The following is a 110,147-nucleotide window of genomic DNA, read 5'->3' on the forward strand; positions in this document are numbered from 1 at the left end:
CATGGTGCCGTGCATGGTGAACAGCTGGTTGTACTGTTCCTTGGTCTGCAGGATCTGCATGCCGGGCTCGAACAGTTCGGCACGGATCAGCAGCGCCATCACGCCCGCGGCGCAGAAGAACACGAACGATGAAATCAGGTACATGTACCCGATGGTCTTGTGGTCGGTGGAAGTGATCCAGTTGACCACAATGGTGCCCTTGGCGCGCCGGACCGGCGGCGGTGCTGCCGTTGCTCCGGCCCCGCTGGCTCGCTGACTGGTAGTGGACATTACTGCGCCGTCCTTTACTGTGCTGTGTCCAGGGCCCGTGCCGGGACCTCGGGTTGCAGGGCTGCCGGTGCCAGACCTGCCGGTGCCGGCGCCGATTCCGGCCGCCTGACGAAGTCAAGGCCAAGCTGGCCGGTGTTGCCGCGGGCCTTCAGGTCGGCGATGTGGCTGTCGTATTCCTGCTGGCTGACCACCCGGACCTTGAAGAGCATCTCGGAGTGGTATTCACCGCAGAGCTCCGCGCACTTGCCCATGTATTCACCCGTGCGGTTGGGGGTGATGCTGATGTAGGGGTTGAACTGTTCGTGGCCGGGGTACATGTCACGCTTCTGCAGGAACTCCACCACCCAGAAGGAGTGCTGGACGTCGCGGGTCTGCAGGTGCAGTTCGACCTTCTTCCCCACCGGGAGGTAGAGGGTGGGCAGCCGGTCCGGGGTTCCCCAGTCGCCCGTGAGGTGGGCCTGCTGCCCGGCGTCCTCATGGACGTCCTCCTTGACGTAGTTGAAGTCCCAGGACCACTGCTTGCCAAAGACATCGATCACCACGTCGGGATTGGGGAAGCGCTCGTCGATGGCGCGCTGCTCCCGGTCCGTGAAGACGAACAGGACGCCGATCACGATGAGCGGGATGGACAGGTAGAAGACTTCCAGGGGCAGGTTGTAGCTGATCTGGGGCGGGAAGCCCACCGTGTCCTTCCGGCGCCGGTAGGCGATGATGACCCAGAGCATAAGGCCCCAGGTGATAATCCCGACGATCAGCGCGGCAATCCACGAGTTGACCCACAGGTCCATGATCAGGGGGGTGTTGCTGGTGGTTTCGCGGTTGCCCGGCAGGAAGCCGCGGGACACTTCCGCCGAGCAGGAGGCGAGCGCGGGCACGGCGGCAAGGCCCGCGGCCAGTGCCGCGAAGCGCCGCACGCTGTGGTTCATGAACGGTTTTGTACCCACAAGTGGTCCCTCCGGCATGCTCCAGAAGCCCAGCTGCATGAGCCCGCCGCCGCCCGTTGGGCAAGCGGTTATGCGGCCCACCATACGCGCGGAAAATCCCGAGGGGAAGGGGTTTTCGACGCCCCCGGCCCGCAATCCGGTCAGGCTATGCCGGTAGTGCCCAAAAGGCTTCCCACCGCGAAAGTGAAGGCCATGGCCAGCGCGCCGCCGAGCACCAGCCGCAGCGTTGCCTTGCGCTTGGAGCTTCCACCAATCCGGGCACTGACGGTCCCGGTGAGGGCCAGGGCCAGTACGACCGCTGCGAAAGCGACCGGGATGCGGGCTTCGGCAGGCGGAAGGACGATGGCCAGCATCGGCAGCACGGCGCCGATGGTGAATGCCACGGCGGAAGCGAAAGCCGCGTGCCACGGACTCGCTACCTCGGCTTCGTCGATGTTCAGCTCAGCGGAAAGGTGGGCCTTGAGGGCGTCCTTGGCGGTCAGCTCTTCCGCGACCGTCCGCGCTGTGGCTTCGCTCAGTCCCTTCGCCTGGTAGATTTCCGCCAGTTCCGCCAGCTCACCCTCGGGGTCGTCCCTCAGTTCCTGGCGTTCCTTTTCGATCAGTGCCCGCTGGCTGTCGCTCTGGCTGCTCACGGAAACATACTCGCCGAGGGCCATGGAGACCGCGCCGCCCACTACCGCTGCCGTCCCGGCTACAAGGACGGGCGGCAACTCATTGGTCACGCCGGCAACGCCCACCACCGTTGCGGCAACGGAGACAATGCCGTCGTTCCCGCCAAGGACGCCGGCCCGCAGCCAGTTCAGCCGGGCGGCAAGGCTGCCGTCATGGGGTTCGAGGTGGCTCTGCTTCAGGGTTTCGGACATGCGGGCAGTAAACCACCGGGCAGTCGACGGTGCTACGAAGGGTTGCATCCCCTAACCCTTCGGGGCCGGTTCAGGCAGGTTTATGGGGTTTGAAGGTGGCCCCGCCGTCGGTGGAGACCAGGATCCCCGCGGAGGTGGCAGCCCAGATCCACGGCTTGCCCGCGGAACCCTTCACCACGGAGATCGCCTGGACTTCGCCGTCGACCTGCCCGGTGCGTGTCCAGGTGGCGCCGCCGTCCGTGGATGTGTGGACCGTGCCGTCGGGTGCTATCCCGGCGGCTTCATCCGGGCTGGCGAAGCCAGCGAACTGAATCACGGGCCCGGCGCTGACCATCGCCCACGTGGCGCCGCCGTCGGTTGAGCGCTGGATTCCGGCAGCTGTGGTGGCCAGGACGGTGTTGCTGACCGGGTGGCCCGCGAGGACCGCAGGTTTGAAGGGGACATCGACAGTGGTCCAGGTCTTGCCGTCAGGGCTGGTCCGGAGCGTGCCGTCGATGGCGATGATTCCGGACTTGGTGGTGGCGAGGGTGTGGAAGTCCGATTCGCCTTGCCGGGACAGGGGCTCCCAGCTCGCGCCGCCGTCGCTTGAGGTCACCAGGCCCAACGGGTTGGGCAACTCCGAGCCCTTTCCGGGGTGCCCGGAGGCGAAGAAGAATCCCCGGTCGTGGCCTGCAGTGAAGCCCATGAGATCGTTCGTTGCACCGATCTTCCGTGCTGGTTCGGTGGTGACGTCGAACAGGCCTTCGTGGGTGGCCAGGAGGACCTGGCCGGTTTCCGGGTTGACGTCAAGGGCGTGGACATGGCTGCTGGGCAGCCCCGGCGAGGCCGTTGCGGTGCCGGTGCTGCCGGTGCCGGCGGTGGTGCAGCCGGCCAGGGCAAGGACGACGGCGGCCGCTGCGGCGAGGGCGGGCAGCGGCCTGCGGGGAGGGAAGGGGAAAGGCATGGCTGGGCTCCAAGGGCGGTGGGACAAACGAGGAGGGCAGGTGCCGGCCCTGGCCGGGCCGGCACCTCTTTGTGTACGCGGGTGTGTGCTGACGGCTAGAGGTTCTGCAGCAAGGCCTTCATCTTGTTGATTTCAGCTTCCTGGTCTTCCACGATCTTCTTGCTGAGGGCTACAACGGAGGCGTCCTTGCCGTCGGTGCTTTCGGCCTTGGCCATCTTCACCGCGCCCTCGTGGTGGGCGATCATCTGCTCGAAGAAGAGCTTCGCCGCCTCGGTGCCCTGGGCGGCGTCGAGCTCGGCCAGGTCGGCGTCGCTCATCATGCCCTCCATGGACGCCATGTCGTGGCCGGCGGCTGCTTCAGTAGGCTCGCCCCATCCCTTCAGCCAGGACGTCATGGTCTCGATTTCGGGGCCCTGGGCGGCTTTGATCTCGCCGGCCAGTTCAGCGACGTCGGCAGGCAGGTCCTGCTTCTTCAGCATGATGTCGCTCATCTGCACGGCCTGGCGGTGGTGCGGGATCATCATCTGCGCGAACACCGTGTCCGCATCGTTGTGGGCGCTGGCGTCGGCAGGGGCAGTCGGGGAGGCGGTGGCCGAGGCCATGGCAGTGCCGCTGTGGTCCATGCCGGACATGGAGCTGCCGCCGGATGAAGTGCCGGACGGGGAGCATCCGGCCAGGGCGAGGGTTGCTGCCACTGCGGCTGCCGAGAGCGTGAGGGCGGTCTTGTTCATGGGAAACGTGTCCTCTTCGTGAAGGGGCGCGCATGCGCCGCGAGAGTCTGTACTGGAGAGTCTGTATTGGTTAGCGCAGGGTGCTGCGCGGGGCGGCGTGGTCCGCCGGGTGGGTGGGTGCCGCAGGAAGGGGCAGCCGGGCAGGTTTTACGTTCTGCTGATGCACAGCTCGGCAGGCGTTGGCGTGCCGGGAAGATATGGGTAGCCGCCCGCAGTGGCCGCGGCGGCGGCGGGGAAAGAGCGCGGCTGCGGGGACGTCCCCGGGGGCGGTGCGGCCAGCGAACCGGCAGCGGCCGAGAGTACGCATACCGCCCGTGCTGCGTGCATGGTGGCGCAGTCGCCGGACACGCAAGCGGCGCCGGACGGCAGTTGTGCGGCGTTGTCGGACGTGGCCGCGGCGGAGTGCGCGTGTGTTCCGTGGGCATCCACGGCTGCCGCGTGCCCAGGGGCCGCCTCGATGGCAGGACCGGCCGCCTGCGATCCGTGCTGGACATGGTGCCCGGCCAGGACATGCATTCCGAAAATGCCGGCGATGATGGCCAGGAGCAGCGGAACCAGGCTGAGCCGGCGAAGGAACGACGGCGGCAGCGAACCTAAGGCCATGACCACGCTCCTTTCCTGCAGGCCGGCTCTTCCACCGTCTGTCCCAACACTATCGGCCATTCTGGCGCGGGTGGGCTTTGCCTGTCCTGCCCGGGTCCAACGAACAGGACAGGTTTTCCGTTTCACCCGCCAGGTGGTGCGGGGCCATTGGCCCTTGTGACACCGCCGGTCAACCGGCCACACTGGCGCCAGCCGGTGACCGGGCACTGACGGGCCTCCGCAGCCACCGGGAAGCACCCCACGGGTGGGCCGTTCGGCTCTACACAGGGCGTTCCCGGCGGCCAACACTGAGGTATGGGCAGGCTCGACGATCTGCGGGCCCCGGACACCGGCCGGCCGTACCGCCCCTGGGGACAGGCGGTCCTCACGCTCGCCATTGCTGCGGCAGCCGTCTACCTGGTTTCCGCGCATTGGGTGCACATCCTGGACGCCCTGCCCTACTTGTGGGTGGTGCTCATGATGGGCATGCACCTGTTCATGCATGGCGGTCATGGTGGGCATGGAGGTCAGGCAGGCCATGACGGCCGGCCCGGTGAAGGAGGTGCCGGGCATGTCCACTGACTCCGGCTACAACCTCTGGTGGCTCGTGATCCTGAATTCGGCGGTCTTCATCATCTTCGCCTTCAGCTTCGTCCGGCCCCGAACACGGTTGGACTGGCGGGCGCTGGGGGCCTTTTCGGCGTTCGTCGTGGCGCTGTTCACGGAGATGTACGGGTTTCCGCTGACGATCTACTTGCTCTCCGGCTGGCTCGGTAGCCAGGTGCCGGGCCTGGACCTGCTGACCCACAATTCAGGGCACCTCTGGCAGGACCTCATGGGCTGGCAGGGCGACCCGCACATGAGCCCGCTGCACCTCGTGAGCAACCTGCTGATCGCCCTCGGATTCCTCCTGCTGTTCCGGTCCTGGCAGGTCCTGTTCGCAGCACAGCGGCAGGGGCGGCTCGCCACCACTGGCCCCTACGGCGTGGTGCGGCATCCCCAATACGCCGGCTTCCTGACCATCATGGCGGGCTTCCTGCTCCAATGGCCCACCGTGCTGACCCTGCTGATGTTTCCGGTCCTGGTGGCCGTATACCTGCGCCTGGCACGAAAGGAGGAGGGCCTGATGGAGGCTGAATTCGGTGAGGCCTACGCCCGGTACCGCCGGCGCGTTCCGGGATTCATCCCGAACCTGGCGCGCCGCCGTGCCAACGCGGGACGGAAGCCGTAGGCGGGGACATGGGCACCGTACGGGGCACTCGGACAAGGGGCGGAAAATGTTGCTCCTGGCGATAAGGAACTTGGTCCAGGAGAAGACCCGGCTGCTGATCAGCGTGGGCGGGGTGGCGTTCAGCGTCCTGCTCATCATGAGCATCCAGGGCCTTTACCAGGGGTGGAGCGAGAAGATCGGGGAGTATATCCGCACCGTGCCGGCGGACTACTGGGTCACCCAGACCGGGGCCACCGACATGTTCCACACGCCCTCCGTTCTTCCCCTGACCATCGGCAACTTCCTCACCCGCGTGGACGGCGTGGCCAGCGCCAAGCCCTTCAGCGGACGACGGGTTTCGGTGGCCCACAACGGCAAGGACATCAACCTCTACGTAATCGCCGACGACACTGAGAACGACGTCGGCGCCCCGGCCCGGGTGGTCGAAGGCAAGGCCGTCCCCGCAAAAGGCGAGATCATCATTGACCGGACGGTGGGCCGCAGCGAGGACATCCGCATCGGCGATACCCTCTCCGTTGCGGGCCGGCCGCTGAGAGTCTCCGGCTACTCCGACGGCGGGTACATCCTGAGCTTCTCCTTCGCGTTCGCCACCAAGGAAGATGCCGAAAACATCCTCCAACTCCCGGGGGCGACCAATTTCTTCCTCGTCACCGTCCGGGACGGCGCCGACCGGGCAGCGATCGTCTCGGGCATCGAAGCGGAACCCGCCGTGGATGCGATCACCAAGGACCAGTTCCTGGACAACAACACGAACATCGTCCGGGACACCTTCCTGCCCATCATCCTGGTGCTGCTGCTGATTGGCATTGCTGTCGGCATGACCGTGATCGGCCTGACGATTTTCACGTCCACCATCGAGAAGGCCCGTGAATACGGCGTGTTGAAGGCCATCGGCGTGAGCAACCGCCAGCTGTACACGGTGGTGGTTCAGCAGGCCATTACGGCAGCCGTGCTCGGCTATGTAGTCGGCGCGGCCCTGGCCCTGGCCGTCAGCACCGTCGCCGGGAACATCGTGCCGGAGTTCATCACGGAGATCCGCTGGGTCGACGCCGCCTGGATCTTCGCGGTCACGGTGGTGATGGCTGTGGTGTCCTCGCTGCTGCCCGTCCACCGGCTCGCGGGCATCGACCCCGCGGAGGTGTTCCGGTCATGAACGTCGTCTCTGTCCAGGACGTGTCCAAAACCTTCGGCAGCGGCCACACTGCCGTGACCGCCGTCGACCACGTCTCGTTGGAGGTCGGGGCCGGCGACATTGTACTGATCATGGGTCCTTCCGGTTCCGGCAAGACCACGCTGTTGTCGATGATCGGTACGCTGATGTCCCGCAGCGCGGGCCGCGTCCTCATTTCCGGGCAGGACACGTCAACGCTGGGCCCTGGACAGTTGTCGCGGCTGCGCCTGCAGGAGTTCGGTTTTGTGTTCCAGACCTTCAACCTGCTCTCGGCCCTGACCGCAGAGGAAAACGTCATGCTGCCACGGCTCATGGCCGGGGTGCCCCGGAAGCAGGCCCGCGGGCAGGCCCGGGCCGCCCTGGACCAGCTCCAGCTCGGGCACCGGCTCAAGAACTTGCCCAGGGATCTGTCCGGCGGCGAGAAGCAACGGGTGGCCATAGCCCGGTCCCTGGCCAACAATCCGCGCCTGATCCTCGCCGACGAACCCACGGCCAACCTTGACGCCAGCACCGGCCAGGACGTCACCTTGCTGCTGTGTGAGACGGCGTGCCGGGAAAACCGGGCTGTCGTCATCGTAAGCCACGACCAGCGGCTCAGGACCGCCGCCAAACGTGTCATCACCATCGAGGACGGCCGCCTCATCAGTGAAGAACGCGGTGAGCACGACCAGCATTGCCGCATGCATGCCGGAGCAGCTTCGCCATGAAAATGACCGACGAAGAACTGCTCGCCGCCCTGGCCGACCCGGCCGATGACCCGGGCCGGGTCGAGCGGATCCGGCGGGAAATAGAGGATGGCTTCCAGTTGCTCTCCAGCCGGCTGCAAAAGGCCGTTGCTGTCTTCGGATCAGCACGCCCCGGCCCGGACGATCCCCGGTACGGCATTGCCAGGGCCTTGGGAGCCCGGCTCGCCACCGAGGGCTACGCCGTCATCACCGGCGGGGGGCCGGGACTGATGGAAGCGGCCAACCGCGGCGCTTTCGAATGCGGCGGAACGTCCGTAGGGCTAGGCATCGAGCTCCCGCACGAACAGTCGCTCAATCCCTACCTGGATGTCTCCATGACCTTCCGGTACTTCTTTGCACGGAAGATCATGTTCGTCCGGTACGCCTGCGCCTTCGTTGTCCTCCCGGGCGGCTTCGGCACCCTGGACGAACTCTTCGAAGCCCTGACGCTCGTGCAGACCGGAAAGATCCACGAGTTTCCTGTCGTCCTGGTCGGCACCGAGCACTGGGCCGGGCTGATGTCCTGGATCCGGGCGCACCTCCAGGACCAGGGGCTGATCACCCCGGAGGACATCCGGCTGCTGCGCTGCACCGATGACCTCGACGAGGCCGCCGCCCTGATCGGGCTCTGCCACCTGCGCCAACTCAGCCTCTGACCTGCCAACGTCCGCCTGGTCGCCGGACCAAAGACCCTGACGCTCCGGGACGGGAGCAACGAAAATACACCTCGGAAGGAGGAACCGTGGCACCAACGTTGAAGCGCACCGTCGTGGAGGTGGGCGGCCTGCACTGGGCCACGTCGAAAGCTGTTGTGGAGCAGGTCCTGATGCGCCGGCCCGGAGTCGAGGGCGTCGAGGCAAATCCTGTCGCCCAGACCGCAACCGTCAGCTTCGACCCGGCGGTCACGTCCATCGAAGAAATCGCCGGGTGGGTACGCGATTGCGGCTACCACTGCCGGGGCGAAGCAGTACCGGACCACATCTGCTACCCGATGCAGGACATGCCCCTGCACCCGGCGGAACACCACCCCGTACGGCACGAGCAGATGGCCCACCCTCCCCAGGAGCAGATGGCGCACGTCCCCCACGAGCAGATGGCTCCCAGCGCACAGGACATGATGGGCCACGGCGGCCATGCCGGAATGTCGATGGACAGCATGGTCAAGGACATGCGCAACCGCTTCATCGTGGCAGCGGTCCTCTCGATCGGGGTGACGCTCTGGTCACCCATGGGCAGGAGCATGCTCGGCTTCACGGCCCCCACACCGTTCAGCCTGCGCGACGACGTGATGGCCCTGATCCTGTCCCTGCCCGTCATCTTCTACTCATCATGGATCTTCTTCGACGGCGCCTACCGGGCGCTGCGCGCCCGCACCCTGGACATGATGGTCCTGGTGGCCATCGCCATCGGCACCGGCTGGCTCTACAGCGTCTGGATCACCCTCACCGGGGGCGGCGAGGTCTTCTACGAAGCCGCGACCGTCCTGGCCTCCTTCGTGCTGCTGGGCCACTGGTTCGAGATGCGTGCGCGCGGCGGCGCAAACGAAGCCATCCGCACCCTGCTTGAACTCGCCCCGCCGGTGGCCGTGGTCATCCGGGACGGGGACACCGTCGAGGTCCCCACCTCCGACGTCCAGGCCGGGGACCTCCTGCTCATCCGGCCCGGATCGAAAATCCCCGTCGACGGCCAGGTCGAGGACGGACAGTCCGAGGTGGACGAGTCCATGGTTACCGGTGAAAGCCTCCCGGTGACCAAGACTGCCGGCTCGGAGGTGATCGGGGCATCCATCAACACCACCGGCACCATGCGGGTCCGTGCCACGAAAGTCGGGGCCGACACTGCCCTGGCCCAGATCGTGGCCCTCGTCCAGGAAGCGCAGAATTCCAAGGCTCCGGGCCAGCGACTGGCTGACAGGGCGGCGTTCTGGCTGGTCCTGGTGGCACTGGTGGGCGGCACCGTGACGTTCGCCGCGTGGCTGGCGGCGGGGGCGGGGGTCCAGGCCGCGCTGCTGTTCGCCATCACCGTCGTGGTGATCACCTGCCCCGATGCCCTTGGCCTGGCCACGCCCACAGCCATCATGGTGGGCACGGGCCTCGGTGCCAAGCGGGGGGTGCTGTTCAAGAACGCCACAGCACTGGAAGTCTCGGCACGGATCGATACCGTGGTGCTGGACAAGACCGGCACCCTGACCAAGGGCGAGCCGGAGGTGACGGACGTCGTCGAGGAAGGCATCGACCGCGGGCGGCTGCTGGCGCTGGCTGCAGCAGTGGAGCAGGAATCCGAGCACCCGCTCGCCGCCGCCGTCGTCCAGCACGCCCGCGGGCAGAATGTCCCCGCACTTGAGGCCGAAGGCTTCCGCAACGTTCCCGGGCACGGGGCCGGGGCCACCGTGGACGGGCACCGGGTGCTGGTGGGCAACCGCAAGCTCATGGCCAACGAAGGGGTCGACCTCGGCCGCCTCGCCGCCGTCCGGGACGAACTGGCGGGCACGGGCCGCACTGCGGTGCTCGTCGCCGTCGACGGCGGGCCCGCCGGCGTCATTGCCCTGGCCGACGCCGCCCGGCCCACAGCCGCCCCCGCGGTCGCCGCCCTCCACGAAGCCGGCATCGAAGTCGTCATGCTCACCGGGGACAATGAGGCCACCGCCAGGCGCATCGCCGGGCAACTCGGGATCGACACCGTCATCGCCGAAGTCCTGCCCGGGGACAAGTCAGCGAAGATCGCCGGGCTGCAACACGCCGGCAAGAAGGTCGCCATGGTCGGCGACGGAGTCAACGACGCCCCGGCCCTGGCCCAGGCCGATCTCGGCATCGCCATCGGCGCGGGGACCGACGTCGCGATCGAAACAGCCGACGTCGTCCTGATGCGCTCGGACCCCCTGGATGTACCCACAGCGCTGCGGATCGGCAAAGGCACCCTGCGCAAAATGCGGCAGAACCTGGGCTGGGCCGTGGGATACAACGCAATCGCCCTCCCCATCGCTGCCGGCGTCTTCGCCTTCGCCGGAGTAGTCCTCAGCCCAGAGATCGCCGCCCTTTCCATGTCCGGCTCCAGCTTCCTGGTGGCCGTGAACGCCCTGCTCCTCAAGCGCCTCCGGCTTCCCCGTCCGGATACCCCCGACGCCACCACGGCCCGCCCTGCCCGCCCGCTTTCACCGGCGCCGGCCGGCCACCACTAAGGCACCCCGTATGGACGCCCGCCTCATTCCACAAGTGCTGTTCCTGCGGGCGCAGTGGCGGCGGCGGGACGGGTGGGACACCGCCCGTATCGCCGCCCACCAGGAGCGCGCCCTGCTTCGGTTGCGCGCGGCGGCCTATGCCGGCTCGGAGTTCTACCGGCGCCACCACGCGGGCCTGCACGATGCGCCCTTGCGCGAACTGCCGCCCGTAACCAAGGCGGACCTCATGGAGCACTTCGACGAAGCCATCACGACGCCGGACCTGGACCTTGCCGGCCTGGAGAACCACCTGCGCGTCCTCACCGAGAGCGGCGGCGACCCGGGGCGGGCATGGAACGGGCGGTGGTGGGTGGCCGCCACCGCGGGGACCACGGGCAGGCGCGGGATCTTCGCCTGGAGCCGTCCGGAGTGGGCCAGGGTCCTGGCCTCGTATGCGCGCGCCTACGACTGGGCAGGCATTTCGACGGGGCCGAGGCCGGGACGGCCCGTGCGGATGGCACTGGTCAGCTCGCGGAACCTCGGCCACCAGTCAGCGGTGGTGGCGGCCTCCCTGGACACCCGGCTCATCCCTGCCCTGCGGCTGGATGTCACTGCACCCATGGGCGGGACGGTGGCGGCGCTGAACGGGTTCCAGCCAACGGTCCTCGTGGGCTACGCCTCCGCCCTGAAACCCTTGGCGGCCGAACAGCTCGCGGGGCGGCTGCGCATCGCACCGGAGGGTGTGATGTCGGCTTCCGAAGTGCTCACCCTGCAGGCCGCCAAGGACATGGAGGAGGCGTGGGGGACGGTCCCGTTCGATGTCTATGCCGCCACGGAAACAGCCGGCATCGCCTCACCCTGTACCCACCGGAACCGCCATGTGTACGAGGATTTGGTGATCGTTGAATCCGTCGACCAGGCCGGCCGTCCCGTGGAGCCGGGCCTGACAGGGGCCAAGGTGTTCGTCACCGTGCTGTTCTCCCGCACCCTGCCGCTGATCCGTTATGAGATGTCGGACAGCATCAGGCTGGGAGGCCGCGGCTGCCCCTGCGGACGATCCTTCCGGCTGCTCGAAGGCGTTGAGGGGCGGGTGGAGGACGTCCTGGTGCTCCCGGGGAGGGAAGGGAACACCACCGTCCACCCTGACGTGTTCCACCACGTACTGGACGGGGCGGGTACCTCAGGCTGGCAGGTGATCCAGGAACCCGCGCGCCTGCGCGTCCTCGTGGCCGGCATCGCCCCCGGGCATTCCGTGCAGGGCATCCGTTCCGCAGTGGCCGCTGCCCTCGAAGCAGCAGGCGTGGCCGCAGTTCCTGTCTACGTGGAACCCGTTGCGGAACTCCAGCGCACAGCCCTGGGCAAGGCACCTTTTGTGCGGGCACTCAAGGGGCAGGAGCCGTTCCCGGGCCGTTGACCCGCGGATACGGCGCGTCAGGCGACGTCGGGGTAGCTGCTGAGGATATAGTCGGCCGCCGCGGGCCCCTTCATCCGCAACTGTGAATTCCGGACATCGATGCCGCAGCGCCGCATCCCGGCCCGGAAGGCCTGGTCCGGCTTGGCAGTGAACCCGTGCAGCCGGCACCAGCTCACGTACAGGCCGTAGAGGCAATCGGGACTTAGCGGAAAATCGCGGGAGGGATCGGTGGTTGTTGCTTCTTCCAGGAACTGCTGGATATGCGATGACGCCATGGGGGCTCTTTCGCTGCTGCATTAGGTGCCGCCGGCGGACTACAGCAGCTTCTCCTGTGTACCTGTGCAGGAGGTCCGCCGGAGGGCGGGCCTTGATGCCCGTCACACTTCTGAATCTACGCGCGGGTAGGGCGGAAGTACAGGGCAGGCCGGGCGGACGCATGGTATCCGAACCCTTCACACCAATTGCTAAGGGTGCTTATCATAATGTTTCTCCGCAGAAAGTAGGGGAACGACGGGATGAACGAGATACACCGGAACCCATGATCGGCGGCGCAGGCATGGACAGGCACGACGGCGCCGGCCCGGGCGCGGCAAAGGGGCACGACGACGCCACCCAGCTGCGTGCCTACCTCCACTTCCGGCAGGTGGAGCTGGAGCGGCGGCTGGCCGAGTGGGTGCGTGTCCCCGGCGTCCTGGGGATGCCCGGGCACGCGCAGGACCTGCTGCGCTCAGCCAACTGGCTCGCGGCCGAATTCCGGGAAGCCGGCTTCCCCGTGGCGGAAGTGCTGCCTACCGGCGACTCGCACGCCGTGTACGCCGAATGGTGCGTTGCCCCCGGCGCGCCCACCGTCCTGGTCTACAGCCATCATGACGTCCGCGCCGCCAAGCCGGAGAACTGGAGCCTGACGGCACCCTTTGAGCCGGTCCTGCGAGAGGGCCGGCTCTACGGCAGGGGAAGTTCGGACGCCAAGGGCCAGGTCCTGGCGCACATCGAGGCTGTCCGCGCCCACCTCCGCGTCACGGGAGGCGCAAGTCCGGCCGTCAACCTGAAATTCCTCGTCGAAGGCGAGGAGGAGGGCGGCTCCCCGCACCTTGCCACGCTCCTGGAGGAACAGGCGGAAAGGCTCCGGGCCGACGTCGTCCTCTTCAGCGACACCCTCCTGTGGCGGGCCGACCACCCGGCTGTCTGCATGGGCCTGCGCGGGATGCTCAGCGTCCACCTGGAGCTGTACGGCCCGGAACGCGACGTGCACAGCGGCGCCGTCTCCGGAACGGCGCCCAACCCGGCCTTCGAGCTCGGCAGGCTGCTGGGCCTCATGCACGACACCGACGGCAGGATCGCCATCCCCGGATTCTACGATGACGCCGGGCCGCTTTCCGAGGACCTGCGCCGGGCTTTCGCGGAGCTGCCGTTCAGTGCGGAGGACTGGCTGGCCCGGTCCGAGAGCGGCGCCATCACCGGCGAGGAGGGCTATACCGTGCTGGAGCGGCTGTGGCTGCGGCCCGCCGTCGAAGCCACCGCGCTCATGGCCGGCGACCCGGAGGCCGTGTCCCGTGCCGCCGTTCCCGCCGTGGCATCCGCCGACCTCAGCTTCCGGATTGTGCCGGACCAGCGCCCGGAGAAGGTGGCCCAACAGTTCGAGGAGTGGGTGGCAGCTACCATCCGGCCGGGCTTTTCCTTCAGCGCGGTCCCGGACCTGGAGACCGCCCAGCTGCCCTACCGCACCCCCGCGCACCCCGCCGTCGCCGCCCTGGAACGTGCCATGGCGAAAGGATTCCAGGCTGAACGGACCGGGCGCATGGGGAATGCCGGCGGCGGTCCGGCCGAACTGCTCAGCCGCACGCTGGGCGTGCCGGTGGTCTTCTTCGGCACGGGGCTGGTGGAGGACCACTGGCACGACAGCGACGAAAGCGCCAGCCTTGACGTCCTCCTGAACGGTGCGGTCTCGCTGGCCTGCTTCTGGGACGAGCTTGCAACGATGCAAGGGATAGGGGACGACGGCGATGGACACCCACGGCAATGACGGCACGGGCGGCGCGGGAGCAGACCGGCGGACGTTCGGCATCGAGGAGGAACTGCTCCTGGTGGACCCTGGCACCGGGGAAGCCACACCCCTGGCCGGCGCACTCCTGGACCTGTACGTCCGCCCGCTGGAGGCGGCGGCGGGACCACTCCTGACGGCCGAGTTCCAGCAGGAAATGATCGAGGTGGTCACCCCGCCGCACGCCACCCTGGCCGCCCTGGAGCGGGACATCATCGCGGGCCGGGCCATCGCGCACCAGGCCGCCGGGGACGTCGGAGTGCAGGTGGCGGCGCTGGGCACCTCGCCGCTGCCCGCCGATCCCCACCCGGTGCAGCTCCGGCGGTTCCGGGCCATGACGGAGGAGTATGGACTCACCGCGCGCGAGCAGCTGACCTGCGGCTCCCACATCCATGTCTCGGTGGAATCGGCGGAGGAAGCAGTGGGGGTGCTCGACCGGATCCGGAACTGGCTGCCGGTGCTGGTGGCGCTCAGTGCAAACTCCCCGTTCTGGCACGGGCAGGACACCGGTTACGCCAGCTACCGTTCCCAGGTCTGGAGCCGGTGGCCGTCCGCCGGCCCGCTGGAGATCCTGGGCAGCCCTGACTCCTACCACCAGCTGGTGCATGACATGGTGAGCACCGGCGTCGCCATGGACGAGGGAATGATCTACTTCGACGCCCGCCTCTCCCGGCACTACCCCACCGTGGAGATCCGGGTGGCGGACGTGTGCCTGTGGCCGGAAAACACGGTGCTGCTGGCGGGGATCGCCAGGGGCCTGGTGGAAACTGCCGCGCGCGAATGGCGGGAAGGGATCGAACCTGTGGCCGTCCCGTCGGCGCTGCTCCGGCTGGCCGGCTGGAAGGCCAGCCGCTGGGGCCTGCGCGGGGAGCTGCTGGATCCGCACACGCACCGCCCCGCCCCGGCGCTCGCCGTCGTCAATGCGCTGCTGAACCACATCGGGGAGGCCCTGGCGGACATCGGGGACCTGCAGCGGGTGGAGGAGCTGGTGGACCGCACGCTGGCCAAAGGCACCGGCGCCGCCCGGCAGCTGGAGGTGCTGCACCGCACCGGGGACCTTGAGGACGTGGTGGCGGACGCCGCCGAATGCACGGTCAGCGGAGCTCTGTGACCGGCGTCAGTACGTGGTGGCGTTGGGCAGCAGGAACGGCGGCCGCGGGGCCTGGTTGAAGTCGAACGCGGCGGCGATGTTTCCCAGGGCGGGGCTGTCTTCCCGTACCCCGGGACGCGGGTCAGGCCGGCCGTCGGTGGCGGGGTCGAGGCGCTCGCCGCCCAGGAAGTCATCCTCGATGAACTTGGTGTAGGCGTCGTGGCTGAGGACCTGGTGGTCGATGTAGCCCTGTTTCGCGTACGGGCTGATCACCAGGCCGGGGACGCGCATGCCGTAACCGTTGCCATCGACTGCAGGGGGCGCCACATGGTCGTAGAACCCGCCCCAGTCGTCCCACGTCAGGAAAATCACGGTGCTGTCCCAGTCGGGGCCGGCCATGATGGCGTTGATGAGCCCGGCCACGTACTCCTGCCCGGTGCTGACTTTGCTCGGCGGGTGCTCGCTGACCTCGTTGGTGGGCGCCACCCAGGTGACGGCAGGCAGCCGGCCCTCCCGGGCGTCGTCGTAGAAGCCGTCCAGGGGCTTGATGTTGCCCTGTTCGCCGTCCTCCTTGACGGTGTCGAAGTAGAGCAGCGGGTTCCAGTGGCCGGGGGTTTTGGAGTCCTGCTTGACGGGGTCGCAGGTGGCGGCGTCGTTCCGGCAGTCCGGTTCGGTGCCGTTGAACACGTAGTAGGCCCAGGGCACCGAGTGTTTGTGCAGCAGGTAGGTCAGGTCCGTCCAGGCGTAGTCCGGCACGTCCAGCTTCCTGGCGGCGTCGGCGAGTTTCTGCTTCAGGTCCGCGGGGACATCGGCGGCGTCCACGGCGGCTTTGCAGGCGGCGTACGTATCGCCGGGCTTGCAGCTGGCGGCGACCAGTTGGTCGATCTGCGCCGCGAGGTCGGGGCTGATGCCGGCGGCGGACAGCGCGGCCTGGCACGGTGCCAGGTGCAGGCTGTCCTGGCACTTGCCGAGCAGGGTGTCCTGGACGGTGACCTTGTACGGCGCGTCGGCGGGATCCTGGATGGCATTGACGCACGACGACGGGTCCCCGGCTTTGGTGCATTTGGCCGACCATTCCGAAACGAGGTACAGGTGCGCCGGCAGGCTCCAGGAGGCGGTGGCCGCGAACATGTGGTCCTGCAGGACGAAGTTGTCCGCGTAGGCCCAGTAGTTGGCCAGCTCGTTGCGGTCGTGGTAGCCCAGCACGTCCGTGGGTTTGGCGTTGTGCAGGCACGAGGTGTCGGTGGATTTGCAGCCGGACAGGGCCTTCTCCGCCTGGGCCACGAACCCGTCCATCGCGCCGTTGTCGATGTCCTTGAGTGCGTCGGCGTGGCTGTGCGGGCCGCCGGTGTTGCTGTCGGCGGGGTTGTGGAACGGCCGTGAGCAGCCGCCCGTGGATGGGTCCGGCAGGCACGCGGCGGGCTGGCCGTCCTGCATGGCGATCCCGTCCGCTCCCGGATAGGTGCCGAAATAGCTGTCGAAGGACCGGTTCTCCTGGGTGATGATCACCACGTGCTTGATCCTGTGGATCCCGCTGGCCGCCGGTGCACCGCCGGCATCAGGTCCGGAGCGTACGACGCCGGCAACCACCACTGCCAGCACCGTCACCAGGGCGGCAACCGCCGCAGCGGCGGCCAGCAGCCGTTGCCGGGTCACCGTCCGCCAAAGACCCGTCCGCCAAAGACCCGTCCGCCAAGGACCTCCTCGGCGCATCCTCCGCCAAGGAGTCCCCAGCCGCCCTCGTGCCACCGCGAGTCCCGGCCCTATGAGCCCTGGTAGACGTCGTCGCCGAAGGCGGTGACGCCGCGGTCCCGGGCGCCGCCCAGCCGGGGCAGGGAGAAGTAGTCCTCGATGCTGGCCAGCAGGCTGTAGTGGTTGTAGGGCTGGACGGAGGTTGCCCCGGCGGTGCTGAAGGGCGTGAGGACCAGGGTCCCGATCTTGCCGCCGCCCGTCCCGCCGGGGACGCTGCCCGGTGTGCCGTCCTCGGGGCCGGTGGCGCCGCCGTCGGACTCGTCAAAGGTGATCACCAGCATCCCGTCCTGCCGGTAGGCCGGCGAGGCCAGGATGGCCGGCACCTCCGCGCTCAGCCACTGGTCGGAGGTAGGCAGGCCGCCGGCGGTGCCGTCCACGCAGGGGCGGTCATGCCCGTCGTGGCAAAGGTTGGGGGTGATGTACGCCAGGTTGGGCGTGGTGTCTACCGAGGCCAGGTCCCGGGCCAGGTCGGTGAAGGGGACCACGTTCTGGCTGCACGCCGGCGTGGAGGTGATGGAGCGGAAGTAGACGAACGGGTTGTGCTTGGTGGCGTACATGTTCCCCACGGTGGCCTTCACGTGGGGATCGTCGGAGCCCAGGGACGGGTGCTGGCACGGGTGCTGCATGTCCTCCATGTAGCCCTTCCAGGTCTTCCCCGCCGCGGACAGCTGGCCCGCCACCGTGGGAACCTCGGCCGGGTAGACGCAGCCGTCGCCGTCCATCCTGCCCAGGTTGTCCGTGGACCGCGCCGTGAACTCCGTGTAGGTGTGGCAGTCCTTCTTGGTGCTGGGATTGGGCGGCTGGCCGGAGATCTGGGCCAGGTAGTTGGGCAATGAGTTGTGGGCGATGCCGTAGTAGTTTTCCAGGAGCACGCCCTGCTTCCGCAGCGTCTGGGAGAGGTAGGGGGCCGGGGAACCGTCGCCCCAGACCTTGTCATACCCTTTGTTTTCCAGGTTGATCACGAACACGTGCCCCGGCGTGCGGCCGCGGTGCGGGCTGGGCTGCAATGCGTCCCCCAGCCCGGGCTGGCTGGGGTTTCCGGTCACGGGACCGGCGGGCTGGCAGGCAGTCAGCAGCGAAAGCAGCAGGGCCAGGACCGGCAGCAGGCGGGCAGTGCCCCATCCTTTGCCAGCTGGTCTTGGGGCTGGACTTCGCACCATTTTCGGCCTTTGCTTGCTTTTCACCATTGGACGCCCCAGCGTTGCCGCCACTATCGCACACGCATGCCTGCGGTGCCACGGGCGACGCCTGTGAATTCACCGTGAATCCGGGTGCCGCATGCCGTAGGTCTTTCTGCCCTAGAAGGCGGTGCTCCCCGGGAGTTGACTTAAATCGCGGGCAGCAAAGGCCCGCCGGACGGGAAACCGCAGAAGGCGGCTCCCGCCCCGACAGAAAGGAAAGTCAGTGAAAAAGTGGTATCGGTGGCAGGACTATGTAGCGGTCGCCGCCGGACTCTTCACCGCCGTAGCGGTCCTGTTCACCCGGCAGGAAGGCATGTCCACCACGCTCATGCTGCTCTTCGGCGGGCTGCTGATTGTCAGCGGCATCATCAACCTGGCCATGCCCGGCACCCCGGCCATGGAATACGTCCAGGCTGTCATTGCTGCTGGTCTTGTCCTCTCGCCTTGGCTGGGGACGTACACGGGCGCGACGGGGGCCGCCTGGACATCATGGATCGCAGGGGCAGTGGCGCTCGTGGTCACAGCGGTGGCTATTAAGCCGAGCACCGACCTCCGCCACACCTACCGCGTCTCGCATTGATACGGGGATCCGCCATGACCGAAGTGATGCGCTATGAAGTGGGATCCGGGACCGTCCTGGTTGAGGCTGCGGACAACAGCTACGGCGTGGACCATCCGGCCCGCAACGAACAGGGGATCCTGGACACGGGCAGGCGCCTGGAAGATGCACTTGCCAGCGTCCGCCCCGCGGCCCGCGCAGCACTGGAGGCCATGGCGGAGCTCACTCCCGAACAGATCGAAGTTGAGTTCGGCGTAAAACTCGCGGGGGATGCCGGGGCGGTGATTGCCAAAAGCAGTTCGGACGCCCACTTTATCCTCCGCATGACCTGGACCCCCGAAGCGGCCGCCCCGCACGGGGAAGAGAACACGTACGGCGGGTGACAGGCGATGGTTGCGTTCCTCAACAGGGCCGACGCCGGCCGGCGGCTGGGCAAGAGGCTCGCCGGGCTGCGCGGCCAGGACGTCGTGGTGCTGGGCCTGCCCCGCGGCGGCGTCCCGGTGGCCTACGAAGTGGCCAAAGCCCTCGACGCGCCGCTGGACGTGATCGTGGTGCGCAAGCTTGGTGTTCCGTTCCAGCCCGAAGTGGCCATGGGGGCCATCGGGGAAGGGAACACGCGGGTCATCGATCAACGGACGATGTCCCTGGCCCGTGTGACGGAAGCGGACCTGCGGCAGGTGGAACGGCAGGAGCGCGCGCTCCTGGAAAGCCGGGTGGCGCGGTTCCGCCAGGGACGCCGGCGCGTCGACCTCGCCGGCCGCACTGCAGTGATCGTTGACGACGGCATCGCCACCGGGTCCACTGCGAGGGTTGCGTGCCTGGTGGCCAGGCAGCTCGGTGCTGCAAGGGTGATCCTGGCGGTGCCCGTTGCCCCCGCCCGGGCCGTCGTGGAGCTCAAGGAACCGGACGACGTCGTCTGCCTGCTGTCGCCGCAGAACTTCCAGGCCGTGGGGTACTACTACCACGACTTCTCGCCCACCGAGGACGGCGAAGTGGTGCAGCTGCTCGACGCCGCCGCCCGGCCCGCGCAGCACCAGCGGCCGGACGGGGGCAACGGCGCACTGGAGGAGGACGTGGAGATTCCCGCGGGACGGGTGGCCCTGCGCGGCAGCCTGTACCTGCCTCCCGGCTGCGGGGCCACGGTCCTGTTCGCCCACGGCAGCGGCAGCAGCCGGCACAGCCCGCGCAACCGTTTCGTGGCGTCGGTCCTGCACGGGGCCGGCCTCGGCACGGTGCTGCTGGACCTGCTGACGCCGGAGGAGGAGGTCGACCGGGCCAACGTGTTCGATATCGGCCTGCTGGCGCGGCGGCTGGTCCTCGCGACGGACTGGCTGCAATCGCGGCAGGACACGTACGCCGGACGTGTCGGCTACTTCGGGGCGAGCACCGGTGCCGGTGCCGCATTGTGGGCCGCGGCCGAACCGGGCTCACGGATTGCGGCAGTGGTCTCACGTGGTGGGCGCCCGGACCTCGCAGGCCCCAGGCTGTCCGACGTGCGGGCCCCCACCCTCCTGATCGTCGGCGGCGCCGATACTCAGGTGCTGGCGCTGAACCGGCAGGCCATGGCGCAGATGACGGCGCCCGTCCGGCTGGAAGTCGTCCCGGGTGCCACTCATCTCTTTGAGGAACCGGGAACCCTGGCCATGGCCGCCACCCTGGCCTCTGACTGGTTCCGGCAGTACCTGCTGCCGGCTCACGCGGTGCGGTCCGCGCCGGAGGCGCGGACGTGAGCGGCGGAAACACCGGCTTTGGCAGCGGCGGCGCCGGCCGCTGGGCGGAGCAGGGGGCCGGGCGCGCGGCGGAGACCAGGCAGATCCGCTCCCTGGCGCATCCGCTGGCCTCCGCTGACGACCTTGAACCTCTCGTCCGCCTCGCCGCGCCGGCACGGTTCGTGTGCCTGGGCGAGGCGTCCCACGGAACCCAGGAGTACTACCACTGGCGGGCGTTGCTGAGCCGCCGGTTGATCGAGGAATACGGCTTCAGGTGGATCGGCGTGGAAGGTGACTGGCCGGACTGCTGGCGCATCAACCGCTGGGTCCGCGGTGAGGCCGGGCAGGACCTGGATGCACGCCGGCTCCTGGCGGGCTTCGAGCGCTGGCCCACCTGGATGTGGGCCAACCACGAGGTGGCGGACTTCCTGACCTGGCTGCGCGGCTGGAACCTGCGCCTGCCCGGGCACGAGCGCACCGGCTTCTACGGCCTGGACGTCTACTCCCTGTGGGATTCGCTGCGCGAAATCTTCACCTGGCTCGAGGCCAACGCTGCCGACGCCCTTCCGGCCGCCCACCAGGCCTGGCGGTGCTTCGTCCCTTTCAGGGAAGACCCGCAGCGGTATGCCTGGAGCAACCGCCTGGTGCCGCAGTCCTGCGAAGCGGACGTGGTGTCCCTGCTGGCAGAAGTACGACGGCGGACGCTCGGCCGGGTGCACGACGACCCTTCCGCGTTCGACGCCGTCCAGAACGCCATCGTGGCCACCAACGCCGAACGCTATTACCGCACCATGGTCCGCGGTGACCGGCAGTCCTGGAACATCCGGGACCACCACATGAGCGACACCATCGACCGCCTCGCTGAACACCACGGGCCGGGTTCCAGGGGACTGGTCTGGGCGCACAACACGCACGTGGGCGATGCCCGGGCCACGGACATGGCGCACGACGGCATGGTGAACATCGGCCAGCTGGTGCGCCAGCGCCACCCGGGCGAAGTGGTGCTGGCCGGGTTCGCATCCTTCGCCGGATCCGTCACGGCCGCCGAGTCGTGGGGCTCGCCGGAATGGACCATGGACGTCCCGGCCGCCGCGCACGGCAGCCATGAGGAACTCCTGAACCAGGCGCTGGGGGAGCGCTCGCTGCTGGTGTTCGGGGCGGAACGGTCCGGCCCTTGGCTGGAATCCTGGCGCGGGCACCGGGCCATCGGGGTGGTCTACAACCCGCACCGCGAGCGGGGCAACTATGTGCCCACCCGCATGGGGGAGCGGTATGACGCGCTGTTCTGGCATCCCCGGACCGAAGCTCTGCGCCCGCTGCACCACGAGTACGTCCCCGGCGAGCCGGAACTGGAAACCGAGCCCACCGGGTTCTAGCCCACACCGAAGGAACACGATGGCCAGAGGAGCGTTATGACCACCGGAGTCGAGGGCGCCACACGGTGGCCCACCATCACCAAGGACGTGGCCGCCTTCCCCGTGCAGCCGAACCTGCTGGACTACGAGGCCGCCCGGCGGGACTTCACCTGGGACCAGGCCCGGCAGGCGCTGTCCGGCCTGCCCGGCGGCCGGGGGCTGAACATCGCCTATGAGGCGGTGGACCGGCACGCGGCCGGACCGAATGCGGACAAGGAGGCCCTGCGTTTCGTCCGCGCCGACGGCTCCACGACGTCCCTGACCTACGCCGACCTTGCCGTGCAGACCGGCAGGTTCGCCGCCGTCCTGGGTTCCCTGGGGGTGGGCCGCGGCGAGCGCGTGTTCTCGCTCCTGGGCCGCAGCCCGGAGCTGTACACCGCCGTCCTGGGCACCTTCAAGAATGGGAGCGTCTTCTGTCCGCTCTTTTCCGCCTTCGGCCCCGAACCCGTCCGGCAGCGGCTGCACCTGGGCGCCGGCCGGGTCCTGGTGACCACCAAGGCGCTGTACCGCAAGAAGGTGGCACCCGTCCGGGATGCCCTTCCGGAGCTGCGCTTCGTCCTGCTGGTGGACGCCGCCGGCGCCCCCGAGCCCGGAACCCTGGACCTGGCCGAACTCCTGGCCAGCGCTGATCAGGCAGGCGCTGGTCCGGAGGGGGAGATCGCGGACACCCAGCCCGAGGACATGGCCCTGCTGCACTTCACCAGCGGCACCACCGGCACGCCCAAGGGAGCCATCCACGTCCACGACGCTGTGGCCGCGCACTACGCCACCGGACGCTTCGCCCTGGACCTGCACCCGGACGACATCTACTGGTGCACCGCGGACCCCGGCTGGGTGACCGGCATGTCCTACGGCATCATCGCCCCGCTGGTGCACGGCGTCACCACCGTCGTGGACCAGGAGGAACTGGACGCGGACCGCTGGTACCGGATCCTCGCCGAACAGCGCGTCACCGTCTGGTACACCGCACCCACCGCGCTGCGCATGCTGATGAAGGCAGGGGCGGAACGCGCTGCCGGGCATGACCTCTCGGCCCTGCGCTTCGTGGCGAGCGTGGGCGAACCGCTGAACCCCGAGGCCGTGGTGTGGGGCAAGGACGTCTTCGGGCTGCCGGTGCACGACAACTGGTGGCAGACCGAGACCGGCGGGATCATGATCGCCAACTACCCGGCCATGCCCATCCGGCCCGGCTCCATGGGCCGCCCGCTGCCCGGCATCGAAGCGGCGTTGGTGGCCCGGGACGCCGACGGCAAACCGGTGGTCCGGGACGGTGAGGTCCAGCTGGTCACCGAACCGGATGCCATGGGGGAACTGGCGCTGCGTCCGGGCTGGCCGTCCATGTTCCGCGGCTACCTGAACGAGGAGGAGCGCTACCGCCGCTGTTTCGCCGGCGGCTGGTACCTGACGGGGGACCTGGCAAAGCGCGACGCCGACGGCTACTTCTGGTTCGTGGGCCGCGGCGACGACGTCATCAAGTCCTCCGGCCACCTGATCGGCCCCTTCGAGGTGGAAAGCTGCCTCATGGAGCACCCCGCGGTGGCCGAAGCCGGGGTGATCGGCGTGCCCGACCCCGTGGCCGGCGAAGTGGTCAAAGCCTTCGTGGAGCTCAAGCCCGGCAACGAAGCCACGGAGGACCTGCAGCTGGACATCATCGGCTTCGCCCGGAAACGGCTCGGCGCGGCGGTGGCACCACGGCTGCTGGAATTCACCGCCAACCTGCCCAAGACCCGCAGCGGCAAGATCCTCCGCCGGCTCCTGAAGGCACGCGAACTCGGCCTGCCCGAAGGCGACCTCTCCACGCTGGAAACGCCGCGGGGACAGGAACAGCAGGGGCAGGAACTACCGGGACAGGAATCCCACCAAGGAGGGCAGCCATGAGCAGCGTGCGGGGCCAGGGCGTCCCGGACCCGGAGCACGCCCTGCACCTGCTGCGGCAGATGCTGCGGGTGCGCCGGCTCGAGGAAAAATGCATCGAACTCTACAGCGCCGCGAAGATCCGCGGCTTCCTGCACGTCTACATCGGAGAGGAAGCAGTGGCCGCCGGGGTCATGGGAGCCCTGGCACCTGAGGACGCCGTGGTGGCCACCTACCGTGAACACGGCCACGCCCTGCTCCGCGGCGTCTCCGCCGGGTCCATCCTTGCCGAGATGTACGGCCACGCCGAGGGATGCTGCCGTGGACGCGGCGGTTCGATGCACCTCTTCGACGCCAACACGCGCTTCTACGGCGGCAACGCGATCGTGGCAGGCGGGCTGCCGCTCGCCGTCGGGCTGGCGCTCGCGGACCGGATGGCCGGCCGGCAGCGGGTGACCGTCTGCTTTTTCGGCGAAGGCGCCGTAGCCGAAGGCGAGTTCCACGAAAGCATGAACCTGGCCGCCCTGTGGCAGCTGCCGGTGCTCTTCTGCTGCGAAAACAACCTCTATGCCATGGGAACGGCGCTGGGCCGCTCGGAGTCCCAGACTGACATCGCGCTCAAGGCCGCCGGCTATGAAATGCCGGCCTGGGCCGTGGACGGCATGGACGTGCTGGCGGTGGAGGAGGCCGCACGCCGCGCCGTGGACGGGGTCCGCTCGGGCGGCGGCCCGCACTTCCTGGAGCTGCGTACGTACCGGTTCCGCGCGCACTCGATGTTCGACCCCGAGCTGTACCGGGAGAAATCCGAGGTGGCGCAGTGGATGGAACGGGACCCCATCCGACTGCTCCAGTCTCTCCTGGAGGCGGCAGGGCAGCTGCCGGAGAAAAAGTGGGCGGCGCTGCAGGAGGACGTGGACGCGGAGATCAGCACCGCCGTCGGATTCGCTGAGGCCGGAACCCTGGAGCCGGTGTCCGAACTCGCCCGGTTCGTGTACAGCGACACGGCAGACGGTGGCAGTGCAGGCACAAACAGCAGTACCGGTGCCGGGAAAGAAGGCGCCGGGAAAGAAGGGGGAGCAGGATGAAAACCACCTACCGGGAAGCCATGCGCGCCGCCCTCCGGGACGCGCTGCAGCGCGACGAGCGGGTCTTCCTCATGGGCGAGGACGTGGGCCGCTACGGCGGCAGCTTCGCCGTGAGCCTGGGCCTGTTGGAGGAATTCGGGCCGGAGCGGATCCGCGATACCCCGCTGTCCGAATCCGGGTTCGTCGGCGCGGGCATCGGCGCGGCGCTGGGAGGGATGCGGCCCGTCGTCGAGATCATGACCGTCAACTTCAGCCTGCTGGCGCTGGACCAGATCATCAACAACGCCGCCACCTTGCTGCACATGTCCGGCGGGCAGTTCAACGTGCCGATTGTCATCCGGATGACCACGGGTGCGGGCCGGCAGCTGGGCGCCCAGCACTCGCACAGCCTGGAGGGCTGGTACGCACACATTCCGGGCCTGCGCATCCTGGCCCCGGCCACCCTGGCCGACGCCCGGGGCATGCTTTGGACCGCGCTGCAGGACCCGGACCCGGTGCTGATTTTCGAGCATGGATCGCTGTACAACGTGGCGGGGGAGCTCGACGACGACGCCGGCGCGGTAGACATCGACAGGGCCGCGGTCCTGCGGCAGGGGGACGACCTGACCCTCATCACGTACGGCGGCACACTGCCGCTGGTACTGGAAGCCGCCGAACAGCTGGCCGAGGACGGCATCGAGGCCGGCGTCATCGACCTGCGTACGCTCCGCCCGCTGGATGAGGCGGCCATCCTCGCCAGCGTCGGCAGGACACACCGCGCGGTGGTGGTGGACGAGGGCTGGCGCAGCGGCAGCATCTCGGCGGAGATCGCCGCCCGGATCAGCGAGGGGGCGTTCTTCGACCTCGATGCGCCGGTGGAGCGGGTGTGCAGCCTGGAGGTGCCCGTCCCGTATGCCAAGCACCTGGAGCAGGCGGCACTGCCGTCCGTGGAGCGGGTGGTGGCCGCGGCGCGCAGGGCTGTGGGCAGCTCATGACCGAGTTCCGGATGCCGTCCCTGGGCGCCGACATGGAGCACGGCAAGGTGGTGGAATGGCTGGTCAAGCCGGGGGACTACGTCCACAAGGGGGACCTGGTGGCCGCGGTGGACACGGACAAGACCGTGATGGACATCGAGTCCTTCGAGGAAGGCGTAGTGGCCGAGTTCCTGGTGGAGATCGGGGACACCGTGGACGTCGGCACCCCCATCGCCCGCATCACCGCGACCCCCGCGGAACTCCCGCCGCCCCCGCAGGCAGAGCCCGGTGCAAAAGTCCCGCCGCCGGTCCGGCACCTTGCGCACACACTGGGGGTCGACGTCGGACGCATCAGCGGCACGGGCACGGACGGCGAAGTGACCAGGGCCGACGTCGAACGCGCCGCGGCAGCGCACGTCGCCGAATCGGCGCCCGGGCAGGCGCCCGCGGCCGAGGTGCCTGCCCAGGCACCGGCACCTGCTGCCGTCGAAACGCACCGGGTCCGGTCCTCGCCACTGGCGCGGCGGCTGGCGGCTGAGCTTGGCGTGGACCTGAAGGACGTCACGGGGACGGGGCCCGGCGGCGCGGTGACGGAAGATGACGTCCTCTCTGCCGTGCCGCCCAAGGAAACCCGTACGGAAACGCCGGCGGCAGCAGCGCCGTCGGAATCGCCGGCACCTGAGCCCGCAGCGGCACCCAAGGAAGCGGCAGCCAAACCGAAGGGCACGACGGCGGCGGGCGGCAAGGCGGACAGCCTGCGGCAGGCGATCGGCGCGCTGATGTCCCGGTCCAAAAAGGAGATTCCGCACTACTACCTGTCCACCACCCTGGATCTGGCGGCAGCGATGGCGTGGATGCAGGGGGTGAACCGGGAACGGCCCGTCTCGTCGCGGCTGGTGCCGTCGGCCCTGCTGCTGAAGGCCACCGCGCTGGCTGCGAAGGAGGTGCCGGACATGAACGGCTTCTTCACCAAGGGTGCCTTCCAGGCCAGCAGCGCGGTGCACCTGGGCGTGGCGGTGGCGCTGCGGCACGGCGGCCTTGTGGCGCCGGCCCTGCACGACGCCGACACGCTGACCCTGGACCAGCTGATGGACCAGCTGCGCGACCTGGTGGGCCGGGCCCGTGCCGGCAGGCTGCAGCGCGCGGAAATGGCAGATCCCACCATCACCGTGACCAACCTGGGCGACCTCGGCGTCGAGAGCGTGTTCGGCGTGATCTACCCGCCGCAGGTGGCGATGGTGGGTTTCGGCAAGGTGCTGGAGCAGCCCTGGGCGCACAACGGGATGCTCGGGATTCGGCATGCTGCGACGGCCACGCTGTCGGCCGACCACCGGGTGAGTGACGGGCTGCGTGGCGGCCGTTTCCTGGCCCGGATCGACGAATTGCTGCAGGCACCGGACAAGCTGTAGGCAAGGAGGAGCCGTGAACGAACAGGACGCACGCCATGCGGTGGTGGCGGCGATCGGCAAGGTGGCGCCCGACGTCGGGCCCGAAGACCTCGACGGCGGCGCCAGGCTGCGCCAGGACTTGGAACTGGACTCGCTGGACTTCCTCCGGCTGGTGGAGGTGATTGCCGAGTCCACGGGGGTGGACATCCCGGAGGCGGACTACCCGGCAGTGGCCACAGTGGACGGGCTGGTCAGCTACGTCGCCGGGCACGGCTGAGGAGCGGGAACGCTGGGAGGACGTCATGAAAGCCCTGGTTGTGGGGGCAGGGATCGCCGGCCTCGTCGCTGCCCGACAGCTGGGACTTGCCGGGTGGGACGTGGACGTCCTCGAAAAGTCGGATGCCCCCCGCCCGGACGGCTACATGATGGACTTCTTTGGCCCCGGGGTGGAGGCGTCGGAACGGATCGGCCTTTACCCACGGCTGGCCGATGTGGCGTACCGCGTGGAGGCAGCGGAGTATGTCGATCCTACGGGGCGGCCCAGGGCCAGCCTCAATTACGACCAGTTTTCCAGGCTTGCGGGCGGCAAGGTGCTGAGCCTGCTGCGTCCGGATATGGAGCGTGCCGCGCTCGCCGCACTTGATGACGTTCCCGCCGGCCTAGTGCGCGTCCGGTATGGGACAGCGGTGTACCGGGTGTGGAACCGTGCGGAAGTCGTACGCGTAGGCCTGGACGGCCGGGGAGATCCGGCGCTGGAAGGAGACGTCCTCATTGGGGCTGACGGCATCCATTCCGCCGTGCGGTCCGAAGTCTTCGGGCCGGAACAGCAGCATCTGCGCCCGCTGGGCATGCGGGCAGCGGCATTCATCGTGCCTGAGCCGGATCTGAACCGTCGGTTCCGGAACCGGTTCATCCTCACCGACACTCTCAACCGGGTGGCGGGGTTCTACGGCCTGCGCTCCGACGACGTCGCGGCCTTCATGGTCTACCGTGACGCCGCGGGTGGACTGCCCGACGGGATGGCCGGGACGGCGCGGGAACGTCTTCGCCGGGAGTTCGGCGGGATTGGCGGCGCTGTGGACCGGCTCCTGCAGCTGTGTCCGGAACACCCCTACGACGACGTCGTCGCACAGATTGTCATGCCTGGCTGGCAGAAGGGGAGGACTGTCCTCGTCGGGGACGCTTGCGGGGCGGTGTCGCTGCTTGCTGGCAGAAGGGGAGGACTGTCCTCGTCGGGGACGCGTGCGGGGCGGTGTCGCTGCTTGCTGGCCAAGGCGGGTCGCTCGCCATCGCCGGAGCGGCGCTGCTGGGCGACATCCTGGGACCCGCAGCTTCACCCGAAGGGATCCGGCCGGCCCTGGCCGAATTCGAGCGGCGCTGGCGGCCTGTGGTGGAGCAGGCCCAGGCTGCGGGAAGGCGGGCTGCATCCTCCTTCCTCCCCGCCAACCGCACGCAGCGCCTCCTGCGCCGCTGGATTATTCGCGCCTCGCACGCCCCGGGCCTTGACCGCATCGTTGCCCGGCAGATTATCGGCAGGATTGCGAAGTGAGCCGGGGGCCAGGCGGGCATGTCCGGCGCAGGGACTGCTGGCCCCACCGGACATGCCCGCTCCTGGGTGGATTAGCTTTGTAGCCGGATCAGCCCAATAGCCGAATCATCCCAGCGAGGCGAGGAGGTCGGCGCAGGCCTGCTCGCAGCGGCGGCACGCTTCCGCGCAAACGCGGCAGTGCTCGTGCATGGAGGCGTGCTCGCTGCATTCGTCACCGCAGGCCTTGCAAGCCGCCCGGCAGGCTTCCAGCACGGCGCGGGTGAGGTTGGCGTCATACCCCGTGTGGCGGGATAAAACGTTGCCGGTGGCGGCGCAGATATCGGCGCAGTCGAGATTGGTGCGGATGCACTTGGTCAGCTCGGCCACCATGTCCTCGCTGAGGCACGCGTCCGCGCAGGCGGTGCAGGTCTGGGCGCATTCGAAGCAGGCCGAGATGCATGCGGCGAGCTTGTCCTTGTGTACGGTGCCGAGGTCTTTGGGGTAGGTGTCCAGCATGGACTGTACGTGGGTCATTGGGTTCTCTCATTTCCGGTTGTTACGGCTGTTGATGGGTGAGTTAACAGGCGTTGTTTACGTCCGGCTGATGGAAAGCTGGTCCAGGGTCAGGGCCTGCCGCCTGGGTTGGGGTTCCGGAGGCCCGTTGGGGAGCAGGGACCGCGGGCCGGCGTGCAGCGCCAGGGCCGGAGGGTCGGGCGCTGCTGCTTTCGTAGGTGCGGGTTCGCTCCGCGACGCAGGGTAGCGGTCGCAGCACGCGTGGTGCTGAGGCAAATCGCTGTGGCACGGGGAGTTGCGCCCATCTGCAGCGGGCGGCTGGCCCGGGGCGGGAACGGACGACGGCGCGTGGCGCAGTTCAGCTGCAAGCACGGCTTCCGCGGGACCGGGGAAGTTGGCGGGGGCTGCGTGATGGACCACTGACACTGCCGCCGCGGACCCCGGCACCAGCGCATACCTAGTGCCCTGGAAGTACGAGACCGCAGCCACCAGCAGCAGCCCGGAAAGAAGCCAGGCGAAAAGGATCCGCGGCATCGAAAGCTCGTGGACCGGCCTCGGGCGGTGCGGCGGTGGCTTCGTTACTGTCTCCTTGCGTCGGGCGCAGGTCCTGTTCCATGGTTCCGGCGGGACCTTTGTGATCTACTACTAAGTAGACTGACTATTTTCGTCCAGAAAATCAAGGGAAGCAGTACCCGCCAAGTCGTGCAGCAGGCTGGGATCCGCAATGGAAAGGGAGAACATGGCCGAACCGCTGGTCATCGTTTTTGATGTCAACGAGACCCTGTCCGACATGGCCCCGCTGGGGGAAGCATTCGCTCAAGTAGGCGCACCACGCGCGCTGGCCAAGCTCTGGTTTGCCACGCTCCTGCGCGACGGCTTCGCCCTCGCCGCCAGCGGCGACAAGGAACCCTTCGCCACCATCGGCGCCGATGCCCTCCGCATCCTGCTGGGATCCGAAGGAATCAGCGGAAACCTGGACACCGCCGTCGAGCGCGTCCTGGCTGCCATGCAGAACCTTTCCCTGCATGCGGACGTCCCTGAGGGCGTCCGCGCCCTGGCGGCGGCCGGCCACCGGCTGGTCACCCTGACCAATGGCGGCACGGCAAATTCCGACAAACTGCTGGTTGCCGGCGGCATCCGGGACAAATTCGAACTGCTCCTCTCTGTTGAGGACGCCCCTGCGTGGAAGCCGGCGAAGGCCGCCTATGCATACGCGGCAGCCGCGACCGGGGCGGATCCGTCCGGGATGCTGATGGTGGCTGTGCACCCCTGGGACATCCACGGGGCGGCCAAAGCCGGGCTGCGCACAGCCTGGATCAATCGGACCGGAGCCCGCTACCCCTCTTATTTCCGGTCCCCGGACATCGTCATCCCCGCACTGACCGCCCTGCCCCCGGCTCTCGCCGCATAGGCCTGTCCGGCCAACGGTAACGCGGGGCGGACAGCGGGCTTAGCCTTGTTACGGTGACTGCACGGATCCGACAGGAGAGCCCATGAACCAGCCAGCTGATCACCCCGGCGCAGCGTATGTGCCGCGGAAGATCACCGGACCGGTGCTGATGGGCGCGGTGCCCGGCCAGCCCCTTGCCGTTGCGCACCGCGCCGCGGAACTGGCCTTCAGCCTGGGCGTGGAGCTGGTTTGCGCCTACGTGGACGTCACCACGTACCCTGCCGAGGAACCCGACGGGCGGGTCGAGGCGCTGCCGATCGATCCGGACGGCATCGACGACGACATCGAGGGCATCAGCGCGGACCTCCGGGTGCGGCTGCAGGAAGCGTTCGACGGGACGGGCATCCGCTGGTCCTTCGTGACCCTGGCCGGAGACCCTGCCCGGGCGCTGGGCCACCTGGCGGAGTCACGCGACGCGTCGGTCATTGTGGTGGGAACCCGCGAACGCGGCCTCGGTGCACGCCTTGAGGAGCTGCTCGTGGGCTCGGTGGCCGTCCACCTGACGCACCGCCAGGACCGGCCCGTGCTGGTGGTTCCGCTCGCCCCGCACCCGAAACCGCACGCCAGGCCGCGCCGGCAGGAGGGCCGCTGATGCTCCCAGCCGACAAGGACGCCGCCGCTTCCGCCACGAGGGATGCGGATGCCGGGACGCTCGGCGAGGCGAGGACCCACCGGCCGGTCCATCTGCACCCGGGGTTCGTGGCCGTCGTCGTCCTCGGCGGCATGCTCGGTGCCCTGGCCCGCTACGGGCTCGGCGCTGTCCTGCCCGCCCCGGGCGGGTGGCCGCTGCCCACCTTGACCATCAACCTGGCCGGCGCCTTCCTGCTCGGCGCCCTGCTCGAGGCCCTGGTGCGCCGCGGCCCGGACGCCGGACGGCGCAGGGTCATCCGCCTGCTCGCCGGCACAGGCTTCCTCGGCGCCTTCACCACGTACAGCACCCTGGCGCTGGAAACGAACGCCCTGCTTGGGACTGGACGCAGCACGGATGCGCTGCTGTACGTCGCCGCCACCCTGGTGGGCGGGGCGGCGGCCACGGTGGCCGGGATCGCGTTGGCCGCAGGAAACCACCGCCGTACGGGAGTAAAGCGGTGAACGCCCTGGTCATCGCTCTGGTCGGACTTGCCGGCGGCCTCGGCGCCGGGACGCGGTTCGTCGTCGACGGACTCATCCGCGCCAAGTTCCGCACCGCCCTCCCCGTGGCCACCATCGCCATCAATGTCACGGGCTCTTTCCTCCTGGGCCTGGTCGCGGGGGCCGTCATCGTCCACGCCGCGCCCCCGGAACTCCAGGCCATCGCGGGTACCGGGTTCCTCGGCGGCTACACCACCTTCAGTACGGCCAGTTTCGAGACGGTCCGCCTGGTGCAGTCCCGGCGCACCGGCCTCGCGCTGCTCAACGGGATCGGCACCGCCGTTGTGGCCGTGGCCGCCGCGGCTGCGGGGCTGGCACTGGGGGCACGTCTCTAAGGGCGGATTCACCCTATTGCCTTGCCCGGGTTTTGGTTGGAGCATCGAGGTACCCGTAGGGCAAAGAGCCGGGGGTGTTGACGTGGATTCGGTCCAGCTTGACGGTTTGAGCGTGGCCTACACCCGGGCGGGTGCCGGGCCGCCGTTGGTCCTCTTGCACGGCTAGGTTGGAAACGGCCTTGCCACCTGGAAGCGGCAGCTGGAGGAGTTCTCGGAAGACTTCACAGTGGTCGCCTGGGATGCCCCCGGAGCGGGGGAGTCTTCGGATCCGCCCGAGGATTTTGGCATCGCGGGCTACGCCGACTGCCTGGCCGGCTTCATCGAACGGCTCGGCCTGCGGAACCCGTGCATTGTCGGGTTGTCCTTCGGTGGAGCGCTGGCTATTGCATTCGCGCGCCGCCACCCCGCCGTACCTGCAAGCTTGGTGCTTGCCTCCGCCTACGCGGGCTGGGGAGGCTCCCTTCCGGCTGACATGGCACGTCAGCGCCTGCAGCAGGCGCTGGAGCTGTCAAGGCTAACCCCGCAGAATTTCGTCGACACCCTGCTGCCAACGATGTTCGCCGCGTCGGCGCCGCAGGAGCAGGTGGACCTCTTTGGCGCGGCCCTGCGGCGGTTCCACCCGGCAGGCTTCCGGGCGATGGCCCGCGCCTCCGCTGAAGATGTTCGGGAGGCCCTGCCCTTGATCTCCATACCGACCCTGCTCGTCTAGAGCGATAAGGATGTCCGCGCTCCACTGGACGTCGCGCTGGCACTCAACGCTGCCATCGAGGGGTCCACCCTGGTGGTGCTTCCCGGTGCCGGGCACCTGTGTCAGATCGACGCCGCAGATGAATTCAATGCAACTGTCCGGGCTTTCCTGGGCAAATGTGTGAATTGAGAGCCTGCCGACTGCATCCACCACGAGGAAGCTCCGTCCGCAGGGATGAGGTGCGGCAGCTACAGCGGTTCGGTCCCGAAGCGCACGGGCCTTGAACCGGCGAGCCTGGCGTAACGCCGCCGTTCCAGCAGGAACGTGTCGCGGCCGAACGAATACGTGAGCAGTGCAAGGGCCGCCGCTGCGACAACGGTTGCTGCGGCCGTAGGGATGCCGGGGAACAGCGCAACCAGCAGCGCGAACGGCTGGAACGCCCCGATCGCCTTCCGCGCCGCGCTGTGCGGCAGCGGTCCGCGCAGGTGCGGCCGGAAGAACCCGAGGGCCACGAACACGTAGTACATGGCCCCGGTCACCAGGGTCCAGGGGCCCACGACGCCGGCCGCCGCGGCGGACAGGACGAGGACCAGGGCGGCGTCTGTGGCGGCATCGAAGCGGGCACCGGCCGCCGATGCCGTTCCGGTGCGCCGCGCCACCAGCCCGTCGAGCGCATCGAGCAGGAAGGCCACGCCGCCCAGGACCACGAGAAGGAGGTCCGGTGGGCGGCCGGTGATCAGTTGCGGCACGGCCAGGACGGCGCAAAGGGCGGCGAGGAGGGCGCGCAGCAGCGTGACCCGGTCCGCTGGCGTGGAGAACCGCGGGCTACGCCGCAGCAGAGAGGCGACGGCGGCTCCGGTTACCAAGGCGCCGGCGCAGAGGCCGGCCAGCTGCAGCCCCAGTCCCGGGGAGGACAGGGACGAAAGCCACAGCGCCGAGACCCCGAACGCGGCAGCGGCAGCCATCGTGTCCGGCGCGGCCCGTTCAGCTGCGCTGTCCATGTGCCACCTCCCTTCCGCATGCTAACAACGCCCCCGGCCCCGGCGATCTTGGCGCCCCGGGACGGCGCGCGGGCCTCACACCCCGGGTCGCGGCGTCGGACGCTCCACTACGCCGCCCCGCCGCCTCGGTGCCGCACGGACCAGGCCCGCGATGGCCAGAAGCGTGCCGATTCCCTCGGCGACCGCACTGAGGGCCTTGGAAAAGAACCACACGGGGTCGTACATGGCCGGTATCGGTCCGATGGCCGGGATGTCGACGTAGTAGTAAAGCATCACGGCAGCGAACGCGCTGGCAGCCACCAACAGGGCCACGGCGTAGGCCGCCCTGCTGCCGCGGACCAGGACGTAAATGCCGACCACCAGCGCCGCTGCCGCCTCAAGCAGGAAGAGCGTGCCCTGGCTGATGCCTCCGGGCGGCGCGTTGTTGTAGCCGGGCGCCAGGAAGAGGTGTACTCCGGCGTCGATGAACAAAGCCAGTGCGGTGAGCAGTCGTAGTGCCACGCTTATGTATACGCCCGCTGCCAGGGTTCGGTTCAAGGAATGGGGGCACTATGTGGATACCCGCGGCCAGTACACCCCTCAGGTCCGGGCCGTCTTGCTCGCAACGCTGGCTGGTTGGTGTTCCTTCTGCCAGGGCCAGCGCCCGGTGATCTCCAGTTCAAGGGAGAAACTCAGGAACGTCCGGATGAGCACGATCACTGCCAGGACTCCCACACTGGTGAAAGTCGGCGTCACGGCAACGGTGCGGATGATGTCAGCGGCCACCAGAAGTTCCAGGCCCAGCAGGATGGAACGGCCCAACAGCTGCCGGTACTGCCGGTAGACCGACGTTGGCTCCGGCCCGGGGCCGCTATGCGGAAAGCTCCGCCCCCGGACAGCCAGGGGAATGGACACGATTGCTCCGATGACCATGATGGCCACGCCGGCAAAGTCCATGTACTGCCCGGCGGTCTCGATGATTTCCTTGAAATTCATTTTTCCCACCGTACAGAAAGCTCAGCATGCTTACTAGTCTTGCCGGATTCCCGCTGTTGGACGCGGCGGGAATAATTGCGGGCAGCCGGGGTATTGTGCCCGGTAGCGGGCAGCGGAGCCTGCGGACCTACCAGTGAGGAGTATGGCAATGACCCTTCCGAAGGAACTAACGCCGGGAACGTGGACCTTGGACATGGCGCACAGCGAGATTGGTTTCAGCGTCCGCCATGCCGGGATCAGCAAGGTCCGGGGCCGGTTCAAGGAGGCCCAGGCCGAGGCACATGTGGGGCAGTCGCTCGCGGACTCCTCGCTGCGTGCAACGGTTGCCACAGCCAGCTTCGATTCGGGGGACGCCAACCGTGACGGCCACGTGCGCGGAGCGGACTTCTTCGACGTCGAAAAGTACCCGGAGATGACGTTCCGCGGCACCCATATTGAAGGGGACGGGGAGGAATACACCCTCACCGGTGACCTGACCATCAAGGGTGTCACCCGGCCGGTGGAGCTCGAAGTCGAGTTCACCGGTGTTGCCGTGGACCCGTTCGGCGCCACGCGTGCCGGGTTCTCGGCTGAGACCGAGATCAGCCGCAAGGAGTTCGGCCTGACGTGGAACGCCGCACTGGAGGCCGGCGGCGTGCTGGTCAGCGACAAGGTCAAGATCAACCTTGAGGCAGCCCTCGTCAAGCAGGGCTGAGCGGGCGCCTGGAGCAGCCCCCGCCCATGGTGACCGTCGCACCAGGGCGGGGGACCGCCGTCGTGCGCCCTTAAACGGCGCGCCCTTAGCCGATGACCGGCCGCTCTTCCGGGAGCTGGTAGAGGCGGGGACGTGAGGAGAGCGCCAGGGAGGAGGCCACCGTGATGGTCCCGATGCGGCCCGTGAACATCAGCACCATCAGGACCCACTGGGCGTCGGCGGGAAGGCCGGGGGTGATGCCGGTGCTCAGGCCCACCGTGGCGAACGCCGAAATGCTCTCGAAGAGGACTTTGTCCAGGGGCAGGTCCGTGAACATGAGCAGCAGCAGGGTTCCGGCCACCACGGCCGCCACGCCAAGGAGCGCAACGGACAGGGCCTGCCGCTGGGAGGACGAACTGATAGAGCGGTGCGCGATGGTCACGTGGTCCCGGCCGCGGACCTCATTCCAGATCGCGAAGAACAGCACCAGGAACGTGGTGACCTTGATGCCGCCGGCGGTTCCGGCGCTGCCGCCGCCGATGAACATCAAAATGTCCGTCACCAGCAGGGTCTCCGGCGATGCGGCGCCGTAGTCGATGCTGTTGAACCCTGCCGTGCGGGGGAAGACGGTGCCGGCCAGGGTTGCCAGGATCTTCCCGCCCGCGGGCATCGCGCCCAGGGTCTGTTCCCGGTTCCATTCGAAGGCGGCGAACAGTGCTGCACCCGCCGCTAAAAGGAGCAGGCTGCCGTAGATGGTCAGGCGCATGTGGACCGTCCAGTCCTTCACCCGGACGCCGCCGCGCAGCAGGGAGATCAGCACCGGGAAGCCCAGGCCTCCGGCCATGACAGCGGCGCAGATGGGGACGATGATCCAGGGATCGCCCGCAAAACCCACCAGGCTGTCGCTGTAGAGGGCGAAGCCGGCGTTGTTGAAGGCGGAGACGGCATGGAAGACCCCATGCCACAGGGCGGTGGCGGGGTTGTGGTCGTATTCGATCCAGTAACGTCCCGTGAGGATGAGGGCGGTGCCGGCCTCGAACAGGAGCATGATCCGGGCGACGCTGAACAGCACGGAGCGGACGTCCCCGAAGTTCAGGGTGTGGGTCTCGGACTGGGCGATCAGCTGCCCGCGCAGGCCGATGGTTTTCCGCACCAGGAGCGACAGCAGCGTGGCCAGGGTCATGATGCCGAACCCGCCCACCTGGATGAGCCCCAAAATCACCCCCTGCCCGAAGGGGGTCCAGAACGTGGCGGTGTCCACTGTGGCCAGGCCGGTGACGCAGACCGCCGAGACTGAGGTGAACAGGGCCGTCAGCAGCGGTTCCGGCTGCGGGTCGGTGTGCGCGGCGGGAAGCATCAGCAGCCCGGCACCGATGAGGATCACGGTCAGGAAGGCGAGTGGCACCAGCCGCACCGGATGCAGCAGCACACGGCCCAGGGTGCTTCCGCCGCCACGTTCGGGGAGCGGGGGGAGGCTCCTGCTGCGGATTCGTCCGGGCGCGGCTTTCAGCGGTTCTTCCACAGCCCCCAGAGTAGTGCAGCCCCCCGGGTACTGCAGGAGGCAGGGCGCTCACAGGGGCTGCGGCCGCACCTGCACGTTGCGCAGCGAACGGATGAGTGCGACGGCGGTGATGGACCCGGCTGCCATGATGGACGCCAGCACCACCACCTGGAACCGGCCGCTTCCAGGGGCGAGGCGCCGCCGAAGATGGCGCCCACGAAGGCACCGGGCAGGGTGACCAGCCCAGTGGTCTTGGTCTGGTCCGTGGACGGGATCAGCGCTGAATGCACTGCCTGCCGGGCCTGGGCCAGGGTGGCCTGCCGGGGCGTGGCGCCGAGAGCCAGCCACCCCTCCACCTGGTCCCACTGTTCCACTACGGCCTCGGAGAAGCGGCGTCCTGCCAGCGCGGCGATGGTCATGGAGTTGCCGATCACGATCCCGCCCACGGCCAGGACGTACCGGGGTGCGAACTCGACGGCCCCGGTCCCAAACACGACCGCAAGCGTTACCAGGATGCCGGCTCCCATGGTTGCGGCCACCACGGCGAACCGCCGCCACGACCAGGTGAGGCGCCGCGTCGCGGTCACCGCCGCCACGGTGAACATCACCAGCAATGCCGCGCCCACCCACAGGGGCTCGGCGATGATGCCGCCCAGCACCAGGCTGATGACTGCCAGCTGGGCCGTCCCGCGCAGGATGGCCAGGGCCGGGGAGAAGTACGACGGCGTCCGCGAGCCCCACAGGAATCCCACCGTGAGTGCCACCAGGGTGGCGAGGGCCACGAAGGTCGGCGCCAAGGGGGCAAGGTCAGGCATTGCTTCAGCTTACTGAGGGGACGGGACGGGTACTGGGGCTCGTCGAAGTCGAGTACTCCGGATCATTGCCCCCGGCCAAAACGGCGGCCTACGCTTGCGCGTAAATGGGTGGAAGTAATGGCCCGTCCGGTGACGGCGGACAGGGTGCCGCAAGCGATTGTGCTCAGGAGTTGTGCGATGAAAACCACCCCGTCCACCCGTACCAGCCAGTTCCTGGTCCTGCTCCTGGTCCTGGCCGGCGCCGTCTTGGGCGCCCCCGGCCGGGCCGAGGCAGACCCGGTCTACGGCACCCAGAGCATCGCCTACTCGGGGGTCAGCAACCCGCCCACATCGGACAAGCCGCAGAGCAAACTGTGGTTCAACGCCGGGTCCTGGTGGGCCGAGATGTGGACCACGGGGACGGGCTGGAGCATCTACCGCCTGGACCGCTCCACCGAGACATGGGTCAACACCGGAATCGTCAATGACACCCGCGCGAACACCCTGGCCGATGTGCTCTGGGACGGCAGCAAGCTCTATATCGCGTCCCATGTGGTGACCGTGACGGGGGACGGAACCCCGAACCCCTCCCAGTCCGGACAGCCCGCCAGGCTCTACCGGTACAGCTACAGCGGCGGTTCCTACGCCCTCGATCCAGGCTTCCCCACCACCGTCACTACCAATTCCAGCGAATCCATGACCATTGACCAGGACTCGCTCGGAGGTATCTGGGCGACGTGGACGCAGGTGGCCGGCAACTCCACGTCCGGCTACACCAACACGGTCTACGTCAACCACTCCGCCGATGCCGGGGCTACCTGGGACGTCCCGTTCGTGCTCCCGGTCGCCAGCCCGCATCCGGCACCCGACGATATTTCCGCCGTCGTGGCGTTCAACCGCAACCAGATTGGCATCATGTGGAGCGACCACGTCGCCAACACCGTCTGGTGGGCCACGCACGCGGACGGCAAAGCGGCCGACTCGAACTGGCAGCTGCAGCCAGCGATGCGCGGCAAAGGCCAGGCGGACGACCACCTCAACCTCAAATCACTCCAGTCGGACACCGCCGGGCGCGTCTTCGCCGCCGTGAAGACCAGCCTGAACGACTACTCCCCGGACCCCACCGTGCCGCAGCTGGTGCTGCTGGTCTTCAAGCCGGGCACCGCCGCCTTTACCCAGTCCACCATCTCCGTGGCCGGCGACTGCGTCACCCGCCCGCAGATCCTGCTGGATACGCAGAACAACATGGTGCACGCCTTCCAGACCGCGCCGCCCACATCCGTCACTGGGTGTTCCTATTCGGGAGCGGCGGGCGCCATCTATGAGAAGACCGCGTCCGTGGACAACCCGGTCTTCGGGCCCGGCCGGGGAACGCCGATCATCCAGAGCGCCTCCTCGTCCAATATGAACAACGCCACCACCACCAAGCAGAGCGTGGACAGTTCCACCGGGTTGGTCGTGCTGGCCAGCGACCATGTGGCCAAGCGGTACTGGTTCTCGGACCGCCCGCTCGGTACGGCCACCCCGCCGCCCCCGGCGACCCCCACCGCGTCATTTACCGCCACTCCCACCTCCGGGACGGCACCTCTGGACGTGGCGTTCACTGACACCTCAACCGGATCGCCCACCTCATGGAGCTGGGCGTTTGGCGACGGCGGCACGTCCACGGTGCAGAACCCCGCGCACAGCTACGCCGCGGCCGGAACTTACACGGCCACGCTGACGGCCGGCAACAGCACGGGCTCCACCACTGCGAGCGCCACCATCACCGTCAGTGCCGCCCCGCCGCCGCCCGCCACGGGCGGCATCACGGTGGTGAGCTCCAGCACCACCTACTCGGGGACGGCCACGCCCACGGCTGCGTTGCCCGTCCCTTCAGGCACCGCCGCGGGCGACGTGCTGGTGGCCTCCGTCGCCGCCGACCTGAACCCCGCGATGACCCCGCCTGCCGGCTGGACGGCCATCGTCAGCGGGCTCTCGGTCAGCACCGGCGCCCGGCTGTTCAGTTACTACCACGTGGTGGGCGCCTCCGACCCGGCGAGCTACACGTGGACGTTCAGCACCTCCGTGAAGTGGGGCGGCGGCATGACCGCCTACCGTGGCGTCAACAACACAACACCGCTGGACAGCAGCGTGGTCACTGCTGCGGACATCAGCTGGACGAAGTCGAGCCTCACGGTGGGCAGCATCACCACGGCCACCAACGGGGCCATGCAGATCAGCACGATCATCTGCGACTGCGCTTCGCCGGTGTTCTCCCCGCCCAGCGGCTGGACGCAGCGCTGGCAGTCGGCGGGCGGCCAGATCGCCGAGCAGGCGGACGTGCTGCAGGCGGCCGCGGGAGCGACGGGCACTGCCACCTGGAATTTCAGTGCCATCAGGGGAGCGGCGGCCTGGCGGACGGCGTTGAAACCGGCGGGCTAATCGTCACCAGACCCTTGCCGGTTTCTTCAGTGCGGGTTTTCGAGGGAGATGGTTTCCAGGTGCTCGGGGACGCGGGCCTTCCACCCGAGCTGGCGTTTGATGCGGGCCCTCAGCGCGTCGGAGGCGTCGGCTTCGCCATGCGTTACGTAGGTCATGGCAGGGGCGGCGGGGGCGGTCTTCATCCACTGGACCAGTTCGTTGGAATCGGCGTGCGCGGACAGTCCTTCCATCTGGATGACCTCGGCCTTGATGCTGATGTCCTGTCCGTAGATGCGCAGGTCCTTGGCGCCTGCGGCGAGGGCGGCGCCCCTGGTTCCTCCGGCCTGGTATCCGCTGAGGATGATTGCGTTGCGCGGGTCCGGCCCGTACGCCGCGAGGTGGTGGAGGATCCGGCCGCCGGTGAGCATGCCGCTCGCGGAAATGATGATCATGGGCCCGCCCCGGAGATTGAGCAGTTTGGATTCGTCGCCGCTGCGGACAGGGGTAGCGACTTTGTACAGGGCCTTGAACTCGTGCTCTTGGAGCCGATGTTCCTCGCGGTGGCGCTGGTACATGTCCGATGCGTCGATGGCCATGGGACTGTTGAGGTAGACCGGGATCGGCGGGATGGCGCGTTTGGCGAGAAGCCGGGAGAGGTGCAGCAGTACGGTTTCGGCGCGGCCGACGGCGAACGCGGCGATCATGATGACCCCGTGCCGTTTTGCCACACGGGTGATGATGGCGCCGAGTTCGGCTTCAGGGTCGCCAACCGGGTGCGCCCGGTTGCCGTACGTGGACTCGGTGACCAGTACATCGACCCGTTCCAGGGCTCTGGGCGGGTACATCAGGGGGTCGTGGGGGAGGGTGATGGGTTGATGATGCCTTGTGGTCTGCGTAGCGGGCTTCCTCTTCCTGGAGGTAGCCGTTGTCGGGAAGCAGCAGCGTGCACAGCTCGGAGGTGCCCGGCGTAGCGTAGACGGGCCCGCGGAAACCGTCGCGCACCAGTGCGGGGACGTATCCGCTGTGGTCAAGGTGGGCATGGGTGAGGACAACGGCGTCAATGTTTGCCGGATTGATCTGGAAAGGTACGCGGTTGCGGTCCCGCAGGTTCTTATAGCCCTGGAACAGCCCGCACTCGATAAGGACCCGGTGGCCCTGCGACAGCAGCAGGTATCTGGAACCTGTCACGGTGTCCGCTGCGCCAAGAAACCGCAGTGTCGGGGGATGCGTTTCCCTCATGGACGCTCCTTACACACTGCGGTTTCGGCGGCGCGGAAACCCGCGCGGGGTGTCAAGGTGCCGGACGGGACCGCCCCTGTTAGCCGCGGCTGATGGGAAGTTTCTTTGCTTCGGCGGGCTGGGCTTCGCCGGGCAGCGGGGCGCGGACTTCCAGGACGCCGTTGGTGTAGGTGGCCTTGATGTCTTCTTCCTTTACCCCTTCGGGGAGCGGGATGTTGCGGCTGAAGGATCCGTAACGGAACTCCGACCGGTAGCTGCCTTTGTCCTTGTGTTCTTCTTTTTCCTGGCGTTCGGCACGGATCCGCAGGAACCCGTCGTCCATGGTGATTGCAATGTCCTTGTCCGGATCAACCCCGGGCATCTCGGCACGGACCACCAGGGTTTTACCGTCGACGTACTCTTCAACCCGGATGGGGGCCGGGCCTGCCGCGGAGTCGAACATGCGTTCCATGGAGTCCAGCAGCTCCGCCGGGGACCGCAAGATGGTGTTGAAGGGGGAGGTCCGCCGGGTGGTTGCGAACGGGGACCATTTGAGCAGATCAGACATGACAGATTCTCCGCATTCGATGTAGGCGAAGGCCCTCGGCGGGGCCGGTGCCAGTCCAGTCAATACCCGTGAAGGTGGGGCGGATAGAGACAAAAGACCCGCCTGCCGGATGTTTTCGTACCCTCGCTGGCCCCGGGTTGCCGTTCCCGAAAAATGGGGGCTTTCGCCCCTGCCGGCACGCGGAAGACGTCCCCTAGTCTGGCCAGCGAAAGGGATTACCATGACCAGCACCGATTCGTTCCTGATAGTCGTTGGCTTTGACGGGTCCAAACATTCCCGCGCAGCACTGGACTGGGCCATGGATGAGGCCCGCCAGCGCCACGGCCAGCTGCGCCTGGTCACGGCCTGGGACAAACCCCAGCTGGCGTGGTACCCCGCCGTCCTGGAAACGGCGGCAGGTGAAATAGTCACTGAGGAGTCTCCGGAGCAGGCTGCCCGGACGCTGCAGGCTGAGGCGCTGCAGTCCGCTGCGGACGGCGGCGTGAGCGCCACGGCACAGCTCGTTAAAACCCACTCGCCTGCCTCCGCGATCCTCGACGCCGCCAAGGATGCGGGTCTTGTCATCGTCGGCTCCAGGGGGCGTGGAGGATTCCCCGGGCTGCACCTGGGCTCGGTCTCCACGCAGGTGGTCAACCACGCGCAGTGTCCTGTGCTGGTGGTCCCTTCCAAGGTGTAACTTCCCCTGTTGCACGTGGGGGTTCGGCCGTAGAATTAAACCGCCTGCAGGTAACCATCAGATGACGCCGGGTTGTTCAGGACATGAGAATGTCCGAGCCTTCTCTTAGCGAGATCGCGAAGGTACCTGCAGGTTCTGCATTTAAACCCGCCTACCAGGGGGTGGGTTGGTCCCGGTGGCCGGACGGGATAAGACTGTGGGTATGGCACGGGGAACGCTTCGGATCTTCCTGGGGGCCGCCACCGGGGCGGGCACCACCTACGCCATGCTGCGGGAAGCCCACCGGCTCCTGGCCAGTGGCAGGGATGTGGCCGTCGGCATCGCCGTGGACCACGGCAGGCAGGACACCCGGCAGCTCCTGGAAGGGCTCGACGCCGTGGCGCCGCGCCTCGTGAGGGACGTCGCCGGTGCGGAGGTACCCGACCTCGACGTGGCGGCGTTGCTGGAGCGGCGCCCGGACGTGGCCGTCGTCGACGAATATGCCCACGTGAACGCCCCGGGCAGCCGGAACAAACACCGGTGGCAGGACATCGAGGAGCTCCTGGCGGCCGGTACGGATGTGCTGTCCACCCTTGCCGTCCAGCACCTTGCCTCGCTGCAGGATGTGGTCGCCTCCATTACCGAGGAACCGGGGGGAGACACGGTACCGGACGGAATCGTGCGGCGGGCGGACCACATTGAATTGGTGGACATCTCCCCGGACCTCCTGCGCCAGCGGGTGGCCGACGGAAAAATCTTCCCGACGGGCCGGATTGATGCCGCCCTGGCCAACGAGTTCCGCCTGGGCAACCTCATCGCACTCCGCGAGGTCGCCCTGATCTGGCTGGCGGACCGGGTGGACGAAGGGCTGGCCACCTACCGGGAAAGCCGGGGGATCACCGCAACATGGCCTGCCCGTGAGCGGGTGGTCGTGGGACTCAATGGCGGACCCGAGGGGGAGATGCTGATCCGGCGGGCCTCCCGGATCCTGTCCCGGGTCAACGGCGGCGACCTCCTGGCCGTCCACGTGCGCCGCGCGGACGCCGGCCCTACGGAATCCGTCCAGGCGCTGGAAGCCCAGCGGCGCCTGGTCACCGACCTCGGCGGCACCTGCCACACCGTGTCCGGGGACGACCCAGCGGAGTCGCTCCTGGACTTTGCCCGCAGCGTCAACGCCACACAGATCGTCATCGGCGCCTCGCCCGGCAGGCTGTGGAACCGGATCCTGGGCGCAGGCGTCGGCGCCAAAGTGGTGCGCGGATCCGGCGACATCGACGTGCACATCGTGTCCCATCCGCAGGGCAGCCGCAGCCTGCCCCGGCCGGCACCCGCGGCGCTCGGCCGTGCACGCACTACCGCCGGGTTCGTCCTGGCCGTGGTGCTTCCGGTCCTGCTTACGGCAGCCATGTCCGCCCTCCCGGACCTCAACCTGGCCACCCACACGCTCGTCCACATCACCGGCGTGATGGCGGTGGCATTCATCGGCGGCCTGTGGCCCGCGGTGCTCGCGGCGGTCCTGGGTTCGCTGCTGCTCAACTACTTCCAGACCGACCCGGTGGGAACCTTCAAGATCGACGACCCGCAAAACGTCTTCGCGCTGCTGGTCTTCCTCAGCGCGGCGGTGGCGGTGTCGCTCGTGGTGGGGCTTTCCGCCAGGAGGGCCCGGGCGGCAGCCAGGGCCCGCGCCGAAGCCGCCACCCTGGCCGACCTGGCCAACGATGCCCTCCTCGCCGATGACACTGTCGCGGCTTTCATGGACAAGGTCCGGCAAACCTTCCAGGTTTCCTCTGCAGGGCTGTTCACCAGGCCCGGAGACGGGGAAGGCCCATGGGAACTTCAGGCCTTCTCGGGGGCGCGGCCGCCATCGGCTCCGGACGCGGCAGGGCTCGCGGACAGCGTGGAACTGGCAGACCCCCGCACTGCCCTCGTCCTGTCCGGCCGGACCCTGACAGCGGGCGACCGGCTCCTCCTCACGGCCCACGGCGCCCACCTTCTCCTGCTGCTGCAGCGCCATGCCCTGCAGCGGACGCTGCAAAACACCGCCAAACTGGCCGAGGGGAACAGCGTGCGCACGTCCATCCTCCGGGCCGTCAGCCATGACCTGCGCACCCCGCTGGCCGGGATCAAGCTCGCCGTGACGGCACTGCGGCGCCAGGGCCGCAAGCTGCCGGCGGAGGTCCGGGCCGAGATGCTCGCGACCATCGAGTCCTACACCGGGCGCCTGGATGCCCTGATCGCCAACCTCCTGGACATGTCCCGGATTTCCAGCGGTTCGGCGGCGCCGCTGACCGGACCGGTCACGTGGCGTGATGCCATCGAGGACGCCCTGCGCGGCCTCCCGGCGGACCGCGTCCGCATCGAGCTTGCGCACAATATGCCCGTGGTGGACGCCGACGTGGGGATGCTGGAGCGGGTTATTGCCAACATCGTGGAAAACGCGCTGAAGTACGCGCCGGGGTCGGACGTCGTCATCGTGGGCGTCTCGGGTGCGTCGCACGCAGCGGCCGACGCCGGCATCCCCTTTGGCGAGCTGCGCATCGTCGATCACGGGCAGGGTGTGCCCGCTGCCGCCGTCGAGGGCATCTTCCAGCCCTTCCAGCGGCTTGACGATGCGCCGGAAGGGCTTGGCATGGGGCTGGGCCTGGCCGTCGCGAAGGGTTTCACCGAGGCCATGGGCGGCCAGCTGCACGCCGAGCCTACTCCGGGCGGAGGGCTTACCATGGTGATCCGGCTGCCGCTCTCCACCGGACCGGCGGCGTCCACCCTCCGCCGGGAAGCAGGCAGCAGCACCGCATGAGAACCGTCCTGATCGTCGACGACGAGCCGCAGCTGCTGCGCGCCCTGCAGGTCAACCTTCAGGCGGAGGGGTACCAGGTGCTCACCGCCCTGGACGGGACAAGTGCGCTCAAGCACGCGGAGGGCGGCCACCCGGATGTCATCGTCCTGGACCTCGGCCTGCCGGACATCAACGGCGTGGACGTTATCACCCGGATCCGCCGCACCAGCAGCACGCCAATCATCGTGCTCTCCGCCCGGCACGGGTCCGTGGACAAGGTGCGGGCCCTGGACGCCGGCGCGGACGACTACGTGACCAAACCGTTCGGGCTCGACGAACTCCTCGCCCGGCTCCGCGTCGCCGGGCGCCGCAGCGGCACGCCGGAGGTAGCGGAAGAGATGCCAGCCATCGACGTGGGCGATTTCGAGGTGGACCTGGCGAACCGGAAGGTGACCCGCGGGGGAGCCCCCGTCCGGCTCACGCCCCGCGAGTGGGCCATCCTCCAGCTGCTGGTGCGGAACCCGGGACGGCTGATCACCCAGCAACAGATGCTGGCGAAGATCTGGGGCCCGGGCTACGACAACGAAACCCACTACCTGCGGGTCTACATGGGGCAGCTGCGCCGCAAACTGGAGGCGGACCCGGCCCGGCCCCGGCACCTGCTCACGGAAGCCGGCATGGGCTACCGCTTCGAGCCCTGACGTACCGGCTGTTGAACACCGACCTCACGCAGGCTTGAACCGCGAGGCTATCGACGCACGCATCCTCGCGACATCGATGTCGCCGCCGGACTGCTCTTTGAGTAGGTTGGCCAGCCGTTTCGGCCAGAGCACATGAACGCCACGAGTGGAAAAGGCGCCCCCGATGAGGGGCCAGTCTGCTTCGACGAAACACAGGGCTCCGGTGACAGGAACCTCCCCGACGAATTCGCGCACGAGATCGACCTGTTTGAGCACCCCATCCACCAGGTTCGTGCAATCACGCCGGCCAACCATGAGCTTCTCGACGCGTGGGCGAAGGAGGCCACCCCCGATCTTCAGATCCGGCCTTCCCTTGTACCTCTTGGCATCGATCACCCAGATGCCCCCGGGCGCGATGACGATGTGGTCTATGTTGGCCTTCGAGCGCGGGATCCGTCGATCGTGGAGGACCGCGAGACCATCCGCGGAGAGGCCATCCAGCCGAGCGCCAAGACGTTCCTCACCCACCGCGCCGCGGTCCCATGACTTGGTCTGCGGGCGCTCGTCCGAGAGGGCCACTGCCAGGCCACCGAAGCGGCCCCACCTCTCCCGAAGCTTCTCCTCGTCCTTCGCCCTCCGGCGTTCATATTCGCGTCGGGCGGACGACCCGGCCATGCCGGAATCATTCAAGGAAGACTCACCATGAGCTGGGTCGCGGCCGGGAGGGAGAGTTTCCGCTGCCTCGGTGGAACATGCCAGGCAGCGGACGGTCTTCGTCTCCCCTTCGTAGATCGCTTCCGTTCCGGCCGGAAGACTCACACAGCATAACCGGCACGCTCCGGCGTACCTGAGCCTCATCTGCTTCATGGCTCAATCCTCACCCCCGCCAGGAACTTCTGCGGAGACCGGCGCGTACGGGATTATGTTGCCAACGCATCTGCACATCAGGCCCCGCTCGCCGTCGTAAATCACGCGTAAAGGATTCGTCAATAAAGGCCCCTTCCGCGGGGCAGCCGTTTTCGCCGGTGCTAGCTTCGCAGTGGTCGCGGTGCACAGGGCAGCGCGGAAAGGCAGACATGACCACGTTGAGCAGGCCCCCGGCGGATCCCTCCGCACCCCACCCGCATGGCAGGGAGGCGGTGAAGGACTGGCTGCTGTTCGGCCTGCAGGACAGCAAGGGCGCCCATCCCGGCCCCGGCGGCGTGCCCACCCAGCACGAAAAGAAGCACCCCTGGTGGCAGGTCATGTGCCTGACGGGCGTGGACTATTTCTCCACCCTGGGCTACCAGCCGGCCATCGCCGCGCTGGCCGCCGGGGTCATCTCCCCGCTGGCCACCCTGGTGCTGGTGGCGGTGACCCTGCTGGGCGCCCTGCCTGTGTACCGCAAGGTGGCGGGCGAAAGCCCCCGCGGCGAGGGCTCCATTGCCATGCTGGAGCGGTTGCTGCCCCGCTGGGGAGGCAAGCTCCTGGTGCTGGTCCTGCTCGGGTTCGCGGCCACCGACTTCATGATCACCATGACCCTCTCGGCGGCCGATGCCAGCGCACACCTCATCGGCAACCCCGTTGCCCCGGGATGGCTGCAGAACGAGAACGTGCCTGTCACGCTTCTCCTGCTGGCATTGCTGGCCGCCGTGTTCCTGCGCGGCTTCCGGGAAGCGATCGGAGTCGCCGTCGTCCTGGTGGTCCTCTACCTGGGCCTGAACGCCGTGGTGGTGGTGGCCACCCTGATGCAGGTCCTGGCGCACCCGGCGGCGATGGGGGACTGGTGGACGAACCTCTGGGTGGCCCGCGGAAACCCGCTGATGGCCGTGGCCATCGCGCTGCTGGTGTTCCCCAAACTTGCCCTGGGCCTTTCGGGCTTCGAAACCGGCGTGGCCGTGATGCCGCAGGTCCGGGGAGCGGCGGACGATACCGAGGACAACCCGGGGGGCCGCATCCGGGGTACCCGGCGCATGCTCACTTCCGCCGCCGTGATCATGAGCGGCTTCCTGCTGACCACCAGCTTCATCACCGTTGTCCTCATCCCCGAACAGGAATTCCAGCCCGGAGGGCAGGCGAACGGCCGTGCCCTGGCCTACCTCGCGCACGAATACCTCGGCGTCGGGTTCGGCAGCGTCTATGACATCAGCACCATCGCCATCCTCTGGTTCGCGGGCGCCTCCGCCATGGCCGGCCTGCTGAACCTGGTTCCCCGCTACCTGCCGCGCTACGGCATGGCACCCGCTTGGGCCAAGGCGGTGCGGCCGCTGGTGCTGGTCTTCACCCTGATCGGCTTCCTGATCACGTTCATCTTCGATGCCGACGTCGACGCCCAGGGCGGTGCGTACGCCACCGGCGTCCTGGTGCTGATGACCTCCGCCGCAGTGGCCGTCACGCTGTCGGTACGCCGGCGCGGGCAACGGAACCTCACCCTGGGTTTCGGCGCCATCACCGTGGTGTTCGCCTACACCACCGTGGCCAACATCTTCGAGCGGCCGGAAGGCATCAGGATCGCAGGGATCTTCATCCTTGGCATCATCGTCATCTCGCTGCTGTCCAGGGTGCGCCGCTCCTTTGAACTGCATGCCACCCGGGTGCACCTGGACCAGCAGGCGCTGGAATTCATGTCCAGCACCCTGGAGGGGCCCATCGCGATCATCGCCCATGAGCCGCTGCGGATGTCCGCCCAGGCGTACCGGGACAAGCTCGAGTCGGCCATCGAGGTCAGCCACCTCCCGCTGGAAGGAGAGGCACTGTTCCTCGAGGTGGTGGTGGACGATTCCTCGGACTTCGAAACCGAACTCTTCGTCAAGGGCGTGAACCGGCACGGCTACCGCATCCTGGAAGTCCACGGGCCCGTGGTCCCCAACACCATCGCCTCGGTCCTGCTGCACATCAGGGACGTCACCGGGCTCATGCCGCACATCTACTTCCGCTGGACCGAAGGCAACCCCATCACCAACCTGGTGAGGTTCCTGTTCCTGGGGGAGGGGGAGATTGCGCCGGTGACCCGTGAGGTGCTGCGCGAGGCCGTGCCGGATGTTACCCAGCGGCCCTGGGTGCACGTGGGCTGACCGGGGGCCGCGGCGCCGGCGCCTTTGAGGGGCTGGCCGGCGCCTCCGCGGGGCTGGGTGCCGCTTGGGCGGCGACGTGCGCAATCGTGGCCGCCACCCGCGCGGCGTCCGCCAGGCTGACGGGGACGTTCGCGCGGAAGGCCGTTTCGGCGTCGTCCTCCCGCACGCCTCTCGCTAGCACCAGGACGTGCACCATGTCGCCGTAGGAGTCGTTGCAGGCGAGGATGTCGCCGGGAACCTTCCGCCCTTGCCCGCCTGGGTCGGGCCAGGGCTGGAAGATGACCCACCACCCCTCGCCGTACCGGTCGGGGAAAAGGTAGCCGGCAGCAGGGTGCAGGGCGCGGCCGTTCAGTGCGCGGCCGCCGTAGCCCTCCACGGTTTCCGCCGCCGCGGCAAACCGGATCCTGCCGCGGTTTTCAGGTGCCTCATCCCAACGCATCTGCACTCCCTGCTTCTGATGCATTCATCAAAGGACCGGAACGGCGCGGCCGGGGCTGCAGGTGCTGATTTTTGATGAATCATTTACGCCCCGCCCTCTGACGCTGTGCCTGCCCCGGCGGCCGGGGAGCGCCCGCCATTGGGCCTGGGGCTGCCCGGCCTGCTGGACAGCCCCGATCATGCAGTTTCTGGTTGCGCGGCCCGTCCCCGGGGTACGGAACCCAGCGGGGGATCCCAGTGTTCATGGATCCGGGCGGAGCGCTTGCGCCCGTCCACCGTGCAGGAGGCAATGATGCGTATTGGACTGATATCGAGTCCGTGGTTCGACGTTCCACCCGCTGCGTACGGGGGTATTGAGCGGGTGGTTGATACCCTCGCCCGGGGTTTTGCAGCGGCGGGCGAGGACGTCCTGCTGGCGGCGCCGTCAGGCAGCAGCTGCCCCGTGCCACTGGCACCGGGAATGCGGGAGGCCGACTCCCAGGACCTGGGCATGAGCTGCTCAGAAATGAATCACATCATCCGGGCCTACGAAGCCATGCGCGGGGTGGATGTGATCCATGACCACACCCTGATTGGCCCGCTTTACGCGCACCGCCCACCGGGCGTGCCCGTGGCCACCACCATCCACGGCAGGCTGCTGCCCGAGATCGCGGAGATCTATCGGGCGATGAGCAGGGACACGAGCATCCTCGGCATCTCCCGTGACCAGGTCCATGAACACCCTGAACTGAATGTTGCCAGGGTCATCCACCACGGCATGGACCTTTCCGGGGTTCCGGTGGGCGCCGGCAAGGGCGGATATGCCTGTTTCGTGGGGCGGATGTCTCCAGACAAGGGCGCCCTCGAAGCGGTCCGGATCGCACATGCGGCCGGCGTTCCCCTGCGGCTTGCTGCGAAGGTGAGTGAACCGCCGGAACTGGAATACTTCCATGAGGTGGTGGAGCCGGTTTTGGGGCCGGACGACGAGTTCATCGGAGAAATAGGCGAGCCGGAGAAGTATCACCTGATGGGAGACTCCTTCGCCCTGCTCAACCCGATCCAGTGGCCGGAGCCGTTCGGCCTGGTGATGATCGAGGCCCTGGCCACCGGTACCCCCGTCGTGGCCACTCCCTCCGGGTCCGCGCCCGAAATCGTCGACCACGGCATCACCGGTTACCTGGCCCCGGCCGAGGAGCTGTCCGGGCTCCTGCCGAAGGCCGCCGACCTGGAGCGTGCAGACTGCAGGAGGGCTGTCAGCGAGCGGTTCAGCGCCGAAAGAATGGTGGCGGACCATCTGGATTTCTACCGGGAACTTCTTGCACGCCCGGCGTGAACGCCGCTACCAGCAGGCGCTTTCCTACATGCGGCCCGCAGTCAGGTCCGCATCGCCGTAACGGTCCGTGTCGCCGGTTTCCTGGTTGTTCAGTATGGGGGCAGGCTCTTGTTGCGATGCCTGCCTTGCACGCCACACTGCCGCGCCGGCTGCAAGGGCCGCAATTCCTACGATCCACCACCCCATCCTGGGTCCCGACCGTTCAGGACGGACCGCAACGGGGCGGGTGCGCCGCGCAGGCGTCTTCTTACCGGCACGCTTCAGTTGTTTCCGAACCCGGGGAGTAAGAGTCTCCACCCCGCCGGGAAGTTCATCGGCCAGCCGGCGCAGCAGCACCTGAAGGCGCGGGGAGGCCGTTTCGATGCCTGCATCCAGGGCGGCCACCGCCCTTTGCAGCGCAGCCTGGACCCCAGGCGTGGCCCATTCCCTGCCCCGGGCAAGCTGGGTCATCAGGCCCTCGGAGAAATGATGGATCCGATCCGTTTCGGTCAATGGCTGTGACGCGTGCATGGTGCCTCCCTTAGTGGTGATGGATGCCCCACAGTAGTGCGGGAAGAATCGCCACAACAGGGTCTTTGGAACCGGGGAAGAGGAGCACGGGGTGGCCCTGCACCGGGGCCGCCCGCCGCGCGTACCATAATGGGCCATGGCCAGTCCCGTGAGAATCCGCCCGATGTGCCCGGAAGACTGGGATGCCGTCCACGCCATCTACGCCGCCGGCATCGCCACGGGGGAGGCCACCTTCGAGAGCGAGCCGCCCACCTGGGAAGCGTTCGACGGCGTGCGGTTGCCTGAGCACCGGCTCATCGCCGAGGACGCGCGCCGGGTGGTGGGATGGGCCGCCGTCTCCCGTGTTTCGTCGCGGGAGGTGTACCGCGGCGTCGTCGAACACTCCATCTACGTGGACCCCGCAATCCAGGGCCGGGGCGTGGGCCGGCTGCTGCTGACCGCCCTGGTCGACTCCACCGAAGCCGCGGGGATCTGGACCATCCAGTCCAGCATCTTCCCCGAAAACACGGCCAGCCTGGCGCTGCACCGGAAGCTCGGCTTCCGGGTGGTGGGCACCCGGGAACGGATTGCGCGGATCAGCCGGGGCCCCAAGGCGGGGCACTGGCAGGACACGCTGCTGCTGGAGCGGCGCAGCGCCGTGGCCGGGACGGAATAGCGTTACCTGCTGGGCAGGGTCAGGATTTCGGCACCGTCGGCAGTGATCGCGATGGTGTGCTCAGTGTGGGCGGTCCTGCAGCCGGTGGCGCTCCGAAGCGTCCACCCGTCGTCGTCCGTGACAAGCTCCGCCGTGTCCTGCATGATCCATGGCTCCAGGGCCAGCAGCAGCCCGGGCCGGAGCTTGAAGCCGCGGCCGGGGCGGCCCATGTTGGGCACGTGCGGGTCCTGGTGCATGGTGGAGCCGATGCCGTGGCCGCCGAACTGCGTGTTGATGGGGTAGCCGGCGTCGGTGAGGACGCGGCCGATGGCGTAGGAGATGTCGCCGATCTTGGCATTCGGGCCGGCGGCGGCGATACCTGCGGCCAGCGCACGCTGGGTGGCTTCGATCATCGCCACGCTCTCCGCGGGCCGCGACCCGCCCACGAGGAAGCTGATGGCGGCGTCCGCGGCAACCCCGTTCTTGACGACGGCGAGGTCCAGCGTCAGCAGGTCGCCGTCGGCCAGGGCGTAGTCGTGGGGGAGTCCGTGCAGCACGGCATCGTTGACGCCCGTGCAGATGTAGTGGCCGAAGGGGCCGCGGCCAAAGGACGGCGCGTAGTCCACGTAGCAGGACTCGGCCCCGGCTTCGGCGATCATCTCCTTGGTCCACTGGTCGATCTCCAGCAGGTTGGTGCCCACCGCCGCGCGGCTCTTCATGGCCTGCAGGATGTCAGCCACCAGGGCGCCGGTCTCCCGTGCGCGTTCCACTTCGGCGGGGTTCAGGATTTCGATCATGGGGCACCCTTCCTTCGCGGCCAGTTGCTGTAGGGGCCATCCTATGCGGAGTCCATAACGCGGCAGCAAGGAGTGCTCTTGCGGCAGACATAGATAAGTGTGAATATTTACGTGTGTCTATGTCTTTGGAACTGACCCCGGTCCAGGCGGTCGCCTGCTGTTCGCCGCTGGCGCGGGAGCCCCTGTCCCTCGCGGACGCGGAAGGAATCGCCCCGCTGCTGAAGGCGCTGGCGGATCCGGTGCGGCTGCGGCTGATGTCCATGGTGGCCTCGCGTGAGGGCGGCGAGGCCTGCGTCTGCGACCTCAACGACGCCTTCGAGCTGTCCCAGCCCACCATCAGCCACCACCTGAAAATCCTGCACGAGGTGGGGTTGCTGGACCGGGAGAAGCGGGGCGTGTGGGTGTACTACCGCGCCCGGACCGAGGCGCTGCAGAACCTGGCGGCCCTGATCGGTGGGCAGGCCGCGTGAGTCTGCTGGCCCGCCGCTCGGCGGCGGAATTCTTCGGCACCGCCTTCCTGGTCATGGCGGTGGTCGGCTCGGGCGTCATGGCGTCCAGGCTGTCCCCGGACGACGCCGGCCTGCAGCTTTTGCAGAACAGCCTCGCCACGGGTGCCGCGCTGGTGGCGCTGATCCTGGCACTGCAGCCGGTCTCGGCGTCGTTCAATCCCGTGGTGACCCTGGTGGAACGTGCGCTGGGCATGCTCAGCACGAAGACGGCTGCAGGCCTCATTGTGGCCCAGGTCCTGGGCGGCCTGGCCGGCACCGTGGCCGCGAACCTGATGTTCGGGCTGGACGCAGTTGCCTTGTCCACGCACCAGCGCACCGGGCCTGCGCTCTGGCTGGGCGAGGTCCTCGCCACCATCGGGCTGCTGTTGATTGTCTTCGGCACTGTCCGGTCCGGCAGGGCAGACCGCGTCGCGTTCGCCGTCGGCGGCTACATCACGGCCGCGTACTGGTTCACCAGCTCCACCAGCTTCGCCAACCCCGCGGTGACCCTCGCCAGGACGGTCACGGATACCTTCGCCGGCATCGCACCGCCGTCGGCCCCTGCCTTCATCCTGGCGCAGCTGCTGGGCGGCGCCGCCGGGTACGTCCTGGTCCGTTTCCTCTACCCAACCATCGCAACTCCCGCCGTCGTCACGGCCGACCGAAAGGTGCTCTCATGAGCCACAAGCCCTCAGTCCTGTTCGTCTGCGTCCACAACGCCGGCCGCTCCCAGATGGCAGCCGCGTTCCTCAGCACTCTCTCCAAGGGCGCGGTCGAGGTCCGCTCCGCCGGATCGCAGCCTGCGGACAAGGTGAACCCGGCCGCCGTTGAAGCCATGGCCGAGGTGGGCATCGACATGTCCGCCGAAATCCCCAAGATCCTCACCACCGAGGCCGTCAAGGAATCCGACGTGGTGATCACCATGGGCTGCGGCGACGAATGCCCCTACTTCCCGGGCAAACGCTACGAGGACTGGGTCCTGGAGGACCCCGCCGGCAAGGGCGTCGACTCCGTCCGCCCCATCCGCGACCAGATCAAGGGCCGCGTCGAAGACCTGATCGCGTCCCTGATCCCCGCGCAGAGCTGAACCGGAGAACCCGATGGCACCACAGGAATCCCTGCCAATTGCCGTGATCGGTGCCGGTCCGGTGGGGCTGGCCGCCGCCGCGCACCTGCTCGAACGCGGCCTGGAACCGATCGTCCTCGAAGCCGGCCCTGCGGTGGGCGCCGCCATCCGCGAATGGGGGCACGTCCGGGTGTTCTCCACCTGGAAGTACAACCTCGACGCCGCCGCCGTGCGCCTGCTCGAACGCGCCGGCTGGGAAGCCCCCCGGCCCACCGCGCTGCCCTACGGTTCGCAGATTGTCTCCGACTACCTGGAGCCCCTGGCGGCAACGCCTGAACTGCGGGACCGGATCAGGACCCGTTCGCGGGTTGTGGCCGTCACCCGGCAGGGCATGGACAAGGGCCGCAGCCAGGGGCGGGACCAGGCGCCGTTCCTGCTGCGGATAGAGCACGACGGCGGGACGGTCACCGAGCTGCCGGCGCGTGCCGTCATCGATACCTCGGGAACCTGGACCACCCCCGCGCCGCTCGGATCCTCAGGGCTGGCGGCCCCCGGGGAAGCAGAAGCGCGGGCGGCCGGGCTGGTTACCGGCCCGCTGCCGGACGTTTCCGGGAAAGGGTTCGCCAGCCGCCGCACCCTCGTTGTCGGGTCCGGGCACTCGGCGGCCAACATGGTGCTGGACCTCGCACGGGTGGCCCGCGCCAACCCCGGCACCGAAGTCCTGTGGGCCATCCGCGCCGCTTCCCCTGCGCGCGCGTACGGGGGCGGGGACGCCGACCAGCTGCCAGCCCGCGGCCAGCTCGGCGCCCGGCTCCGCACCGCCGTCGAGAGCGGGGCCGTCCAGCTCCTGGCCAACTTCCACACCGCCTCCCTCGACGTGCACGGCGACGCCGTCACCGCGCACGCGGAGGACGGTCGGTCCGTGGAGGTGGACCGCGTCATTCCCGCGACCGGCTTCCGCCCGGACCTGGCCATGCTCTCGGAGCTGCGCCTGGACCTGGACCCCGCGGTGGACGCACCCAAGGCCCTTGGCCCGCTGATCGACCCGGACTTCCACAGCTGCGGAACGGTCCCCGCCCATGGCGCCCGGATCCTCGAGCAGCCGGAGAAGGACTTTTACCTCGCCGGCATGAAGTCCTACGGCCGCGCGCCGACGTTCCTCATGGCCACGGGCTACGAACAGGTCCGGTCCATCGCCGCCGCCCTGGCCGGAGACGCCGACGCCGCTGACGCCGTCGAACTCGAACTCCCGGAGACCGGCGTGTGCTCCACGAGCCTTCCCTCCGACGCCGAAGACGCCGCGGACACGTGCTGCGGAAGCCCGGGCCCCGTGCCGGTGACGATCGGGTTCGCCACCGGCTTCCAGCACGGACGCACGGGCGAGACCGCCGGGGTATAACGGTCTCAAGGGACCGGCAATGAGAGGAGGTTCTGGTGGACGCTTCCGGGAAGGATCCGGTCCGGGAGGACCTGCTGTGGATCGCCGCCGACTTCCGGAAGATCATCCTCGCTGTTCCGGATGGCGAGCTGGATCGGCCGTCCATCGGGACGCGGTGGACCAACCGGCAGCTGCTCTTCCACATGGCGCTCGGGCAGAACATCGCCCTCGCAGGGATACCGCTCCTCGGCCTGTTCTCGCACCTGCCGCCGTCGGCGTCGCGCAACTGGAGCCGGCTCCTTGATGCCTGCGCCGGGCCCTACAACTGGGTTAACTGGGCCGGAAGCGCCGCCGGCGGGAAGGTCCTGACGCCACGGGGCATGCTGCGGATGATGGACCGGACCACGCGGACCATCGTGGCCTGGTATGACCGCGCGGACGGCCGGGCCATGGGCCGTGGCATGACGATGCCAACATCCTGGGATCCCTACTTCGCCCCCTGGATGGACCGCCGGGACATCATGTCGTGGGCGCCCAAGCACTACCGCCACCACCGGGCCCAGTTGAGCCTGACCACTCTGCCGTCCTGACGGCTCTGTCCGGGGGTGTGCAGTCCCGCCCAGTTACTCCCGCCACCTAGGGGCGCCCGGACCTAGGGGGCCGACGGGTCCCCGTTGATGCCGATGGAGCGGCCCCTGGCGAAATGGGCACTCGCGATCTCGTTGACCTCGCGGAGGCTCTTCCCGGGGTGGCTCAACCGGATCCACTCGTAGTCCCACTCCTGCATGTCCCGTACACGGCCGGCTTGTTTCTTGGCGCGAATGTGGGCCGTGAGGTCATCGCCGCTGAGGACCGGTCGAGGCGGGGCCACGACGGGTTGCGGCCTGGGCGGGGGCACCCGGGCCGGACGGGCCGGGGCATTGGCCATGCGGACCAGGGCCACCGTCATCGCGGCCAGGCCCGCGGCGATGAGCAGGACCCACCAGTACTGGATGATGAGGGCTACGACGATCAGGACTAGGAAGGGCGCGCACCCGATGCTGCCGCCGCCCTTGCTGCCCGAGCGGCGCCGTTTTGCTGCCATGCTGGTTCCTTTTGCAACTTCCTCTTGCAACGCGATCTAGCGTTAGGAACCACTGTCGCACCGGGCACGAGCCGTGTCATGAGTACTGTGTACCCGATTTTGGAGCCGTGCCCGTGCCCGGGCCGGCTGCTGTCCTCAGCGCACTTCAATGGCACCCATCATGCCCAGGTCCTCGTGGTCCAGGATGTGGCAGTGGTAGGCGGAGCGCCCCCGGAAATCCGCGAAGGCCACCCGGACAGTGACCCGTCCGTTCGCCGGGACGTTCACCACGTCGCGCCAGTCCGGGAGGGAAAGGTCGACGCCGCTGTCCTGGATCACCTGCATGGGCCAGACGTGCAGGTGGAAGGGGTGGTCCATGGTGCTGGAGTTGGTAAGCGTCCATTCCTCCACAGTCGCGGCCGCCGCGGTGGTGTCGGTGCGGGCCGGGTCGAATTCCCTGCCGTTGATGGTGAAACGCATCATGCCCGCGCCGCCCATGCCCATCCCGGCGGCCAGGTTGATCTGCCGGTGTGCCGCCACTGTTGCCAGCCTCAGGTCCGTGGGCGCGGCCTGGGCCGGCAGTGCGCCCGGGGGAGTGGCAGCGTCGCCGGACACGCGGAACAAAGCCAGCGCCACGCCGTCGGCCTGCTCCGGAGGTCCAGGCGGTCCCTGGCCCATCATCCCGCCCATGCTTCCCCGGTTGTACCGGAAGGCCCGCAGGACGGAGTCGCCGGCCGCCGTGGTGACCAGCAGATCCGCCCTGTTTCCGGGAGTGAGCACGAGCTCTTCCACCTGCCGGGGTTCCTGGAACCGGCCGGAGTCCATGCCCAGCAGCTGCAGCTGCTGTCCGTCCAGCCGCAGCCGGAGGTACCGCGCCACGCAGGCGTTGACGATGCGCCACCGTTCCCGCTGCCCGGGGCGGGCACTGAACCGGGGAGCGCTCTGGCCGTTGACCAGGAGCAGGTCGCCCTCCCGGCCTGCCATCCGGTCCATGGCCGAGGCCGGGCTGATATTTCCCAGCCCGTCCACCGCGGTGTCCGACACCACCAGCACGCGCTCCGCGCTGGCCTCGATCGGCTGGCGGTCCTCCACGATGATCGCCCCGAAGAGCCCGGCGAAGATCTGGTCGGCCACCATGCCATGGTGGTGCGGGTGGTACCAGTACACCCCCGGCGGATGGTCCTCCGGGAGCGTGTACTCGTAGTCGAAGTTACTGCCGGGGCCCACGGCGATGAACACGTTGTCGCCGTTGCCCTCCGGGGAGACGTGGAGGCCGTGCACGTGCAGGTTGGTGGGCTGCGACAGGTTGTTCGCCAGGCCGATCTCCAGGGTGTCGCCCGCTTTGAGGCGAAGCGTGGGTCCGGGGACGCTGCCGTTGTAGCCCAGTGCCGAGACCTGCCGGCCGCCCAGCCGGACCTGGGCAGGGGCGGCTTCGAGCTGCACCTGCAGCCGGCCTGCGTCGCTCCGCAGTTCGTCCGGCTGGACCAGCTCGCCACCCGAGACGGGAGTGGGCCGGGAGGACAGTGACCAGATGAGGCCCGCCCCGCCGACCGCCGTCGCCGCAGCCCCCACACCGCCCAGCAGCAGTGCCTGCCGGCGGCTGATGGGGCGCACTAGGGGCCCTCGCCGAGCACCCTGAGATGTTCGCGGTACTGCTCGGCTGTCAGTTCGCCCCTTGCAAAGCGCTCATCGAGGATCCGCCGGGCCATCGACGCCGGCGGCCTGCCCTGCCCATGCCAGCCTCGGGGGCCGCCGCGGATGCCGCCGGCCACCGCCCACACCGCCAGCACCACCAGCAGCACTATCCCGAGCAGCAAGAGCACGCCCCAGAGCCACCAGCCGCCGCCTTGTCCGTAACCCCACATCATGGCCGGAGCCTTTCCTCGTTGGTACTTCCGATTCTTGGCCCGTTCCGGGGCGGGAGGTAGGGTCCGAGGTCCCCCGCTGGCATGCCGGCGACGCGCCTGTCCGTTTTCGACGCGCACTTTCCATGTCGCACCCCATATTTGGGGTGCGCGCTTGCGTATGCGCGTCGAAAACGAATGTCCGCGTCGCTGGCCGCATCAGCGGAGGTCAGTCCTTGATGTCGGTGCTGGTGCTCAACTCCTGCCACTGCTCCAGCTCAGCGCGCTGCGCGTCCGCCACCTTGCCGAAGGCACCGAACGCGTCCGTTCCCAGGACCAGCAGCCCCGGCGGGTTGGGGGACTCGACGACGGCGAGAATCGCCCTGGCAGCCTTGTCCGGGTCGCCGGGCTGGTTGCCGTGCGCGGTGTCGTGCTCCTTGCGGCGCTTGCCGGCGGTGTCCGCGTAGTCTCCGATCGGCGTCGCGGACTGCGTGAGCGAGCGGCCGGCAAAGTCGGTGCGGAAGCCGCCCGGTTCGATGGCGGTGACGTTGATGCCCAGCGGCTTCAGCTCGCTGCGGAGTGATCCGGTCATGCCCTCCAGCGCCGCCTTGGTGGCCGCGTAGTACCCCGAGCCGGGCGGGGTGATCCGCGCGCCGATGGAGGAGATGTTCAGGATGGAGCCGGACTTCCTGGCGCGCATCCCGGGCACCACAGCCTTGATCATGTCCACCGCGCCGAAAAAGTTGGTGTCGAACAGGCGGCGGATATCGGCGTCGTCAGCTTCCTCCACGGCGGCCCGGTAGCCATACCCGGCGTTGTTCACCAGCACGTCGATTCCCCCGAACCGGTCTTCGGCGGCCTTGACCGCCGCGGTGATCTGCGCCTTGTCCGTGACGTCCAGGGGGAGGGCCCGCGAGGTGTCGGGGAAGCCGGCGGTGATGTCCTGGACGGCTTCGGCGTTGCGGGCGGTGACGACGGCGTTGTGCCCGGACGCGAGCACGGCCTCCGCGAGTGCGCGGCCAAGTCCGGTGGAGCAGCCTGTGATGAGCCATGTTGCCATTGGTTTTCCTTTCGTAGGGTGACGCCCGGGTGCCTAAGCCCGGTGCCGCCGTCGTGCGTTTGGGGTGAGTTCGTGGGCGCCGTAGCTGTTGTCGTCCGGGTTGACGGTGACGCCGGGGGCCACTAGTTGGTCGATGCGGTCGAGCACCTCGTGGGGCAGCCTGGTGTCCGCGGCGGGGAGGTAGGACTCGAGCTGCTCCATGGTGCGGGGGCCCACGATTGCCGAGGTGACGCCGGGATGGTTGATGACGAAGGCGATGGCCATCTCGATGAGCGTGACGCCTGCCCACTCGGCCACCTGCGCCAGCTCCTCCACGATGTCCAGCTTGCGCTGGTTGGCGGGCTGGGACATGTCGAAACGGGCACTCGGACGCGCACTCGAGGTGGGCCGGGACGCGGAGTCTTTACGCCAGCGGCCGGAGAGCCAGCCGCCGGCGAGCGGGCTGTAGGTGAGGGTGCCCATCCCGTGGCGCTGCACCGTGGGCAGCACGTCCTCTTCGATGCCGCGGACCAGGATGGAGTAGGGCGGCTGCTCGGTGACGAACCGCTCCAGGTTGCGCTCCCGGGACGCCCACTGCGCCTCCACGATCTGCGAGCCGGAGTAGGACGAGGAGCCGATGTAGCGGACCTTGCCCTGGCGGACCAGGTCCGTGAGCGCGCCGAGGGTCTCCTCCACATCGGTGTCCGGGCTCGGCCGGTGCACCTGGTAGAGGTCGATGTAGTCGGTGTCCAGCCGGCGCAGCGAGTTCTCCACCTCCCGCATGATCCAGCGGCGGGAGCCGCCGCGCTGGTTGGGGTCCTTTTCGTCCATGGGCATGAAGAACTTGGTGGCCAGGAAGACGTCGTCGCGCTTTCCCTGCAACGCCGCGCCCACGATCTCCTCCGAGGCACCGCCGGAGTAGACGTCCGCGGTGTCGATGAAGTTGATGCCGGCGTCGAGGGCGCGGTGGATGATGCGGGTGGCGTCGGCGCGGTCGTCGTTTCCCCAGGGGCCGAACATCATCGCGCCGAGGCAGAGGGGGCTGACCTGGACGCCGGTGCGGCCAAGGGGACGGTATTCCATTGCTACTCTCCTTCGGCTTCGGGGATGACCATGGCGAAACGCTCCGGGCGGGGCACGTCCGGGTCCGGCCCGCTGCGGACGCCCGTGTCCAGGGCATCGATGGCTTCAATCTCCGCGGCGGTGAGCTCGAAGTCGAACACGTCGAAGTTCTCCGCGATGCGCGCGGGGTTGGTGGACTTGGGGATGGCCGAGCGGCCCTGCTGCAGGTGCCAGCGCAGCATCACCTGGGCGGGGGTCTTGCCGTGGGCGTGCGCGACGCCGGCAATCACCGGGTCCCGCATGACGTTTTTCCGGTTCTCGCCCCAGCCGGGATAGAACGTGATGCCGCCGATCGGCGACCACGCCTGGGTGAGGATGTCGTATTCGGCGTTGGCCGCCTGGACTGCGGGCTGCTGGAAGTACGGGTGCAGCTCCACCTGGTTGACGGCGGGGAGCACATCCGTGGCCTGGAGCAGCTGTTCCAGGTGGTGCGGCATGAAGTTGCTGACGCCGATGGCCCGCACGCGCCCGTCTTCCAGGAGGGTTTCCAGGGCCTTGTACGCTTCGAGGGTCTTCTCGAACCGGTCCGGCGCGGGCTGGTGCAGGATGAGCAGGTCCAGCTGCTCCACACCGAGCTTGCCCACGGCCTTGTCCCAGGCGTGCAGGGCCTCGTCGTAGCCGTAGTCGCTGACCCACACCTTGGTCTCGATGAACACGTCCTGGCGCGGCAGGCCTGAACGGCGGATGCCCTCGCCCACCTCCCGCTCATTGCCGTACGCGGCGGCGGTGTCGATGTGCCGGTAGCCGGTGGCCAGCGCGGTCTGGACGGCCGCCGTCGTCTCTTCCGGGGGACTTTGGAAGACGCCGAGGCCGAGTGCGGGCATGGTGACGCCGTTGTTGAGGGTAAGTTCCATAACCATGCCATCACGCTATGTGGGTCTGCGCGTTTCTGGGAGGGTTTGTGAGTCCCTCCCTCGCTTCCGGGGCCGCGGCGTAGCGTGGGGGCATGACCAACAGCGATGACGTGCGGAAATTCCTGACATCCCGCCGCGCCAGGCTCACGCCCGAGGAGGCCGGGCTGCCCGCATACGGCGGCAACCGCCGGGTCCCCGGGCTTCGCCGGGAGGAAGTGGCCATGCTGGCCGGGCTGAGCATCGACTACTACATCCGGCTGGAGCGGGGAAACCTGTCGGGCGCGTCGGACAGCGTCCTGGAGGCCTTGGGGCGGGCCCTGCAGTTGGACGACGCCGAGACGGCCCACCTTTTCGACCTTGCCCGTGCGGCCACAACTGTTCCGCGGGTGCGGCGGAAGCGGAGCCCCTTGTCCGTGCGTCCCAGCGTGCAGCGCGTCATCGATGCCATCACGGCGGCGCCGGCGTGGGTCCGCAACGACCGCGGCGACGTCCTGGCGTCCAACGAGCTGGGCGCGGCGCTGTACCTGGACATGATGGCCGACGGCGCCCCGCCCAACAGTGCCCGGTTCACGTTCCTGAACCCGAAAGCTCACGCGTTCTTCCGGGACTGGGAGCGCACCGCGGACGACATCGTTGCCGTCCTCCGTTCCACCGCCGGGAAGAACCCGTACGACAAGGACCTTACGGACCTGATCGGCGAGCTCTCCACCCGCAGCGAGGAGTTCCGCTCCCGGTGGGCGAGGCACGACGTGAAGTACCACCGGACCGGCCGGAAACGGCTCCACCACCCGGTGGTGGGGGACCTGGACCTGAGCTTCGAAGCGCTGGAGCTCCCCGCCGATCCGGGGCTGCGCATCAACGTGTACACCGCCGATCCCGGCACAGCTTCCGAGGATGCCCTGAAGGTCTTGGCGAGCTGGGCGGCGACGCAGCGGGCTGCCGAGGTGCCGGTCTCTGGCCTGCCGGTCCAGGAGCCGAACTGAGGTCGGCGCGCTGACTGCCTCCCGAATCCGACTCGCATATTCCATATCGCGTCCCGTATAACGTGTGCGCCAGGGAATATGCGCATCAAGGACGGTTTTGCGCGTCGAGAACGGCAGAGCGAGTACGACGCCGGGCCACACCTGCGGCGGCCAGCTTGCCTTCCAGCCGACCCGCGTTGAGGTCCTGCCAGTCCCACCGGACCACGTGGAAGCCCAGGGCGCGGATCCGGTTCTCGCGCTCTTTTTCCGCGATAACGGCCTCCGCTGTGGTCCGGCCTTTAAGGAACTCGGGCTTGAGGTACTTTCCAAGCCCGTCGAATTCGCCAACAACCCTTGACCGCTTCCAGAAGAAGTCTGCGTAGCCCACCAGGCCTCCCGCGTCGGTAAACCTCTGTTGGAGGACCGGTGCCTCGAACCCGGCCACATGAATCAGCGCCCGGCTCCAGGATTCGCCAGGCGAGCCCGAGGCCGGATCGGCGAAGTCAAGCGCTGCGCGGATCCTCCGCCCTGCGGCAGCGGAGTATAGGGATCCGATCCCGGCTTCGAGGTTCGACTTGTCCAGGGCCGGTAGCCGCCGGGCGATGTCGGGCCGGAGCACATGGTCCAGGGGCGCAATAGCCTCGGTGAAGGGACCGAACGCCGCCAGGTCCAGGACGGTACGGATTCTGTCGGTGACGAGCAGGCCCTCCAACTCGACCACCCTCAGGCCCGCCCGGGCAGCGAAGTGGCGCCTGACCCCGGCACGTGACCGGCCGCCGTCGTTCTTAAAAGTCAGTGCCTGGACCGGGTGATGCAGGCCAATCGTGGGTATTTTCAGCACGCTCGCGGCCGAATGCCGGGCGAAGATGGTTGGCGTTTCAAGCGTCTCCGCCGCAGCCTGGATGCGGACACGGTACTGCTCCCAATGCTCCAGCTCCCGCCACGCCGGCCCCTCGATATAGACGCCGTGCCGGACGCGAACCAGGGCGCCGGCCTTCACGCGCTTGGCGAGCTCGTTCGGGGTCAACCCATGCTGCAGGCGCTCGCGGGACAGGATGAGCGGCGGAAGGTCTGACATGTACCCAATGTGCTCTGTCCCGGCCAAGGGCGGGAGGCCGGGCTGCCGATATGTGGAGAAGTTGGCGGCCCTCTCCACGTTTTCGACCCGCAGATTCCTTGACGCGCCGGGTATTTCAGGTGCGGAATGGAATATCCGCCTCGAAAACCGCGCGGCCTGCCTACTTCGCGATGCTGAACGCATCCGTGAAGCTGTACCCCTCCGCGGGGACGAACTTCACATCCATCCGGGAGCCTGTGAGCTTGATGTCGAGGGTGCCGTAAGCGGGATCCTTGTTGCTCCCGGACCACGCCGCAAAAACGGGCCTGTCCGAGTCCTGGGTGTTGATGTCCCGGATGCTTTTGCCGCCCAGGCCGGAGGTGGCGAAGACCGTTCCCGCGCCCTTGGCGAACGAATCGTCGTCGTCAACGGCGCACTTCCCGCGGGCCAGGACTTTGGAGCAGTCGTTCGGCATGCCCAGCTGGAACGTGCGCTGGTAGAGATGCTCGTGGCCGGTGAGGACCAGGTCAACCTTCTTTTCGATCAACAGGTCGGTCAGCGCCCGGCCGGCCTCGCAGCTGTATTCGCCCATGCTGAAGCACACCGTATGCATCCCCACAACGGTCCAGGGAATGCCCTCCGTGCGGGCGCCGTCGATCGCGTCCTCGGTCCACTTCCAGCGCTTGCTGTCCTCGGAGTAGTCCAGGTCGCCTTGGTCGAAGGCGATGCCCGGTGACACCGCGATCAGCCGGACCAGGGGCTTCTCCTGTGGAATGTCGATGTACCACTGCGTGCCGTATTCGCCCTCCAGCCCGGGCATTTTGTTCGGCAGGCACTTGACGTAGTTGCGGATGTGGCCGCCTTCGCCGTTGCTTTCGTGGTTGCCGGCCACGAGTTGGAAGGGAAGGTCCCCGAGCTTGTCGGTGACCATCTTGCAGAACTCCTCCTCGGTGCCCTGCCCGTAGGAGAGGTCGCCCAGGTGGAAGTTGAATTCGGGCTGGAGTTCCTTGATCTTGTCCAGCACGGCCTTGGCGCCGTCCTGCATGCCCATGTCCCCGACAGCCGTGAAGTGCACACTCGGCTCAGGCGGGGGCTTGGGCCCGGGGATGCAGCCAGCCAGCCCGATGGCCGTGACAAGGGCAACGGCCATGGCGGCGGCCTTCCTCCGCCCGGGTACTCGCCCCTGCATCCGCGAACTGCGCCACCAGCCTGCCAAATGTCCCCCCATGCCCAAGTCTGCTTTAGGTAGCACCAACGTAACGTCGGGCTTCAGGCGCGGGCAATAGGGGTTCCCGCAGGTCATCCGCATTCAACTCAGGGATGCCGGCAGGAACGTACGACGACGGCCCGCACCGGAGTGCCCCGGCTTCAGCCCTGCACGGCCGAGCTCAGGATGGCCCGCATCTTGTCCCGCAGGAGCTCCTGGCCGGCGATGCTTGGGTGTTCCCGGTCGGGCCCCAACAGAACGTCGGCGCGGCCTGACAGCCATTGGTCGGCAATGGGGTCGATGAAGGGCACCTCCATATCCTGTGCGGCCGCGGCGGCGGAGTCGCGGACACCGGTCAGCTCCGGATCCGGCTCGTCGCTGCCCGACAGCGGACCCACAGCCACCAGCGCCGCCTTCGGAGCAATGGCGGAAGCGGCGGCGAACGTCGACGCCGCGGCCTCCCGGAGCGCTTCGGGATCTGTCCCCTCATCGTTGTCGGAGCCGAAGAAAACCACCACGTCCGTGTCTGGCCCGACAGCCGCCTGGACCTCCTCCCTGAACGTGTCCCCGTGCTCGCCGGTCACCAGGTATCCACTGCCGTTCTCGGCCGCATTGGTCACCTGCATGGTCCGGTGGTTGAGCAGCGGCACCGACGTCAGCAGCGCCGGCCAGGCCTCATCCGCGGAGGTTCCGAATCCGGTGCTTAACGAGTCCCCGATCACCACAACCCTGACGGAGCCCTCGGAAGCCTGCTCCTTGGCACCGGCCGGGGTGCATCCCGTCACCGTGCAAAGGAGCATGGCAGCACCGGCCGCCATGCCTGCAAGCGCAACCCGCGATGATCTGTCCACCACTCCTCCAACCTGGAAGCCGGGAACCACGCGCCCATGCTAGGCCGCGATCCGGCAGCAAATGGGGGAAGTCCGGGGAGGTCTGCGGGAAAGCTGCGGAAGGTGATGGCGCGTTTGTGGAAACCCCGCAGGACGTGATGGGGCGTTGCGGAATAGCGGGCCGGACGTGGCGGTGCGTTGCCGGAAAGGCGGCAGGAACGGACGACGGCGGTCCGCCCGCGAGCAGGGTGGCGACGCGCGAATTACCCCTCGACCCGGAAATTCATTCTCGCCCTGGATATATGGGGTGCGGAAAGGAACATGCGCGTCGAAATCGAATGTGCGGGTCGCGGAGAGGCAAGCGGGGGCGCCGGGAGGAGGGGGAGGGGGCAAGGCGGCAACCCGGAAGCTTGACGCCCGCCCGCGGCACCGCATATCCTGAACGAACGGTCGGTAAATAATTCCGCACGTCCCAGAAGGTCTTTGCATAGGAGCAACCATGGCAGCGCAGAACTTGCAGTCAGTGCCGGCTGAGCTAACCCCCGAGGAGGACGCCGCAGGCCAGGCGCACTTCGACCGGATCATCGCCGAGGACTCCCGGATCGAGCCCCGCGACTGGATGCCCGCCGCCTACCGCAAGACCCTGCTGCGCCAGGTCTCCCAGCACGCCCACTCGGAAATCATCGGCATGCAGCCGGAAGCCAACTGGATCTCACGCGCCCCCAGCCTCAAGCGCAAGGCCATCCTCATGGCGAAGGTCCAGGACGAGGCCGGCCACGGGCTCTACCTCTACAGCGCGGCGGAAACCCTGGGCCAAAGCAGGGACAAGATGATGGACGACCTCATCGCCGGCAAGGCCCGCTACTCCAGCATCTTCAACTACCCGGCGCTGACCTGGGCGGATATGGGCGCCATCGGCTGGCTGGTGGACGGCGCAGCCATCTGCAACCAGGTCCCGCTGTGCCGCGCCTCGTACGGCCCCTACGGCCGCGCCATGGTCCGCATCTGCAAGGAAGAGTCCTTCCACCAGCGCCAGGGCTTCGAGATCCTGCTGGAACTTTCCAACGGCACCCCGGAGCAGAAGCAGATGGCCCAGGACGCCGTGAACCGCTGGTACGCCCCGGCCCTGATGATGTTCGGCCCGCCGGACGACGATTCCCCCAACTCCAAGCAGTCCATGGCCTGGAATATCAAGCGGTTCAGCAATGACGAGCTCCGCAGCCGGTTCGTCGGCATGATGGTGGAGCAGGTCCGGGTCCTGGGCCTCACCCTCCCCGATGATCAGATCCGCTTCAACGAGGACACCAAGAAGTGGGAGCACGGCCCGCTGGACTGGGACGAGTTCCACGAGGTCCTCGCCGGCCGCGGCCCTTGCAACGCCCAGCGCCTTGAGCGGCGGAGGGCAGCGCACGACGACGGCGCCTGGGTCCGCGAAGCAGCTGCGGCTTATGCAGCAAAACAGACAGCAAAGATGCAGAAGGAATACGCAGCATGAGCCCGCACGGCAACCCGGAGACTCCCGCAAGCTCCGCCACCGACATCAACCGCGAAGCCCCCAAGGCCAGCCCCAAAGTAGAGGCAGCACCGGAGCAGCACCATGACCGCAGTGCCTGGGGCCTCTGGGAGGTCTTCGTCCGCTCCAGCCGCGGCCTGAGCCACGTCCACGCCGGATCCCTGCACGCCCCGGACGCCGCCATGGCCCTGCGGAACGCGCGGGACCTCTACACCCGCCGCAACGAGGGCGTCTCCATCTGGGTGGTCCCGGCCGACGCCATCGCGGCCAGCGACCCCGACTCCAAGGGCTCCTTCTTCGAGTCCCCGCAGGGCAAGGACTACCGCCACGCCACGTACTACACCAAGAGCGAGGGAGTGAAGCACCTGTGAGCCCCCAGGCCCCCGAAGCAACGGAAACCACCGGCCACGGCGACATCTCCACCGGTGTGGCCGGCGGCGACTCGAACGCCAGCGCCACCCGCATCACCCCCGGCAACGCCCTCCGCCCGGAGGACATCGCCCTCGAGGTCAAAACGGGCCTGGTCAAGCCGACGGAAGATACCGCGGAGTACGCCCTCCGCCTCGGCGATGACGCCCTGATCCTCGCACAGCGCCTTGGCCACTGGATCTCCCGCGCGCCCGAGCTGGAGGAGGACATCGCCCTGGGCAACATCGCCCTGGACCAGCTGGGCCACGCCCGCAGCTTCCTCACCTACGCGGGAGCAGGCATGCTCAACGAGGACGGCACGGCCAAGTCCGAGGACGACCTGGCCTACTTCCGCCGCGAGCACGAGTTCCGTAGCGTCCAGCTGTTCGAGCAGCCCAACGGCGACTTCGCGGCCACCATCGCCCGCCAGTTCGTGGTGAGCTACTACCAGTACGAGCTCTACCGCCGCCTCACGGAATCCACCGACGAGACGCTTGCCGCCATCGCCGCGAAGGCCGTCAAGGAAGTGGACTACCACCGCGACCACAGCGCCCAGTGGGTCCTGCGTCTCGCCGGCGGAACGGAAGAGTCGCACACCAGGATGATCCACGGCCTGCGCATCATGTGGCCGTACGTCGGGGAACTGTTCCGTGACGACGAACTGACCGACAGGCTCGCCCAGGCGGGTGCCGCCGTCGCGCCTTCCTCCCTGAAGGAGGACTTTGACCGCCTGACCGGCGAAATCCTCGCCGAAGCGGAACTCGAGGTCCCGGAAGTGCCGGCAGCGCCGGGCGGCGGCCGGCAGGGCAAGCACTCCGAGCACCTGGGCTACATCCTCGCGGAGATGCAGGTGCTGGCCCGTGAGCATCCCGGAGCGAGCTGGTGACCGTCATGATCACGGAACAGGAAACGCAGCAGCAGGCCTGGGACGTCGCGGCCACGGTCGTCGATCCGGAGATCCCGGTGCTCACCATTGCGGACCTGGGGATTTTGCGGAAGGTCGACGTCGGCGCGGACGGAGGCGTCCGGGTCACCATCACGCCCACGTACTCGGGCTGCCCGGCCATGGATGCCATCCGCGACGACCTCTACACGGCCTTTCACAAGGAAGGCTACGAGGACGTCCAGGTGGACCTGGTCCTCTCGCCGGCCTGGACCACTGACTGGATGACCGAGGCCGGAAAGCAGAAGCTGCAGCAGTACGGCATCGCCCCGCCCAGCGGAAACTCCCGGGCCGGCGGCCACTCCGGCCCCATCCGGCTGAGCCTGGCCGTGAAGTGCCCGCAGTGCAACAGCCTCAACACCAAGGAACTCACCCGCTTCGGTTCCACGTCCTGCAAGGCGCTGTATGTGTGCCAGGACTGCAAGGAACCGTTCGACTACTTCAAAGTCCTGTAAGGAAGCCCCCATGCCTGTTGTCCGCCAGACCGCCGCCGAAGAGGCTGAGGTGACCGGCCGCCGTCGTCCGTCCTTCCACACGCTCGAGGTGAAGGAGGTGCGCCGGCTCACCGACGATGCCATCGAAGTCAGCTTCCATGTGCCGGCGGAGCTCGCCGGCAAGTTCGACTACCTCCCCGGCCAGTACGTGGCCCTGCGCACCACCCTGCCGGACGAGAACGGCGAGCCGAAGGAGATCCGACGCAGCTACTCCATCTGCGCCGAGCCGCGCAGCTTCCCGGACGGCACCAGCGAAATCCGCGTGGCCATCAAGAAGGACCTGGGCGGGCTGTTCTCCACGTGGGCCAACGCCGAGCTGAAGGCGGGGGACACCCTGGACGTGATGAGCCCCATGGGCGCGTTCGTGTCCAAGCACGGCCGGGACGGCAAGGCCGTGGAGCAGAACGTCATGAACTCTATGAACCACCCCGAAGAGCTGGCGGGCGAGGCGGGGAACTTCGTGGCCATTGCGGCGGGGTCCGGCATCACCCCCGTGATCGCGATCGCCCGGACACTGCTGGCCGCCAACCCGGAGACCCGGTTCGACCTGATCTACGCCAACAAGGCCGCCATGGACGTGATGTTCCTGGAGGAGCTGGCGGACCTGAAGGACAAGTACCCGCAGCGGCTGGCCATCCACCACGTGCTGAGCCGCGAGCAGCGGATCGCGCCGCTGCTGTCCGGGCGCATTGATTCGGAGAAGCTGCAGCAGCTGCTGGGCACCGCCCTGCACGCGGATGACGTGGACGAGTGGTTCCTGTGCGGGCCGTTCGAGCTGGTGCAGCTGTGCCGGGACACCCTGGCCGAGCGCGGGGTGAAGCCCGAGAATGTCCGGTTCGAGCTGTTCACGTCCGGCAAGCCGGACCGCCCCGAAGGGCACGCCGGCCGACCCGTCATCGTGGACGAGTCCAAGGAAACGTACAAGATCACGTTCAAGCTGGACGGCCTGCAGGGCGAGGTGGCCAGCCCCACGCACGCCCGCGAGTCGATCCTGAACGCGGCGCTGCGGGTGCGTCCGGACGTGCCGTTCGCGTGCGCCGGGGGAGTGTGCGGCACATGCCGGGCCAAGGTGGTGTCCGGCAGCGTGACCATGGACGAGAACTACGCGCTGGAGCAGGATGAGCTGGACAAGGGCTATGTCCTGACCTGCCAGAGCCACCCCACCAGCAAGGAAGTCACGGTCGACTTCGACGTCTAAGTTATTACCTCTTACGCAAGGAGCCCCATGATTTCCCTTTCCATCAGCAACGGCATCGCTGAGGTAGTGCTGGACGCACCGCAGAAGCTGAACTCACTGGATGAGCAGGCGCTGCGGGATTTAGCACAGGCGTACGACGACGCTGCTGCCGCCGCCTTGCGTGGTGAGGTGCGGGCGCTGCTGCTGAGGGGAGAGGGCCGGGCCTTCTGCGCGGGGCGGGACATCGCGGGGGTCACCCCGGAGAACGACGACGCCGCGGCGTACCTGGGCGGGCTGGTGGAGCCGCTGCTGAAGAAGATGGCAGTCTTCCCGGCTCCGACCTTTGCCGCCGCACAGGGCGCCTGCCTGGGCGTGGGGCTGGGGCTGCTGCTGGCCACGGACGTGGTGTACGTGGCGGAGAACGCGAAGTTCGGCTCGCCGTTCGCCAAGCTGGGGGCCACGCTGGATTCGGGCGGGCACTGGTACTTCACCGAGCGGCTGGGCATGCACCGGACGCTGGACCTGATCTACACGGCGGACCTGATTTCGGGTGCCGAGGCCGTGGCGCAGGGGATGTTCAGCCGCGCCATGCCTGCTGATTCGCTGGTGGAGTCCACGCGGGACATCGTTGCGCGGGTGGCCGCCGGTGCCACGGGTGCTTTTGTGGCGTCGAAGGAATTGGTGGCGCACATCCGCGACCAGCGCCTGGGCCTGTGGCAGGCCATGCAGGAGGAGAACGAGGAGCAGGCCCGGCTCTGCAAGACCGAGGACTATGCGGAGGGCTTCCGGGCGTTCCAGGAAAAGCGGGAGCCGAAGTTCTCTGGCCGCGTTGGCTGAGCTTGCGGCCGCCATTGGTTGAGCTCGTGATCTTGAGCAAATATTGAGTTTCAGCTGCGGTTACCTTGATTCATTTTCGACAGAGTTAGCGAGCCTGGATAAACCAGTTCACAGCACGCTGCACTGAGTCGGTAAGCAAAATCAGACCGGGGTAAGCGGCGAATCGATGGGTGACGTAGAACTTGCTTCGTCACCGTTTCAGCATTGACGCCGGAAGTTATTTGTCTGTTGTTTCCGCGATGAGTGCTTGGATCATTTGTCGATGCCGCCGTGGCAGCTCGAATGAGAAAAGAATCAATATGGGGGCCTCTCAGAGGCGGCTTCTCGCCGCCGCTGCTTCACTTGCCATCGCAACCTGCAGCTTCGGGTATGTTGCACCGGCCATCGCAGCACCAACAACCACCGTGACCACCGACCAGGTTACGGAACCAACTTCCCAACCGACTGAAGCGCCGTCACCGCAGGCGGAAAGTCCAGCGCCGGCCGCGCCCACACTGGCAGTCACGGAAACACCAGCAGCGGTGGTCTCGGAAGCACCGACCGGACAGCCCAGTGGCAGCGCTGCTGCACCGGCGGAAACCACAGCTCCGGCAGCTGCCGCAACGGAAGCAGCCCAGCCAACCCAGATCGCTCGGCCTGAGGCCGTAGCGGGCGGGGCAACCACTACCGCCGGATCGCTGTTCAGCCAGCTGACGGTGGCAACCCCTTCGGCCTTGGCTTACGATCGGGCAAAGTTCACCCACTGGATTGACGCAGACGGGGACGGGTGCGATACACGCGCCGAGGTGCTCATCGTTGAGTCCGTTGTGCCTGTCACCGTTGGAGCCGGATGTACTGTCACGTCCGGCCAGTGGAACTCCTGGTACGACGGGGCGACGTGGACGAACCCTAGCGACGTTGACATCGACCACTTTGTGCCGCTGGCGGAGGCATGGAAGTCGGGCGCCTGGGCGTGGACGGCGGAACAGCGCCAGGCCTTCGCTAACGACATTGACGACATTCGTAGCCTTGAAGCCGTAACCGACAGTGTGAACCAGTCCAAGGGCTCCAAAGATATTTACGAATGGGCCCCGGCCCTCGACCAGTGCCGTTACGCCCAGCAGTGGGTTGCCGTGAAGTACCGCTGGAACCTCACTATCGATCCGTTGGAACAAGGCAGCCTGCGGAACCACCTCTACAGCAACTGCGCGAATGCCACGATTGCCTTGCCGGCCAAGGCTGAAACACCTGCCCCGGCGGCTGAGGGCAGCTACACGACGTCGGGCGCGATCGGTGCCAAGTACGCGGCAGCGTCTGCGGTGCTCGGCGCTGCAACGTCCCAGGAATTCAGCGGTCAGCGGTTCGGCGGGGCCTACCAGCTGTTTGAGCGTGGCACTATCGGTTACCTCCAGCAGTACGGCGCCTACATGGTCATCGGCGGCATCAATGCCGTGTGGCATTCAATCGGCGCCCAAGACAGCGATCTCGGCTACCCGACTTCTGATGAGTACGCGCCGATGGCCGGCGGCGTGATGCAGAACTTCCAGTTCGGCAAGATCTCGTGGAACCCGGCCACCGGGTCCAGGATCACGAAGGGTGGCATCGGCGTCACATGGGACAACGCAGGCGGCCCGCTCAGCGGTCTCGGCTATCCCACAACGGATGAATACGCTCCGATGCCCGGTGGCGTCATGCAAGGCTTCCAGTACGGCAAGATCTCGTGGAACGCTGCAACCGGGTCCCGCATCACCAAGGGCGGTATCGGTGCCACCTGGGACAAAGTAGGAGGTCCGCTCAGCGGCCTTGGCTACCCCACCACGGACGAGTACGCCACTGCCAATGGAGGCGTGACGCAGGCGTTCCAGTACGGGCAGATCGTCTGGTCGCCTGCCACGGGCTCGCGGTTCATCAAGGGCGGTATCGGCCAGACGTGGATCAACGCCGGCGGCCCGAACAGCGGACTGGGTTACCCCACATCGGATGAGGTCGGTGGCCTTGTCGGCGGCGGTGCAAAGCAGTACTTCCAAGGCGGAGAAGTGGTTTGGTCTCCTGCTTCGGGCGCGCGCGTCATGACCGGTGGGATCAGGGCAGCGTGGGTCGGCCAGGGCTCCGAAGGGGGACGACTGGGCTACCCGACCACCAATGAGTATGGTGCCAGCGGTGGCGGGTACTCGCAGGACTACCAGGGTGGCCGCATCACGTGGCGCTCCGGCAGCGTCAGCATCGAGTACGCGTCTGACGCCTACCAGCCCGCACCTGCACCTGCACCTGCGCCCGCTCCCGCGCCGGCTCCCGCACCTGCCCCGGCTCCGGTTTACTATGCGAACTGCGATGCTGTGCGTGCTGCAGGTGCAGCGCCCCTCTACTGGTGGCAGCCCGGCTACCGCACCGCATTGGATCGGGACTTGGACGGTAAAGCCTGCGAATAGGCAACCACCGGGAAGCCCCACCCTCGATCATCATCGAGGGTGGGGCTTCCTTGCTTAAACCTCATCGATTGCTCCGTAATTGTCCTTTTCGGGTGCCAAAACGGCGTTTGCGGAGCAATGGATGGGGCAGGACGCCGGTAGGGCTGCTCCTACCGGGCTGCCACTTCTGATTCCAGCACCTCGTAGGCCGGCGTGGTGAGGAAGTCGGTGTAGTCCTCGGAAAGGCAGATCTCCGAGATGATGCGGGACGCCGGCGCGTAGTACCGGTTGAACAGTTCCTCGCCCACCTCGCTCCGGAGCCTTTCCGTTTCCTCGGCCAGCAACTGCTCCACCAGTTCGCGGGTTGCCGTGTTGCCGGTGTCTGCGAAGACCACCCCGTTGCGGATCTGCTGCCAGACCTGCGACCGGGAGATTTCCGCCGTCGCGGCGTCTTCCATCAGGTTGTGGATGGCCACGGCCCCGTTTCCGGACAGCCACACTGCGGTGTAGGCGACGGAAACGTACAGGTTCCCGCGGAGACCGGCCTCGGTGGCGTCGCCGGGTGCCGATTCGATGTCCAGCAGTTGTTCGGCGGTGACCTGGACCTCGGGCCGGGTGCGCTGCACCTGGTTGGGGGCGTCTCCCAGGACCTCGTCGAAGACCTCCATACAGATCGGAACGAGGTCCGGATGTGCAACCCAGGAGCCGTCGAATCCGTCGTTGGCCTCGCGCGTCTTGTCAGCCTTCACCTTTGCGAACGCCTGTTCGGTGACTTCCGGCTGGCGGCGGTTCGGAATGACGGCTGCCATCCCGCCCATCGCAAACGCGCCGCGCTGGTGGCAGGTCTTGACCAGCAGTTCGGTGTACGCGCGCATGAAGGGAACCGTCATGGATACCGCGGCACGGTCAGGAAGCGTGAACTTCGAACCGGAGTCGCGGAAGTACTTGATGATGCTGAACAGGTAATCCCAGCGTCCGGCGTTGAGTCCGGAGGCGTGGTCGCGCAGCTCGTACAGGATCTCGTCCATCTCAAAGGCCGCAGGAATGGTTTCCACAAGGACGGTGGCCCGGATGGTGCCCTGCGGGATGCCGAGGGCGTCCTGGGCGAAAACGAAGATGTCGTTCCACAGCCGGGCTTCGAGGTGGCTTTCCATCTTCGGCAGGTAGTAGTAGGGGCCGTGGCCGTTCTCGAGGAGCTGCTTGGCGTTGTGGAAGAAATGCAGTCCAAAGTCCACCAGGGCGCCGATGGCGGGCTTGCCGTCGAATTCCAGGTTCCGCTCGTCCATGTGCCAGCCGCGGGGGCGCATGATCACGACGGCGGTGGGCGCGTCGGTGCGAAGGGCGTACGTCTTGCCCTCAGGGGACGTGTAGGCCAGGGTTCCGCGTGCGGCGTCGTACAGCGAGAGCTGCCCGTCGATGACGTTGAACCACGTGGGGCAGCTGGCGTCCTCCAGGTCTGCCAGCCACACTTTTGCCCCTGAGTTCAGGGCGTTGATCGCCATCTTGGCAGGGGAGCAGGGGCCGGTGATTTCCACGCGGCGGTCCTGAAGGGCCGGCGGCGCCGAGGCGACGCTCCAGTTGCCCTCACGGACGGCTGCCGTCTCCGGCAGGAAGTCCAGGGTTCCGGTTTTTGCCGCTTCGGCGCGGCGCTCCTGCCGTGCAGACAGGCGGGCATCGCGTTCGACGGCGAAACGTCCATGGAGCGCGGCCAGGAACTCGAGGGCTTCCGGGGTCAGGATTTCGGCGGCGCGGTCAAAGGGCAGGTCAGCGGTTCGGGTCAGGGGCATTGCATCGTCCTTTCGGGAAGTTTCACGATACGGACATTATGTTCTGCAAGATGAAAAAACAAGGGCTTCAGATAAATCGGTCAGACCATTGACTATCGGTCAGACCAATACATACAGTGTGGTCCACGAGACAATATCTCCATCTCACATTGTGGAATTCCCCGTTCGGCGTTCGACCCCCTCTCCATCGCGCCCCACCCTCCCCGCTCCAAATACAAAGGAGTTTTTTGTGAGCACTTACCAGCAAGTCGTGGACCCCCTCTGGGGTTCACTCGGCCTGTCCGCGCTCTGCGCGGCATTGCCGTTGATTCTCCTGTTTGTCCTGCTGGGCGTCTTCCGGGTGAAGGCGGCCAAAGCCGCCATTGCCAGCCTGGCACTGTCCATCATCCTGGCCCTGGTGGTCTGGCGCATGCCTGTGGACCAGGTCTTCAGCGCCACTGCCGAAGGAGCCTTCTACGGCCTGTTCCCCATCCTGTGGATCCTCATCAACGCGCTCTGGCTCTACAAACTGACGGTGGCCACGCCCTGGTTCGATGCCCTGGGCCGGACCATCCGCTCCATCTCCAACGACCTGCGGATCCTGTCGATCCTGATTGCGTTTTGCTTCGGCGCACTCCTCGAGTCACTCGCAGGTTTCGGCGCGCCTGTCGCCATTACGTCGGCGATGCTGATGGCCGCGGGCATGAAACCGCTGAAATCCGCCGTCGTCTCACTGCTCGCCAACACCGCCCCGGTGGCCTTCGGCGCCATGGCCGCGCCCATCATCGCCCTGAACGGCGTCACCGGCCTGCCGCTGCACGACCTCTCCTCGATGGCCGGGCGCCAGACCCCCTTCATCGCCCTCATCGTGCCGCTGCTGCTCGTCTTCATCGTGGACGGCAAACGCGGCATCAAGCAGACCTGGCCCGTTGCTCTGGTGGCCGGCGCAGTCTTTGGCCTCTTCCAGTTCATCACGTCCAACTTCATCGCGGTGGAACTGACCGACGTCGTTGCTGCTGTGGCTACCGTGGCGGCGGTGCTGCTGATGCTCCGTGTCTGGCAGCCGCGGGAGATCATCGATATGTCCGGGCAGGCCGGCGGATCAGCCGGTCTTGAGGAAGAACGCCTCGAGGAAGAGCGCCCGTCCGGCCCGGCACCATCCGGCCGCGGGTCGGCAAGGGTCCCGGCATCCGCATCGGTGACGGAGGCTGTCTCAGCGGCCGCGACCACCCGGCTCGCGGTGCCGGCCAGCACCGCGGAGCGGCCCGCCCGCCGGGAAATCTGGATGGCTGTCGCGCCCTACCTGATCATCATGGCCGTCTTCTCCATCGCCCAGATGCCGGGAATCAAGGACTGGCTGGGCGCCAACGGAAGCGTGAGCTTCGCCTGGCCGGGCCTGGACGTCGTGGACGCCAACGGGAAACATGTTGCCGCGCAAAAGTTCAAGTTCGACCACCTCAAAGCCACCGGCACCCTGCTGCTGGTCTCCGGCCTCATCACCATGGTCCTGTACCGCCTCTCGGCAGCCCAAGGCCTGCGCATCTACTGGGAAACCCTGAAGCAACTGCGCTGGACCATTCTCACGGTCACCACCGTCCTTGCCCTGTCCTTCGTCATGAACCTGTCCGGGCAGACCACCTCCCTGGGCCTCGCCCTGGCGTCCGCCGGCGGCTTCTTCGCCTTCCTCTCGCCGCTGATCGGCTGGATCGGCGTTGCCCTTACCGGCTCGGACACCTCGTCCAACTCGCTCTTCGGGCAGATGCAGGCCACCGCCGCCACGCAGACCGGACTCTCACCGGTGCTCATGGCCGCGTCCAACTCCTCCGCCGGCGTCATGGGCAAGATGCTCTCCCTGCAGAATCTCGCCGTCGCCTCCGCCGCGGTGGGACTGGAAGGCGCCGAGAGCACCCTGTTCCGCAAACTCCTCGGCTGGAGCCTGGCCCTGCTGGCGCTCATCACGGTGCTGATCGTCCTGCAGTCCACCCCGGTACTCGGCTGGATGGTCCCCTAGCCGGCACCACCCCCACATCGCGACTACGGCCGGGCGGAGCGGTTCCGCCCGGCCGGGTCCCCACAGAACACACCCCAGAAAACAAAGAGGTTTCCTTTCCATGAGCACAACCACAGCTGTCACAGCATCTGCAGCGCTCCTCACTGCAAGCGCCCACGCCTCCACAGACCTGGATGAACGGGTCAGGGTCAGCACGGACCGGTCCGGTTACGTACCCCCGAGCCTGCCCGACGGCGTCGTTTATGCCACCAGCGCTGAAGAGGTGGTGGCAACCATGAAGCTCGCCGCCGCCCACAACGTCCCGGTGGTTCCCCGCGGCGCCGGAACGGGCCTTGCCGCCGGAGCCTCCGCGCAGGCCGGCGAAGTGGTCCTTGACCTGGCCCGCATGAACCGGATCCTGCACATCGATCCCGTGGAGCAGCTGGCAGTGGTTGAACCCGGCGTCCTCAACGCGGAGGTGAACGCTGCCGCGGGGGAGCATGGACTCTTCTACGCCCCGGACCCGGCCAGCACGGCAATCTGCTCCATCGGTGGCAACATTGCCACCAATGCCGGCGGAATGTGGTGCGCAAAGTACGGTGTGACCCGCGAATCCGTGCTCGCCCTCCGGGTGGTCCTGCCCGACGGCCGGGTGCTGCGGACCGGGCGGAACACCATTAAGGGCGTCACCGGGTACGACCTGAACGCGCTGATGATCGGCTCCGAGGGAACGCTGGGCGTGGTGGTCGAAGCGACGCTCCGCCTGCGCCCCAAGCCCATCCAGACCGCCACCGTCGCCGCCTATTTCCCGGACGTGGACGCCGCCGCGCTGGCTGCATCCGCCATCATCGCCGCCCGGCTCCAGCCTTCGGTGCTGGAACTCATGGACGGCCCCACGCTGGAAGCCGTCGACACGGTGCACGGCACCAACCACCGGTCCAAGGGCGGCGCCTTCCTGCTGGTGCAGACCGATGGCTACGGCGCGTTCCTTGAGCAGGACGTCCTGCTCAAGGCCATTGCCCCCTTCGCCAGCCACGTCGAGAAAGCGGTGGACGCGGCGGCAGCGGACGCACTCGTGGCCACCCGGCGGGAAGCGATTCCGTCCCTTGAGAAAATGGGCCGCGTGTCCATCTGCGACATCGGCGTGCCGCGGAACCGGCTGGCGGATGTCTTCGCGGGGCTGGAAGATATCTCCCGGAAAACGGGCGTCCGGATCTTCAACGTGGCACACGCAGCGGACGGCAACCTGCACCCGATGATCGTCGTTGAACCCGACCAGTCCATTACGGAAGGACCGGCCAAAAAGGCCCTCGGCGACATGTTCTACCTGGCACAGCGGCTGGGCGGCACCCTGACCGGGGAACACGGCGTCGGCCTGCTCAAGCGCGACTGGCTCCAGGACGAACTCGGCGGCATCTCGCTGGAACTCCAGCGCTCCATCCGCAACGTGTTCGACCCCCAGGGGATCCTGAACCCCGGCAAGGCAATCTGAGCCGGACAACCCCGCATCCGCTGCCCTGCTGCGCCGGTTTTCCGCGGCGCAGCAGGACAGGACGCAGGTACCGGTTGGTAGGGCAGGATGGATCCATGACCAAACCTTCGGAGGAACCGGGATCCAAACGGACGTACGACGTCCTGGTGGAGGACATTGAGGCGGGCCTGCGGTCAGGCCGGTTCAAAATCGGGGACCAGCTCCCCGGTGAACGGATACTGGCGGAAAGCTACGGCATCTCCCGCGCTTCAGTCCGTGAGGCCATGCGCCTGCTGGATGCGATGGGGGTCCTCAGGAGTTCCAACAGGTCCGGCCCCAAGTCGGGTGCGGTCATCGTTTCCGAACCCTCGGCCGGCTTGTCCGCCACCCTCCGCCTGCACATTGCCAGCAGCCGGCTTCCGGTGGAGGAGATTGTGGAAGCCCGGATCCTCCTGGAAACGTGGGCAGCCAGGACAGCTGCCAAGCATGACGATCCGGCCGGGATCCAACGCGCCAGGGAACTGCTGGAGGCGATGGATGCCCCGGACATAGAGCCTGAAGCCTTCCATGCCCTCGACGCACAGTTCCACCTGGCCCTCAGCGCCCTGGCCGGCAACACGGTGATTGAAACAATCATGGATTCGCTCCGCGGCTCCATCCGCGGCTACATCAAGGACGCCCTTGATGCCCTGGGGGACTGGCCCCTGGTGCTCGAACAGCTGAGGGCCCACCACCACGCGATCTTTGATGCGGTGGAGGCGAAGGACGCCGAGCGTGCCGCGGAGCTGCTGCGGAGCCACATTTCCTGGCTGTACGAGCAGGCGGCAAACAAGGCCCGCTGAGCCAACTACCGGGCCGGCAGCCCGGACGGCAGGTCCGCCTCCGGGCCCGCCTCGCCGCCCATCGCGGCTACGAGCCGCTCGCGGGCGCGGCCCAGGTGCTGGTCCAGCAGCTGGGCGGCCTCTTCGCCCTGCCCCGCCTCGATCAGCTCCAGGAGCTTCTGGTGTTCGGCCTGGATCAGGGCCGTGTCCAGGAGGTGCAGCGACTGCACCCGGGACATGCACAGGCGTACTTCGGCCACCAGGGATGAGTACATCCTGCTGATCCGCTCATTCCCCACGGCGTCGATCAGGCTGGTGTGGAACCGCATGTCCGGCTCCACCACGTCCAGCGGCGCTCCGGTGGCCAGCGCCGCGATGTCCCGGTTGGCCTGTACCGCCCCGGCCGGCACGGTGCGTGCGGCCGCGAGCCGGCGGAGCACTTCGCTTTCCAGGTACGCTCGGGCCAGGTAGATATCGCGCACCGAATCCGGGCCCAGGTCCGCCACCCGCGCGGTCTTGTGCACGCCGCGGACCAGCAGCCCCTCGGCCACCAGCTTCTCAATGGCCGCCTTGGCGGTGGGGCGTGCCACCTCATAGGACGTGGCCACCTCGGTCTCCGTCAGCGCGTGGGCGGAGGGCAGCTCACCGGAGAAAATGCGCTGCCGCAGGTCTGAAGCCACTGCTTCCACAATCGAGACAGCTGCAATACGGCCGGCCACGGATCTCCGCTCTCAACAGTTCCAACAAGACAAATTTCACCACGCAAGTTCAATCCATTTTGCCAGACAAGTATGCAGACCTCTTGACCTACATGTGTACTTGTTAGACAATCGATGGGTCGTCACGCCGGTGTGGCGCTGCTCACCATCTGGAGTCCCATGTTTCAGCAGATCCTTGACCCCATCGCCGGGTCCCTCCTGCTTTCCGCCCTGTGCGCGGCCCTTCCCCTGGTCCTGTTGTTCGTCCTGCTGGGCGTCTTCCGGGTCAAGGCCGCCAAGGCTGCCATCGCCAGCCTGGTCCTGTCCTTTGTCCTGGCCGTCGCAGGCTGGCAGATGCCCCTGGACCAGGCCCTCAGCGCCACCGCGGCAGGCATCTTCTACGGCCTGTTCCCCATCCTGTGGATCCTCGTCAACGCGCTCTGGATCTACAAGCTCACCGTGGCCACGCCCTGGTTCAATGCCCTGGGCCGCACCATCCGCTCCATCTCCAACGACCTCCGGGTCCTGTCAATCCTGATTGCGTTCTGCTTCGGCGCGCTCCTTGAATCGCTCGCCGGCTTCGGCGCCCCGGTCGCCATCTCCGCGGCGATGCTGATGGCCGCGGGCATGAAACCGCTCAAGTCCGCCGTCGTCTCACTGCTCGCGAACACCGCCCCGGTGGCCTTCGGTGCCATGGCCGCGCCCATCATCGCCCTGAACGGCGTGACCGGCCTGCCGCTGCACGACCTGTCCTCGATGGCCGGCCGCCAGACCCCCTTCATTGCCCTGATCGTGCCGCTGCTGCTCGTCTTCATCGTGGACGGCAGGCGCGGCCTCAAGCAGACCTGGCCCGTCGCGCTGGTGGCCGGCGCAGCGTTCGCCGCCGCACAGTTCGTCACGTCCAACTTCCTCGCCGTGGAACTGACCGACGTGGTGGCCGCGGTGGTCACCGTAGCCGCCGTGCTGCTGATGCTGAAGGTTTGGCAGCCCAAGGAGTCGGTCCGCATGGAAGGATCGGTCCAGGATGTGGCCGTTCCGGCCATGGCCGGCGGGAAGAGTGCGGCCGGGAAGAGTGCGGCAGGCAACGGCACGCAGGAAGGCACGACGGCGGCTGGCCGGCCGGGGAGCGTTCCGGACCGTTCCGGAGTCCCCACGGACAATACCCGCCCGGCGCCGCGCGAGGTGTGGCTCGCCGTCGCGCCCTACCTGATCATCATCGCCGTCTTCTCCATCGCCCAGATCCCGTTCATCAAAACCTGGCTCGGGCAGGTGGGCACGGTGACGTTCGCCTGGCCCGGCCTGCACATCGAGGACTCGGCCGGCAAGGCGGTGGCGGCCACCAAGTTCAAGCTGGACCACCTGAAATCCACCGGGACGCTGCTGCTGTTCTCCGGCCTGCTCACCATGGCGCTGTACTGGATCTCTGCCGGCAAGGGGCTGCGCATCTACGGGGAGACCCTGAAGCAGTTGCGCTGGACCATCGTCACGGTCACCGCCGTCCTGGCCCTGTCCTTCGTCATGAACCTGTCCGGGCAGACCACCACGCTGGGATTCGCGCTTGCCTCGGCCGGCGGCTTCTTCGCCTTCCTCTCGCCGCTGATCGGCTGGATCGGTGTGGCGCTGACTGGCTCGGACACCTCGTCCAACTCGCTCTTTGGCCAGATGCAGGCCACCGCCGCCGCGCAGACCGGGCTTTCGCCGGTGCTGATGGCCGCGTCCAACTCGTCGGCCGGTGTCATGGGCAAGATGCTGTCGCTGCAGAACCTGGCCGTTGCCTCGGCCGCGGTGGGGCTGGAAGGCGCCGAGGGCACGCTGTTCCGCAAGCTGGTCGGCTGGAGCCTGGGCCTGCTGGCCCTCATCACGGTACTGATCGTCCTGCAGTCCACCCCCGTACTCGGCTGGATGGTCCCCTGATGCCTAAACTCGAAGGTTTCCGCCAGGCCGTGGCCGATCCGGCGCAGGTGAAGACCCGCGCCATCGACCTGCACGCCAACGCCCATGATGCCTCGCACTTCCTGCTCATCCCGCAGGCCGTTGTCATGGCCAAGGATGCCGCGGAGGTCGGTGCCCTGCTCCGGGCCAGTGCGGCGCAGGGTGTCCCGCTCACCCTCCGCTCCGGCGGCACCAGCCTCAGCGGGCAGGCCGTCACGGACGGCGTGCTGGTGGACGTGCGGCGCAACTTCCGGGACGTTGAAGTGCTCGACGGCGGCGCGCGGGTCCGCGTGCAGCCGGGGGTTACCGTGCGGGCGCTGAACGCGCGGCTGGCGCCCTACGGGCGCAAGTTCGGGCCGGACCCGGCCAGCGAGGCCGCGTGCACCGTCGGCGGCGTGGTGGCGAACAACTCCTCCGGCATGAACTGCGGCACGGTGGACAATGCGTACCGCACGCTGGAGTCGCTCACGGTGGTGCTGCCGTCCGGGACGGTGGTCGATACCGGGGCGCCGGACGCCGACACCCGGCTGCGGGCGCTGGAACCGGCACTGTATGAGGGCCTGGCGCAGCTCGCGGCACGGGTGCGGGAGAACAGCGATTCAGTGGACCGCATCAGGCAGCAGTTCAGCATGAAGAACACCATGGGCTACGGCCTGAACTCCCTGCTGGACTACCGCCGCCCGGTGGACATGCTGGCGCACCTGATCGTCGGCAGCGAAGGCACCCTGGGCTTCGTGGCGGAGGCGGTGTTCCGGACCATCCCGCGGCTCCCGCATGCCGCCACCGGCCTGCTGGTCTTCCCTGACCTGCAGGCCGCCAACGCGGCCTTGCCGGCACTGGTAGACACCGGCGCCGCCACGGTGGAACTCCTGGACGCGCTCTCGCTCAAGGTGGGACAAACGCTGAAGGGGACTCCCGCCGTCGTACGCGACCTGGCGGTCCGCGAGCACGCGGCGCTGCTGGTGGAATACTCCGCCGGGCAGCCGGACGAGGTTGCCGCGCTGCGGGAGGTGGGCGAACGCGCCCTCGCCGGCCTGGCGCTGGCCGCCCCGGCGCAGTTCACCGCCGACGCGTCCGCGCGGGCGCAGCTGTGGCACCTGCGCAAGGGCCTGTACGCCTCGGTGGCCGGTGCCCGGCCGCAGGGGACCACGGCGCTGCTGGAGGACATTGTGGTGCCGGTCCCGGTGCTGGGCCGCACGTGCCGTGAACTGGTACGGCTGTTCGACAAGTACCGGTACGAAAACAGCGTGATCTTCGGGCACGCGAAGGACGGCAACGTCCACTTCATGCTCACGGACGGCTTCGCCACGGCGGAGGAGCTGGACAGGTACAGCGCGTTCACCGAGGACATGGTGGACCTGGTCCTGGGGGAGGGCGGCTCGCTGAAGGCCGAGCACGGGACCGGCCGGGTGATGGCGCCGTATGTGCGGCGGCAGTACGGGGACGAGCTGTACGGCGTGATGCGCCGGATCAAGGAGCTGTTTGATCCTGCCGGCATGCTCAATCCGGGCGTGCTCATGGACGACGATCCCCAGGCGCACCTGCGCCATATCAAGACGGCGCCGCCGGTGGCCGAGGAAGTGGACCGCTGCGTCTCGTGCGGGTACTGCGAGCCGGTGTGCCCCAGCAAGGACCTCACCCTGACGCCGCGCCAGCGCATCGTCACCCTGCGCGCCATCGAGGCCGCACGGCTGGCCGGCGACACGGCGCTGGTGAAGGAACTGGAAAAGGACTACGACTACGAGTCGGTGCAGACCTGCGCGGTGGACGGGATGTGCCAGACGGCCTGCCCCGTGGACATCAACACCGGGCTGCTGGTCAAGCGGATCCGGCGTTCCGACGCCGGGCCAGTGGCCAACGGCGCCTGGACCGCCGCGGCCAAGCACTGGGAAGGCGTCACCCGCGGAGCCGCACTGGCCCTGACCGTGGTGAACAAGCTGCCGGCCCCGGCAGTGGTGGCGCCCAACAAGGCGGCGCGGGCGGTGCTGGGCACGGACACGGTGCCGCTGTACTCGTCGGAGCTGCCCGGCGGGGGTTCCGTGCGGAAGCGTGCGACGCCGGACGGGGCACCGGACGCCGTCTACTTCCCCGCCTGCGTGGGGACGATGTTCGGGCCGGCTTCGGGGGGTACGTCACCTGGCGGCCCCGACTCCGGGCCCGCTTCGGGCCGGGGAGTCCAGTACAGCTTCGAGCAGCTGTGTGAACGGGCGGGGATCACACTGCTGGTGCCGGCGGGTATCGATTCACTGTGCTGCGGGACGCCCTGGTCCTCGAAGGGCATGGCCGCCGGCCAGGCGACCATGAAGGAGAAGACCCTGGCGGCGCTGCGGGAGGCAACCCGGGACGGCGAGCTGGCCATCATCTGCGACGCGTCGTCCTGCACCGAGGGCCTGCGGCAGGTGGTGGAGGCCGATGATCCGGGGGTGGGCCAGCGGCCGCTGCGGATCGTGGATGCCGTGGACTTCGCCGCCGAGCACATCCTGCCCAGGCTGCCGGAGCACGCAAAGCTCGAGTCGCTGGCCCTGCACCCCACCTGCTCCTCCACGCGGATAGGGATCAACGATTCTTTGGACGCGGTGGCTTCCGCGGTGGCCGAAAAAGTGGATGTGCCGGTGAACTGGGGCTGCTGCGCCTTCGCCGGGGACCGCGGCATGCTCCACCCCGAGCTCACGGAGTCCGCCACCCGGAAGCAGGCCGCGGACGTGGGACAGCTGGACGCGTCCGCGCACGCCTCCTGCAACCGCACCTGCGAACTGGGCATGACCCGTGCCACGGGCCAGGACTACCGGCATGTCCTGGAGCTGCTGGAGGAGGTCACGCGGTAGGGGAGTGGTTGGGCACATCCGCCGGGGGTCTTGGCCGGGGGTCTTGAGCGGTGGGGAGCGAAACCAACCTCAAGAACCCCTTGCAGAATTCTTGAGTGAACCTTGAAGGCCTGTTGAAGAATTCTTAATATGCGTTCGAAAGAGTAAGGCCAAGCCGGACAACTCCGGCTAATGTGCGCTGCCGGTCTCAAAGAGGCAGCGGCGTTTAGGGACTTACTCTGGGGGCACTTTTGTCTGAAGTTTTGAACGCCGGGATTGATGGAAAAGAAGAGAGCGGCGTTAGCCGGCGCAGGGTGGTGGCCGGTGTTGCGTGGTCCGTGCCGGTTATCGCCACGGCCATCGCCGCTCCGGCCGCTGCGGCGTCCGGCGTTTCGGCTGCGGCCGCCATCGACGGCGCACAGTCTTCGTTATCCATTCCCGAGCTGACTGCTCCAGGTCAAGGGCATCCAGCCACGGGACCAACAGGATTCCACATAACGAACAGCGGAAGCCAGATCACCGCGAGCATTGCAGGTTCAATCCGCATTGAACCGATTCCGGCAGCCACCGGTGATCCCGGAGTTGGAGTGCAGTCCCTGACCAACACGACGCTAACTTTCCCTAGTCTCGATGCCAACAACATCTTCACCGGCACTTTCACTATTCCTGGAATGGACAGCAATACAACGGTCAGCATAGGAACAGGCTTTTATTACAAGGGCAAAAAGACGCAACTTCGGAATTTCCTGATGTCCGTCACACTGACCTACCCCGACGGCAAAGTCGAGACTATTTCGACTGACATCAAGCTCATCTAGGTCCGCAGCATTGGTCTGGAAACGTGGCGGCTTGGTCGCAGAAGTTTGTACGAAACCTCGGGCCCGCGTCGCCCTGCTCCACCTCGACGCAACGCAGCCCGTGGTCCTCGAGGGCCCGGCGGCGGTCATCTGGGATCTCATTGACGGCCAGCGGACCCAGCAGGAGATCTTCGCTGAGCTTGAGGCCACCTATGAGGACAAGTCGGGACAGATGCAGGCTCAGGTGGAAGGATTCCTGGCAAGCCTCGAAGCGCAGCGCCTGATCGAGGCTGCAAGCGGAACTTCACGGTAGCCCATGTCATCCACGGAGATTTTGGGCAGCCCCCGTTCGGCCTGGCAGCAGCGCCTGCTCGAGGAGCTCGCAAGGGGCAGCGACCTGCTGTGCCTGGATGTGCTGGGCAGGCGGTTTGTTGTCCGCTGGGGCCACGGGGTCACCTGGCAGCAGCGGGTCGCCATGAGGACTGCCTGGGCACGGTGTGTGAGCAGCGAAAAGCCCGTCCTGCCGCCGGTGCCGATGGAACCTTCGGAGGACAGACCGTTCACGGCGTCCGTCACGGGTGCGTCAATCAAGGTCGACGCCGGGCCCTTCCACCTCGAGGCCGCCTCCTTTGAGGAGCTGGCTGAGAACCTCACGTCCCGGCTAACGGTTGCCGCCATCCTGGACAATGCCGGCGAAATGACCATGCTCCACGCCTGCGGTGTGGGCGACCCTACCTCGGGGGCGGTGGTCGCCCTTGTCGCGAAATCCGGAACGGGGAAGACCACCGCGGCGTCCGTGCTCGCTCGGGTCTATGGCTATGTCACTGACGAGACGGTAGCCATTGCCTGGGACGGCTCGGTGGTTCCATACCCCAAGCCTCTCTCCGTAAAGCGGCAGGCCGGCGCACCCAAGCGGCAGGTCGGACCGGGTGAATTTGGGCTCCAGCACGCACCTGCCATGCCCTTCATCCAGTCCATCGTGCTCCTGAACCGGGTGCCCAATCCCACCGTTCCCGTTCTGGAGAGGGTGCCGCTGGCCGATGCGCTGTTGGCCCTCATCCCGGACTCATCCTCGCAGGCCGAAGTTGTGGAGCCGCTCCAGTCCCTTTGCCGGCTGATCGAGAGCGTCGGGGGAGTGTGGCAGGTGACCTACTCGGAGGCCGCCGACCTTCCGGCAGCCCTGGCACCCCTGTTCCAGGTGCAGCCGCCGTCGGAAGACACGTGGGAACCGGCTGCAGCTCGAGATGGCCAACCTGGACACATTGCGGCCGGCAGCATCCGGCGCTGCGTCCCGAAGGACGCCGTGGCCATCGGTGGTGACCTGTTGGTCATGCTGGACCACGAAATAGTGCGTGTCAGCGGAATCGGACCGGCTATCTGGGAAGCCTGTGCCAGCCCGGCCGGGCTGGACCACATCGTTGAACATGTCGCCGAGGTGCACGGCGCCCCGAAAGGCTACCAAGACGCCGTCGCCGCCGCGGTAGAGCAGCTGATCGCTAAGTCCATCCTGGAGCGCGGCGGAAACTAGGCGCCCGTGCCCGCCGCTAGAGCAGCTGACTGGAAGACCGGTCGCAGGCACAAAAGAACTTGAGTGGAAGGAACCACCATGAGCACCACAACCGCGCCCGCGGAGGCGCCTTCAGGCCTCGACCTGGCGGACTACCTGAGCATCCTTCGGACGTACTGGAAGGCTCTGGTCGCGTTCACCCTGCTGGCTACCTTGGCAGCAGCCGGTTGGACCGTCCTCCAGCCCAAGATCTACTCCTCTGATTCCAGCGGGATCGTCGTTACGCCGGGTTCGGACAACGTGAGCCTCGCGCTCGCCGGTGACAGCCTGGCTAAGGCCAAAGTGAAGAACTACGAGTCCGTCGCAAAATCCCGGCTGGTCGCAGACCGGGTCATCGCGGCCCTGGACCTGAAAACCACTGCTGACGCCCTGCTCGGCACTATCAGCGTCAAGGTTCCGCTGGACACGGCCGAGATCCGGGTGACTGCCCAGTCGGCCGACCCCGCGACGGCCCAGCGCGTCGCCGACGCATGGGTCAAAGGGCTAGCCGCCCAGGTGGAAGCGATTGAGACCGCACCCGCCCCCGATTCCGGCCAGCAGGGCGCCGCAACACCGGACGCCGGGCAGGCGGCAAGCGCTGCAACAGCCGTCCGTGTCCTCCCTCTGGGCAAGGCTGTTCTGCCCAGCAGCCCCACCTCACCCAATACCAAGCTCAATCTTGCCCTGGGCGCTCTCGTGGGGTTGGCTCTCGGTGTAGCCTACGCCCTGGTCCGCCGGCACCTCGACCGCCGCATCCGGAAGGCCTCGGAAATTGAAAGCCGGTTCGGCGTTCCCGTGATCGGAACCCTCCCGGTGGACCACCGCCTGGACGGGAAGAGCACCATCCTGGATGCCGGCACCGCTGCACAGCTTCATGACGCCGGCGGGGCGATGGCCGAGGCCCTCCGGGAACTGCGCACCAACCTCAGCTTCCTCGACGTGGACCAGCCGCCGCGGATCATCGTGGTCACCAGCTCCATGCAGGCGGAAGGCAAGTCCACGGTCACGGCCAATCTCGCCGTCACCATGGCGGCCGCGGGCGAAAACGTGGTGGTGGTCGACGGCGACCTCCGCCGGCCCACGCTGGTGGACGTTTTCAGTCTGGTTCCGGGAGTCGGAGTTACGGACGTCCTCACCGGCACCGCCGAGTTGGCGGACGTCCTCCAGCCATGGGGCGCCCTGCCAAACCTGGCAGTCCTCGGTTCCGGACGAATCCCGCCCAACCCCAGTGAGCTTCTGGGATCCCGGGCAATGCACAACATGCTTAAGGCCTTGGCCAAGGATGCTGTCGTCCTGATCGACGCCCCGCCGCTGCTGCCCGTGACGGACGCTGCTGTACTCTCCCGGGCGGCGCATGGTGCCATCGTGGTAATCCGTACCGGCAAGACCACCCGGGAGCAGCTGGACCAGTCCCTGGGGAACCTCGAGAAGGTCAAGGGCCGGATACTGGGGGCGGTCCTCAACTACGTCCCCACTCGGGGGACGGATGCCTATTCCTACTACGGAACCTATACCTCTGCGGCCTCCCAGACGCCTGCAGCTGGCCTCCCGGAACCGGAGAACCCGGAGGAGTACGAGAGCGTTCCCGAGGCGGCGCCTGCCGGGCGCCGGGTGAAGGTTTAGGCCTGCTCGTGTCCGGCAAGGACGGTGGAGCCCGGCTTGGCATGCCTGAGGGTGTTCTTCTGGGCCACGCCCTGGTGCAGCGGGTTGCGGAAACGCTGGGAATCCGGTCCTTCTTTATCAAAGGACCAGCCAGCGTCGTTCAAGGACTGCGGCAGCCGAAAACGTCAACTGACGTGGATGTCTTCGTTGAGCCCTCGAACCTGGAACAAATGCTGCAGGGCCTGCGGGAACGGGGCTGGCTGGAACGTCCCGTGGATCCTGATGACAGGACGTTCCCAAAGCACTCGGTGACGCTGCATCACCCCGAGTGGCCCTGCTGCATTGACGTCCACTTCCGGTTTCCTGGAATGGAGGAGTCGCCAGCCGATTGCTTCGACGTGATGTGGGAGAACACTGAGATCTTGGAACTTGCCGGACAAGAAGTGCGTGTGCCGTCGAAGCCGCTGGGAATCCTGATTCTGGCACTGCATTCGCTCCGCGCACCCCATTTGCCGGCATCCAGGCGGGAGCTGGAACAGCTTGAACAAGTGACAAGGGAGCATTCGCACGTATCCTTCCTCATGGATATTGCGGCGGCTACCGGTTCCTTGGCGGCCTTACGCCCATTCCTTGAGCCCCTCATCCTTGTAGAAGCACCGGAAACCTGGCCCGAGCCGTCCGTCGAGTGGCGTAATCGTCTTGCCTCGAAGGAACCCGGCAGCGCCCGCCTGATTGCCATCCTGCAAGCTCCATGGCTGGAGAAACCGCAGCTGTTCCTGCATGCAATCTTTCCCCGGCCGGAGGTTCTTCTCGCCGGGAACATTCATGCCGATATGTCCGTACTCGGCCGTCTGGCCCAGCACCGGTCCAGGTGGGGCAGATTCCTGCGCGCGATGCCCGGCCTCGTTAGGGACCTTCGATAGCACGGGACGTCACTCCGTGGCTGACGGGCACTGCCGATTGCTCCTCTTTCAGCGGTGCTTGGGCTCTCCGGAAGGTGGACCAATTGCCGGTTAGCCCACCAAATTTGTTAAGGTTCAGCTATGACTACGGGGAAAACTATCACCAAAGCCGTCATTCCTGCTGCCGGATTGGGGACACGTTTCCTGCCCGCCACCAAGGCAATGCCGAAGGAAATGTTGCCGGTGGTCGACCGCCCGGCCATCCAGTACGTCGTGGAGGAAGCGGTGGACGCCGGCCTCACGGACCTGCTGATGATCACAGGCCGGAACAAGCGCGCCCTTGAGGACCACTTTGACCGCGAGCCGGGCCTGGAGAGCGCCCTGGAGGCCAAGGGGGACAAGGACAAGCTGGGCATGGTGGAGCACGCCTCCCACCTGGGGCCCATCCACTACGTCCGGCAGGGTGAGGCCAAGGGCCTGGGCCACGCGGTGCTTTGCGCCCAGCAGCACGTGGGGGACGAACCGTTCGCGGTGCTTTTGGGTGACGACCTCATTGACGAGGCTGAGGACCTGCTGAGCACCATGATGGAGGTGCAGCAGAAGACCGGTGGTTCGGTGATCGCGCTGATCGAAGTTGATCCGTCGCAGATCAGCGCCTACGGCTGCGCTGACATCACGGCTGTGGAAGGCGAGGACTACGTCCGCGTCAACAGCCTGGTGGAGAAGCCCGCCGTCGGTGAGGCACCGTCCAACCTGGCTGTGATCGGCCGCTACGTGCTGCACCACTCCGTGTTCGGCGTCCTGGAGAACACCGAACCCGGCCGCGGTAACGAGATCCAGCTGACCGATGCCCTGCAGACCCTGGCCGCTGGCGAGGGCGAAGGCTCCGGTGTGTACGGCGTGGTCTTCAAGGGGCGCCGCTATGACACCGGCGACAAGCTGAGCTACCTCAAGGCCGTGATCACCCTGGCGTCCGAGCGCGTGGAGTTCGGTGAGGACCTGAAGACTTGGATGAAGAGCTTCGTGGGGTAGTCCCGTTCTATTGCTTGGGGGAGGTCCGTTGCCAGAAGGCAGCGGGCCTCTCTTTTTTGACAGCACAGGCGACCAGCAGCGCGCCGATGACGGCTCCTGACGTATTTGTCACGATGTCTGACGGGCTTGCAAAGCGGTCGTGGAGAAACAGGAATTGCCCCAGTTCGATGCAACCTGAGACCAGGAGTCCCAATGCGCCGACTTGCCACGAGTGCTTTTTGGGAAATGCGAGTGCGCTTACAATTCCGAAGGGGATAAAAAGTGCGACGTTGGCGGATGCTTCCACGAATTGGTAATTGACCCAGTTGGGAATGCCATGGCGGTAGAGAAACTCCAAGACGCTTGCGAGCTGCCCTGCGACAGGCTGGTCCAAGGGGCTGGGCCAGAATGCGATCAACGCGAGCGGAACCATCATGGCAGCGAGGACGAGGCGCCACAGTCGCTGCTCGTAAAGAATCCTCAAAAGGGCCTCAAGACGTCCGCAGGAGGGCGAACGCTGCGGTCCCCAAGGCTGCGGCGGCCAGGAGGATGAGGAAGGCATAGTGCAACACCTGCGGGTGGGGGAGTGGGATTGATCGGTCGTACTCCCGTGGTGCTCTGCGCCAATGTCTCCCCATAGATCAAATAGATACCACACAAAGCAAAAGGTGGGTGCTCCTCCGTTTCCGGAGGAGCACCCACCTTCTTTGGTGCTAGCAAGCGTTGCCCTTAGGCGGCAGCCTCGGCCTTGGCGCGGCGGCGGACCACCACTACCGAAGTAGCACCGGCAGCAAGTGCGCCTGCACCAACCAAGGTCCAGAGGACCAGGCCGGAGTCGGCACCGGTGTTGGCCAGGCCGCCGGTGTTGGCCAGCGGAGCGCCGCCAGCGTTACCACCGGTGTTTGCCAGTGAAGCAGCAACGGTAACCGTGACCGGGCCGACGGTGACACCGGACTGGGTACCGGTAGCGGTGATGGAGTAAGTTCCGGCTTCGCTGATTGCGATCGGAAGTGCGACAGCGCCCTGGGCGTCAGCAGTAGCGGACAGGTCCTGAGCTTCGGTGACAACGGCGATGCGAGTTGCGACCGCACGGTTACCAACGCCAGCGCCACTAGAAGCAGGAGCCTGGCCCGGCGTAACGCGGATGATCAGCGGCTCACCGGCACGGAAGCCCTGGCCGCGGAAGACGAAGGTTTCGCCCGGGCCTACAACACCGTCGGAAACGGCGGCCTGCGGCGGCAGGGCCGGGTAGGTAGCGGCCATGGCGGGTGCCGAGCCGATGAGTGCGATGGAGCCTGCAAGCGCGAGTGCTGCAAGAGTCTTCTTCATGTGTGTCCCCCCGGAGACGTTTAAGTTTTGATACCCGATTTTGGGGAGTGCCCCCTCTGCACGAGACCATGTGCAGTACTACGGATAGATATCCCGATAAAAAAGGTACCATCCCGGCTTGGTTGTGAGCAATCTCAATCCAGTCGGTTTACATAATGTTAACGCACCAGCCACTCATCCTAGCGGCAAGGCGCATTTTCGTTCGGCAAAGTCACGTCTTTTACAGGCTGGACGGTCGGTGTGACAGCCAAGTTAGGTTCGGTGTGCTGAACTATTTTGCCGAAAGTGAACTCCACAGTCTTGCTCTCGCCCGGCGCCAGCTTTAGGGCGAGTACACCTACGGGACGGTTTGCATGCTGGTAGGGCGCGAACTCGGTACGATGTCCCTCCACCTTTGCTGACTCGATGTTTGCCTGGACGGGACCGTAAGCAACGATATTGGTTTGCACTGAACCCGGCGGCACTCCGAAAAGCCCGCCCCCCGTTACGTAGGTGGGGAGCCTGGTTGCTGCGTCCGCAGGAGCGGTGTTGGTGCTCGTAACACGAACAGTCGTCTCCTCGTAGCCATTTGCTGGACACTCTTTGACCAACTGGACTGTGCGTTTAACGTAGTAGTCCATCTTCGCGCCCGTGCCGTCGTTGAAGTAAACGCCGAACTGAGCGGGTGGGACGCTTTCCCCAGATATGGAACCGCTAACCGGATACTTAGCGATCACACTTTGTTCGGAAGTGTTTGCCGACCAAACCAGGACACGTCCTTCTTCTGCTCCACGGGTGATGCCTGAAATAAGACCCTTTGCTTCTCCCTTACCGCTGGAAAGGGCAGAAAAGACTTCCTTGGCCACTCCCGCGAAATACACGTCCTGCAGTTTTGGTTGCTGGATCTTGGCGTAGACATCTGAGAGGAGAGTGGGGACAACGTTGCTGCCCGTAAGTTCTGTCGGCAAGCCCGCCGCTTTCACAGCTGACAGCTCGGGGCCGTTGATTGCAACTGGTCCTGTTGCCTGGAGGATGTAGCTCAAGACCACTGGGTCAATGGAGATAACACCGTCAACGTTCTGGCCAGTCTTCCTTTCCCACATACCCCGAGCGGTAGCGGCAGCCGTGGGAAAATCAGGTGTGAGATTCACATCTTGCATGTACTTTCCAAGACGAGTGGAGTAAATCTGCTGCTGTTGCTGGTCGACTGGCAGGACGGGGGACATGGTGCCTACGTCGCCGGCGCTGCTCTGAGTTCCGAGGGATAGCCTGCCACGATCCAGCGTCACAACTGCAAGGGCCCCGGGTATGCCACCAGAAGCTCGTGCTTCAGCACTGTTCTGAATCATTAGGAGGTAGTCTTTGGGACCGTCTGCGCCCAGCATTGCGGGAGCGATGGCAGCGGCATCCGCTGCAGACTCGAGGGCACCTGTCGCTTGGGTCAGTTCTGTGGTCGCCTCCACCAATGGGCCGGATACTTGCGGCAAGAGCTGAGCTGTATCAATATCTTGCAGCCGCTCGGAAGATGCTCTAACGCTGTAGGCCGCCGAGGCCACACTTGGGGCTGCAGCCTTGAGGGGGTCTAAATTGCTGCCTGAGCCGCTCGGCATAAGTGCGTCCCAGTTCAAAGACTGGTAAACGTTGACCAATGGGCTCAGGCCAAGACTAGCGATGTCATCAGCTGATCTAGATACCTCGGAAACCGCGCTGAGGTTCGGCCCGACCCACGGTAACCCAGATGCAAGTATCCAGAGCGGGTCCTCCGACGCCCGGCGGGCGGCAGAAGTATGTTCTCGCAGTGTAGAGACAGTGCTCTGGGCGTTTCCTACATCTGAAGCCATAACTTGTTGCTTCAGCTGCGGAATCAGGTCAGCGGCCGCTTCCAGCTCGTTCTTGATCAAAGATGCCTTAAGCCCTAACCAAGCCCCTCCAGTTACGACAAATAAAACGAGAACAAAGATTGGCAGGCCTATTCTTAGCAACTTTCGCTGCCTTTTCCGGTCCCTTCGTCGAATCGAATCAGTGTATGACTCAACGGACTGCCGCTCACCAGGAGTAGACGCACCCACGTTAGGGCCGGCCTAATCCACGGTAGGTCCATCCAGCAGCACGCCATTTGGCCGCGTCCAAGATATTTCTGCCGTCCAGTATCTTAGGCGAAGATACGAGTGCTCCTGCCTCGTAAGGATCCAAATCCCGGTACTCTCGCCATTCGGTCAATAGCAGAAGGGCATCAGCTCGCTTCAGGGCAGCTTCCGTCGATTTTTCATACTGTAGCTCGGGGAAACGACGAGCGGCGTTGGGAAGTGCTTCCGGATCCGTCACGGTGACCACCGCGCCCTGAAGTTGTAACTGTGCTGCGATGCTTAGGGCGGGCGAGTCCCTAACATCGTCGCTTTCAGGTTTAAATGCAGCCCCTAGCACCGTGATGCGCTGGCCCAGAAGTGAGCCACCGCAAAGCTCTCGGGCTAACTCCACCACCCTTGTCCTGCGCCGCATGTTGATGGCATCAACCTCACGAAGAAACGTCAAGGCTTGGTCCGCTCCGAGCTCGCCAGCGCGCGCCATAAATGCTCGGATGTCTTTCGGAAGACAACCTCCGCCAAATCCTATTCCAGCGTTGAGGAATTTGCGGCCAATTCTGTCGTCAAGGCCAATTGCATCTGCCAGCAGCGTCACGTCGGCGCCGGAAGCATCACAGAGCTCGGCCATGGCGTTGATGAAGGAGATTTTTGTCGCCAAAAATGAGTTGGCCGCGGTCTTGACTAGTTCAGCCGTGGGGAGATCTGCGACCAGTCGGGGTGTTCCAGACTCCAGCGGCGTCGCGTAAACGTTATCGAGGACCTGAACGCCGGCATGGTCCTCGGAACCTCCGATTACGCCGTAAACGAGTCGGTCGGGGTTGAGTGTGTCTGCAACAGCGTGCCCTTCGCGAAGGAACTCCGGGTTCCACAGCAAATGCGCCGCGGGCTCTGCGGCTTCAATAATTCCTGCGAGTCTCGAAGCAGTGCCAACTGGGACAGTCGACTTGCCCACCACCACGTCGCCAGGAGAGAGATGGGGGATGAGAGCCGTTGTAGCCGCATCGATATAAGTCAGGTCTGCGGCATTTTCGCCCCTCTTCTGTGGAGTTCCGACGCAAATAAAGTGCACCGCGCTCCCCTTCGCGGCCACCATGTCAGTTGAAAAGGAGAGCCTGCCCGTTTTCTGGACCTCCCTGAGTAAGTCTTCCAAGCCGGGCTCAAAGAACGGGGCACGGGCGGCAGAGAGATCTGCAATTTTACCTTCGTCCACGTCGATACCAACTACTTCGTGCCCAAGTTTTGCCATACAGGCAGCATGGACGGCACCGAGGTAGCCGCAGCCAATAACCGTTATTCGCATTTATTTGTCCTTCCCCGAGGCGGTGATTCAACCGCCAGAGAATTAGTAAGCTCCGGCACCCTGGAAAACGGCACGGAAGGTCTTCATGAGGATAAGAAGGTCGCCAGCCATAGACCAGTTCTCAACGTAGTACAGGTCAAGACGTACAGAGTCTTGCCAGGAGAGATTAGACCGGCCGCTCACCTGCCAAAGACCGGTGAGGCCGGGCTTAACAAGGAGCCTTCGTCTAACATCCTGCTCGTAGGCTTCGACCTCCGAAGGCAGGGGTGGGCGGGGACCAACGAGACTCATTGAGCCCATAAAGACATTGAAGAGCTGAGGGAGCTCATCAAGACTAAACTTGCGGAGGACGCGTCCAATGGATGTAACTCGTGGATCAGCCTTCATCTTAAAGAGCAGTCCACTTCCGTCGCTGCGTTCTTTCAGAGACCCAAGTCTCGCCTCCGCGTCGACGACCATCGAACGGAACTTGAACATCTGGAACCGAGCCCCCTCAATGCCCACGCGATCTTGTTTGAACAACACCGGACCCCTGTCGTCCACCTTGATCAGAACCGCAACGAGCGCCATAACGGGCAGGCTAACTACGATGAGCGAGGCTGATACGACTACGTCGAAGAGGCGCTTTGCTACTCGTTGACCGCCCTCAAGGGTGGGCGTGGTGACATGGATCAGTGGAAGACCGGCCACCTGTTGAGTATGAATGCGTGGCCCCGCTATGTCTGTAAGCGCCGGGGCCATGATCAACCCGACGTTTCGTGACGCCAATTCCCAGCCGAGGTGTCTAAGCGTTTGTGGGTGCAGTTGAACTCCGGCCGAAACAGCCACTGCATCAGCATTACAAGCTTGTATTGCCTCCACTATCGATTTCGCGTCGGGAGCGTTTCCAACGACGGGAAGTCCTGACTCAGGTTCTACGGATAGGTACTCGGAAGTATTCGGCGTATAAACCGCAACAGGTAGGTAGCCAGCGTGTTTGGCCGTTCGGAGAGAGCGAGCCAAGTGCGCTACTGCGCTCGGGCCTCCGAGCAACAGCAAACGGGACATACTTTGTCCCATTTGCCGGTTCACGTTTAGATGTTGCCTAAGTAACCATCGCGCAAGTAGGAGTCCGAAGAGGCCCGCGGGCAAAGCTACCCCCACGTAGCCCCGGGCAGTGTCAAGTCGCAGGACGTATGACACAATCGCGACCAGACCAAACAGCCACAATGATGCGGCGGCCACCCGCTTGTATTCGTCAGGCCCAGCGCCGAGAATACGGCTTTGACGGCTGTTCCATGCCCCGAGCATGATCCACCATGCCACGACCAGGGCAATGGATAGCCAGACGTAAATGGTCTCCTGCCCGGCAATGACGAAGTCCGCTGCCCAGCCGAAGCGGATAACGTACGCGCCGGCAACTGCCCAGATGATTACGAAAGCGTCGATAATCCGTAGCTGGCGACTGCATGTGGATCGCCAGTCGCGCACCTCTTTCACCAATGTCCCCCAAAGAGTAAAGCTTCCGATAACCGAACTACTTTCCAGCGCTAACGGCGAACGCTCTCCGTATGAGCCCGGTACCACTGCACGGTGGAGCGGATACCCTCCTCAAGACCTATGGAAGACTTCCATCCGGCCTCAGCTAGTTTGGATACATCCAACAACTTTCGCGGGGTTCCATCGGGTTTGGATGCATCCCATTCAATGTCTCCCGAATAACCAACAGCAGCCGCGACAATAGAAGCTAGTTCCTTGATGGAGACGTCAGATCCCGTTCCCACATTGACCTGGGAAGGCCCATCATAGTTTTCGAGAAGATGAAGACAGGCATCAGCCATATCGTCCACATGCAGAAACTCCCGCATCGGGGACCCAGTTCCCCAGTTAGTCACTGATTTTTGGCCTGCCTTGGCGGCCTCATCATAGCGTCGGATGAGAGCAGGGAGAACATGCGAGCCCTCTGCGGAGAAGTTATCTCCAGGCCCGTAAAGGTTGGTCGGCATCGCGGAGATCCAGGGCAGGCCGTACTGTCGACGGACCGCCTGCACCTGCATAATGCCTGCAATCTTGGCTATGGCATATGCGTCATTCGTCGGTTCCAAATGACCGGTGAGTAGTGAGTCCTCCCGGATGGGCTGCTCTGCGTACTTAGGGTAGATACACGACGAGCCCAGGAACAGTAGACGTTCAACTCCAGCTTGCCGTGCCGCATCCAGGACATTTAGCTGGATGCGAAGGTTGTCGCTTAGGAAATCTACCGGGTAGGTGTTATTCGCTAAGATCCCCCCCACTTTGGCCGCTGCAAGGATCACATACCGAGGTTGGGTTTGCGTGAAAAACTCAAATACAGCATCCCGGTCTTTCAGGTCTAGCTCAGAGGACGTGCGGCCGACCAGGTTTGTGAACCCTTCATCATGCAACTTACGCCAGATGGCGGAGCCGACGAGTCCCCGATGCCCGGCGACATAAAAGCTGGCAGTTCTTTCGAGCCTTCCAGGCTTGAAACTTATTACATCTTCTGACACTAGTTCTTCCAGCTTTCAAGATTGACGGTGTCGATCCAGTGATTACCGGCGTGCTTCAGAGCTTCGATGTCGGCATCCACCATAATGCGGGCGAGTTCCGGCGTATGGACGGACGCCTTCCAACCCAGCTTTTCCTGAGCCTTCGAGGCATCACCCACAAGAGCGTCGACCTCTGTCGGGCGCAGATAGCGCTCGTCAAAGCGAACATGGTCTTCCCAGTTAAGGCCGGCATGCTCGAAAGAGATCTCGAGGAAGTCACGTACGGTGTAGTTACCGCCCGTGGCCAGCACGAAGTCTTCTGGCTCGGCTGCTTGCAGCATGCGCCACATGCCTTCGACGTACTCGGCCGCGTAACCCCAGTCCCGAATCGCATCAAGGTTGCCCATGTATAGCAGGTCCTGTTTGCCCGCCTTGATGGCTGCCACGGCCCGCGTGATCTTCCGGGTAACGAAAGTCTCGCCGCGCCGAGGAGACTCGTGGTTGAACAGGATGCCGTTCACTGCGAACATGCCGTAGGCCTCACGGTAATTTTTCGTGATCCAGTAGCTGTATACCTTGGCGGCTCCGTAAGGGGAACGCGGATAGAACGGGGTTTCTTCGTTCTGGGGTGGAGGTGTAGCACCGAACATCTCTGAGGAAGAGGCCTGGTAGAACTTAGTCTCAATTCCAGACATCCGCACTGCCTCCAGCAGACGGATCGTCCCCACTCCGGTTGTGTCAGCTGTGTGCTCGGGCTCGTCAAAAGATACGCGCACGTGCGACTGGGCGGCCAAGTTGTAGACTTCGTCGGGCTTGATATCAGCGAGCAGGGTTACGAGGCGCGCACCGTCACTTAAGTCGCCGTAGTGAAGAAAAAGATTGGCATGGGGATCATGCGGGTCTACGTAAAGGTGATCAACTCTGGCTGTATTAAACGTTGAAGCACGGCGAATAAGCCCGTGAACTTCATAGCCTTTGCGAAGCAGGAGTTCGGCAAGGTACGAGCCGTCTTGTCCCGTGATACCTGTGATAAGTGCCCGCTTTGTCATGGTGCCCCCAAGGTGCGAAAAAAATGCCGCGGTTGCCTAGTGGGCCGCGACAATGTCGGTGTTAATACGCACATCATAGCCGCTCGGATCTAGCAGACGCACATGCAGATACTGTTTGGAGCTTGTAATAAAGACGCGTTGGTTGTCATAGGGCAGAGCAGCAGGTAGACAAATCGGGGTGCCGGCTCGTTGTCTCGCATCCCAGCAGGGTAAAGTGGAGGAGCCCTTGCTAAAGACCGGCTGCTTCGCCCTGCTCGGGTTGCCAACCAGGTGAGACGCAAAGCGGGTGACAGTAAAATCTGGATCAAGTTGCCGGGACAAACCTACGAAACTCGGCAATTGGGGGATATGTAGTGCAGCGAAACGAACATGGGGCCGGTGCTCGCGCTTATACCGCGCGACTAGATCTTTCGACGATAGATGTTGGGGGCGTCCCCTTCGCGGTATCCAACCTTGATCATGCTGTGAAATGGCTTGTGAACGTCGCAAAAACAGGCGCCCCGGTCCTGTCGGTCCGCCTTGCCAACTCGTATTGCATCGCGTTGGCGGGCACAGATGACCGGTATCGTCAGCTTCTAGTTGATACTGGGATCAACTTCCCTGACGGAGCTCCAGTTGCGGCTGTGATGAGATGCATACCGGGACGCTCGACTTCCGAAACTACGCGTCCAGGCCGAGTTCGGGGTCCTAGCCTTTTTGAAACAACGCTTGACAGGGGCCGCGACAGCGGATTGAAGCATTTTTTTCTCGGCGCCACCGCGGAGACTCTGGAACAGCTGGAGCGTGCGCTCTCGATTAAATACCCTGGCTTACATATAGCTGGTACCTACGCGCCTCCCTTTGCTCCTCTAAGTGAAAACTTTATCTCTGAATGCGTCACTGCCGTCCAAGGCTGCTCAGCTGACATCGTGTGGGTCGGAATTGGTACGCCGAAGCAGGACTTCTTGACTGCCGAGCTCGCGGGCAAGGTTGGCAAGGTTTGCGTCGGTGTGGGTGCCGCTTTCGACTTTGCTGCGGGAACGGTAGCCGAAGCTCCCGTTTGGGTGCAGAACAGCGGCTTCGAATGGCTGTACCGTTTTGCCACGGAGCCCAAGCGGCTGTGGCGCCGTTATCTAATTGGCAATTTTAGGTTTATCTTGCTCGTTCTGAGACATGAACTACCCACATTGCTTCGCTTCCGGCAGAAGCACTTGAAAAGCTAAGGCGTATCACCAGTGAAGTCAATAGCAAAAAGCATTATCACTCGCTTCATAAGCTATCGTCGTGGGGGTGCCGCTGCCGCCAGGTGGATGGGTGTTGAAGTGGGTAAGAACTGCCGAATTCTAAGCCTTCTATTTGGGTCGGAGCCGTGGTTAGTGTCGATTGGCGATAACGTGACGATCAGCAGTGGCGTCCGTGTTCTTACGCATGATGGGTCCGGTTGGCTCTATCGGGATAAGGAGGGCAGGCGCTATCGGTACGCAAGAGTGCAGATAGGTTCTGAGGTATTTGTTGGCATCGGTTCGATAATAATGCCGGGTGTCCGTGTCGGCGACAGATGCGTGATTGGTGCAGGGTCCGTCGTGACGAAATCCGTTCCTTCAGGTTCCGTAGTAGCGGGAAACCCTGCTCGGCTAATTACGGATTACGAATCTTTGATGACGCGGGTGGCAGGCTGGTCTACTGAAAAATCTATGCATGGCATGTCCTACAAAGATGGGATAAATGCCATCGTAGATCAGGGCTTTCTGCCCGAGATTTCCCTAAAGGGTTAGCGCTGTCGCCCTCCCACAGCGACCATATCCCAACACTTGTTGTGTACGTGAATACGAGGTAATGACTTTGAAAACGAAACGGCCAGCGCCCGTCATATCAGTTGTAACCGTGGTGCGGAACAACCTCGATGGTTTGCGACTAACTACTGCAAACGTTGAGGGTCAAGACTATGCAGATATTCAACATGTCATTGTCGACGGCGCATCCGAGGATGGTACTCCCGCGTGGCTTGATACCTACCGGCCTCGTTTCGATACAAAGAAAATCAGCGAACCTGACGGTGGTCTATATGAGGCAATGAATAAGGGATTGACTCTTGCGACGGGTGACTTGGTTGTATTCCTCAACGGCGGCGACACATTCTGCGACAACCACGTCCTTACATACATAGCTTCGCAATGGATGGATGGCTCGTGGAGTTGGGGCTACGGAGGCATCAATTACATTGACTCGGACCGTCGAAAGCTGAGTTCGTTTAACCTTGTCCCTTTCCAACCGCGTCGCGTGCAACTCGGCCTCGCATATGTCCCGCATCCTGCCACCTTTATGAGTCGGGAACTGTTGCTGGAACTTGAGGGCTTTCGCCCAGAATTTGGCTGGTCCGCGGACCAGGAACTGGGGGTAAGGGCCGCGCTACGGTCCGCCCCCAGGGTTTGGCCTCGACCGATAACGGACTTCCTCGTAGGGGGTGCACACGCCCAAGGTAGCCTCCGTGCCGTAGCCCGACGATACAGCAAGATCAGAACTGCCAATAACCTGGCCGTCTGTCGTTCTGCCGCCATAGATAAAGTATTTACCGAGGTGATGGCAAATTATTGGGAGGGGCGGGCATGGGCAAGTTCCCGATTTAAGTCCCGTGCAGGTATTGATGCGGCGCGGAGCGTATGAGATGTGCGTGCCTGACTACTAAAGAGGTATCGGAATGAACTATGCAGAGTATCAAAGGTTGTTGGAAGCGGATCTTGCCGCTCACGACATTCGAAAGTGGAAAACATTATCGGCTTTCAGGAAGCCTGAGGTGTATTATCAACGCCTGTTGCGCCGCGTGGAGTACTGGAATTCCAAACCGGGCATTTTCTCGCGCTTGGTAGCTACCTTTGCGAAGTTCAGGCTGCAGCGACTATCTGTGCGTACAGGACTCTCGTTTCCTCCGGGAGTTGCTGGCGAGGGACTCTCTATCGCTCACTACGGCAGTATTGTTGTCAACTCCAAGGCGCGCATAGGAAAGTTCTGCCGAATACACTCCGCGACCAATATTGGGGTTGCCAATGGTGGCGTGCCCGTGATCGGCGACTACGTATACATAGGTCCTGGTGCAGTTATTTACGGCGACATCACTATCGGGGATGGTGTGGTGATAGGTGCGAACTCAGTTGTGAATAAGAGTTTTCCGCCGGGCGTTACTATCGCCGGCTCTCCTGCTCGGGTCATCGCTGCGCGTGACTCGTCAACTATAATGCCGGTGTGGTTTCCTAACTATAAAAGCTCAGCTAGGGCTAAGTAGATTTTTCACGGGTACCGGTTTCATCCATTGATCTGACCACATCACTACCTGCTCCGGAAGAAAAGGAATCGCAGTTGAAAATATGTATCATCGTGCCTAGCTTGAGTGGTGGCGGCGCCGAATTTGTTGCCCGGGAATGGGCAGCTTGGCTGGCGTCCAATGGTGACTCCGTCACAGTGGCTCTAACCCATCCGAAAGACACCGATATTCGTCCTGAAGGAGCAACAATTGTGAACCTTTACGGGCATGGTCCAGTGGCACATGTGAGGGAAATGCGGAGATTAGTGCGGAAAAGCCGCTTTGACGTGGTGATCGGACTCTTACCGTACTTCAACTTGCTCGCGATTCTGGGCGGTATGGGTCATATCTTGCGGCGCCGGCCAAAGGTGTTGATCAGCGGCCGAAACGTTGAAGTTCCCTTTCCTTATGTGCATGGAAAGAGCGTGCGCTTGACCCGAGCCATCTCGAAGGTTCTCTATCCATTAGCTGATGGATATATTGCAATTTCCCACCCGGTAGCAGCAGAAGCGGGCGCTCTTTACCGTATCAAGAGTGAAAAGATGCGTGTCGTTCCCAATCCAGCAACCGCGAAGGTCCAGGCCTGGCAGAATACCGAGGACAGAAGTTCCTTCGGTTCTGGCATCGCTGACAGCGATCTACAGGACGACCCGAGTGTCCTGAACATCATCATTCCCGCTCGTTTGGTAGACCAAAAGCGTCCTCTGGTGGCGGTGGAGGCCGCTCGATTGCTTTCTGTCGCTGAGGACTCCGAGGCGAAGGTTATGCTTCACTTTTTTGGTGACGGGCCGTTGCGTGAAGCAGTGGAACGTGCAGCCCTGGATGCGGGTGTAAATATCAAGTTCCACGGCTGGGTCGAAGACTGGTTTGCTGCAGCTCCAAGTTCTGGGGTTGTGCTACTGACATCTCTTGCAGAAGGCTTCGGGAATGTACTTGTGGAAGCAGCGGCAATAGGAATCCCGAGTGTTGTTTCATCCAGATGCCTAGGCTCGGCTGATGCCGTGGTGCCGGGTATTACAGGGGAGCTTGCCGCGGGAGATGCACCCGAAGATTACGCAGCGGCGATCTCCAAAGCGGCAGCTTTGAGAATGGATAAGGCCCACGACGGCTGGCTTGAGCGCTTCTCAGCCGAGAATAGTGGGAGGTCGCTACGGGACTATCTAAGAAGTGTAGTTTCATAGTTCGATAGCCTTGCGAACCGGGCTACGTCATGGAAGTGCTGGAGCTAGCTAAGACCGCCTTACCTTGTTTTGAGTGGATGTGGGGATTGAGGTTTCTCGGTTCCGTAACCGCGTGAACAACGGACAGAGGCTTTGGTCCGGCGTCCTTTCACAGTCTGGTCAGCGACGTGGGTTGCTGCCTCCTGGAGCCGTAGTGCTTTTATCTCCCAGAAGAAGCAGTCGATCTGGCCAATTGTTTCCTTAGCGCTGGCATTCGCGACCGGCTCATCATCCAAGACAAGACTAAGCGCCCGGTCGGAGTCCAGCAGGTCCCGGGGCCGGTTGTTTCGCCCACCCGGTTGAGGGGTTTGGAAGGGCCTTCTTCAACCTCCCAGCGGGGTCGATTTGGTCAGAGTCAGTGATGCTGGAGCCACTGCACCGGGCGCGCGGGCGTGGTATCGAAGGATCGGCAGTCCAGATTCGATCGTGCCACTTGTCAGGCACTACGGTGTCATCAACAAAACCGGCCGATGGCCTGTGGGTGGACTGAGCGATCGTTGGAGCCCAGCTGGACGTAGCAGTCCTGCGGGTGGTGGCGCCGGCGGTGAAACCTGTGACTGATGGCAGCTGTGTGAGCGCCAGCATGGCCGCTTTTGTCTGCAGCGAGCAGGTTTGAGAGGGCGCAGATCCGTCCGAGAGTCGGGTGTTGGCCTTCGGGGGCCACTGGCCGGGCGGGGGTTTTGAAGTCCTGCAGTGGCGAAGTCGGTCGCAGCGGAAAGATGGCTCCAAGAACTGGCTGGCCGCTACACCACGTCTTTGCTCTTCGGCTCGCGGGATGTCAGTACGTCGGCGAACAGTGTTCCGCCGGCCGATGCCGGTTTCGTCTGTCCCACATCGGCGGAACAGCACCCAAGGATCCGAGCAGCCGCGAGCACATACCGACCAGCAGGTAACATGGCATCTGGGTCCGGCATCCGGGCCATGATGGATGTGAAGACACCACCACACGCACCGGCAACACCCTGGCTTGCCGGCACGGCAGGTATGCGCAATTTAGGGCACTGCGTTTGATCCCGGCGGATCCCAGCACCGGTGTCCCGGAACTATGCCGGGGACGCTGACCGGCCCACCCGTCGCCATCATTCATGGGTCTTCGAGCAGCAGTGCACGAATGGCCGGTTCCATAAGCATGATCCGGTGTTGTGGTCTGCCCGCACACCTGGCGGACGTTCGGGGCCGACTGCCTTCGAGGCCGTGTTCTTGGAGATCCCCAGCTGCTCTGCTATCAACCTCATTGATTCACCCTGGGCCAGATGTAACCGCCGAATAGACGCTGAATCCTCCACTCTGATCATCCCCAATTGTTTGGCACGGGTGACGCAGATTTCGGGCGATATAACGGCTAAATTTTCAACTGTGATCGACAGAACCCGTGTCGACGGTGCATGGGTAGGCTCCTCAGCGGCGGAGTGAAAATCTCTGAGAAATTTGTTTTCGAAGGTGCGAAGGGTTCCGCAAATCTATTTCTGTACTTAGGAGGACTCCGGGGGACAGGTATGAGGCCGTTCGCCGATTATTCGGAATGGAGAGCCAATAGTCAACGCAGCGACTCCGCATTTCGATATCGCGGCGTCCTAAAACTTACCATTACGGATAGTCTTAGCTGGGCTTCCTGCAACAACTGAACCAGGCGCGACGTCATTCAATACCACTGCGTTCGCAGCGATGCTAGCAGAATCACCAACGGTCACTTTTCCTAGGACTATGGACCCGGCCCCTATGACAACCCAATTTCCGACGACTGGATAGTCGTGTGGAGGTCTGCCGTCCGCGTGCTTTTCCCCGATGGTGACTCCTTGTAGGATCGTACAATCGCTCCCCATCACCACTCCGTGACCCACAACTACGCCATTGGGATGCGGCAGTAGCAGGCCGGGTCCGATGGTTGACCCGGGGAGTAAATCCGCCCCGGTTAGGGCGTTGTTTGCAACTCGTAGCACCCCCGAAAGCCGACGCGAGCCCCGCGCGAAGAATAGGCATTGAATCCGGTAGATACTGACAGCCAGCATGCCGGGGTTTGTCAAAGCGCAATCTAGTGCCCGTAAAAGAGAAAATTTTCGTCCAGGCTGGATTCGCGCATAATCAGCCCGGATCATCTTGAGAAGAAACGTCATTGTATTTGCACCTGTTTCCTTATCCGCTTCAGGGCCGAAATTCGTGTCGGAACGATCATGCAAGCAAACAGTGGAAGTAATGTTGCCACTACCGAACCCGTGGCGCCAATTAGAGGTATTAGATACAAACTCAAGGGAATCTTAAGAGCGAGCATCAATATTGCGCCGAAGGCTTGTAGTCGGCGACCTGTATAGTCCATTAGAAGCATCCCTGATGACGCATTTAGGCCAAAAAGTATGAGTAGGGCTCCGAACGCTATGTAGAGGGATAGAGGCGCCGTTCCCGCTCCATTGCTTACAATACGCGTGACCGTTGGGCCGAGGAGAATAAGCCCTGCTGTCATTCCTGCTGATAGTGCAAAAAACAATCTATCAGCCTTCCAGAATTGTCTGCGCAGGCGGCGCGGGTTTTGTAAGTTCCGCATAAAGAGAGGCCACAGCGCCTGGCTTCCAACGGTAATGATCGACAGCAGCGGCATATAGTACATGCTGACATAGGAGTAATTAGCCACTTGTATGAGGTCGGAAAAGTGAGCAAGCAGTGCTCTATCCGTCTGGTAAGTCAGAGGGAGGGCAATTGAAAGAACAGCCATCGGGACTGCCAAATGCACAACCCTGACACGGGCAGCCGAGCCGTCACCCGCGGGTTTGCGCCACGGTCCTCTGCCCAGCATTTTTAGTGCAAGGAGAAATACGAGGAGCTGCATCAACAGAGGACCTGCGCCATATGCTGCAGCAAGAGCCGCGTAACCGGAGGGATTCGCTGAAAGGCATAGCCAAACCAACCCAAGAGAAATGCAACCAGATGATGAAGTAAGTAAGGTCGCTTTTGTTTGGCTGCCCAGGCCGAGGAGGACTCGCTGTCCGGCCCCAAGCGGGATGCCGATGGCCATGATGATCATCATTAGTAGGCCGGCGAGTTCTGTATCCGGACTTTGCGGTAAGCCGAGGATTTGGGACCAGTATCCTCCGAGCGCCAATGCGACAGCGGCAGCGATTGTAGTTAGGGATATCAAAAAAAGGATACCTAGGGTCCTTCGCCAGACAAAGCTGAATTCAGGGCTGGTCTTCCCCTTGGCCGCGAGTGTATCCGTTACAGAAACGGAAATACCAAAATCCGAGACAGGAATCATGTATGGTAAGGCCACAAATATCGAGAACAACGCAAAGCCTTCAACGCCTTTTTGTTGAGTAATAAGCGTAGATGAGTACAACACGGCCAATGCAGAAACTGGCATTGCAATGGCGCGGGCAGCAGTAGAGCCAGTCACGTCTGCAAACCCCCGCTGCCGACGCGGAATGTCTTTCTCGTTCAGAGCCTCAGAACGTGTCACGTGGATAAATCTTTCGCAACGGAGCAACGGGGGAGACGTTGACTTCGTCTCTCAGGACGTTTAAGGCGAGAACGAGGGCTATCGCAAGCGTCCAGCTGTTGACGGGGCTGAAGAGGATGTCCCATATAGCTCCAGTGAATAAGAGCGCCAGCGCACCAATCGGCAGCCCGGTGCGACGGAATGTGGACATCTGGATAGCCAGTGTCGCCCTTCCAAGAAAAATTATCGAAGCCAAAGCGAGCATCATGCCCGCCATCCCAAAATAGCTCCAGTAGTTCCATAATGTGGAATGAAACTCAATCCGTCCGGCCCGGAAGCTGTCCGCTACATTGCTCCGGTCTTTCAGCCCCTCAGAGAGGGTCAGCGAATTAATCGTCGTTGCCCAGTCGGTGCTTGAAGGGGTGACACCAGCCCCGATCCCCAATGGTTCAGACTGTGCTAGTGCGATAGCGCCACCCCACTCCGCTCGACTCCCGATGAAAGGATTCCCGGAAACGTCGATTGATTGTTGGGTTCGCGTTTGGGCATACGTACCCAAGTAGCCCCTAACTGCAAGATCGGACATTACATTCCCACCGACAACAGTGGCTATTGCAAGCGCTGCTACGAGACCAATCTTTTGCCAGCGTGTCTTTTTCCTTGGGTCCCTTGCAGAAGATGACTGGAAGAGGTTGATGAGAAGTGCCAAACCGAGCACGAGGAGCCATGAGCGAAATGAGAGCGAGGCACTAATTCCCATAAGTCCTATTATGGCCACGGTTACCATTCGCGAGGATTTCTGGCCGGCGAGGACAATTACAAGCACCGAGAGCGGGAGCGCGAGGCCAAACTTCCAGGGATTCTCAAAAAAGCGGCCGCCCATTAGGGGCGCGAAGAGGGCTGCAAAGATCGCCCAAAGTATGATGAACTTTTTTATTCCAAGAACCTTGCAGGACCAAGCCAGTCCGGCCGCAGCTACCACCAGGACTAGTGGTAAGACTGATTCTGAAAATGCCGCCCAAGCATCCCAGCCCCTAGACTGACCAACGTTCCTCAAAGCGAGTAGTAAACCGGAGACGATGGAAAGAACCGCCAAGGCCAGAATGCGTCTTTCCCTTTTCTCGCGGCACCACGCCGTTAGAAATACGGGTAAGAGTGGAATGATGATGATCAGAGACAGCCTCAGGAATTGACTACTTCCTATCGGGATCTGGCTTGAAACTACGATCAGGTACGCTACTGCTCGTTCCAAGCGCGTCGCGGAAGACCTCAACTCGACTCTAGCTCCATGAGCATCGCCAGTTCTAAGAATTGCGCCCTCTTTGCTGCTCCGCTGCATTAGATGCCCCTAGGCGAGGGTGCGGTCGACCCGGATACGATCATGGTCGCGATGGCCCATAGTTTGTGTCCGGGTGACCGCAGGCTCTGGAAAAGACTCACAAATCACCGCTCAATGGCAGCGAGGAGGGCCGGTACGCTTGCCCTGCCAGATCTGTCCGCGACAGATTCTCGGCACAAGTCAGAGGAGAGATTCTCGGCCCGCAGTATTGCCGCTGCTAGTTCGCCAGCGTCTCGGTTAGCGACTCGTTCGCCGTTCATTCCCTTAACAAGGTGGCAATCGGGGTCCGACTCTTCGGTGGCCACGACTGGGAGCCCGGATGCGCCGGCTTCGAGTAGCACCACCGGAGAACCCTCATATCTTGATGTCATTAAGAAGACGTCCGCGGAAGCCATTGCTTGCGCCACTTCCAGCCTAGAAAGGGCACCAGTGATTTCAACATCTTGTGTCAGATGGAGGCTTTGCAGTTTCTGGTGGACGCTACCTCTAAGTGCGCCATCCCCTATCATCGTCAGGTATGGACGACGGTTAAGAGACTTGAGGGCTAAGATTGTGTCGAGTGCGAGTATCGGATCCTTTTGATGGTCGAGCCGCCCCACCCAGCATATTCGAATGTCGTCTCCTGGGCCCTTTGGAGTCCTCTCAGATGACGCGAATATTTCTGTGTCGAACCACGTGCGGCTGACAATAAGATCGCTTCTTTGGCTGCGGAGTCTTTCACTGTCGGAGACATTGAAAAGAACCATGCGGGCAGCCACGCGCGACACAAGTCCTTCGATCATCCGATAGGCGAAGCGGAACCGTCTCCAGACCGAGTCAGATCCCTTGCTGAGCAGACCTTCCGAGTCGTTGTGGATAAATTGGATGAGCTTACCGCGATGGATGAGAGCGATCAGCATCCCGGTTTCAACGCGGTGAGTATGATAATCGCCCAAAGGCAGCATGTGCCGAAAACGGATGAGACCAGTTGCAAGAATCATGGAGTGTGGCAGTTTTGCCTTCAAACCCGTGGCCTGAAAACGATCGAGTTGCGCAACAGGTAGGTAGGCCACTCTGCGCCCGGCAAAATCGATTTCTTGCCATTTGCCTACCATCGATACATCTTGGGTGGTTATTCCTACGATAGAGAAATCGATACCAGTCGAGTACTTCACTAAATCATGAATAATCGAATCGATTCCGCCGGGCGTTAAATGCTCAGGATCAAAATGCTCCACAATGACAACTTTGCGCCGGTATGTATTAAAAGCAGGGTTCATTTTACTCGCCTATAGCCTAGGGTCTTTAGCGGGAAACTATAAGTGGTCCGCCCAATCCCAAGTGGAATGCCTAAAAGTTTCAGCGGTTCTCGGGGATGGGGAAGACTCGCGGGGGCCGTTCCTGCGCATCCGTTTCGGTTTCGCGAGCGGTCGGAACTGTTAGCGGACCATGCTCTGAGCGCCGCTGCAGAATACTCTCTTTGCCCTGGTTCTTCCATCGGTCTTTTCTTTTAGACTCAGGTTCGATGGCGTCATATCCGTAGCCGTACGCGTAGGCATCCGGTCCTTTTGCGGGCACGCGATTCAAGACCACGCCGAGGACGTTTGCGTCCACCAGTTGTAGCGCGGATAGGGATTTTTCAAGATCGCGCTGCTTCAGCTTTTGAGTGCCTACAACCAGAACAACTCCACCTACGCTTTGCGAGAGTACGGCGGCATCCGTAACAGGAAGCAGCGGCGGCGCGTCAACGATAACAATGTCGAATGCGAGTTCGAGGCGTTCCAATAGGACCTTCATTTGTGCAGAGCCCAGAAGCTCGCTCGGGTTTGGGGGGATCTGCCCCGATGTCAGGACATAAAGACCGTCTTCCCCCCAATGTTGGAGAAGGTCATCAACGTCCGCTTGCCCCACTAGAGCCGTAGTTAGTCCGGCAGTGCGGTCCAGCCCTAGGTACTCGCTAATCATTGGGCGGCGTAGG

General features: G+C 65.5%; 102 protein-coding genes and 4 pseudogenes. 62 read left to right on the forward strand and 44 right to left on the reverse strand.

Features of this window, described 5'->3' with window-relative positions; all coding sequences use genetic code 11:
* The 6 genes from AC3IMC_RS16035 to AC3IMC_RS16060 form a co-directional block, all read right to left on the reverse strand.
* Positions 1 to 270: cbb3-type cytochrome c oxidase subunit I (locus AC3IMC_RS16035; protein ID WP_490919612.1), on the reverse strand; the 270-nt coding region annotated here is incomplete at its 3' end.
* Positions 271 to 284: 14 nt separating this feature from the next.
* On the reverse strand, positions 285 to 1,196 hold the full coding sequence (gene ctaC / locus AC3IMC_RS16040) for an aa3-type cytochrome oxidase subunit II (RefSeq protein ID WP_490919613.1): 912 nt from the start codon (positions 1,194 to 1,196) through the stop codon (positions 285 to 287).
* Between the two features lie 158 nt (positions 1,197 to 1,354).
* A complete protein-coding gene (locus AC3IMC_RS16045; RefSeq protein ID WP_490919614.1) occupies positions 1,355 to 2,077 on the reverse strand; it encodes a VIT1/CCC1 transporter family protein in 723 nt (240 codons plus the stop codon).
* A 70-nt stretch (positions 2,078 to 2,147) separates the two neighbouring features.
* Entirely contained in the window at positions 2,148 to 3,020 is an 873-nt protein-coding gene (locus AC3IMC_RS16050) for a F510_1955 family glycosylhydrolase (RefSeq protein WP_490919615.1), read from the reverse strand.
* 95 nt (positions 3,021 to 3,115) lie between these two features.
* Positions 3,116 to 3,751, reverse strand: a complete 636-nt coding sequence (locus AC3IMC_RS16055) for a DUF305 domain-containing protein (RefSeq protein WP_490919616.1) — start codon at positions 3,749 to 3,751, stop codon at positions 3,116 to 3,118.
* A gap of 147 nt (positions 3,752 to 3,898) precedes the next feature.
* Positions 3,899 to 4,354, reverse strand: coding sequence for a hypothetical protein (locus tag AC3IMC_RS16060; protein ID WP_490919617.1), 456 nt, complete (start codon positions 4,352 to 4,354; stop codon positions 3,899 to 3,901).
* 294 nt (positions 4,355 to 4,648) lie between these two features.
* On the opposite strand from AC3IMC_RS16060, the gene AC3IMC_RS16065 reads away from it, so the two are divergent.
* The 7 genes from AC3IMC_RS16065 (at position 4,649) to AC3IMC_RS16095 (ending at position 12,031) form a co-directional block, all read left to right on the forward strand.
* Complete coding sequence (locus AC3IMC_RS16065) at positions 4,649 to 4,915, forward strand: DUF2933 domain-containing protein (RefSeq protein WP_490919618.1); 267 nt, start codon at positions 4,649 to 4,651, stop codon at positions 4,913 to 4,915.
* On the forward strand, positions 4,905 to 5,564 hold the full coding sequence (locus AC3IMC_RS16070) for a methyltransferase family protein (protein WP_490919619.1): 660 nt from the start codon (positions 4,905 to 4,907) through the stop codon (positions 5,562 to 5,564). The genes AC3IMC_RS16065 and AC3IMC_RS16070 overlap by 11 nt, the downstream gene beginning before the upstream one ends.
* A gap of 46 nt (positions 5,565 to 5,610) precedes the next feature.
* Positions 5,611 to 6,717: an ABC transporter permease gene (locus AC3IMC_RS16075; protein ID WP_490919621.1), complete on the forward strand. Its 1,107-nt coding sequence runs from the start codon at positions 5,611 to 5,613 to the stop codon at positions 6,715 to 6,717.
* Positions 6,714 to 7,442 (forward strand): ABC transporter ATP-binding protein, encoded by a 729-nt coding sequence (locus AC3IMC_RS16080; RefSeq protein ID WP_490919622.1) that lies wholly within the window; start codon positions 6,714 to 6,716, stop codon positions 7,440 to 7,442. Before AC3IMC_RS16075 ends, AC3IMC_RS16080 begins: the two co-directional genes overlap by 4 nt.
* A complete protein-coding gene (locus AC3IMC_RS16085; protein ID WP_490919623.1) occupies positions 7,439 to 8,116 on the forward strand; it encodes an LOG family protein in 678 nt (225 codons plus the stop codon). The genes AC3IMC_RS16080 and AC3IMC_RS16085 overlap by 4 nt, the downstream gene beginning before the upstream one ends.
* Positions 8,117 to 8,202: 86 nt before the next feature.
* A complete protein-coding gene (locus tag AC3IMC_RS16090) occupies positions 8,203 to 10,638 on the forward strand; it encodes a heavy metal translocating P-type ATPase (RefSeq protein ID WP_490919624.1) in 2,436 nt (811 codons plus the stop codon).
* 10 nt (positions 10,639 to 10,648) lie between these two features.
* Positions 10,649 to 12,031, forward strand: coding sequence for a phenylacetate--CoA ligase family protein (locus AC3IMC_RS16095; RefSeq protein WP_490919625.1), 1,383 nt, complete (start codon positions 10,649 to 10,651; stop codon positions 12,029 to 12,031).
* Between the two features lie 17 nt (positions 12,032 to 12,048).
* On the opposite strand, the gene AC3IMC_RS16100 is transcribed toward AC3IMC_RS16095, so the two are convergent.
* On the reverse strand, positions 12,049 to 12,306 hold the full coding sequence (locus AC3IMC_RS16100) for a hypothetical protein (RefSeq protein WP_490919626.1): 258 nt from the start codon (positions 12,304 to 12,306) through the stop codon (positions 12,049 to 12,051).
* 263 nt (positions 12,307 to 12,569) lie between these two features.
* Between AC3IMC_RS16100 and AC3IMC_RS16105 the strand changes: the two genes are divergently transcribed.
* Both AC3IMC_RS16105 and AC3IMC_RS16110 read left to right on the forward strand, forming a co-directional pair.
* A complete protein-coding gene (locus AC3IMC_RS16105) occupies positions 12,570 to 14,054 on the forward strand; it encodes a M20/M25/M40 family metallo-hydrolase (protein WP_490919627.1) in 1,485 nt (494 codons plus the stop codon).
* Positions 14,035 to 15,183 carry a carboxylate-amine ligase gene (locus AC3IMC_RS16110; RefSeq protein WP_490919629.1) on the forward strand — a complete coding sequence of 383 codons (1,149 nt, stop codon included), beginning with the start codon at positions 14,035 to 14,037 and terminating at the stop codon, positions 15,181 to 15,183. The genes AC3IMC_RS16105 and AC3IMC_RS16110 overlap by 20 nt, the downstream gene beginning before the upstream one ends.
* 6 nt (positions 15,184 to 15,189) lie before the next feature.
* On the opposite strand, the gene AC3IMC_RS16115 is transcribed toward AC3IMC_RS16110, so the two are convergent.
* Both AC3IMC_RS16115 and AC3IMC_RS16120 read right to left on the reverse strand, forming a co-directional pair.
* On the reverse strand, positions 15,190 to 16,818 hold the full coding sequence (locus tag AC3IMC_RS16115; protein WP_490919631.1) for an alkaline phosphatase family protein: 1,629 nt from the start codon (positions 16,816 to 16,818) through the stop codon (positions 15,190 to 15,192).
* A gap of 107 nt (positions 16,819 to 16,925) precedes the next feature.
* Entirely contained in the window at positions 16,926 to 18,074 is a 1,149-nt protein-coding gene (locus AC3IMC_RS16120; protein WP_490919632.1) for an alkaline phosphatase family protein, read from the reverse strand.
* 244 nt (positions 18,075 to 18,318) lie between these two features.
* On the opposite strand from AC3IMC_RS16120, the gene AC3IMC_RS16125 reads away from it, so the two are divergent.
* From AC3IMC_RS16125 to AC3IMC_RS16175, 11 genes and pseudogenes are all read left to right on the forward strand, one after another.
* Positions 18,319 to 18,675, forward strand: coding sequence for an SPW repeat domain-containing protein (locus tag AC3IMC_RS16125; protein ID WP_490919633.1), 357 nt, complete (start codon positions 18,319 to 18,321; stop codon positions 18,673 to 18,675).
* 14 nt (positions 18,676 to 18,689) lie between these two features.
* Positions 18,690 to 19,037 (forward strand): CU044_2847 family protein, encoded by a 348-nt coding sequence (locus AC3IMC_RS16130; protein ID WP_490919634.1) that lies wholly within the window; start codon positions 18,690 to 18,692, stop codon positions 19,035 to 19,037.
* A gap of 6 nt (positions 19,038 to 19,043) precedes the next feature.
* On the forward strand, positions 19,044 to 20,384 hold the full coding sequence (locus AC3IMC_RS16135) for a phosphoribosyltransferase family protein (RefSeq protein ID WP_490919636.1): 1,341 nt from the start codon (positions 19,044 to 19,046) through the stop codon (positions 20,382 to 20,384).
* An 83-nt stretch (positions 20,385 to 20,467) separates the two neighbouring features.
* The gene (locus tag AC3IMC_RS16140) at positions 20,468 to 21,739 is read left to right on the forward strand and encodes an erythromycin esterase family protein (RefSeq protein WP_490919732.1); all 1,272 of its coding nucleotides are present in this window, start codon (positions 20,468 to 20,470) and stop codon (positions 21,737 to 21,739) included.
* A 36-nt stretch (positions 21,740 to 21,775) separates the two neighbouring features.
* Positions 21,776 to 23,656: an acetate--CoA ligase gene (acsA, locus tag AC3IMC_RS16145; protein WP_490919637.1), complete on the forward strand. Its 1,881-nt coding sequence runs from the start codon at positions 21,776 to 21,778 to the stop codon at positions 23,654 to 23,656.
* Complete coding sequence (pdhA, locus tag AC3IMC_RS16150; protein WP_490919638.1) at positions 23,653 to 24,717, forward strand: pyruvate dehydrogenase (acetyl-transferring) E1 component subunit alpha; 1,065 nt, start codon at positions 23,653 to 23,655, stop codon at positions 24,715 to 24,717. Before acsA ends, pdhA begins: the two co-directional genes overlap by 4 nt.
* A complete protein-coding gene (locus tag AC3IMC_RS16155; RefSeq protein WP_490919639.1) occupies positions 24,714 to 25,691 on the forward strand; it encodes an alpha-ketoacid dehydrogenase subunit beta in 978 nt (325 codons plus the stop codon). Before pdhA ends, AC3IMC_RS16155 begins: the two co-directional genes overlap by 4 nt.
* Positions 25,688 to 27,079 (forward strand): dihydrolipoamide acetyltransferase family protein, encoded by a 1,392-nt coding sequence (locus tag AC3IMC_RS16160; RefSeq protein ID WP_490919640.1) that lies wholly within the window; start codon positions 25,688 to 25,690, stop codon positions 27,077 to 27,079. Before AC3IMC_RS16155 ends, AC3IMC_RS16160 begins: the two co-directional genes overlap by 4 nt.
* Positions 27,080 to 27,092: 13 nt before the next feature.
* Positions 27,093 to 27,335 carry an acyl carrier protein gene (locus AC3IMC_RS16165; protein WP_490919641.1) on the forward strand — a complete coding sequence of 81 codons (243 nt, stop codon included), beginning with the start codon at positions 27,093 to 27,095 and terminating at the stop codon, positions 27,333 to 27,335.
* 25 nt (positions 27,336 to 27,360) lie between these two features.
* Positions 27,361 to 28,125: pseudogene (locus AC3IMC_RS16170) on the forward strand (FAD-dependent monooxygenase); the annotation flags it as partial.
* A gap of 29 nt (positions 28,126 to 28,154) precedes the next feature.
* Positions 28,155 to 28,607, forward strand: a complete 453-nt coding sequence (locus AC3IMC_RS16175; protein ID WP_490919733.1) for an FAD-dependent monooxygenase — start codon at positions 28,155 to 28,157, stop codon at positions 28,605 to 28,607.
* 105 nt (positions 28,608 to 28,712) lie between these two features.
* On the opposite strand, the gene AC3IMC_RS16180 is transcribed toward AC3IMC_RS16175, so the two are convergent.
* Positions 28,713 to 29,120, reverse strand: coding sequence for a four-helix bundle copper-binding protein (locus AC3IMC_RS16180; protein ID WP_490919643.1), 408 nt, complete (start codon positions 29,118 to 29,120; stop codon positions 28,713 to 28,715).
* A gap of 57 nt (positions 29,121 to 29,177) precedes the next feature.
* Positions 29,178 to 29,633 (reverse strand): hypothetical protein, encoded by a 456-nt coding sequence (locus AC3IMC_RS16185; protein WP_490919645.1) that lies wholly within the window; start codon positions 29,631 to 29,633, stop codon positions 29,178 to 29,180.
* 190 nt (positions 29,634 to 29,823) lie between these two features.
* Here AC3IMC_RS16185 and AC3IMC_RS16190 point away from each other — a divergent pair, with 190 nt between their 5' ends.
* The 5 genes and pseudogenes from AC3IMC_RS16190 to AC3IMC_RS16210 form a co-directional block, all read left to right on the forward strand.
* A complete protein-coding gene (locus tag AC3IMC_RS16190; protein ID WP_490919646.1) occupies positions 29,824 to 30,510 on the forward strand; it encodes a haloacid dehalogenase type II in 687 nt (228 codons plus the stop codon).
* Between the two features lie 82 nt (positions 30,511 to 30,592).
* Complete coding sequence (locus AC3IMC_RS16195) at positions 30,593 to 31,141, forward strand: universal stress protein (RefSeq protein WP_490919647.1); 549 nt, start codon at positions 30,593 to 30,595, stop codon at positions 31,139 to 31,141.
* Positions 31,141 to 31,641 carry a fluoride efflux transporter FluC gene (locus AC3IMC_RS16200; RefSeq protein ID WP_490919648.1) on the forward strand — a complete coding sequence of 167 codons (501 nt, stop codon included), beginning with the start codon at positions 31,141 to 31,143 and terminating at the stop codon, positions 31,639 to 31,641. Before AC3IMC_RS16195 ends, AC3IMC_RS16200 begins: the two co-directional genes overlap by 1 nt.
* Positions 31,638 to 32,015 carry a fluoride efflux transporter CrcB gene (gene crcB / locus AC3IMC_RS16205; protein WP_490919649.1) on the forward strand — a complete coding sequence of 126 codons (378 nt, stop codon included), beginning with the start codon at positions 31,638 to 31,640 and terminating at the stop codon, positions 32,013 to 32,015. The genes AC3IMC_RS16200 and crcB overlap by 4 nt, the downstream gene beginning before the upstream one ends.
* A 193-nt stretch (positions 32,016 to 32,208) precedes the next feature.
* Positions 32,209 to 32,724, forward strand: a pseudogene (locus tag AC3IMC_RS16210) (alpha/beta fold hydrolase); the annotation flags it as partial.
* A gap of 227 nt (positions 32,725 to 32,951) precedes the next feature.
* Here the strand turns inward: AC3IMC_RS16210 and AC3IMC_RS16215 are convergent.
* The 3 genes from AC3IMC_RS16215 to AC3IMC_RS16225 form a co-directional block, all read right to left on the reverse strand.
* A complete protein-coding gene (locus AC3IMC_RS16215) occupies positions 32,952 to 33,704 on the reverse strand; it encodes a CDP-alcohol phosphatidyltransferase family protein (protein WP_490919650.1) in 753 nt (250 codons plus the stop codon).
* Positions 33,705 to 33,779: 75 nt separating this feature from the next.
* A complete protein-coding gene (locus tag AC3IMC_RS16220) occupies positions 33,780 to 34,205 on the reverse strand; it encodes a hypothetical protein (protein ID WP_490919651.1) in 426 nt (141 codons plus the stop codon).
* Between the two features lie 78 nt (positions 34,206 to 34,283).
* The gene (locus AC3IMC_RS16225) at positions 34,284 to 34,679 is read right to left on the reverse strand and encodes a DUF1622 domain-containing protein (RefSeq protein WP_490919652.1); all 396 of its coding nucleotides are present in this window, start codon (positions 34,677 to 34,679) and stop codon (positions 34,284 to 34,286) included.
* 148 nt (positions 34,680 to 34,827) lie between these two features.
* Between AC3IMC_RS16225 and AC3IMC_RS16230 the strand changes: the two genes are divergently transcribed.
* Positions 34,828 to 35,373, forward strand: coding sequence for a YceI family protein (locus AC3IMC_RS16230; RefSeq protein ID WP_490919654.1), 546 nt, complete (start codon positions 34,828 to 34,830; stop codon positions 35,371 to 35,373).
* 85 nt (positions 35,374 to 35,458) lie between these two features.
* Here the strand turns inward: AC3IMC_RS16230 and AC3IMC_RS16235 are convergent, their stop codons facing one another.
* Together AC3IMC_RS16235 and AC3IMC_RS16240 are read right to left on the reverse strand one after the other, a co-directional pair.
* Positions 35,459 to 36,841: a TrkH family potassium uptake protein gene (locus tag AC3IMC_RS16235; RefSeq protein ID WP_490919734.1), complete on the reverse strand. Its 1,383-nt coding sequence runs from the start codon at positions 36,839 to 36,841 to the stop codon at positions 35,459 to 35,461.
* A gap of 81 nt (positions 36,842 to 36,922) precedes the next feature.
* Positions 36,923 to 37,668, reverse strand: a pseudogene (locus AC3IMC_RS16240) (ABC transporter permease).
* A gap of 177 nt (positions 37,669 to 37,845) precedes the next feature.
* Here AC3IMC_RS16240 and AC3IMC_RS16245 point away from each other — a divergent pair.
* On the forward strand, positions 37,846 to 40,071 hold the full coding sequence (locus tag AC3IMC_RS16245; protein ID WP_490919655.1) for a PKD domain-containing protein: 2,226 nt from the start codon (positions 37,846 to 37,848) through the stop codon (positions 40,069 to 40,071).
* A 26-nt stretch (positions 40,072 to 40,097) separates the two neighbouring features.
* Here the strand turns inward: AC3IMC_RS16245 and AC3IMC_RS16250 are convergent.
* A pseudogene (locus AC3IMC_RS16250) lies at positions 40,098 to 41,289 on the reverse strand (MBL fold metallo-hydrolase RNA specificity domain-containing protein).
* Between the two features lie 79 nt (positions 41,290 to 41,368).
* Positions 41,369 to 41,836 (reverse strand): Hsp20/alpha crystallin family protein, encoded by a 468-nt coding sequence (locus AC3IMC_RS16255; RefSeq protein WP_490919657.1) that lies wholly within the window; start codon positions 41,834 to 41,836, stop codon positions 41,369 to 41,371.
* A 220-nt stretch (positions 41,837 to 42,056) separates the two neighbouring features.
* Between AC3IMC_RS16255 and AC3IMC_RS16260 the strand changes: the two genes are divergently transcribed.
* The 3 genes from AC3IMC_RS16260 (at position 42,057) to AC3IMC_RS16270 (ending at position 45,968) form a co-directional block, all read left to right on the forward strand.
* A complete protein-coding gene (locus AC3IMC_RS16260; protein WP_490919659.1) occupies positions 42,057 to 42,512 on the forward strand; it encodes a universal stress protein in 456 nt (151 codons plus the stop codon).
* A gap of 202 nt (positions 42,513 to 42,714) precedes the next feature.
* Complete coding sequence (locus AC3IMC_RS16265) at positions 42,715 to 45,288, forward strand: DUF4118 domain-containing protein (protein ID WP_490919660.1); 2,574 nt, start codon at positions 42,715 to 42,717, stop codon at positions 45,286 to 45,288.
* Positions 45,285 to 45,968, forward strand: coding sequence for a response regulator (locus tag AC3IMC_RS16270; protein WP_490919662.1), 684 nt, complete (start codon positions 45,285 to 45,287; stop codon positions 45,966 to 45,968). The genes AC3IMC_RS16265 and AC3IMC_RS16270 overlap by 4 nt, the downstream gene beginning before the upstream one ends.
* A gap of 24 nt (positions 45,969 to 45,992) precedes the next feature.
* Here the strand turns inward: AC3IMC_RS16270 and AC3IMC_RS16275 are convergent, their stop codons facing one another.
* Positions 45,993 to 46,622: a nuclease-related domain-containing protein gene (locus tag AC3IMC_RS16275; protein ID WP_490919664.1), complete on the reverse strand. Its 630-nt coding sequence runs from the start codon at positions 46,620 to 46,622 to the stop codon at positions 45,993 to 45,995.
* Between the two features lie 401 nt (positions 46,623 to 47,023).
* On the opposite strand from AC3IMC_RS16275, the gene AC3IMC_RS16280 reads away from it, so the two are divergent.
* Positions 47,024 to 49,000, forward strand: coding sequence for an APC family permease (locus tag AC3IMC_RS16280; RefSeq protein ID WP_490919665.1), 1,977 nt, complete (start codon positions 47,024 to 47,026; stop codon positions 48,998 to 49,000).
* Here AC3IMC_RS16280 and AC3IMC_RS16285 read toward each other — a convergent pair.
* On the reverse strand, positions 48,969 to 49,439 hold the full coding sequence (locus AC3IMC_RS16285; protein ID WP_490919666.1) for a hypothetical protein: 471 nt from the start codon (positions 49,437 to 49,439) through the stop codon (positions 48,969 to 48,971). The two genes, AC3IMC_RS16280 and AC3IMC_RS16285, sit on opposite strands and share 32 nt — an antisense overlap.
* A gap of 291 nt (positions 49,440 to 49,730) precedes the next feature.
* On the opposite strand from AC3IMC_RS16285, the gene AC3IMC_RS16290 reads away from it, so the two are divergent.
* Positions 49,731 to 50,750 carry a glycosyltransferase family 4 protein gene (locus tag AC3IMC_RS16290; protein ID WP_490919667.1) on the forward strand — a complete coding sequence of 340 codons (1,020 nt, stop codon included), beginning with the start codon at positions 49,731 to 49,733 and terminating at the stop codon, positions 50,748 to 50,750.
* 24 nt (positions 50,751 to 50,774) lie between these two features.
* On the opposite strand, the gene AC3IMC_RS16295 is transcribed toward AC3IMC_RS16290, so the two are convergent.
* Positions 50,775 to 51,260, reverse strand: a complete 486-nt coding sequence (locus AC3IMC_RS16295) for a hypothetical protein (RefSeq protein WP_490919668.1) — start codon at positions 51,258 to 51,260, stop codon at positions 50,775 to 50,777.
* Between the two features lie 163 nt (positions 51,261 to 51,423).
* Here AC3IMC_RS16295 and AC3IMC_RS16300 point away from each other — a divergent pair, with 163 nt between their 5' ends.
* The gene (locus AC3IMC_RS16300; RefSeq protein WP_490919669.1) at positions 51,424 to 51,915 is read left to right on the forward strand and encodes a GNAT family N-acetyltransferase; all 492 of its coding nucleotides are present in this window, start codon (positions 51,424 to 51,426) and stop codon (positions 51,913 to 51,915) included.
* A 2-nt stretch (positions 51,916 to 51,917) separates the two neighbouring features.
* On the opposite strand, the gene map is transcribed toward AC3IMC_RS16300, so the two are convergent.
* Entirely contained in the window at positions 51,918 to 52,691 is a 774-nt protein-coding gene (map, locus tag AC3IMC_RS16305) for a type I methionyl aminopeptidase (RefSeq protein ID WP_490919670.1), read from the reverse strand.
* 119 nt (positions 52,692 to 52,810) lie between these two features.
* On the opposite strand from map, the gene AC3IMC_RS16310 reads away from it, so the two are divergent.
* Genes AC3IMC_RS16310 through AC3IMC_RS16330 form a run of 5 tightly spaced genes read left to right on the forward strand, consistent with a single transcriptional unit; the run spans position 52,811 to position 56,213 of the window.
* Positions 52,811 to 53,161 carry a metalloregulator ArsR/SmtB family transcription factor gene (locus tag AC3IMC_RS16310; RefSeq protein WP_490919671.1) on the forward strand — a complete coding sequence of 117 codons (351 nt, stop codon included), beginning with the start codon at positions 52,811 to 52,813 and terminating at the stop codon, positions 53,159 to 53,161.
* Positions 53,158 to 53,859: an aquaporin gene (locus AC3IMC_RS16315; RefSeq protein ID WP_490919672.1), complete on the forward strand. Its 702-nt coding sequence runs from the start codon at positions 53,158 to 53,160 to the stop codon at positions 53,857 to 53,859. Before AC3IMC_RS16310 ends, AC3IMC_RS16315 begins: the two co-directional genes overlap by 4 nt.
* Positions 53,856 to 54,266: an arsenate reductase ArsC gene (locus AC3IMC_RS16320; RefSeq protein ID WP_490919673.1), complete on the forward strand. Its 411-nt coding sequence runs from the start codon at positions 53,856 to 53,858 to the stop codon at positions 54,264 to 54,266. Before AC3IMC_RS16315 ends, AC3IMC_RS16320 begins: the two co-directional genes overlap by 4 nt.
* 13 nt (positions 54,267 to 54,279) lie before the next feature.
* A complete protein-coding gene (locus tag AC3IMC_RS16325; RefSeq protein WP_490919675.1) occupies positions 54,280 to 55,644 on the forward strand; it encodes an FAD-dependent oxidoreductase in 1,365 nt (454 codons plus the stop codon).
* 35 nt (positions 55,645 to 55,679) lie between these two features.
* Complete coding sequence (locus AC3IMC_RS16330; RefSeq protein ID WP_490919676.1) at positions 55,680 to 56,213, forward strand: DinB family protein; 534 nt, start codon at positions 55,680 to 55,682, stop codon at positions 56,211 to 56,213.
* Between the two features lie 62 nt (positions 56,214 to 56,275).
* Here AC3IMC_RS16330 and AC3IMC_RS16335 read toward each other — a convergent pair whose 3' ends face one another.
* The 6 genes from AC3IMC_RS16335 to AC3IMC_RS16360 form a co-directional block, all read right to left on the reverse strand.
* Positions 56,276 to 56,707 carry a hypothetical protein gene (locus AC3IMC_RS16335; protein WP_490919677.1) on the reverse strand — a complete coding sequence of 144 codons (432 nt, stop codon included), beginning with the start codon at positions 56,705 to 56,707 and terminating at the stop codon, positions 56,276 to 56,278.
* Between the two features lie 135 nt (positions 56,708 to 56,842).
* Entirely contained in the window at positions 56,843 to 58,300 is a 1,458-nt protein-coding gene (locus AC3IMC_RS16340; protein ID WP_490919678.1) for a multicopper oxidase family protein, read from the reverse strand.
* Positions 58,300 to 58,554 carry an SHOCT domain-containing protein gene (locus tag AC3IMC_RS16345; RefSeq protein WP_490919679.1) on the reverse strand — a complete coding sequence of 85 codons (255 nt, stop codon included), beginning with the start codon at positions 58,552 to 58,554 and terminating at the stop codon, positions 58,300 to 58,302. The genes AC3IMC_RS16340 and AC3IMC_RS16345 overlap by 1 nt, the downstream gene beginning before the upstream one ends.
* A 205-nt stretch (positions 58,555 to 58,759) precedes the next feature.
* Positions 58,760 to 59,590: an oxidoreductase gene (locus AC3IMC_RS16350; RefSeq protein ID WP_490919680.1), complete on the reverse strand. Its 831-nt coding sequence runs from the start codon at positions 59,588 to 59,590 to the stop codon at positions 58,760 to 58,762.
* Between the two features lie 33 nt (positions 59,591 to 59,623).
* Entirely contained in the window at positions 59,624 to 60,652 is a 1,029-nt protein-coding gene (locus AC3IMC_RS16355; RefSeq protein ID WP_490919681.1) for an aldo/keto reductase, read from the reverse strand.
* Positions 60,653 to 60,654: 2 nt separating this feature from the next.
* Positions 60,655 to 61,545, reverse strand: a complete 891-nt coding sequence (locus AC3IMC_RS16360) for an aldo/keto reductase (RefSeq protein ID WP_490919735.1) — start codon at positions 61,543 to 61,545, stop codon at positions 60,655 to 60,657.
* A gap of 92 nt (positions 61,546 to 61,637) precedes the next feature.
* Between AC3IMC_RS16360 and AC3IMC_RS16365 the strand changes: the two genes are divergently transcribed.
* Positions 61,638 to 62,528 (forward strand): helix-turn-helix transcriptional regulator, encoded by an 891-nt coding sequence (locus AC3IMC_RS16365; protein WP_490919682.1) that lies wholly within the window; start codon positions 61,638 to 61,640, stop codon positions 62,526 to 62,528.
* 85 nt (positions 62,529 to 62,613) lie between these two features.
* On the opposite strand, the gene AC3IMC_RS16370 is transcribed toward AC3IMC_RS16365, so the two are convergent.
* The 3 genes from AC3IMC_RS16370 to AC3IMC_RS16380 form a co-directional block, all read right to left on the reverse strand.
* A complete protein-coding gene (locus AC3IMC_RS16370; protein WP_490919683.1) occupies positions 62,614 to 63,585 on the reverse strand; it encodes a hypothetical protein in 972 nt (323 codons plus the stop codon).
* 160 nt (positions 63,586 to 63,745) lie between these two features.
* Positions 63,746 to 64,714: a metallophosphoesterase gene (locus AC3IMC_RS16375; protein WP_490919684.1), complete on the reverse strand. Its 969-nt coding sequence runs from the start codon at positions 64,712 to 64,714 to the stop codon at positions 63,746 to 63,748.
* A 218-nt stretch (positions 64,715 to 64,932) separates the two neighbouring features.
* On the reverse strand, positions 64,933 to 65,622 hold the full coding sequence (locus AC3IMC_RS16380) for an SGNH/GDSL hydrolase family protein (RefSeq protein ID WP_490919685.1): 690 nt from the start codon (positions 65,620 to 65,622) through the stop codon (positions 64,933 to 64,935).
* A gap of 478 nt (positions 65,623 to 66,100) precedes the next feature.
* Between AC3IMC_RS16380 and paaA the strand changes: the two genes are divergently transcribed.
* The 7 genes from paaA to AC3IMC_RS16415 all read left to right on the forward strand — a co-directional run bounded on the left by paaA (position 66,101) and on the right by AC3IMC_RS16415 (position 73,381).
* A complete protein-coding gene (gene paaA, locus AC3IMC_RS16385) occupies positions 66,101 to 67,096 on the forward strand; it encodes a 1,2-phenylacetyl-CoA epoxidase subunit PaaA (protein WP_490919686.1) in 996 nt (331 codons plus the stop codon).
* On the forward strand, positions 67,093 to 67,485 hold the full coding sequence (gene paaB / locus AC3IMC_RS16390) for a 1,2-phenylacetyl-CoA epoxidase subunit PaaB (protein WP_490919688.1): 393 nt from the start codon (positions 67,093 to 67,095) through the stop codon (positions 67,483 to 67,485). The genes paaA and paaB overlap by 4 nt, the downstream gene beginning before the upstream one ends.
* Positions 67,482 to 68,408 carry a 1,2-phenylacetyl-CoA epoxidase subunit PaaC gene (gene paaC, locus AC3IMC_RS16395; RefSeq protein ID WP_490919689.1) on the forward strand — a complete coding sequence of 309 codons (927 nt, stop codon included), beginning with the start codon at positions 67,482 to 67,484 and terminating at the stop codon, positions 68,406 to 68,408. The genes paaB and paaC overlap by 4 nt, the downstream gene beginning before the upstream one ends.
* 5 nt (positions 68,409 to 68,413) lie before the next feature.
* Entirely contained in the window at positions 68,414 to 68,920 is a 507-nt protein-coding gene (gene paaD / locus AC3IMC_RS16400; protein ID WP_490919736.1) for a 1,2-phenylacetyl-CoA epoxidase subunit PaaD, read from the forward strand.
* A 10-nt stretch (positions 68,921 to 68,930) separates the two neighbouring features.
* On the forward strand, positions 68,931 to 70,157 hold the full coding sequence (gene paaE, locus AC3IMC_RS16405) for a 1,2-phenylacetyl-CoA epoxidase subunit PaaE (RefSeq protein WP_490919690.1): 1,227 nt from the start codon (positions 68,931 to 68,933) through the stop codon (positions 70,155 to 70,157).
* Between the two features lie 27 nt (positions 70,158 to 70,184).
* Positions 70,185 to 70,973 carry an enoyl-CoA hydratase/isomerase family protein gene (locus AC3IMC_RS16410; RefSeq protein WP_490919692.1) on the forward strand — a complete coding sequence of 263 codons (789 nt, stop codon included), beginning with the start codon at positions 70,185 to 70,187 and terminating at the stop codon, positions 70,971 to 70,973.
* A gap of 299 nt (positions 70,974 to 71,272) precedes the next feature.
* Entirely contained in the window at positions 71,273 to 73,381 is a 2,109-nt protein-coding gene (locus AC3IMC_RS16415) for an excalibur calcium-binding domain-containing protein (protein ID WP_490919694.1), read from the forward strand.
* A gap of 149 nt (positions 73,382 to 73,530) precedes the next feature.
* On the opposite strand, the gene aceB is transcribed toward AC3IMC_RS16415, so the two are convergent.
* Positions 73,531 to 75,147 carry a malate synthase A gene (gene aceB, locus AC3IMC_RS16420; protein ID WP_490919696.1) on the reverse strand — a complete coding sequence of 539 codons (1,617 nt, stop codon included), beginning with the start codon at positions 75,145 to 75,147 and terminating at the stop codon, positions 73,531 to 73,533.
* 229 nt (positions 75,148 to 75,376) lie between these two features.
* Here aceB and AC3IMC_RS16425 point away from each other — a divergent pair, with 229 nt between their 5' ends.
* The 3 genes from AC3IMC_RS16425 to AC3IMC_RS16435 all read left to right on the forward strand — a co-directional run bounded on the left by AC3IMC_RS16425 (position 75,377) and on the right by AC3IMC_RS16435 (position 79,429).
* On the forward strand, positions 75,377 to 77,137 hold the full coding sequence (locus AC3IMC_RS16425; protein WP_490919698.1) for an L-lactate permease: 1,761 nt from the start codon (positions 75,377 to 75,379) through the stop codon (positions 77,135 to 77,137).
* Positions 77,138 to 77,237: 100 nt separating this feature from the next.
* Positions 77,238 to 78,608, forward strand: a complete 1,371-nt coding sequence (locus AC3IMC_RS16430; RefSeq protein WP_490919700.1) for an FAD-binding oxidoreductase — start codon at positions 77,238 to 77,240, stop codon at positions 78,606 to 78,608.
* A 95-nt stretch (positions 78,609 to 78,703) separates the two neighbouring features.
* On the forward strand, positions 78,704 to 79,429 hold the full coding sequence (locus AC3IMC_RS16435) for a FadR/GntR family transcriptional regulator (protein ID WP_490919702.1): 726 nt from the start codon (positions 78,704 to 78,706) through the stop codon (positions 79,427 to 79,429).
* Positions 79,430 to 79,434: 5 nt separating this feature from the next.
* Here AC3IMC_RS16435 and AC3IMC_RS16440 read toward each other — a convergent pair whose 3' ends face one another.
* A complete protein-coding gene (locus tag AC3IMC_RS16440) occupies positions 79,435 to 80,127 on the reverse strand; it encodes a GntR family transcriptional regulator (RefSeq protein WP_490919704.1) in 693 nt (230 codons plus the stop codon).
* 159 nt (positions 80,128 to 80,286) lie between these two features.
* On the opposite strand from AC3IMC_RS16440, the gene AC3IMC_RS16445 reads away from it, so the two are divergent.
* From AC3IMC_RS16445 to galU, 8 genes are all read left to right on the forward strand, one after another.
* The gene (locus AC3IMC_RS16445; RefSeq protein WP_490919706.1) at positions 80,287 to 82,020 is read left to right on the forward strand and encodes an L-lactate permease; all 1,734 of its coding nucleotides are present in this window, start codon (positions 80,287 to 80,289) and stop codon (positions 82,018 to 82,020) included.
* Entirely contained in the window at positions 82,020 to 84,863 is a 2,844-nt protein-coding gene (locus tag AC3IMC_RS16450) for an FAD-binding and (Fe-S)-binding domain-containing protein (protein ID WP_490919708.1), read from the forward strand. Before AC3IMC_RS16445 ends, AC3IMC_RS16450 begins: the two co-directional genes overlap by 1 nt.
* Before the next feature lie 242 nt (positions 84,864 to 85,105).
* On the forward strand, positions 85,106 to 85,660 hold the full coding sequence (locus AC3IMC_RS16455) for a hypothetical protein (RefSeq protein WP_490919710.1): 555 nt from the start codon (positions 85,106 to 85,108) through the stop codon (positions 85,658 to 85,660).
* Positions 85,661 to 85,691: 31 nt separating this feature from the next.
* Positions 85,692 to 85,952 carry a PqqD family protein gene (locus AC3IMC_RS16460; protein WP_490919711.1) on the forward strand — a complete coding sequence of 87 codons (261 nt, stop codon included), beginning with the start codon at positions 85,692 to 85,694 and terminating at the stop codon, positions 85,950 to 85,952.
* Positions 85,953 to 85,955: 3 nt separating this feature from the next.
* Positions 85,956 to 87,167, forward strand: coding sequence for a PqqD family protein (locus AC3IMC_RS16465; protein WP_490919712.1), 1,212 nt, complete (start codon positions 85,956 to 85,958; stop codon positions 87,165 to 87,167).
* Positions 87,168 to 87,245: 78 nt separating this feature from the next.
* Positions 87,246 to 88,808, forward strand: coding sequence for a tyrosine-protein kinase domain-containing protein (locus AC3IMC_RS16470; RefSeq protein ID WP_490919713.1), 1,563 nt, complete (start codon positions 87,246 to 87,248; stop codon positions 88,806 to 88,808).
* 8 nt (positions 88,809 to 88,816) lie between these two features.
* Positions 88,817 to 89,710 (forward strand): nucleotidyltransferase family protein, encoded by an 894-nt coding sequence (locus AC3IMC_RS16475; protein WP_490919714.1) that lies wholly within the window; start codon positions 88,817 to 88,819, stop codon positions 89,708 to 89,710.
* A 120-nt stretch (positions 89,711 to 89,830) separates the two neighbouring features.
* A complete protein-coding gene (gene galU / locus AC3IMC_RS16480) occupies positions 89,831 to 90,721 on the forward strand; it encodes a UTP--glucose-1-phosphate uridylyltransferase GalU (protein WP_221386241.1) in 891 nt (296 codons plus the stop codon).
* A 7-nt stretch (positions 90,722 to 90,728) separates the two neighbouring features.
* On the opposite strand, the gene AC3IMC_RS16485 is transcribed toward galU, so the two are convergent.
* The 7 genes from AC3IMC_RS16485 to gmd form a co-directional block, all read right to left on the reverse strand.
* Positions 90,729 to 91,262 (reverse strand): VanZ family protein, encoded by a 534-nt coding sequence (locus AC3IMC_RS16485; RefSeq protein WP_490919716.1) that lies wholly within the window; start codon positions 91,260 to 91,262, stop codon positions 90,729 to 90,731.
* Between the two features lie 167 nt (positions 91,263 to 91,429).
* Positions 91,430 to 92,029 carry an LPXTG cell wall anchor domain-containing protein gene (locus AC3IMC_RS16490; protein WP_490919717.1) on the reverse strand — a complete coding sequence of 200 codons (600 nt, stop codon included), beginning with the start codon at positions 92,027 to 92,029 and terminating at the stop codon, positions 91,430 to 91,432.
* A gap of 179 nt (positions 92,030 to 92,208) precedes the next feature.
* Positions 92,209 to 93,393, reverse strand: a complete 1,185-nt coding sequence (locus tag AC3IMC_RS16495) for a DUF4012 domain-containing protein (RefSeq protein WP_490919737.1) — start codon at positions 93,391 to 93,393, stop codon at positions 92,209 to 92,211.
* 685 nt (positions 93,394 to 94,078) lie between these two features.
* Complete coding sequence (locus AC3IMC_RS16500; RefSeq protein ID WP_490919718.1) at positions 94,079 to 95,392, reverse strand: UDP-glucose dehydrogenase family protein; 1,314 nt, start codon at positions 95,390 to 95,392, stop codon at positions 94,079 to 94,081.
* A gap of 42 nt (positions 95,393 to 95,434) precedes the next feature.
* Entirely contained in the window at positions 95,435 to 96,958 is a 1,524-nt protein-coding gene (locus tag AC3IMC_RS16505; RefSeq protein WP_490919719.1) for a sugar transferase, read from the reverse strand.
* Positions 96,922 to 97,899: a GDP-L-fucose synthase family protein gene (locus AC3IMC_RS16510; RefSeq protein WP_490919720.1), complete on the reverse strand. Its 978-nt coding sequence runs from the start codon at positions 97,897 to 97,899 to the stop codon at positions 96,922 to 96,924. Before AC3IMC_RS16510 ends, AC3IMC_RS16505 begins: the two co-directional genes overlap by 37 nt.
* Positions 97,899 to 98,927 (reverse strand): GDP-mannose 4,6-dehydratase, encoded by a 1,029-nt coding sequence (gene gmd / locus AC3IMC_RS16515; RefSeq protein ID WP_490919721.1) that lies wholly within the window; start codon positions 98,925 to 98,927, stop codon positions 97,899 to 97,901. Before gmd ends, AC3IMC_RS16510 begins: the two co-directional genes overlap by 1 nt.
* A 353-nt stretch (positions 98,928 to 99,280) precedes the next feature.
* Between gmd and AC3IMC_RS16520 the strand changes: the two genes are divergently transcribed.
* The 5 genes from AC3IMC_RS16520 to AC3IMC_RS16540 all read left to right on the forward strand — a co-directional run bounded on the left by AC3IMC_RS16520 (position 99,281) and on the right by AC3IMC_RS16540 (position 103,385).
* Positions 99,281 to 100,129 (forward strand): WecB/TagA/CpsF family glycosyltransferase, encoded by an 849-nt coding sequence (locus AC3IMC_RS16520; protein ID WP_490919722.1) that lies wholly within the window; start codon positions 99,281 to 99,283, stop codon positions 100,127 to 100,129.
* Positions 100,130 to 100,216: 87 nt separating this feature from the next.
* Positions 100,217 to 100,681, forward strand: coding sequence for an acyltransferase (locus tag AC3IMC_RS16525; protein WP_490919738.1), 465 nt, complete (start codon positions 100,217 to 100,219; stop codon positions 100,679 to 100,681).
* A gap of 61 nt (positions 100,682 to 100,742) precedes the next feature.
* Positions 100,743 to 101,570 carry a glycosyltransferase family 2 protein gene (locus AC3IMC_RS16530; protein WP_490919723.1) on the forward strand — a complete coding sequence of 276 codons (828 nt, stop codon included), beginning with the start codon at positions 100,743 to 100,745 and terminating at the stop codon, positions 101,568 to 101,570.
* A 34-nt stretch (positions 101,571 to 101,604) separates the two neighbouring features.
* Entirely contained in the window at positions 101,605 to 102,186 is a 582-nt protein-coding gene (locus AC3IMC_RS16535; protein WP_490919724.1) for a serine O-acetyltransferase, read from the forward strand.
* Positions 102,187 to 102,260: 74 nt separating this feature from the next.
* Positions 102,261 to 103,385, forward strand: coding sequence for a glycosyltransferase (locus AC3IMC_RS16540; protein WP_490919725.1), 1,125 nt, complete (start codon positions 102,261 to 102,263; stop codon positions 103,383 to 103,385).
* A 2,149-nt stretch (positions 103,386 to 105,534) separates the two neighbouring features.
* Here the strand turns inward: AC3IMC_RS16540 and AC3IMC_RS16545 are convergent.
* The 4 genes from AC3IMC_RS16545 to AC3IMC_RS16560 form a co-directional block, all read right to left on the reverse strand.
* Entirely contained in the window at positions 105,535 to 106,872 is a 1,338-nt protein-coding gene (locus tag AC3IMC_RS16545) for a lipopolysaccharide biosynthesis protein (RefSeq protein WP_490919726.1), read from the reverse strand.
* The gene (locus AC3IMC_RS16550) at positions 106,859 to 108,190 is read right to left on the reverse strand and encodes a hypothetical protein (protein WP_490919728.1); all 1,332 of its coding nucleotides are present in this window, start codon (positions 108,188 to 108,190) and stop codon (positions 106,859 to 106,861) included. The genes AC3IMC_RS16545 and AC3IMC_RS16550 overlap by 14 nt, the downstream gene beginning before the upstream one ends.
* A 104-nt stretch (positions 108,191 to 108,294) precedes the next feature.
* A complete protein-coding gene (locus tag AC3IMC_RS16555) occupies positions 108,295 to 109,449 on the reverse strand; it encodes a glycosyltransferase family 4 protein (protein ID WP_490919729.1) in 1,155 nt (384 codons plus the stop codon).
* 79 nt (positions 109,450 to 109,528) lie between these two features.
* A partial coding sequence (locus AC3IMC_RS16560) for a tyrosine-protein kinase family protein (protein ID WP_490919730.1) occupies positions 109,529 to 110,147 on the reverse strand: 619 nt, incomplete at its 5' end.

Source organism: Arthrobacter sp. E70 (assembly GCF_058266945.1).

Coding starts and splice junctions, on each gene's coding strand:
- ctaC (WP_490919613.1), bottom strand. CDS start 1,196: ATGAACCACAGCGTGCGGCGCTTCGCGGCACTGGCCGCGGGCCTTGCC.
- AC3IMC_RS16045 (WP_490919614.1), bottom strand. CDS start 2,077: ATGTCCGAAACCCTGAAGCAGAGCCACCTCGAACCCCATGACGGCAGC.
- AC3IMC_RS16050 (WP_490919615.1), bottom strand. CDS start 3,020: ATGCCTTTCCCCTTCCCTCCCCGCAGGCCGCTGCCCGCCCTCGCCGCA.
- AC3IMC_RS16055 (WP_490919616.1), bottom strand. CDS start 3,751: ATGAACAAGACCGCCCTCACGCTCTCGGCAGCCGCAGTGGCAGCAACC.
- AC3IMC_RS16060 (WP_490919617.1), bottom strand. CDS start 4,354: ATGGCCTTAGGTTCGCTGCCGCCGTCGTTCCTTCGCCGGCTCAGCCTG.
- AC3IMC_RS16065 (WP_490919618.1), top strand. CDS start 4,649: ATGGGCAGGCTCGACGATCTGCGGGCCCCGGACACCGGCCGGCCGTAC.
- AC3IMC_RS16070 (WP_490919619.1), top strand. CDS start 4,905: ATGTCCACTGACTCCGGCTACAACCTCTGGTGGCTCGTGATCCTGAAT.
- AC3IMC_RS16075 (WP_490919621.1), top strand. CDS start 5,611: ATGTTGCTCCTGGCGATAAGGAACTTGGTCCAGGAGAAGACCCGGCTG.
- AC3IMC_RS16080 (WP_490919622.1), top strand. CDS start 6,714: ATGAACGTCGTCTCTGTCCAGGACGTGTCCAAAACCTTCGGCAGCGGC.
- AC3IMC_RS16085 (WP_490919623.1), top strand. CDS start 7,439: ATGAAAATGACCGACGAAGAACTGCTCGCCGCCCTGGCCGACCCGGCC.
- AC3IMC_RS16095 (WP_490919625.1), top strand. CDS start 10,649: ATGGACGCCCGCCTCATTCCACAAGTGCTGTTCCTGCGGGCGCAGTGG.
- AC3IMC_RS16100 (WP_490919626.1), bottom strand. CDS start 12,306: ATGGCGTCATCGCATATCCAGCAGTTCCTGGAAGAAGCAACAACCACC.
- AC3IMC_RS16105 (WP_490919627.1), top strand. CDS start 12,570: ATGATCGGCGGCGCAGGCATGGACAGGCACGACGGCGCCGGCCCGGGC.
- AC3IMC_RS16110 (WP_490919629.1), top strand. CDS start 14,035: ATGGACACCCACGGCAATGACGGCACGGGCGGCGCGGGAGCAGACCGG.
- AC3IMC_RS16120 (WP_490919632.1), bottom strand. CDS start 18,074: ATGGTGCGAAGTCCAGCCCCAAGACCAGCTGGCAAAGGATGGGGCACT.
- AC3IMC_RS16130 (WP_490919634.1), top strand. CDS start 18,690: ATGACCGAAGTGATGCGCTATGAAGTGGGATCCGGGACCGTCCTGGTT.
- AC3IMC_RS16135 (WP_490919636.1), top strand. CDS start 19,044: ATGGTTGCGTTCCTCAACAGGGCCGACGCCGGCCGGCGGCTGGGCAAG.
- acsA (WP_490919637.1), top strand. CDS start 21,776: ATGACCACCGGAGTCGAGGGCGCCACACGGTGGCCCACCATCACCAAG.
- pdhA (WP_490919638.1), top strand. CDS start 23,653: ATGAGCAGCGTGCGGGGCCAGGGCGTCCCGGACCCGGAGCACGCCCTG.
- AC3IMC_RS16155 (WP_490919639.1), top strand. CDS start 24,714: ATGAAAACCACCTACCGGGAAGCCATGCGCGCCGCCCTCCGGGACGCG.
- AC3IMC_RS16160 (WP_490919640.1), top strand. CDS start 25,688: ATGACCGAGTTCCGGATGCCGTCCCTGGGCGCCGACATGGAGCACGGC.
- AC3IMC_RS16180 (WP_490919643.1), bottom strand. CDS start 29,120: ATGACCCACGTACAGTCCATGCTGGACACCTACCCCAAAGACCTCGGC.
- AC3IMC_RS16185 (WP_490919645.1), bottom strand. CDS start 29,633: ATGCCGCGGATCCTTTTCGCCTGGCTTCTTTCCGGGCTGCTGCTGGTG.
- AC3IMC_RS16190 (WP_490919646.1), top strand. CDS start 29,824: ATGGAAAGGGAGAACATGGCCGAACCGCTGGTCATCGTTTTTGATGTC.
- AC3IMC_RS16195 (WP_490919647.1), top strand. CDS start 30,593: ATGAACCAGCCAGCTGATCACCCCGGCGCAGCGTATGTGCCGCGGAAG.
- AC3IMC_RS16200 (WP_490919648.1), top strand. CDS start 31,141: ATGCTCCCAGCCGACAAGGACGCCGCCGCTTCCGCCACGAGGGATGCG.
- AC3IMC_RS16215 (WP_490919650.1), bottom strand. CDS start 33,704: ATGGACAGCGCAGCTGAACGGGCCGCGCCGGACACGATGGCTGCCGCT.
- AC3IMC_RS16225 (WP_490919652.1), bottom strand. CDS start 34,679: ATGAATTTCAAGGAAATCATCGAGACCGCCGGGCAGTACATGGACTTT.
- AC3IMC_RS16230 (WP_490919654.1), top strand. CDS start 34,828: ATGACCCTTCCGAAGGAACTAACGCCGGGAACGTGGACCTTGGACATG.
- AC3IMC_RS16245 (WP_490919655.1), top strand. CDS start 37,846: ATGAAAACCACCCCGTCCACCCGTACCAGCCAGTTCCTGGTCCTGCTC.
- AC3IMC_RS16255 (WP_490919657.1), bottom strand. CDS start 41,836: ATGTCTGATCTGCTCAAATGGTCCCCGTTCGCAACCACCCGGCGGACC.
- AC3IMC_RS16260 (WP_490919659.1), top strand. CDS start 42,057: ATGACCAGCACCGATTCGTTCCTGATAGTCGTTGGCTTTGACGGGTCC.
- AC3IMC_RS16265 (WP_490919660.1), top strand. CDS start 42,715: ATGGCACGGGGAACGCTTCGGATCTTCCTGGGGGCCGCCACCGGGGCG.
- AC3IMC_RS16270 (WP_490919662.1), top strand. CDS start 45,285: ATGAGAACCGTCCTGATCGTCGACGACGAGCCGCAGCTGCTGCGCGCC.
- AC3IMC_RS16275 (WP_490919664.1), bottom strand. CDS start 46,622: ATGGCCGGGTCGTCCGCCCGACGCGAATATGAACGCCGGAGGGCGAAG.
- AC3IMC_RS16280 (WP_490919665.1), top strand. CDS start 47,024: ATGACCACGTTGAGCAGGCCCCCGGCGGATCCCTCCGCACCCCACCCG.
- AC3IMC_RS16285 (WP_490919666.1), bottom strand. CDS start 49,439: ATGCGTTGGGATGAGGCACCTGAAAACCGCGGCAGGATCCGGTTTGCC.
- AC3IMC_RS16290 (WP_490919667.1), top strand. CDS start 49,731: ATGCGTATTGGACTGATATCGAGTCCGTGGTTCGACGTTCCACCCGCT.
- AC3IMC_RS16295 (WP_490919668.1), bottom strand. CDS start 51,260: ATGCACGCGTCACAGCCATTGACCGAAACGGATCGGATCCATCATTTC.
- AC3IMC_RS16300 (WP_490919669.1), top strand. CDS start 51,424: ATGTGCCCGGAAGACTGGGATGCCGTCCACGCCATCTACGCCGCCGGC.
- map (WP_490919670.1), bottom strand. CDS start 52,691: ATGATCGAAATCCTGAACCCCGCCGAAGTGGAACGCGCACGGGAGACC.
- AC3IMC_RS16310 (WP_490919671.1), top strand. CDS start 52,811: ATGTCTTTGGAACTGACCCCGGTCCAGGCGGTCGCCTGCTGTTCGCCG.
- AC3IMC_RS16320 (WP_490919673.1), top strand. CDS start 53,856: ATGAGCCACAAGCCCTCAGTCCTGTTCGTCTGCGTCCACAACGCCGGC.
- AC3IMC_RS16325 (WP_490919675.1), top strand. CDS start 54,280: ATGGCACCACAGGAATCCCTGCCAATTGCCGTGATCGGTGCCGGTCCG.
- AC3IMC_RS16335 (WP_490919677.1), bottom strand. CDS start 56,707: ATGGCAGCAAAACGGCGCCGCTCGGGCAGCAAGGGCGGCGGCAGCATC.
- AC3IMC_RS16345 (WP_490919679.1), bottom strand. CDS start 58,554: ATGATGTGGGGTTACGGACAAGGCGGCGGCTGGTGGCTCTGGGGCGTG.
- AC3IMC_RS16350 (WP_490919680.1), bottom strand. CDS start 59,590: ATGGCAACATGGCTCATCACAGGCTGCTCCACCGGACTTGGCCGCGCA.
- AC3IMC_RS16355 (WP_490919681.1), bottom strand. CDS start 60,652: ATGGAATACCGTCCCCTTGGCCGCACCGGCGTCCAGGTCAGCCCCCTC.
- AC3IMC_RS16360 (WP_490919735.1), bottom strand. CDS start 61,545: ATGGAACTTACCCTCAACAACGGCGTCACCATGCCCGCACTCGGCCTC.
- AC3IMC_RS16365 (WP_490919682.1), top strand. CDS start 61,638: ATGACCAACAGCGATGACGTGCGGAAATTCCTGACATCCCGCCGCGCC.
- AC3IMC_RS16370 (WP_490919683.1), bottom strand. CDS start 63,585: ATGTCAGACCTTCCGCCGCTCATCCTGTCCCGCGAGCGCCTGCAGCAT.
- AC3IMC_RS16375 (WP_490919684.1), bottom strand. CDS start 64,714: ATGGCCGTTGCCCTTGTCACGGCCATCGGGCTGGCTGGCTGCATCCCC.
- paaA (WP_490919686.1), top strand. CDS start 66,101: ATGGCAGCGCAGAACTTGCAGTCAGTGCCGGCTGAGCTAACCCCCGAG.
- paaB (WP_490919688.1), top strand. CDS start 67,093: ATGAGCCCGCACGGCAACCCGGAGACTCCCGCAAGCTCCGCCACCGAC.
- paaD (WP_490919736.1), top strand. CDS start 68,414: ATGATCACGGAACAGGAAACGCAGCAGCAGGCCTGGGACGTCGCGGCC.
- paaE (WP_490919690.1), top strand. CDS start 68,931: ATGCCTGTTGTCCGCCAGACCGCCGCCGAAGAGGCTGAGGTGACCGGC.
- AC3IMC_RS16410 (WP_490919692.1), top strand. CDS start 70,185: ATGATTTCCCTTTCCATCAGCAACGGCATCGCTGAGGTAGTGCTGGAC.
- AC3IMC_RS16415 (WP_490919694.1), top strand. CDS start 71,273: ATGGGGGCCTCTCAGAGGCGGCTTCTCGCCGCCGCTGCTTCACTTGCC.
- aceB (WP_490919696.1), bottom strand. CDS start 75,147: ATGCCCCTGACCCGAACCGCTGACCTGCCCTTTGACCGCGCCGCCGAA.
- AC3IMC_RS16430 (WP_490919700.1), top strand. CDS start 77,238: ATGAGCACAACCACAGCTGTCACAGCATCTGCAGCGCTCCTCACTGCA.
- AC3IMC_RS16435 (WP_490919702.1), top strand. CDS start 78,704: ATGACCAAACCTTCGGAGGAACCGGGATCCAAACGGACGTACGACGTC.
- AC3IMC_RS16445 (WP_490919706.1), top strand. CDS start 80,287: ATGTTTCAGCAGATCCTTGACCCCATCGCCGGGTCCCTCCTGCTTTCC.
- AC3IMC_RS16450 (WP_490919708.1), top strand. CDS start 82,020: ATGCCTAAACTCGAAGGTTTCCGCCAGGCCGTGGCCGATCCGGCGCAG.
- AC3IMC_RS16465 (WP_490919712.1), top strand. CDS start 85,956: ATGTCATCCACGGAGATTTTGGGCAGCCCCCGTTCGGCCTGGCAGCAG.
- AC3IMC_RS16470 (WP_490919713.1), top strand. CDS start 87,246: ATGAGCACCACAACCGCGCCCGCGGAGGCGCCTTCAGGCCTCGACCTG.
- galU (WP_221386241.1), top strand. CDS start 89,831: ATGACTACGGGGAAAACTATCACCAAAGCCGTCATTCCTGCTGCCGGA.
- AC3IMC_RS16485 (WP_490919716.1), bottom strand. CDS start 91,262: ATGCCTTCCTCATCCTCCTGGCCGCCGCAGCCTTGGGGACCGCAGCGT.
- AC3IMC_RS16490 (WP_490919717.1), bottom strand. CDS start 92,029: ATGAAGAAGACTCTTGCAGCACTCGCGCTTGCAGGCTCCATCGCACTC.
- AC3IMC_RS16495 (WP_490919737.1), bottom strand. CDS start 93,393: ATGCTGGGCGCAGACGGTCCCAAAGACTACCTCCTAATGATTCAGAAC.
- AC3IMC_RS16500 (WP_490919718.1), bottom strand. CDS start 95,392: ATGCGAATAACGGTTATTGGCTGCGGCTACCTCGGTGCCGTCCATGCT.
- gmd (WP_490919721.1), bottom strand. CDS start 98,927: ATGACAAAGCGGGCACTTATCACAGGTATCACGGGACAAGACGGCTCG.
- AC3IMC_RS16525 (WP_490919738.1), top strand. CDS start 100,217: ATGGGTGTTGAAGTGGGTAAGAACTGCCGAATTCTAAGCCTTCTATTT.
- AC3IMC_RS16530 (WP_490919723.1), top strand. CDS start 100,743: ATGACTTTGAAAACGAAACGGCCAGCGCCCGTCATATCAGTTGTAACC.
- AC3IMC_RS16535 (WP_490919724.1), top strand. CDS start 101,605: ATGAACTATGCAGAGTATCAAAGGTTGTTGGAAGCGGATCTTGCCGCT.
- AC3IMC_RS16550 (WP_490919728.1), bottom strand. CDS start 108,190: ATGCAGCGGAGCAGCAAAGAGGGCGCAATTCTTAGAACTGGCGATGCT.
- AC3IMC_RS16555 (WP_490919729.1), bottom strand. CDS start 109,449: ATGAACCCTGCTTTTAATACATACCGGCGCAAAGTTGTCATTGTGGAG.